The organism is Lentzea sp. NPDC058450 (assembly GCF_042721395.1).
Classification (GTDB): domain Bacteria; phylum Actinomycetota; class Actinomycetes; order Mycobacteriales; family Pseudonocardiaceae; genus Lentzea.
On record NZ_JBHXLO010000001.1, the window covers coordinates 225,651 to 334,328 of the forward strand.

At 70.0% G+C, this 108,678-nt stretch carries 117 protein-coding genes and 1 pseudogene (2 of these 118 running past the window's edge); 50 read left to right on the forward strand and 68 right to left on the reverse strand.

Features of this window, described 5'->3' with window-relative positions; translation table 11 throughout:
* On the reverse strand, positions 1-223 hold the 5' end (the start) of the coding sequence (locus ACFWNN_RS01115; RefSeq protein ID WP_382437779.1) for an epoxide hydrolase family protein. Its footprint begins 866 nt before the window's first position; 223 of the gene's 1,089 nt are visible here — the first part of the coding sequence; its start codon is at positions 221-223; its stop codon lies off the left edge, out of view.
* A gap of 52 nt (positions 224-275) precedes the next feature.
* On the opposite strand from ACFWNN_RS01115, the gene ACFWNN_RS01120 reads away from it, so the two are divergent.
* Positions 276-1,220 (forward strand): helix-turn-helix transcriptional regulator, encoded by a 945-nt coding sequence (locus ACFWNN_RS01120; RefSeq protein ID WP_382437780.1) that lies wholly within the window; start codon positions 276-278, stop codon positions 1,218-1,220.
* A gap of 2 nt (positions 1,221-1,222) precedes the next feature.
* Entirely contained in the window at positions 1,223-1,489 is a 267-nt protein-coding gene (locus ACFWNN_RS01125; RefSeq protein WP_382437781.1) for a hypothetical protein, read from the forward strand.
* On the opposite strand, the gene ACFWNN_RS01130 is transcribed toward ACFWNN_RS01125, so the two are convergent.
* Positions 1,437-4,340: an NACHT domain-containing protein gene (locus ACFWNN_RS01130; protein WP_382437782.1), complete on the reverse strand. Its 2,904-nt coding sequence runs from the start codon at positions 4,338-4,340 to the stop codon at positions 1,437-1,439. The two genes, ACFWNN_RS01125 and ACFWNN_RS01130, sit on opposite strands and share 53 nt — an antisense overlap.
* Positions 4,341-4,487: 147 nt before the next feature.
* On the opposite strand from ACFWNN_RS01130, the gene ACFWNN_RS01135 reads away from it, so the two are divergent.
* Positions 4,488-5,357: an SDR family NAD(P)-dependent oxidoreductase gene (locus tag ACFWNN_RS01135; protein WP_382437783.1), complete on the forward strand. Its 870-nt coding sequence runs from the start codon at positions 4,488-4,490 to the stop codon at positions 5,355-5,357.
* 9 nt (positions 5,358-5,366) lie between these two features.
* Positions 5,367-5,927, forward strand: coding sequence for a TetR/AcrR family transcriptional regulator (locus tag ACFWNN_RS01140; RefSeq protein ID WP_382437784.1), 561 nt, complete (start codon positions 5,367-5,369; stop codon positions 5,925-5,927).
* On the opposite strand, the gene ACFWNN_RS01145 is transcribed toward ACFWNN_RS01140, so the two are convergent.
* A complete protein-coding gene (locus ACFWNN_RS01145) occupies positions 5,916-6,710 on the reverse strand; it encodes an LLM class flavin-dependent oxidoreductase (RefSeq protein WP_382437785.1) in 795 nt (264 codons plus the stop codon). The two genes, ACFWNN_RS01140 and ACFWNN_RS01145, sit on opposite strands and share 12 nt — an antisense overlap.
* 64 nt (positions 6,711-6,774) lie before the next feature.
* Entirely contained in the window at positions 6,775-7,269 is a 495-nt protein-coding gene (locus tag ACFWNN_RS01150; RefSeq protein WP_382437786.1) for a DinB family protein, read from the reverse strand.
* A gap of 777 nt (positions 7,270-8,046) precedes the next feature.
* On the opposite strand from ACFWNN_RS01150, the gene ACFWNN_RS01155 reads away from it, so the two are divergent.
* The 5 genes from ACFWNN_RS01155 to ACFWNN_RS01175 all read left to right on the forward strand — a co-directional run bounded on the left by ACFWNN_RS01155 (position 8,047) and on the right by ACFWNN_RS01175 (position 12,814).
* Complete coding sequence (locus ACFWNN_RS01155; protein WP_382437787.1) at positions 8,047-9,024, forward strand: tyrosine-type recombinase/integrase; 978 nt, start codon at positions 8,047-8,049, stop codon at positions 9,022-9,024.
* 131 nt (positions 9,025-9,155) lie between these two features.
* On the forward strand, positions 9,156-9,980 hold the full coding sequence (locus ACFWNN_RS01160) for a Ku protein (RefSeq protein ID WP_382437788.1): 825 nt from the start codon (positions 9,156-9,158) through the stop codon (positions 9,978-9,980).
* The gene (gene ligD, locus ACFWNN_RS01165) at positions 9,981-11,423 is read left to right on the forward strand and encodes a non-homologous end-joining DNA ligase (RefSeq protein WP_382437789.1); all 1,443 of its coding nucleotides are present in this window, start codon (positions 9,981-9,983) and stop codon (positions 11,421-11,423) included. It abuts the gene before it with no gap.
* The gene (ligD, locus tag ACFWNN_RS01170) at positions 11,413-12,285 is read left to right on the forward strand and encodes a non-homologous end-joining DNA ligase (RefSeq protein WP_382437790.1); all 873 of its coding nucleotides are present in this window, start codon (positions 11,413-11,415) and stop codon (positions 12,283-12,285) included. Before ligD (ACFWNN_RS01165) ends, ligD (ACFWNN_RS01170) begins: the two co-directional genes overlap by 11 nt.
* Positions 12,278-12,814: a GrpB family protein gene (locus tag ACFWNN_RS01175; RefSeq protein ID WP_382437791.1), complete on the forward strand. Its 537-nt coding sequence runs from the start codon at positions 12,278-12,280 to the stop codon at positions 12,812-12,814. The genes ligD (ACFWNN_RS01170) and ACFWNN_RS01175 overlap by 8 nt, the downstream gene beginning before the upstream one ends.
* On the opposite strand, the gene ACFWNN_RS01180 is transcribed toward ACFWNN_RS01175, so the two are convergent.
* Positions 12,792-13,763: a GlxA family transcriptional regulator gene (locus tag ACFWNN_RS01180; protein ID WP_382437792.1), complete on the reverse strand. Its 972-nt coding sequence runs from the start codon at positions 13,761-13,763 to the stop codon at positions 12,792-12,794. The genes ACFWNN_RS01175 and ACFWNN_RS01180 overlap by 23 nt on opposite strands.
* A 52-nt stretch (positions 13,764-13,815) precedes the next feature.
* On the opposite strand from ACFWNN_RS01180, the gene ACFWNN_RS01185 reads away from it, so the two are divergent.
* Positions 13,816-14,202: a cupin domain-containing protein gene (locus tag ACFWNN_RS01185; protein WP_382437793.1), complete on the forward strand. Its 387-nt coding sequence runs from the start codon at positions 13,816-13,818 to the stop codon at positions 14,200-14,202.
* A gap of 32 nt (positions 14,203-14,234) precedes the next feature.
* Here ACFWNN_RS01185 and ACFWNN_RS01190 read toward each other — a convergent pair whose 3' ends face one another.
* Positions 14,235-16,343 carry a choice-of-anchor P family protein gene (locus tag ACFWNN_RS01190; RefSeq protein ID WP_382437794.1) on the reverse strand — a complete coding sequence of 703 codons (2,109 nt, stop codon included), beginning with the start codon at positions 16,341-16,343 and terminating at the stop codon, positions 14,235-14,237.
* Positions 16,344-16,508: 165 nt separating this feature from the next.
* Between ACFWNN_RS01190 and ACFWNN_RS01195 the strand changes: the two genes are divergently transcribed.
* Complete coding sequence (locus ACFWNN_RS01195) at positions 16,509-19,271, forward strand: BTAD domain-containing putative transcriptional regulator (RefSeq protein ID WP_382437795.1); 2,763 nt, start codon at positions 16,509-16,511, stop codon at positions 19,269-19,271.
* Positions 19,272-19,910: 639 nt separating this feature from the next.
* Here ACFWNN_RS01195 and nikE read toward each other — a convergent pair.
* The 4 genes from nikE to ACFWNN_RS01215 are packed head-to-tail and all read right to left on the reverse strand — an operon-like array spanning position 19,911 to position 24,950.
* Entirely contained in the window at positions 19,911-21,434 is a 1,524-nt protein-coding gene (gene nikE, locus ACFWNN_RS01200; protein ID WP_382437796.1) for a nickel ABC transporter ATP-binding protein NikE, read from the reverse strand.
* 4 nt (positions 21,435-21,438) lie between these two features.
* On the reverse strand, positions 21,439-22,287 hold the full coding sequence (locus tag ACFWNN_RS01205; RefSeq protein WP_382437797.1) for an ABC transporter permease: 849 nt from the start codon (positions 22,285-22,287) through the stop codon (positions 21,439-21,441).
* A complete protein-coding gene (locus ACFWNN_RS01210) occupies positions 22,284-23,234 on the reverse strand; it encodes an ABC transporter permease (RefSeq protein WP_382437798.1) in 951 nt (316 codons plus the stop codon). Before ACFWNN_RS01210 ends, ACFWNN_RS01205 begins: the two co-directional genes overlap by 4 nt.
* Complete coding sequence (locus ACFWNN_RS01215; RefSeq protein ID WP_382437799.1) at positions 23,235-24,950, reverse strand: ABC transporter substrate-binding protein; 1,716 nt, start codon at positions 24,948-24,950, stop codon at positions 23,235-23,237.
* A gap of 83 nt (positions 24,951-25,033) precedes the next feature.
* Here ACFWNN_RS01215 and ACFWNN_RS01220 point away from each other — a divergent pair, with 83 nt between their 5' ends.
* Positions 25,034-25,861 carry a M55 family metallopeptidase gene (locus tag ACFWNN_RS01220; RefSeq protein WP_382437800.1) on the forward strand — a complete coding sequence of 276 codons (828 nt, stop codon included), beginning with the start codon at positions 25,034-25,036 and terminating at the stop codon, positions 25,859-25,861.
* A 1-nt stretch (position 25,862) separates the two neighbouring features.
* Here ACFWNN_RS01220 and ACFWNN_RS01225 read toward each other — a convergent pair whose 3' ends face one another.
* Both ACFWNN_RS01225 and ACFWNN_RS01230 read right to left on the reverse strand, forming a co-directional pair.
* On the reverse strand, positions 25,863-26,399 hold the full coding sequence (locus tag ACFWNN_RS01225) for a hypothetical protein (RefSeq protein ID WP_382437801.1): 537 nt from the start codon (positions 26,397-26,399) through the stop codon (positions 25,863-25,865).
* 258 nt (positions 26,400-26,657) lie between these two features.
* Complete coding sequence (locus tag ACFWNN_RS01230) at positions 26,658-27,077, reverse strand: hypothetical protein (protein WP_382437802.1); 420 nt, start codon at positions 27,075-27,077, stop codon at positions 26,658-26,660.
* Positions 27,078-27,149: 72 nt separating this feature from the next.
* Here ACFWNN_RS01230 and ACFWNN_RS01235 point away from each other — a divergent pair, with 72 nt between their 5' ends.
* Positions 27,150-28,436, forward strand: coding sequence for a M20/M25/M40 family metallo-hydrolase (locus ACFWNN_RS01235; RefSeq protein WP_382437803.1), 1,287 nt, complete (start codon positions 27,150-27,152; stop codon positions 28,434-28,436).
* Here the strand turns inward: ACFWNN_RS01235 and ACFWNN_RS01240 are convergent.
* The 5 genes from ACFWNN_RS01240 to ACFWNN_RS01260 form a co-directional block, all read right to left on the reverse strand.
* Entirely contained in the window at positions 28,413-28,916 is a 504-nt protein-coding gene (locus tag ACFWNN_RS01240; protein WP_382438390.1) for a pyridoxamine 5'-phosphate oxidase family protein, read from the reverse strand. The genes ACFWNN_RS01235 and ACFWNN_RS01240 overlap by 24 nt on opposite strands.
* Before the next feature lie 73 nt (positions 28,917-28,989).
* The gene (locus tag ACFWNN_RS01245) at positions 28,990-29,565 is read right to left on the reverse strand and encodes a pyridoxamine 5'-phosphate oxidase family protein (protein ID WP_382437804.1); all 576 of its coding nucleotides are present in this window, start codon (positions 29,563-29,565) and stop codon (positions 28,990-28,992) included.
* 535 nt (positions 29,566-30,100) lie between these two features.
* Complete coding sequence (locus ACFWNN_RS01250; protein WP_382437805.1) at positions 30,101-30,679, reverse strand: DinB family protein; 579 nt, start codon at positions 30,677-30,679, stop codon at positions 30,101-30,103.
* Between the two features lie 5 nt (positions 30,680-30,684).
* Positions 30,685-30,999: a DUF664 domain-containing protein gene (locus ACFWNN_RS01255; protein WP_382437806.1), complete on the reverse strand. Its 315-nt coding sequence runs from the start codon at positions 30,997-30,999 to the stop codon at positions 30,685-30,687.
* Positions 30,989-31,711 carry a class I SAM-dependent methyltransferase gene (locus ACFWNN_RS01260; protein ID WP_382437807.1) on the reverse strand — a complete coding sequence of 241 codons (723 nt, stop codon included), beginning with the start codon at positions 31,709-31,711 and terminating at the stop codon, positions 30,989-30,991. Before ACFWNN_RS01260 ends, ACFWNN_RS01255 begins: the two co-directional genes overlap by 11 nt.
* A 104-nt stretch (positions 31,712-31,815) precedes the next feature.
* Here ACFWNN_RS01260 and ACFWNN_RS01265 point away from each other — a divergent pair, with 104 nt between their 5' ends.
* Positions 31,816-33,477, forward strand: coding sequence for a M14 family metallopeptidase (locus ACFWNN_RS01265; RefSeq protein WP_382437808.1), 1,662 nt, complete (start codon positions 31,816-31,818; stop codon positions 33,475-33,477).
* A 12-nt stretch (positions 33,478-33,489) separates the two neighbouring features.
* Here ACFWNN_RS01265 and ACFWNN_RS01270 read toward each other — a convergent pair whose 3' ends face one another.
* Complete coding sequence (locus ACFWNN_RS01270) at positions 33,490-34,701, reverse strand: FAD-dependent monooxygenase (protein WP_382437809.1); 1,212 nt, start codon at positions 34,699-34,701, stop codon at positions 33,490-33,492.
* An 85-nt stretch (positions 34,702-34,786) separates the two neighbouring features.
* Here ACFWNN_RS01270 and ACFWNN_RS01275 point away from each other — a divergent pair, with 85 nt between their 5' ends.
* The gene (locus tag ACFWNN_RS01275) at positions 34,787-35,326 is read left to right on the forward strand and encodes a TetR/AcrR family transcriptional regulator (RefSeq protein ID WP_382437810.1); all 540 of its coding nucleotides are present in this window, start codon (positions 34,787-34,789) and stop codon (positions 35,324-35,326) included.
* 33 nt (positions 35,327-35,359) lie between these two features.
* Here the strand turns inward: ACFWNN_RS01275 and ACFWNN_RS01280 are convergent, their stop codons facing one another.
* A complete protein-coding gene (locus ACFWNN_RS01280; RefSeq protein WP_382437811.1) occupies positions 35,360-36,346 on the reverse strand; it encodes a sulfite exporter TauE/SafE family protein in 987 nt (328 codons plus the stop codon).
* A gap of 68 nt (positions 36,347-36,414) precedes the next feature.
* Between ACFWNN_RS01280 and ACFWNN_RS01285 the strand changes: the two genes are divergently transcribed.
* Positions 36,415-36,627 carry a hypothetical protein gene (locus tag ACFWNN_RS01285; protein WP_382437812.1) on the forward strand — a complete coding sequence of 71 codons (213 nt, stop codon included), beginning with the start codon at positions 36,415-36,417 and terminating at the stop codon, positions 36,625-36,627.
* A gap of 81 nt (positions 36,628-36,708) precedes the next feature.
* A complete protein-coding gene (locus tag ACFWNN_RS01290) occupies positions 36,709-37,473 on the forward strand; it encodes an alpha/beta fold hydrolase (protein ID WP_382437813.1) in 765 nt (254 codons plus the stop codon).
* Between the two features lie 68 nt (positions 37,474-37,541).
* Here ACFWNN_RS01290 and ACFWNN_RS01295 read toward each other — a convergent pair whose 3' ends face one another.
* The 4 genes from ACFWNN_RS01295 to ACFWNN_RS01310 form a co-directional block, all read right to left on the reverse strand.
* Positions 37,542-38,096, reverse strand: coding sequence for a TetR/AcrR family transcriptional regulator (locus ACFWNN_RS01295; RefSeq protein WP_382437814.1), 555 nt, complete (start codon positions 38,094-38,096; stop codon positions 37,542-37,544).
* 8 nt (positions 38,097-38,104) lie between these two features.
* Positions 38,105-39,196, reverse strand: a complete 1,092-nt coding sequence (locus ACFWNN_RS01300; protein WP_382437815.1) for an agmatine/peptidylarginine deiminase — start codon at positions 39,194-39,196, stop codon at positions 38,105-38,107.
* A gap of 81 nt (positions 39,197-39,277) precedes the next feature.
* Positions 39,278-40,066 carry a pentapeptide repeat-containing protein gene (locus tag ACFWNN_RS01305; RefSeq protein WP_382437816.1) on the reverse strand — a complete coding sequence of 263 codons (789 nt, stop codon included), beginning with the start codon at positions 40,064-40,066 and terminating at the stop codon, positions 39,278-39,280.
* A gap of 6 nt (positions 40,067-40,072) precedes the next feature.
* Complete coding sequence (locus tag ACFWNN_RS01310; protein WP_382437817.1) at positions 40,073-40,477, reverse strand: helix-turn-helix domain-containing protein; 405 nt, start codon at positions 40,475-40,477, stop codon at positions 40,073-40,075.
* A gap of 47 nt (positions 40,478-40,524) precedes the next feature.
* Between ACFWNN_RS01310 and def the strand changes: the two genes are divergently transcribed.
* Positions 40,525-41,109, forward strand: coding sequence for a peptide deformylase (def, locus tag ACFWNN_RS01315; RefSeq protein WP_382437818.1), 585 nt, complete (start codon positions 40,525-40,527; stop codon positions 41,107-41,109).
* Here def and ACFWNN_RS01320 read toward each other — a convergent pair.
* Both ACFWNN_RS01320 and ACFWNN_RS01325 read right to left on the reverse strand, forming a co-directional pair.
* Entirely contained in the window at positions 41,049-42,143 is a 1,095-nt protein-coding gene (locus ACFWNN_RS01320) for a hypothetical protein (RefSeq protein WP_382437819.1), read from the reverse strand. The genes def and ACFWNN_RS01320 overlap by 61 nt on opposite strands.
* Before the next feature lie 285 nt (positions 42,144-42,428).
* A complete protein-coding gene (locus tag ACFWNN_RS01325) occupies positions 42,429-43,688 on the reverse strand; it encodes an ArgE/DapE family deacylase (protein WP_382437820.1) in 1,260 nt (419 codons plus the stop codon).
* 103 nt (positions 43,689-43,791) lie between these two features.
* Here ACFWNN_RS01325 and ACFWNN_RS01330 point away from each other — a divergent pair, with 103 nt between their 5' ends.
* Entirely contained in the window at positions 43,792-44,229 is a 438-nt protein-coding gene (locus ACFWNN_RS01330; protein ID WP_382437821.1) for an Lrp/AsnC family transcriptional regulator, read from the forward strand.
* A 17-nt stretch (positions 44,230-44,246) separates the two neighbouring features.
* The gene (locus tag ACFWNN_RS01335; protein ID WP_382437822.1) at positions 44,247-45,419 is read left to right on the forward strand and encodes an epoxide hydrolase family protein; all 1,173 of its coding nucleotides are present in this window, start codon (positions 44,247-44,249) and stop codon (positions 45,417-45,419) included.
* On the opposite strand, the gene ACFWNN_RS01340 is transcribed toward ACFWNN_RS01335, so the two are convergent.
* Positions 45,388-46,329, reverse strand: a complete 942-nt coding sequence (locus ACFWNN_RS01340; RefSeq protein ID WP_382437823.1) for a helix-turn-helix transcriptional regulator — start codon at positions 46,327-46,329, stop codon at positions 45,388-45,390. The two genes, ACFWNN_RS01335 and ACFWNN_RS01340, sit on opposite strands and share 32 nt — an antisense overlap.
* 63 nt (positions 46,330-46,392) lie before the next feature.
* On the opposite strand from ACFWNN_RS01340, the gene ACFWNN_RS01345 reads away from it, so the two are divergent.
* Positions 46,393-46,758, forward strand: coding sequence for a VOC family protein (locus ACFWNN_RS01345; RefSeq protein ID WP_382437824.1), 366 nt, complete (start codon positions 46,393-46,395; stop codon positions 46,756-46,758).
* On the opposite strand, the gene ACFWNN_RS01350 is transcribed toward ACFWNN_RS01345, so the two are convergent.
* Complete coding sequence (locus tag ACFWNN_RS01350; protein ID WP_382437825.1) at positions 46,755-46,922, reverse strand: hypothetical protein; 168 nt, start codon at positions 46,920-46,922, stop codon at positions 46,755-46,757. The genes ACFWNN_RS01345 and ACFWNN_RS01350 overlap by 4 nt on opposite strands.
* 143 nt (positions 46,923-47,065) lie before the next feature.
* Positions 47,066-47,635 (reverse strand): TetR/AcrR family transcriptional regulator, encoded by a 570-nt coding sequence (locus tag ACFWNN_RS01355; protein ID WP_382437826.1) that lies wholly within the window; start codon positions 47,633-47,635, stop codon positions 47,066-47,068.
* A gap of 67 nt (positions 47,636-47,702) precedes the next feature.
* Between ACFWNN_RS01355 and ACFWNN_RS01360 the strand changes: the two genes are divergently transcribed.
* On the forward strand, positions 47,703-48,194 hold the full coding sequence (locus ACFWNN_RS01360; RefSeq protein WP_382437827.1) for an FBP domain-containing protein: 492 nt from the start codon (positions 47,703-47,705) through the stop codon (positions 48,192-48,194).
* A gap of 290 nt (positions 48,195-48,484) precedes the next feature.
* Here the strand turns inward: ACFWNN_RS01360 and ACFWNN_RS01365 are convergent, their stop codons facing one another.
* The 4 genes from ACFWNN_RS01365 to ACFWNN_RS01380 form a co-directional block, all read right to left on the reverse strand.
* Positions 48,485-48,652 (reverse strand): DUF397 domain-containing protein, encoded by a 168-nt coding sequence (locus ACFWNN_RS01365; protein ID WP_382437828.1) that lies wholly within the window; start codon positions 48,650-48,652, stop codon positions 48,485-48,487.
* Positions 48,615-49,493, reverse strand: a complete 879-nt coding sequence (locus tag ACFWNN_RS01370; protein WP_382437829.1) for a helix-turn-helix domain-containing protein — start codon at positions 49,491-49,493, stop codon at positions 48,615-48,617. Before ACFWNN_RS01370 ends, ACFWNN_RS01365 begins: the two co-directional genes overlap by 38 nt.
* Before the next feature lie 88 nt (positions 49,494-49,581).
* The gene (locus ACFWNN_RS01375; protein ID WP_382437830.1) at positions 49,582-52,647 is read right to left on the reverse strand and encodes a tetratricopeptide repeat protein; all 3,066 of its coding nucleotides are present in this window, start codon (positions 52,645-52,647) and stop codon (positions 49,582-49,584) included.
* A complete protein-coding gene (locus ACFWNN_RS01380) occupies positions 52,644-52,925 on the reverse strand; it encodes a hypothetical protein (RefSeq protein ID WP_382437831.1) in 282 nt (93 codons plus the stop codon). Before ACFWNN_RS01380 ends, ACFWNN_RS01375 begins: the two co-directional genes overlap by 4 nt.
* Positions 52,926-53,074: 149 nt before the next feature.
* Between ACFWNN_RS01380 and ACFWNN_RS01385 the strand changes: the two genes are divergently transcribed.
* The gene (locus ACFWNN_RS01385; RefSeq protein ID WP_382437832.1) at positions 53,075-53,626 is read left to right on the forward strand and encodes a TetR/AcrR family transcriptional regulator; all 552 of its coding nucleotides are present in this window, start codon (positions 53,075-53,077) and stop codon (positions 53,624-53,626) included.
* 4 nt (positions 53,627-53,630) lie between these two features.
* The gene (locus tag ACFWNN_RS01390) at positions 53,631-55,076 is read left to right on the forward strand and encodes a carboxylesterase/lipase family protein (RefSeq protein WP_382437833.1); all 1,446 of its coding nucleotides are present in this window, start codon (positions 53,631-53,633) and stop codon (positions 55,074-55,076) included.
* Here the strand turns inward: ACFWNN_RS01390 and ACFWNN_RS01395 are convergent.
* On the reverse strand, positions 55,073-55,843 hold the full coding sequence (locus ACFWNN_RS01395) for an NAD(P)-binding domain-containing protein (RefSeq protein ID WP_382437834.1): 771 nt from the start codon (positions 55,841-55,843) through the stop codon (positions 55,073-55,075). The genes ACFWNN_RS01390 and ACFWNN_RS01395 overlap by 4 nt on opposite strands.
* Before the next feature lie 39 nt (positions 55,844-55,882).
* Between ACFWNN_RS01395 and ACFWNN_RS01400 the strand changes: the two genes are divergently transcribed.
* From ACFWNN_RS01400 to ACFWNN_RS01410, 3 genes are read left to right on the forward strand one after another with little or no spacing between them, the layout of a single operon-like run.
* Entirely contained in the window at positions 55,883-56,260 is a 378-nt protein-coding gene (locus tag ACFWNN_RS01400; RefSeq protein WP_382437835.1) for a hypothetical protein, read from the forward strand.
* 57 nt (positions 56,261-56,317) lie between these two features.
* Positions 56,318-56,914 carry a DsbA family protein gene (locus ACFWNN_RS01405; protein WP_382437836.1) on the forward strand — a complete coding sequence of 199 codons (597 nt, stop codon included), beginning with the start codon at positions 56,318-56,320 and terminating at the stop codon, positions 56,912-56,914.
* Positions 56,911-57,447, forward strand: coding sequence for a vitamin K epoxide reductase family protein (locus tag ACFWNN_RS01410; protein ID WP_382437837.1), 537 nt, complete (start codon positions 56,911-56,913; stop codon positions 57,445-57,447). The genes ACFWNN_RS01405 and ACFWNN_RS01410 overlap by 4 nt, the downstream gene beginning before the upstream one ends.
* Here ACFWNN_RS01410 and ACFWNN_RS01415 read toward each other — a convergent pair.
* On the reverse strand, positions 57,426-58,253 hold the full coding sequence (locus tag ACFWNN_RS01415; protein WP_382437838.1) for an SDR family NAD(P)-dependent oxidoreductase: 828 nt from the start codon (positions 58,251-58,253) through the stop codon (positions 57,426-57,428). The two genes, ACFWNN_RS01410 and ACFWNN_RS01415, sit on opposite strands and share 22 nt — an antisense overlap.
* A 101-nt stretch (positions 58,254-58,354) precedes the next feature.
* On the opposite strand from ACFWNN_RS01415, the gene ACFWNN_RS01420 reads away from it, so the two are divergent.
* A complete protein-coding gene (locus tag ACFWNN_RS01420; RefSeq protein ID WP_382437839.1) occupies positions 58,355-59,161 on the forward strand; it encodes a helix-turn-helix transcriptional regulator in 807 nt (268 codons plus the stop codon).
* Here ACFWNN_RS01420 and ACFWNN_RS01425 read toward each other — a convergent pair.
* Both ACFWNN_RS01425 and ACFWNN_RS01430 read right to left on the reverse strand, forming a co-directional pair.
* The gene (locus ACFWNN_RS01425) at positions 59,138-59,683 is read right to left on the reverse strand and encodes an HAD-IA family hydrolase (protein WP_382437840.1); all 546 of its coding nucleotides are present in this window, start codon (positions 59,681-59,683) and stop codon (positions 59,138-59,140) included. The two genes, ACFWNN_RS01420 and ACFWNN_RS01425, sit on opposite strands and share 24 nt — an antisense overlap.
* Positions 59,680-60,417: a DeoR/GlpR family DNA-binding transcription regulator gene (locus tag ACFWNN_RS01430; RefSeq protein ID WP_382437841.1), complete on the reverse strand. Its 738-nt coding sequence runs from the start codon at positions 60,415-60,417 to the stop codon at positions 59,680-59,682. Before ACFWNN_RS01430 ends, ACFWNN_RS01425 begins: the two co-directional genes overlap by 4 nt.
* Positions 60,418-60,491: 74 nt before the next feature.
* Here ACFWNN_RS01430 and ACFWNN_RS01435 point away from each other — a divergent pair, with 74 nt between their 5' ends.
* Genes ACFWNN_RS01435 through ACFWNN_RS01455 form a run of 5 tightly spaced genes read left to right on the forward strand, consistent with a single transcriptional unit; the run spans position 60,492 to position 63,760 of the window.
* On the forward strand, positions 60,492-61,652 hold the full coding sequence (locus ACFWNN_RS01435) for an MFS transporter (RefSeq protein WP_382437842.1): 1,161 nt from the start codon (positions 60,492-60,494) through the stop codon (positions 61,650-61,652).
* Positions 61,653-61,662: 10 nt separating this feature from the next.
* Positions 61,663-62,334, forward strand: coding sequence for an RraA family protein (locus tag ACFWNN_RS01440; protein ID WP_382437843.1), 672 nt, complete (start codon positions 61,663-61,665; stop codon positions 62,332-62,334).
* A 4-nt stretch (positions 62,335-62,338) separates the two neighbouring features.
* Complete coding sequence (locus tag ACFWNN_RS01445) at positions 62,339-62,902, forward strand: TIGR03086 family metal-binding protein (RefSeq protein WP_382437844.1); 564 nt, start codon at positions 62,339-62,341, stop codon at positions 62,900-62,902.
* A gap of 43 nt (positions 62,903-62,945) precedes the next feature.
* A complete protein-coding gene (locus ACFWNN_RS01450) occupies positions 62,946-63,344 on the forward strand; it encodes a VOC family protein (protein ID WP_382437845.1) in 399 nt (132 codons plus the stop codon).
* A gap of 5 nt (positions 63,345-63,349) precedes the next feature.
* A complete protein-coding gene (locus tag ACFWNN_RS01455; RefSeq protein WP_382438391.1) occupies positions 63,350-63,760 on the forward strand; it encodes a YciI family protein in 411 nt (136 codons plus the stop codon).
* Positions 63,761-63,804: 44 nt separating this feature from the next.
* Here ACFWNN_RS01455 and ACFWNN_RS01460 read toward each other — a convergent pair whose 3' ends face one another.
* The 3 genes from ACFWNN_RS01460 to ACFWNN_RS01470 form a co-directional block, all read right to left on the reverse strand.
* Positions 63,805-66,954 carry a S8 family serine peptidase gene (locus ACFWNN_RS01460; protein WP_382437846.1) on the reverse strand — a complete coding sequence of 1,050 codons (3,150 nt, stop codon included), beginning with the start codon at positions 66,952-66,954 and terminating at the stop codon, positions 63,805-63,807.
* 87 nt (positions 66,955-67,041) lie between these two features.
* Entirely contained in the window at positions 67,042-67,743 is a 702-nt protein-coding gene (locus ACFWNN_RS01465; RefSeq protein ID WP_382437847.1) for an aspartate/glutamate racemase family protein, read from the reverse strand.
* 9 nt (positions 67,744-67,752) lie between these two features.
* Positions 67,753-68,307: a TIGR03086 family metal-binding protein gene (locus ACFWNN_RS01470; protein ID WP_382437848.1), complete on the reverse strand. Its 555-nt coding sequence runs from the start codon at positions 68,305-68,307 to the stop codon at positions 67,753-67,755.
* A 67-nt stretch (positions 68,308-68,374) separates the two neighbouring features.
* On the opposite strand from ACFWNN_RS01470, the gene ACFWNN_RS01475 reads away from it, so the two are divergent.
* Positions 68,375-69,142: a DUF6597 domain-containing transcriptional factor gene (locus ACFWNN_RS01475; protein WP_382437849.1), complete on the forward strand. Its 768-nt coding sequence runs from the start codon at positions 68,375-68,377 to the stop codon at positions 69,140-69,142.
* Here ACFWNN_RS01475 and ACFWNN_RS01480 read toward each other — a convergent pair.
* Positions 69,135-69,572 (reverse strand): VOC family protein, encoded by a 438-nt coding sequence (locus ACFWNN_RS01480; RefSeq protein ID WP_382437850.1) that lies wholly within the window; start codon positions 69,570-69,572, stop codon positions 69,135-69,137. The genes ACFWNN_RS01475 and ACFWNN_RS01480 overlap by 8 nt on opposite strands.
* Positions 69,573-69,680: 108 nt before the next feature.
* On the opposite strand from ACFWNN_RS01480, the gene ACFWNN_RS01485 reads away from it, so the two are divergent.
* A complete protein-coding gene (locus tag ACFWNN_RS01485) occupies positions 69,681-70,271 on the forward strand; it encodes a LysE family translocator (protein ID WP_382437851.1) in 591 nt (196 codons plus the stop codon).
* 98 nt (positions 70,272-70,369) lie between these two features.
* On the opposite strand, the gene ACFWNN_RS01490 is transcribed toward ACFWNN_RS01485, so the two are convergent.
* The 11 genes from ACFWNN_RS01490 to ACFWNN_RS01540 all read right to left on the reverse strand — a co-directional run bounded on the left by ACFWNN_RS01490 (position 70,370) and on the right by ACFWNN_RS01540 (position 78,649).
* On the reverse strand, positions 70,370-71,614 hold the full coding sequence (locus ACFWNN_RS01490; protein ID WP_382437852.1) for an RNA polymerase sigma factor: 1,245 nt from the start codon (positions 71,612-71,614) through the stop codon (positions 70,370-70,372).
* A 7-nt stretch (positions 71,615-71,621) separates the two neighbouring features.
* Positions 71,622-71,843, reverse strand: a complete 222-nt coding sequence (locus tag ACFWNN_RS01495; RefSeq protein WP_382437853.1) for a hypothetical protein — start codon at positions 71,841-71,843, stop codon at positions 71,622-71,624.
* Between the two features lie 66 nt (positions 71,844-71,909).
* Positions 71,910-72,746 (reverse strand): NAD(P)H-binding protein, encoded by an 837-nt coding sequence (locus ACFWNN_RS01500; protein WP_382437854.1) that lies wholly within the window; start codon positions 72,744-72,746, stop codon positions 71,910-71,912.
* A complete protein-coding gene (locus ACFWNN_RS01505) occupies positions 72,743-73,498 on the reverse strand; it encodes a TetR/AcrR family transcriptional regulator (RefSeq protein ID WP_382437855.1) in 756 nt (251 codons plus the stop codon). Before ACFWNN_RS01505 ends, ACFWNN_RS01500 begins: the two co-directional genes overlap by 4 nt.
* Before the next feature lie 67 nt (positions 73,499-73,565).
* On the reverse strand, positions 73,566-74,192 hold the full coding sequence (locus ACFWNN_RS01510) for a GDSL-type esterase/lipase family protein (protein WP_382437856.1): 627 nt from the start codon (positions 74,190-74,192) through the stop codon (positions 73,566-73,568).
* A 56-nt stretch (positions 74,193-74,248) separates the two neighbouring features.
* A complete protein-coding gene (locus ACFWNN_RS01515; protein ID WP_382437857.1) occupies positions 74,249-74,938 on the reverse strand; it encodes a hypothetical protein in 690 nt (229 codons plus the stop codon).
* Positions 74,939-75,005: 67 nt separating this feature from the next.
* A complete protein-coding gene (locus ACFWNN_RS01520; RefSeq protein WP_382437858.1) occupies positions 75,006-75,227 on the reverse strand; it encodes a hypothetical protein in 222 nt (73 codons plus the stop codon).
* The gene (locus tag ACFWNN_RS01525; protein WP_382437859.1) at positions 75,224-75,733 is read right to left on the reverse strand and encodes a general stress protein; all 510 of its coding nucleotides are present in this window, start codon (positions 75,731-75,733) and stop codon (positions 75,224-75,226) included. Before ACFWNN_RS01525 ends, ACFWNN_RS01520 begins: the two co-directional genes overlap by 4 nt.
* A 39-nt stretch (positions 75,734-75,772) precedes the next feature.
* Complete coding sequence (locus ACFWNN_RS01530; protein ID WP_382437860.1) at positions 75,773-76,549, reverse strand: arylamine N-acetyltransferase; 777 nt, start codon at positions 76,547-76,549, stop codon at positions 75,773-75,775.
* On the reverse strand, positions 76,527-77,036 hold the full coding sequence (locus ACFWNN_RS01535) for a GNAT family N-acetyltransferase (RefSeq protein ID WP_382437861.1): 510 nt from the start codon (positions 77,034-77,036) through the stop codon (positions 76,527-76,529). The genes ACFWNN_RS01530 and ACFWNN_RS01535 overlap by 23 nt, the downstream gene beginning before the upstream one ends.
* Complete coding sequence (locus ACFWNN_RS01540) at positions 77,033-78,649, reverse strand: MFS transporter (protein ID WP_382438392.1); 1,617 nt, start codon at positions 78,647-78,649, stop codon at positions 77,033-77,035. The genes ACFWNN_RS01535 and ACFWNN_RS01540 overlap by 4 nt, the downstream gene beginning before the upstream one ends.
* Positions 78,650-78,756: 107 nt before the next feature.
* Between ACFWNN_RS01540 and ACFWNN_RS01545 the strand changes: the two genes are divergently transcribed.
* Positions 78,757-79,488, forward strand: coding sequence for a hypothetical protein (locus ACFWNN_RS01545; protein WP_382437862.1), 732 nt, complete (start codon positions 78,757-78,759; stop codon positions 79,486-79,488).
* On the opposite strand, the gene ACFWNN_RS01550 is transcribed toward ACFWNN_RS01545, so the two are convergent.
* Complete coding sequence (locus ACFWNN_RS01550; RefSeq protein ID WP_382437863.1) at positions 79,466-80,728, reverse strand: hypothetical protein; 1,263 nt, start codon at positions 80,726-80,728, stop codon at positions 79,466-79,468. The two genes, ACFWNN_RS01545 and ACFWNN_RS01550, sit on opposite strands and share 23 nt — an antisense overlap.
* Complete coding sequence (locus tag ACFWNN_RS01555) at positions 80,725-81,303, reverse strand: RNA polymerase sigma factor (protein ID WP_382437864.1); 579 nt, start codon at positions 81,301-81,303, stop codon at positions 80,725-80,727. Before ACFWNN_RS01555 ends, ACFWNN_RS01550 begins: the two co-directional genes overlap by 4 nt.
* 114 nt (positions 81,304-81,417) lie before the next feature.
* Here ACFWNN_RS01555 and ACFWNN_RS01560 point away from each other — a divergent pair, with 114 nt between their 5' ends.
* Positions 81,418-81,669, forward strand: a complete 252-nt coding sequence (locus tag ACFWNN_RS01560) for a hypothetical protein (RefSeq protein ID WP_382437865.1) — start codon at positions 81,418-81,420, stop codon at positions 81,667-81,669.
* A gap of 488 nt (positions 81,670-82,157) precedes the next feature.
* Positions 82,158-82,889: an SDR family oxidoreductase gene (locus tag ACFWNN_RS01565; protein ID WP_382437866.1), complete on the forward strand. Its 732-nt coding sequence runs from the start codon at positions 82,158-82,160 to the stop codon at positions 82,887-82,889.
* Here ACFWNN_RS01565 and ACFWNN_RS01570 read toward each other — a convergent pair.
* Complete coding sequence (locus ACFWNN_RS01570; RefSeq protein ID WP_382437867.1) at positions 82,871-83,374, reverse strand: DUF2087 domain-containing protein; 504 nt, start codon at positions 83,372-83,374, stop codon at positions 82,871-82,873. The two genes, ACFWNN_RS01565 and ACFWNN_RS01570, sit on opposite strands and share 19 nt — an antisense overlap.
* A 72-nt stretch (positions 83,375-83,446) precedes the next feature.
* Positions 83,447-83,923, reverse strand: a complete 477-nt coding sequence (locus ACFWNN_RS01575; protein ID WP_382437868.1) for a hypothetical protein — start codon at positions 83,921-83,923, stop codon at positions 83,447-83,449.
* Between the two features lie 50 nt (positions 83,924-83,973).
* Here ACFWNN_RS01575 and ACFWNN_RS01580 point away from each other — a divergent pair, with 50 nt between their 5' ends.
* Positions 83,974-84,939: a helix-turn-helix transcriptional regulator gene (locus ACFWNN_RS01580; protein WP_382437869.1), complete on the forward strand. Its 966-nt coding sequence runs from the start codon at positions 83,974-83,976 to the stop codon at positions 84,937-84,939.
* On the opposite strand, the gene ACFWNN_RS01585 is transcribed toward ACFWNN_RS01580, so the two are convergent.
* From ACFWNN_RS01585 to ACFWNN_RS01605, 5 genes and pseudogenes are all read right to left on the reverse strand, one after another.
* On the reverse strand, positions 84,927-85,688 hold the full coding sequence (locus ACFWNN_RS01585) for a DUF3626 domain-containing protein (RefSeq protein ID WP_382437870.1): 762 nt from the start codon (positions 85,686-85,688) through the stop codon (positions 84,927-84,929). The two genes, ACFWNN_RS01580 and ACFWNN_RS01585, sit on opposite strands and share 13 nt — an antisense overlap.
* Before the next feature lie 73 nt (positions 85,689-85,761).
* Positions 85,762-86,295 (reverse strand): annotated as a pseudogene (locus ACFWNN_RS01590) (DUF2238 domain-containing protein); the annotation flags it as partial.
* Positions 86,285-86,803 (reverse strand): sugar O-acetyltransferase, encoded by a 519-nt coding sequence (locus ACFWNN_RS01595; RefSeq protein ID WP_382438393.1) that lies wholly within the window; start codon positions 86,801-86,803, stop codon positions 86,285-86,287. The gene ACFWNN_RS01595 and the pseudogene ACFWNN_RS01590, both read right to left, overlap by 11 nt.
* A gap of 17 nt (positions 86,804-86,820) precedes the next feature.
* The gene (locus ACFWNN_RS01600; protein ID WP_382437871.1) at positions 86,821-87,579 is read right to left on the reverse strand and encodes an SWIM zinc finger family protein; all 759 of its coding nucleotides are present in this window, start codon (positions 87,577-87,579) and stop codon (positions 86,821-86,823) included.
* Positions 87,579-89,933, reverse strand: a complete 2,355-nt coding sequence (locus tag ACFWNN_RS01605) for a DEAD/DEAH box helicase (RefSeq protein ID WP_382437872.1) — start codon at positions 89,931-89,933, stop codon at positions 87,579-87,581. Before ACFWNN_RS01605 ends, ACFWNN_RS01600 begins: the two co-directional genes overlap by 1 nt.
* 41 nt (positions 89,934-89,974) lie before the next feature.
* Between ACFWNN_RS01605 and ACFWNN_RS01610 the strand changes: the two genes are divergently transcribed.
* From ACFWNN_RS01610 to ACFWNN_RS01635, 6 genes are all read left to right on the forward strand, one after another.
* A complete protein-coding gene (locus ACFWNN_RS01610) occupies positions 89,975-90,730 on the forward strand; it encodes a TetR/AcrR family transcriptional regulator (RefSeq protein ID WP_382437873.1) in 756 nt (251 codons plus the stop codon).
* Positions 90,731-90,836: 106 nt separating this feature from the next.
* Positions 90,837-92,078 carry a hypothetical protein gene (locus ACFWNN_RS01615; RefSeq protein WP_382437874.1) on the forward strand — a complete coding sequence of 414 codons (1,242 nt, stop codon included), beginning with the start codon at positions 90,837-90,839 and terminating at the stop codon, positions 92,076-92,078.
* Positions 92,075-93,031 (forward strand): glutamate ABC transporter substrate-binding protein, encoded by a 957-nt coding sequence (locus ACFWNN_RS01620; RefSeq protein WP_382437875.1) that lies wholly within the window; start codon positions 92,075-92,077, stop codon positions 93,029-93,031. The genes ACFWNN_RS01615 and ACFWNN_RS01620 overlap by 4 nt, the downstream gene beginning before the upstream one ends.
* An 11-nt stretch (positions 93,032-93,042) precedes the next feature.
* Positions 93,043-95,169 carry a tetratricopeptide repeat protein gene (locus tag ACFWNN_RS01625; RefSeq protein ID WP_382437876.1) on the forward strand — a complete coding sequence of 709 codons (2,127 nt, stop codon included), beginning with the start codon at positions 93,043-93,045 and terminating at the stop codon, positions 95,167-95,169.
* Positions 95,169-96,137 carry a PP2C family serine/threonine-protein phosphatase gene (locus tag ACFWNN_RS01630; protein WP_382437877.1) on the forward strand — a complete coding sequence of 323 codons (969 nt, stop codon included), beginning with the start codon at positions 95,169-95,171 and terminating at the stop codon, positions 96,135-96,137. The genes ACFWNN_RS01625 and ACFWNN_RS01630 overlap by 1 nt, the downstream gene beginning before the upstream one ends.
* Before the next feature lie 16 nt (positions 96,138-96,153).
* Positions 96,154-96,903, forward strand: a complete 750-nt coding sequence (locus ACFWNN_RS01635; RefSeq protein ID WP_382437878.1) for a dienelactone hydrolase family protein — start codon at positions 96,154-96,156, stop codon at positions 96,901-96,903.
* On the opposite strand, the gene ACFWNN_RS01640 is transcribed toward ACFWNN_RS01635, so the two are convergent.
* From ACFWNN_RS01640 to ACFWNN_RS01650, 3 genes are read right to left on the reverse strand one after another with little or no spacing between them, the layout of a single operon-like run.
* Positions 96,896-98,146 carry a Clp protease N-terminal domain-containing protein gene (locus tag ACFWNN_RS01640; RefSeq protein WP_382437879.1) on the reverse strand — a complete coding sequence of 417 codons (1,251 nt, stop codon included), beginning with the start codon at positions 98,144-98,146 and terminating at the stop codon, positions 96,896-96,898. The genes ACFWNN_RS01635 and ACFWNN_RS01640 overlap by 8 nt on opposite strands.
* Positions 98,136-99,431 carry a tetratricopeptide repeat protein gene (locus ACFWNN_RS01645; protein ID WP_382437880.1) on the reverse strand — a complete coding sequence of 432 codons (1,296 nt, stop codon included), beginning with the start codon at positions 99,429-99,431 and terminating at the stop codon, positions 98,136-98,138. Before ACFWNN_RS01645 ends, ACFWNN_RS01640 begins: the two co-directional genes overlap by 11 nt.
* Positions 99,431-99,772, reverse strand: a complete 342-nt coding sequence (locus ACFWNN_RS01650) for a hypothetical protein (RefSeq protein WP_382437881.1) — start codon at positions 99,770-99,772, stop codon at positions 99,431-99,433. The genes ACFWNN_RS01645 and ACFWNN_RS01650 overlap by 1 nt, the downstream gene beginning before the upstream one ends.
* Before the next feature lie 106 nt (positions 99,773-99,878).
* On the opposite strand from ACFWNN_RS01650, the gene ACFWNN_RS01655 reads away from it, so the two are divergent.
* Positions 99,879-100,649 carry an alpha/beta hydrolase gene (locus ACFWNN_RS01655; protein ID WP_382437882.1) on the forward strand — a complete coding sequence of 257 codons (771 nt, stop codon included), beginning with the start codon at positions 99,879-99,881 and terminating at the stop codon, positions 100,647-100,649.
* Here ACFWNN_RS01655 and ACFWNN_RS01660 read toward each other — a convergent pair.
* Complete coding sequence (locus ACFWNN_RS01660; RefSeq protein WP_382437883.1) at positions 100,639-101,670, reverse strand: LacI family DNA-binding transcriptional regulator; 1,032 nt, start codon at positions 101,668-101,670, stop codon at positions 100,639-100,641. The genes ACFWNN_RS01655 and ACFWNN_RS01660 overlap by 11 nt on opposite strands.
* Positions 101,671-101,805: 135 nt before the next feature.
* Here ACFWNN_RS01660 and ACFWNN_RS01665 point away from each other — a divergent pair, with 135 nt between their 5' ends.
* From ACFWNN_RS01665 to ACFWNN_RS01675, 3 genes are read left to right on the forward strand one after another with little or no spacing between them, the layout of a single operon-like run.
* Complete coding sequence (locus ACFWNN_RS01665) at positions 101,806-102,819, forward strand: sugar ABC transporter substrate-binding protein (RefSeq protein WP_382437884.1); 1,014 nt, start codon at positions 101,806-101,808, stop codon at positions 102,817-102,819.
* A 4-nt stretch (positions 102,820-102,823) separates the two neighbouring features.
* Positions 102,824-103,822, forward strand: a complete 999-nt coding sequence (locus ACFWNN_RS01670) for an ABC transporter permease (RefSeq protein ID WP_382437885.1) — start codon at positions 102,824-102,826, stop codon at positions 103,820-103,822.
* Positions 103,819-104,580 carry an ATP-binding cassette domain-containing protein gene (locus ACFWNN_RS01675; RefSeq protein ID WP_382437886.1) on the forward strand — a complete coding sequence of 254 codons (762 nt, stop codon included), beginning with the start codon at positions 103,819-103,821 and terminating at the stop codon, positions 104,578-104,580. The genes ACFWNN_RS01670 and ACFWNN_RS01675 overlap by 4 nt, the downstream gene beginning before the upstream one ends.
* Here the strand turns inward: ACFWNN_RS01675 and ACFWNN_RS01680 are convergent.
* Complete coding sequence (locus ACFWNN_RS01680) at positions 104,549-104,905, reverse strand: YybH family protein (RefSeq protein ID WP_382437887.1); 357 nt, start codon at positions 104,903-104,905, stop codon at positions 104,549-104,551. The two genes, ACFWNN_RS01675 and ACFWNN_RS01680, sit on opposite strands and share 32 nt — an antisense overlap.
* A 24-nt stretch (positions 104,906-104,929) precedes the next feature.
* Between ACFWNN_RS01680 and ACFWNN_RS01685 the strand changes: the two genes are divergently transcribed.
* On the forward strand, positions 104,930-105,268 hold the full coding sequence (locus ACFWNN_RS01685) for a winged helix-turn-helix transcriptional regulator (RefSeq protein WP_382437888.1): 339 nt from the start codon (positions 104,930-104,932) through the stop codon (positions 105,266-105,268).
* On the opposite strand, the gene ACFWNN_RS01690 is transcribed toward ACFWNN_RS01685, so the two are convergent.
* The 3 genes in view from ACFWNN_RS01690 to hrpA are tightly spaced (at most 42 nt apart) and all read right to left on the reverse strand, a layout consistent with a single transcriptional unit that may run on beyond the window.
* Positions 105,244-106,638 carry an amidase gene (locus tag ACFWNN_RS01690; RefSeq protein ID WP_382437889.1) on the reverse strand — a complete coding sequence of 465 codons (1,395 nt, stop codon included), beginning with the start codon at positions 106,636-106,638 and terminating at the stop codon, positions 105,244-105,246. The genes ACFWNN_RS01685 and ACFWNN_RS01690 overlap by 25 nt on opposite strands.
* Before the next feature lie 42 nt (positions 106,639-106,680).
* Positions 106,681-107,220 (reverse strand): hypothetical protein, encoded by a 540-nt coding sequence (locus ACFWNN_RS01695; RefSeq protein ID WP_382437890.1) that lies wholly within the window; start codon positions 107,218-107,220, stop codon positions 106,681-106,683.
* 16 nt (positions 107,221-107,236) lie between these two features.
* Positions 107,237-108,678: the end of an ATP-dependent RNA helicase HrpA gene (gene hrpA, locus ACFWNN_RS01700; protein WP_382437891.1), read on the reverse strand. 2,425 nt of this gene lie beyond the right edge of the window; 1,442 of the gene's 3,867 nt are visible here — the last part of the coding sequence; the start codon falls outside the window, past its right edge; the stop codon is at positions 107,237-107,239.

Sequence of the window (108,678 nt, forward strand, 5' to 3'; positions counted from 1 at the left end):
CGGTGACGAACTGCGGGGAGGAGTTGAGCCGCGCCTCGACCGCCCGCCAGTCGAAGTCCTCCGCCCAGTACCGCGCCATCTCCCGGACGTCCTCGACGGCGTCCCCGTAGAGCGACCCGGCCCCGTCGACCTGATCAGTCCATCGCGTCCTGCCGAGCCGGAAACGCAGCTCGTCGAGGTCGGCGTCGTCGATCGCGATGTGGAATTCCCTGATCTCCGTCATAACCCGAGGCTAACGAGCCTTGCGGCCAGGCTCTGTCCTAAAGTGTCCGTCCATGTTGGAAACCTCGGCCCGCCTGCTGCGCCTGCTCGCCCTGCTGCAGTCCCGCCGCGACTGGCAGGGCAGCGAACTGGCCGACGAACTCCAGATCAGCCCCCGCACCGTCCGCCGCGACGTGGACCGCCTGCGCGAACTCGGCTACCCGGTCAACGCCACCACCGGCTCGTTCGGCGGCTACCGCCTGGGCGCCGGCGCCGAACTCCCACCCCTGCTCCTCGACGACAACGAGGCCGTAGCCGTAGCCGCCGCCCTGCGCACCAACGCCGTCACCGGCCTGGAAGAGGTCTCCCTGCGAGCCCTGCTGAAGCTGGAACAGGTCCTCCCGTCCCGCCTGCGCCACCGCGTCTCAGCGCTGGAACAGATCGAGTCCGTCCCTCGCGACCACCCGGCCCCCGCCCTGGACCCCGAACTCCTGTCCGTGCTCGCAGCGGCCTGCCGAGACAGCGACACCCTCCGCTTCGACTACCAGGCCCACGACGGCACCCCCACCCGCCGCCGGGTGGAACCCCACCGCCTCGTCAACTGGGGCCGCCGCTGGTACCTGGTCGCCTGGGACGCCGACAAGTCCGACTGGCGCAGCTTCCGCGTCGACCGCATCACCCCACCCCAACCGCCTTTTGGTCCCCGCTTCACCCCACGCGACTTCGACGCCACCACCTACGTCGCCGCCCGCGTCAACCAAGCCGCCTGGCGCTTCCAAGCCCGAGTCCTCATCCACGCCCCGGCTTCCACGGTGGCTGATCGCATCAACGCCATGATCGGCACCGTGGAAGCCGTGGACGACGCGTCGTGCGTCCTCGTGACGGGCTCCGACTCCCTCGAAACCCTCGCCGTCTGGATCGGCATGCTCGACCTCGACTTCGAGATCACCTCACCACCGGAACTCGTGGCACACGTTCGCACCCTTGCGGCCCGCTACGCCCGAGCCGTACAAGACTGAGCATGGCCATCACCGGACGTGACATCGAGCGCCTGCTCTACACCGACACGCCCGACCCGATCCTCGTCCTGCACAACGGCGAGACCGAAATCGTCGCCGCAACGGAGTTGGGCCGCCGCCCCGGCGCCGTCGTCGTCTGCTCCCGCACCGAGCTGCTGCGGCGGGTGGGGGAGCGCGACCTGTCCGAGGCTGAACTGGCAGCCCTGGCCGCCGAACTCACCAACTCAACTGGGCACCCAACTCCTCCGCCGCCCGCTTGGCCCGCCTGAGCAGAACAGGCCGAAAATCACGCGCCAGATCTGGAGGAATGAACTCCAGCAGGCTCCGAAGCCCGAACTTGCCCGGTTCGATGGTGCTTCCATCAACACCCAGATCGTGCAGCCTCAGCAGTCCTTCCAGTTGAGGCTCGATCTCATGGATGCCGTCGAAGTTGAAATCGCTGAACGCCCTCATCAACGCCACGTCATCTCCGCCCACACCGAGCCTCGTGAAGAACTCCCGCCAAAACGTCGGACCGGCATCATCGGCGCGACAGAGTTGGAGCAAGGCCGGTTCCCAACTGTCGGCAGGCGCGATCATCAGCTTGACCAGTGCCGTTGCCACCAGGACCCCGTGCAGGTCAATGAGCGGCTTCGAGACCTTGGCCAGCGTTCCGCTGACGCTGTCCAAGGTCATGTACGGCTCCGTCGTCGGCAGATACTTGTTCTCACGCTCGCCGAGCGTCACCTCGAAACCGCTGTCTGTTGGCCTAACGGACAGTCGCATGACAACACTGGCCCATTCACCGCTGGACAACCGCGATTTCCAGAACAACGTCAACCGCTGCCAATCCGGAACCGTCAACTCCAGCGCGTCCCCGGAAAACTCGGCGTTCACCGTCAAGGCCAGCAGCACCAGGTTCAGCGAGTACTTCGCGTCCCTGACTGAGTCAGGGAGGGACACAGGTACGTACTCGCCCCGTGATGCGCGGGTGTCGTCGCGCTGGACGAACAACCTGGACACCAGGTCGAACAGCCCTGCCCGGTCCGACGTCGCGGCTCGCTCCTCAAGGAACTCCAGCACCGGTTTGCTCGTGGTCAAAGCCATGTACGCCAAAGCCGAGTACAGCTCTGTGTCGTCCACGGTGGTCTTGCGTCGCGACCGAGCCACGTCCTCCCGGCGCAGCTCGGTCAACCTGTCCCACACGAAACGTGCCACCAAATACTCGCCGAACGTCGCGTGCAGGAACTCGTACGTGCGAAGCCTGGTCCGGTCCTCGCGCACCGCCTCCGACTTCTGCACGAAGAAGAACCGCCCCAGCACGGTCTCGCCGGCCGTGAGTGGCGTGCGCACACCCGTCAGACGTTCCGGCGACTCAACGCCGAGCAACTGCCGCAGATCGGCCGTCACGTCGTGCTCGGCCACCCACTGCGTGCCCCGGTTGAACATCGCGAGCGCGACGACCGACAACCGTTCCAGCTCGACCTCGACATCTCGCGCCAGATCGGCCTCGGACAGCTCCGGATCGCCCTTGGTGACCTCACGCTGGGCGAACAGGATCAGCAGGCGTTCGTACAACTGACCGCGGCTCATGCTGAGGTGGTCCCGCTGGAACGAACCGTCTACCGCGTCGTAAAGCGCCAGCATCAGCAACAGCAGCGGCTGGGAGGCGAGTTCCGGGTAGTCCAGCACGGTCGCCGCGGGCAGCGGTCGGTTAACCGCGTTCCACACCTCCAGCCAGGCGCGGACCTGGCCCTCGTCGAACGGCATCAACCGCACCACCCGTGACCCCGAAGGCAGCTCCAGCCCGGCACACACGCTCAACCTGCTCGTCACCACGAACACGGCAGCGCGGTCCATGTCCTCGAGCCGCTGCTGGAACTCGGCGATCACCGTCAGGTAGCGGGTCTGGCTCACCCCGGTGGCCTGCAACAGCTCGTCGAACCCGTCCAGGATCACCAACGGCAGCGCCCCACCGGCCTTGCGGCAGAACTCCGCCCAGCTCACCTGCTCCTGCAGCAGAGTGCGCAACCCGTACTCGATCTGCTGCTCCAGACCGGCGTCGGCGGGCGTGTTGCGCAGTTCCACCCGCACGACCGCGAAGTCCGACGCCGGCAACCGCGCTGCCATCATCTCGGTCAGCACCGACTTGCCCGACCCCGGATCACCCAGGACCAGCAGCGGAGCGGACAACGCCTGCGGCGAGGTCAGATGGCCGACCAGATAGGCGTAGAGGTCCTCGCGGACCGGCGCCGTGCTCCACCAGGAGAGTAGTGAGGGAGCCTTGTTGCGCGCCCCGTCGGCGACCACCTGGAACCGCGGGTCCACGTAAGCCTCGGCGAGGCTGGGGATCCGCACGCCTTCGGGGACCTCGGTCGCCTTCACCAGAGTCCGCCGCAACGCACCCCGGTACGCGCCGGCGAGCTCCGCCATCCTGATCTCGGGCGTCCGATCGGTCACGCTCTCGAGCAGCACGTCCTCCAGCCGCCCCAAGGCTTTGCGAGTAGCCCTGCCGTCCGCGACCGCACACCAGAACCTGACCTCGGGGAACTCTGCGGCCAACTGCGTGAGCAACTCCTCGTAACGCTGCAACGCCCGCTTGGGCACGGCGTGCCTGAGAAGTTCGCGGATGCGCTCCTGTTCTGTCTCGTTGAGGCCGTCCCACGCCGCGAGTGACTTGAGGATCACGAACAGCGAGCCGCTGAGGTCTTCGTAGAAGCTGGAGAACAAAAGGAGGTTCTGTTCATACGGGCGTTCCGCTGAGGGGAGCGCCAACTCCAGTGACCACGGGTTCGCGCCGACGACGAGATCCTCGTTCTTCCCGTGCAGTTTCAGTTTGACCGGTTGTTCGGCGTAGGCCTCGAAGAACGCCGTCATCACCACGACGGCGTGGGCGGCGTGCAGCTGCTGGGTGCGGGAGTAGCGGCTCGCTTCGCGACGGGCGGGGGAGATCTTGGTGATCAGGTCGTTGCTGAGCTTGAGGAAGTCCGGCTTGGCGTCGAAGAGGCTCAGCACCTCCCACAAGCCCAACGAGCCTGCCAGCAGCGCGCCGCCCAGGAGCTTGTCCATGGCTTCGACCACCGGGTGGTTCTTGCCGCCGAGGATCTTGACGGCCTCGTTGTAGCTGTAGGTCCTTCGCACCCGAACTGTCTACCTGACGGCAAGCCCGCCGACGTCGAGAACAACACCAATAGACCAACTGGACCCCTCGCGAAGCGGATAGCCCATCCGTATCTGTGCTAGCGTCGCCGACATAAGCGGATTCGCTATCCGGATTGAGGAGTGGGCATGGTGCGCAAGGCAGTTGTCACTGCTGGGACCGGTGGGATTGGGCTGGAGACGGCGTTGGGGCTGGCGGAGGCCGGGTTTGCCGTCACCGTGGTCGGGCGCAACGCCGAGCGTGGGGCTCGGGCCGTCGAGAGGATCAACGCCAGGGGAGGGGAGGCCGCTCGGTTCCTGCGCGCTGACCTCTCGTCGCTCGACGAGGTCCGCGAACTGGCCGCGGTGATCGCCGGTGAAGGGGAGCTGGATGTCCTCGTCAACAACGTCGGGGCCATGTTCGCCGACCGGGTTGAGCTGGGTGGGGTGGAAGGGTCGTTCGTCGTCAACCACCTCTCGCCGTATCTGCTCACCGAGTTGCTGTTGCCCGTGCTGAAGGACCGGGTTGTCAACGTGACGTCCGGGGCCGTGGTGGTGGCCAAGAAGGTGTTCGACGCTGTTGAGCCTCCTGGTGGGTACTACGGGTTTCACTGGTACGGGCGCGCCAAGCTCGCGAACCTCGCCTACACGCTCGACCTCGCGCACCGGCTCCAAGGGAGCGGGGTGAAGGTGTTCGCCGCCGATCCCGGGGGAGCGGCCACCGACATGACCGACGGGACCATGCGCACGCCCAAGATCGTGTCGCCTGGGTTGCGGGTGTTGTGGCCGTTGGTCCGGCGCACGTTCGAGAAGTCCACCTCCGGGCCCGCGGACGTCGCCGCTCGGTCGTCGATCATCGCCGCCACCGGGGAGCACCCGAGCGGCACTGTGGTCGGGCGGCACGCGGTGCCGGTCAAGCCCTCCAAGGTCGCCGCAGACCCGAAGGTGCAGGCGGCCGTGAGGAGGCTCAGCGAGAGGCACGCGCCACTGGGACGCGTTCCGGATGGCGTATCCAATTAGTCTTGGAGCATGACGCCGCAGCGGAAGGACGCCGCCCGCAACTGGGAACACATCGTCGGTGTTGCCCGAGAGCTGGTGGACGAAGGCACGCCGTTGCAGCTCAACGACGTCGCACGGCGGGCCGGGCTCGGCGTCGGCACCGTCTACCGGCACTTCCCGACCACCGAGGCACTGCTCGAGACCGTCGCCACGCCCTGCCTTGAAGCACTCGCCGGCCAGGGCGAGCAAGGGCTCAGCCACGACGACGCCTGGGAGGCCTTCGCCGGGTTCCTCACCAAGGTCGTCGAAGGTCAGGTCACGGACGCCGCACTCGTCAAGGTCGCCGCCGCCCAGCAGGACGTGCTGCCGCGCACCACCGAGCTCAAGAAGCAGATCTTGGCCACGGGGTCCCAGCTGCTCGCTCGTGCTCGTGACGCTGGGGCCGTGCGGAACGACCTCGACGACGCCGACATCGTTCCGCTGATGTGCGGCATCGCGTACGCCACCTACGTGCACAGCAGCGGCCCGGACGACCGGTTGCCCACGGCTCGCCGGTACCTGGAGACCCTGCTGCGCGGGCTACGCGCCTGACGGAGGACCCGCCGCGATGAACGCGCGGAGGTCGTCGAGACTCCCGTGGCCGCCGTCCGTGAGCATCCACGTCACGCCGGCAGCCTCGTACTCGACGACCTCCGCGGGTAAGGCGGCGCCACCCCAGATCACCACATCGCCGTTCGCCGGACCGCCCGACGACACGAAGTCCGCCTTCAAGCGCGCGGCGTCAGCAGGGGAGAGGACGACGAGGCCGTCCGGGCCGAACGTCGCCGGCACCACGCCCGCCGCATGCTCCGCCGAACGGAACGGCGCCTCGCGCGGCCACACACCACCCACCCAGATCGGCACCTCCACCGGCGCGAACCGCACCCCGGACACCTCGAACACCTCACCGCGATGCTCGACCTCGGCACCCGACAGCAGCGCGCGCACCAACTCGACACCTTCGGACAACGCCCGAGCGCGCGACGCCCGCTCGCCGAACGGCTCGAAGTCCTGAGGCACGCCCGCACCCACACCCAGCACTAACCGACCGCCGGACAGACGCTGCAGAGTCGACGCCTCCAACGCCACCTTCCACGGACGACGACGCCCCAGCGACGTCACCAGCGGACCCAGCCGGATCGACGACGTCCGCGCCGCCACCGCCCCCAGCGTCACCCAGACATCCGCCACCAGAGGCTCACCAGGCACCACCACGTGATCCCACAGGAAGAAGCCGTCCCAGCCCGCCTCCTCGGCCGCCACGCCCAACGACACCAGCACCGACGGATCACCCAGCGACGCACCGAACGAAGGAACATAGATCGCGTATCGCATGGACCCAGTGTCGCAACCGACCCCGACAAGATCATTTATGAGCGCTGGGCCTGCGGAAACACCCTCAACGGCCCTCGCCGGTCGCCCCGTCCAGCTGCTCGCGCAGGATGTCCGCGTGACCCGCGTGCCGCGCCGTCTCCGACACCACGTGCACCAGCACGTTGAACAACATCACGTCCGGACGCGGCCACCACGGCACATGGCCGGGGGAGTCGACCGCCAACGCCTCGATCGTCCCGTCCGAGTGCGCACACGCCCGCCGGTAGCGCGCGACGATCTCCTCACGCGACTCCGTCTCATCGGCCCGCATGTCCAACCCACGCGCCGCCAGGTCGTCCCACCGCGGCACCGGCTCCGGGAACGGCCGCCCGAACACCTCACCGAAGTACCGCGCCTCGGTCAGCGTCAGGTGCTTCACCAGACCCAGCAGGTTCGTCCCGGACGCCACCAGCGGGCGCCGCACGTCGGCCTCCGGCAGACCGTCCAGCTTCCACACCAGCACCTCGCGCAACTCACGCAGATCGCCGTGCAGATACGCCTTCGCGAAGTCATCGATCATGAGCCGACAGCCTGCCACGGACACACCTAACGCCACGGTGACGAAAGCAGGCGGGCGAGCGCGCACGAGAGTGGCGACGGCGCTCAGGAACCTCGCGGCCGGGTCCGGTGACGGAAAACCAGCGAACCGGCACGACGCCGCGCAGGCAAAAGTCAGCAGAAGCCGTCTGAGCGAACCAACGCGCGCACACGGCCGGCAACGAGCCTCGGGAGGCTGTCAGGACGGCCCGCGGGGCAGGCCCAGATCTCCGTTACTTGACATAATGTAGATTATCGGCGAAACGGCGACCTGCGAAGATCGTCTCGAAAGGGGCCGGAACGCCCGTGTTGGCGCGTCTGCAAGTCACAGCCAACGGGCAGGCCGACTGTGCTTGCAGACGCCACAACATCAGATCCACGGCGATGTCGGAGCGCGGTCGACACCGACGTGTCGTCAGTGAGACGTACGCAGCGGGGCGCCATTACGCTCACGATCCCCGCCAAGTGACGCCAGCTGGTCCAGCGCCCCTGTGAGCCGTTTCCGAATCCGGCGAACCCGGATGAAACGGACATTTCATGCATAATCGCCATTATCCAGCACGGAACAAGTGCGGAACCAGACCGCGCGCGCCGCACCGTCCGAACACGTCCGGACGAACGCCTGCTCAGGACGGGTGACGCTACCCCGCCGTCTTCCCGCGGTGATCAAGAACGAACCGGACGAAACCACAGTTTGCGCAGGTCAGGGCAATAGCAGCCGGACCGCTCCCCTCCCCCTGCGACGAGGATTGTCGGTGCCGTGCGGTACAAGATCCATATGCACGTGTTCGCCGCCCAGGACGCCTTCTTCCTCGCCCGCCGGACTCGCAAGGACTCGCCGCACACCACGGCCGCCTACCAGCGAGATCTCGCCGGCGTGAACGCCCTGCTGGCCGAGACGCTCCTGACCCCGGCCGAGGATCTGACGATCGGGCATCTGACGGGCGGCAACCTGCGTCAGGCGTTCGGGTTGTTCGCGGACACGCACGCCAAGAGCTCGGTGTTGCGGGCGTGGTCGACGTGGAACCAGTTCCTGACGTTCTGCGTGGCGGAGGACCTGATCGCGGGCAACCCGATGGGTGCGGTGGCGCGGCCGAAGACGCCTCCCCTGGTCCCCAAGCCGTTGAGGGGTGAGGACACGCCGGAGCAGTTGCTGACGGCCGCGGCGGAGGGTGCGAGGAAGGGGCGGGATCCGTGGCCGGAGCGGGACGTGCTGGTGATCGCGCTGGGTCTGGTGGCGGGTCTGCGGAGTGCGGAGATGCGGACGCTGTCGCTGGCGTCGATCGTGGGTCGTGAGGGTGACAAGAGGTTGCACGTGAAGGGCAAGGGGAACCGGGATCGGAGTGTGCCGATCGAGCCGCCGATGGAGCGGATCGTCGATGCGTATCTGAAGAGCTGCAAGCAGCGGTTTCCGCAGGGCAGGTTCGATCGGGAGAGCGCGTTGCTGCGGGATCGGCATGGTGAGCCGATCGGTCGTGGTGGGTTGGAGTACCTGGTGAAGCAGTGCTTCCGGTGGGCGGGTCTGAACGACCGGGTGCCGACGGGGGCGAATCTGCACGCGTTGAGGCACACGTTCGCGACGCGGCTGGCGGAGGACGGGGCGAGCGCGAGCGAGATCATGGCGTTGCTGGGGCATGCGAGTCTGGCGACGAGTCAGAACTACATCGAGGCGACGGCGCGGGAGCGGCGGGCGGCGGTGGCGAGCAACAGGACGTATCGGGCGCTCAAGGACATCTAGCGGTGTTCTACCGGGATGGGGCACTCTCGGCGAGGAGACGTGTGGGCCGGGGGTCGCCTAGTTGCCGGATCGTTAGGCCAAGTGGGTGACCTGATAGTGCGAAAACCGCATTTCAGGGGTACCCAATGAGAATGAGATCCGTGTGGCGTGGGGCCATCTCCTTCGGGTTGGTGACGATCGCCGTGCGCCTTTACTCGGCTGTCGAGGAGCACGACTTCCGTTTCAACCAGGTGCATCGGGCGGACGGTGGGCGCATCAAGTACAAGCGCGTCTGTTCGGTGTGTGGTGAAGAGGTGGAGTACGGCGACATCACCAAGGGCTACGAGTTGGATGACGGCCGGATGGTGATCATGGAGAACGAGGACTTCGACAAGTTGCCGGTGAAGACCGACAAGTCGATCGACGTCCTGGAGTTCGTGCCGGCGGAGGAGATCGATCCGATCTACTTCCAGAAGACGTACTACCTGGAGCCGGACAAGGCGGCGGCACGACCGTACGTGCTGCTGCGGGACGCACTGGTGAAGACGGGTCAGCTGGCGGTCGTGAAGATCACGATCCGGCAGAAGGAGACGCTGGCGACGATCCGGGCGCGCGATGACGTGCTGGTGATGCACACGATGTTGTGGCCGGACGAGATCCGCAAGGCGGAGTTCGACTTCCTGGACCAGGACGTCGAGGTGCGGCCGCAGGAGTTGAAGATGGCGACGTCGCTGGTGGAGTCGATGGCGGGCGACTTCGATCCGGACACGTTCACCGACGACTACCGCGACGCGTTGGAGAAGGTCATCGCGGCGAAGGCGGAGGGTGCGGAGTTGCCCGAGCAGCCGGAGGCCGAGGACAAGGGCGATGTGATCGACCTGATGACGGCTCTGGAACGCAGTGTGGAGAAGGCGAAGGCGGGGCGGAAGGGCGCGGAGAAGAAGTCGGCGCCGAAGAAGAAGGCCTCGTCGGCGTAGATGGCCGGGCTCGACGAGTACCGGCGCAAGCGGGATCCGGCGAGGACGCCGGAGCCTGTGCCTGCTGCTGATGAGCTGCCGAAGGGCAACAACGACACGTTTGTGATTCAGGAGCATCACGCGTCCAGCCTGCATTGGGATGTGCGGTTGGAGCGTGACGGTGTTCTGGTGTCGTGGGCGGTGCCGAAGGGGTTGCCGTCGACGACTGATGTGGTGCGTCTGGCCGTGCACACCGAGGACCACCCCCTGGAGTACGCCCAGTTCTCGGGTGAGATCCCGAAGGGTGAGTACGGCGGCGGCGAGATGTTCATCTGGGATCGCGGCCGGTACGAGACGGTGAAGTGGTCGGACCGCGAGGTCGACGTCGTGTTGCACGGGTATCGGACGCAGGGTCAGTTCGTGTTCTTCCGGTCCGGCAAGGACGAGAAGAACTGGATGATGAAGCGCCGGCACGCGGCGGTGCGGCCGGACTGGAAGCCGGCTCCCGAACAGCTGAAGCCGATGCTGGCGGTGCCGGGGCCGCTCCCCCAGGACGATGATGATCAGTGGGCGTACGAGTTCAAGTGGGATGGCGTCCGGGCGCTGCTGCGGGTCGAGGGTGGCCGGGTGCAGGCGTGGTCGCGGCTGGGCAACGACATCACGGTGGCGTACCCGGAGCTGCAGGGCGTCGGCGAGCAGTTGGGGTCCACGGAGGCGCTTCTCGACGGGGAGATCGTCGCGCTCCAGAACGGTGTCCCCAGTTTCAGCGCTCTGCAGAACCGGATGCACGTCACGAAGTCGGAGGCGGCGCGGCGGGCGGCCCGTCAGTTCCCCATCACCCTCCTGTTGTTCGACCTGCTGCACCTGGACGGCAGCTCGACTCTCCAGCTGCCGTTCCGGCAACGCCGTGAGCTGCTCAGAGGACTCGAGCTGAGGGGTGTGCACTGGCTGACTCCCCCGTCGTACGACGAGGACGGTGCGGCGGTGCTGGCGGCGAGCCGGGAGCAGGGTCTGGAGGGCGTGGTCGCGAAGCGCCTCGACTCGGCGTATCAGCCGGGGTCGCGGAGCCCGGTGTGGCGCAAGATCACCGATCTGCTGGCGCAGGAGGTGGTGATCGGCGGCTGGCGGATGGGTGAGGGCAAGCGGGCGGGTGTGGTGGGGGCGCTGTTGCTGGGTATTCCGCAGGACGGTGGGCTGGCGTTCGCGGGGTCGGTGGGCACGGGGTTCAACGACGCGGAGCTGGCGGTGCTGACGCCGCGGTTGAAGGCGCTCGCGCGGAAGGGGTCGCCGTTCGTGACGGAGATGCCGCGGGAGCGGGCGAAGGGTGCGAAGTGGGTGGAGCCGGAGCTGGTGGCGGAGGTGGTGTTCCGGCAGTGGACGCCGGACGGGCGGATGCGGTTTCCGGCGTGGCGCGGGTTGCGGCCGGACAAGACTCCTGGGGAGGTGCGTCGGGTTGTCGAGTGACGCGACCGTGAAGGTCGAGGGCCGGGTGTTGAAGCTGACGAACCTGGACAAGGTGTTGTATCCGGGGTTCGGGTTCACCAAGGGTGAGGTGATCGATTACTACACCCGGATCGCGCCGGTGCTGCTCCCCCATCTGAAGGACCGTCCGGTGACGTTGAAGCGCTATCCGAACGGGGTGGACGGGAAGTGGTTCTTCGAGAAGAACGCGCCGGAGCACCGTCCGGAGTGGGTGCGGACGATGCGGCTGGACTCGCCCGGTAGCTCGAAGGGCAACGAGACGGTCAACTACGTGATGGTGGACGAGTTGGCGACGTTGGTGTGGCTGGCGAACCTGGCGGCGTTGGAGTTGCACGTGCCGCAGTGGACGGTGGGGCCGCGGGGTGGGAAGCGGGATCCTGATCTGCTGGTGTTCGATCTGGATCCGGGGGCGCCGGCGACGGTCGTGGAGTGTGCGCGGGTCGCGGAGGCGGTGCGGCTGGTGCTGGACGACGACGGTGTGGACTCGTGGGCGAAGACGTCGGGCAACAAGGGGATGCAGGTGTACGCGTACGCGCCGGCGAAGGACACGGCGGAGTACGCGAAGGCGGTGGCGCAGCGGTTGGCGCAGGAGCAGCCGAAGCTGATCGTGTCGACGATGGCGAAGGCGCAGCGGACCGGGAAGGTGTTCATCGACTGGTCGCAGAACAATCCGGCGAAGACGACGGTGGCGCCGTACTCGTTGCGGGCTCGGGAGCGTCCGGCGGCGTCGACGCCGGTGACGTGGGGTGAGGTGGAGGACTGCGAGGCCGTGGAGGATCTCGTGTTCCTGGCGGATGAGGTGCTTGAGCGAGTGGATGAGGCTGGGGATCTGTTCGGTGTCTGAGGTCGAGTACGTGACGGAGGAGCCGGCGCACAACGCGCCGGTGGTGCTGGAGGAGTACAACGCCGCGTGGCCTGCGTGGTTCGCGGTGGAGGAGGCGAAGATCCGGGGCGCTCTGGGTGAGCGGGTGGTGCTGGTGGAGCACTGCGGGTCGACGTCGGTGCCGGGGCTGGCGGCGAAGCCGTTGATCGACGTGCTGCTGGTGGTGCCGGATTCGCGTGATGAGGACGCGTACGTGCCGGCGTTGGTGGAGATGGGGTACTACCTGCGGTTGCGGGAGCCGGGCTGGTACGAGCACCGGCTGGTGAAGGGCACGACGCCGAACGTGAACATGCACGTCTTCTCCCCCGGCTGTGTCGAGGTGGAGCGGATGCTGGCGTTCCGGGACCGGTTGCGCGCGCATGACGAGGATCGTGCGGAGTACGAGCGCGTGAAGCGGGAGCTGGCGGTGCGCACGTGGGAGCGGGTGCAGGACTACGCGGACGCGAAGACGCAGGTCGTGGAACGGATCATCGCGCGGGCGCTGGGCTGAACCGCCGTCGGTACTGGGTGGGGGTGAGGCCGGTGTCGCGGCGCATCAGGGCGCGGAGGTTGGCGGCGGTGCCCAGGCCGGTGCGGCGGGCGATGACGTCGAGGCGCTGCTCCCCCAGTTCGAGCAGGCGGCAGGCGAGGGTGACGCGTTCGCCGGTGAGCCACGCGAGTGGTGTGGTGCCGAGCTGGGCTTGGAAGCGGCGGTGCAGGGTGGCGGGGCTGACGGCGGCTTTGGTGGCGAGGTCGGTCACGGTGAGGGGCGTGTCGAGGTGCTGCTGAGCCCACTGCAGGACAGGGGCGAGTGACTCGTCGGGGATCTGGGGCACGGGGCGTTCGACGAACTGGCGCTGGCCGCCGTCGCGGTGGGCGGCGAAGACGAGGCGGCGGCTGACGGAGGTGGCGACCTGGGCGCCGTGGTCGCGGCGGACGAGGTGCAGGCCGAGGTCGAGGGCGGCGGCGCTGCCGGCGGAGGTGAGGATGTCGCCGTCGTCGACGAAGAGCACGTCGGGTTCGAGGGTGACCTTCGGGAAGCGGGTGCGGAACTCGTCGGCCCACTGCCAGTGGGCGGTGGCGCGGCGGCCGTCGAGGACTCCGGCTTCGGCGAGGGTGAACGCGCCGGAGCAGAAGCCGACGAGGCGGGCTCCGCGGGTGTGGGCGCGGCGGATGGCGTCGAGGACGTCGGGTCGGCGTGGGGTGTCGATGTTGGGGCGGTTGGGCACGATCAGGGTGTCGGCGTGGTCGGTGGCGGCGAGGGTGTCGACTCCGGTGAGGGTGAAGAAGCCGTCGCGCATGGTCGTGCCGGGTGTGGGTGAGCAGAGGCGGAAGTCGTAGAGGTGGCCGCCGAGTTCGGGGCGGTGCAGGCCGAAGATCTCGGTGGCGCAGCCGAGTTCGAACGGGTTGGAGTTCTCGTCGACGATGACGACGACCCGGTGCGAGGATTCTTGCGGCATGTGCGATTCCTAGCACTCACGGCCGGGGCGTGCGAGCGGCGAGGCTGTGGGCATGACTGAGCCTGTGGTTCTGGACGAGGCGCTGGCCTCGTTCGACGCTCTGTGGAGTCCCCGGATCGTCGGCCGCGTGAACGACTACGACGTGCGGGTGGCGAAGGTCGAGGGTGAGCACGTGTGGCACGTGCACGACGACACCGACGAGTTCTTCCTGGTGCTGGACGGGGAGCTGCGGATCGATCTGCGGGGGCCGGACCGGTCGGTGGTGCTGGTGAAGGGCGCTGTGTTCACCGTGCCACGCGGGACGTTCCACAAGCCGTCGTCGCCCGGTGGTGCGCGGATCCTGATGTTCGAGCCGTCCGGGACGTCGACCGTGGGTGATCGGCACGACGAGGTGCCGGCGCACGTGGACGCGACGACCGGGCACGTGCTGGGGAGCTAGCGCGGTGCTCCCCAGCACGTGATCAGCTCAGATCAGCCGAGTCGGCAGGCCGACAGGATGATCTCCTGGCCGAGCAGGGTGCGGACGCGGACGGCGTTCTGGATCAGCTGGCCGTTCGGTCCGGTGGCGGTCTCGTTGAGGTGCACGGTGGCGACGCCGGGGATGCCGATGGTGGCGGGGCCGGTGCCGATGGGCTGGCCGTTGAGCGTGCCGACCTTCGACGAGCCCACGACCCCGTTCGCGTCGCTCTCGCACTTGGCTTCGATGGCGTTGAGCTTGATCGCGCCACCGAGGAGGGTGGCTCCTTCCACTCGTGCGGAGGCCACGGTGCGGCCGGTGTCAGGGTTGAGCGTGCAGTCGGCGTGCAGGGCGTTGATCGAGCCGAGGCCCAGCACGTTGACGCTCGCGACGGTCTTGTCCTCGTTGGGGGGACATTGCGCGTGCGGGGTCTTGGCGACGGTGATCAGGCCGGTGGCGTTGAGGGCCCACGCCTCGCCGCGCAGGTAGACGACGACCTTGAGGACCGCGGTGGCGGAGTCGCCGTCGTCGTCGGTGACCTTGACCAGGACGTTGTGGGCGCCCAGGGCGGTGAAGGTGCGCGAGCCGGTGCAGGTGCCCTGGTTGACGGTGCCGTTGACGATGGGTGAGCCGTCGTCGAAGTCGAACGTGCAGGTGTGGGTGTCGTTGGCGCCGATGTCGGTGAACGGCGCGGTGAAGTTGACCGTGGTGCCGCGCGTGACCAGCGTCTTGTCGGCGTTGAGGCCGGTCTGCGGGGCGACGTTGGTCAGGGTGAGGGTGGTGGTGGCGACGACGGCCGCGTTGACGCCGTCATTGGCGGTGAGCTTGAGCTCCCACACCCCGTCATCGGTGCACTTGACGGTGGTGGTCTGCGCCGCCGGGTCACCGAACGCGCAGGTGGCGCCCGCGTCGACGTTCGACTGCGGGGTCGCGGTCCAGGCGGTGGTCAGCGACGGTCCGTCCGGGTCGGTCACGGTGCCGGCGAGGCCGACGTCGGTGCCTTCCTGGCCGGAGTACGGGCCACCGGGCTTGACCACGGGCGGGGCGTTGATCTTGACCGTGACGCACTCGGTCACACCGCCCGTGCCCCCACCGTCGGTGCCAGCGGCCGTGACGCACAGCTGGTGGTCGCCGGGGGCCAGGGCCGGGGTGGTGACGGTGTAGTCGACGGTCGCGGGGCCGTCCTGCGGCAGGCCCGGGGTGATCGAGGTGATCGGCAGGTCCGCGCCGCCGTCGACCTTCAGCGTGAGGCCGGTGAGCTTGGAGGCGATGACGCCCGGCACGACGTCGGGCAGCTGCGAGACGTCCGGGACCTCGGTGCAGGTGCCGCCGGTGGTCTCGGCGATCTTGCGCAACGAGTTGGTGCCCGCGATGTCGCAGCCGACGCTGGTGGACACGGCGAAGGTGAAGATCTTGATGCCGGCGGCGATCGCCTGCTGCAGCGCGGGGTCGACGTTGCCCGCGCCGGCGCCGTCGGACAGGAACACCATCAGCTTGCGCGACTCGGGCGCGGCGGTGGCGGCGGACAGACCGGCGGCCAGGGCCTCGGTGTAGCTCGTGCCGCCGCCGGAACTGCGGTTGGTGAACAGGCCGACGCCGCTGAAGCCCACGCTGCCCAGCACCTCGGAGATGTCGTTGACGCCGTTGGCGTTGGCGTCAGCGGCAGGCGTGGTGGTCTTCTGGTCGCCGGCGGCCGGCCCGACGTCGGCGGTCGTGCCGGTGGAGCCGAACACGGCGGCGCCGACGCTGCCGACGACGGTGTTCGGGACGGCGGCCTTGGCGTTGAGCGCCCTGGCCGCGGCGATCTCGCAGTCCAGGATCGAGGCGGGCAGGCCGTCACCGTTCTGGTCGCCGCCGCAGCCCGCCGCCACCGGGGTCTGGGTCGAGCCGGACACGTCGAGAACGTAGGTCAGGGCCGTGTCGACGACGGCGACACCGGTGCCGATGGTGGCCTTGCCGGTGACGGTCACCGGGCCCGGCGGGTGCACGGAGTTGTTCGCGGGGCTGGTGATGGTGACGCCGATGCTGGTGCCGCCGGGCAGGTTGCCGGTGGCCGCGTGCGCGGGTATCGCGAGGGCCACGGTGGTCACCAGCGCGGTGCCGACCGTGATCATGGGTCTCATGGCTGTGCGTTCTCCGCTCGTGAGTTCGTCCCCGACCGAACGGAAGGAGACCGCACGTGGTGGCGCGGATACGGCGGGTCACCGGAATGCATAGATAGTCGACCTAAGTGGAGCAGTGCCGGTTCCGGCCTCGTGGATCTTGAGACTCGGGGAGAATCGTGTCCTGTGAGGTTCGGGGTGCTCGGTCCGGTGCAGGTCGACGGTGTGGAGGTCGCGGCGCCGCGGCAACGCGCGTTGCTGGCGATGCTCGTGCTCGACGCTGGTCGGATCGTGGGGCACGACCAGCTGATCGGCGGCTTGTACTCCTCGCCTCCGGCCGGGGCGGCGAACGCGGTCCAGTCGCAGGTGTCGCGGTTGCGCCGCGCGGTGCCGGGGCTGGTGATCGAGCACCACCCCGCTGGGTACCGGCTGGTCGCCGACCCTGCCGAGGTGGATCACCTGGTGTGCGCGTCGCTGCTGGACGAGGGACGGGGCGCGGAGGCGCTGGCGTTGTGGCGCGGGCCCGCGCTGGCCGACGTCGAGGCACCCTTTGTGCAGGTGGCGCGGCAGAACCTGACAGAAGTGCTCATCAACTGCGCACTTTCCGGCGGAAGCGAAAAACACCACCGCGACCTTCTTTCCGAGCACCCGTTGCGGGAGGACCTGAGGGCGGCGCTGATGCTGTCGCTGCACCGGTCCGGACGGCAGACCGAGGCCCTGGAGGTGTTCGCGCGCGGCCGGGAGCTGCTGGCCTCTGAGCTCGGGGTCGACCCCTCCCCCGTGCTGGCGGCCGCGCATCTGGAGGTGCTGCGGGCCGCCTCGCCGCATCGAGGTGTGCCGGCGCAGCTGACCAGCTTCGTCGGACGCGACGAGGACCTGCGGCGGGTCGCGAAGTGGCTGCGGGAGAGCCGGCTGGTCACGTTGATCGGGCCCGGTGGCACCGGCAAGACCCGGCTGGCGGTGGAGGTCGCGCACCGCGAGGCCGGCGAGGTGGCGTTCGTCGACCTGAGCGCGACCTCGGACGTGGTGCGGGCGTTGCTCGACGGCGTCGGGGTGCGCGAGGCCGGGCTGCTCACGGGTGGGCCGGGTGCGGAGGAACGGCTGCGGGCGGCGCTGGCGGTGCGCGACGTGGTGCTGGTGGTGGACAACTGCGAGCACGTCGTCGACGAGGCCGCGCGGGTGCTGGGCGCGATCCTGGCGGCGTGCCCGGACGTGCGGGTGCTCGCGACCAGCCGGGAACCACTCGGGATCACCGGGGAGACGCTCAGCCCCGTCGGCGCGCTCGACTCCGAGGCGGCGGTGCGGTTGTTCCTGGACCGGGCGCAGGCGGTGAAGCCCGGTTTCCACGCCGACCCGGAGGTGATCGCGGAGGTGTGCCGGCGGCTCGACGGGATCGCCCTCGCGGTCGAGCTGGCCGCAGCTCGGGTGCGGTCGTTGCCGCTGGCGGAGATCGCGGGCCGGTTGGACGACCGGTTCCGGCTGCTGTCGAAGGGCAGCCGCACCGCCGCGCCCCGGCACCGCACGCTGCACGCCGTCGTGGAGTGGAGCTGGGACCTGCTCGACGACGCCGAACGCGACCTCGCCGCCCGGTTCACCGTGTTCTCCGGCGGGGCGAGCCTGGAGGCGGTGACGGCGGTGTGCGAGTCCGCTGTGGACACGCTGGAGTCGTTGGCGGACAAGTCACTCGTGGAGGTCGCCGACGACCGGTACCGGATGCTCGACACCATCCGGGCGTTCTGCGCCGAGCACGCGCCGGATCTGGCGCAGCGGCACGCCCGGTGGTTCCTGCGGGTGGCCCAGGAGGCGGAACCGCACCTGCGGGCGCACGAGCAGATCACGTGGCTGGACCGGTTGTCGGCCGATCACGACAACCTCGTCGCCGCGGTCGGCTGGGCCACCCGTCACGACCACGCGCTGGCGCTGGAGCTCGTGGCGGCGCTGGCGACCTACTACTGGTGCCGGGGGCTGCGCACCGAGGCCGCGTCGCTCGCCGACGCCGTGCTGCACGCGTGCGGCGAGACCCCGCCCGCCGGCCGCGAGCAGGAGTACGCGCTGTGCCTGCTGATCGCGTGGCCCGTGGCGGCCGGGGACCAGAGCGCCCGCATCCGGCAGGCCGACGCGCTGCTCGCGGAGCTGGAGGCGCCGCCGCGGTACCCGATCATGACGATGATGTGGGGCATGGCGCTCGGGGCGCCCGAGAACGACTCGCAGGTCTGGCACCGGCGCAACCGGCTGCTCAACGACGACCCGTGGAGTGCCGCGCTCGCCCTCGTCGGCGACGGCCTGGTCGCGCGGATGGGCGGGGACCCGGAGACCGGCAAGGCGATGCTGCGCGAGGGCGCGGAGGCGTTCACGCGGGTCGGTGACCGGTGGGGCGCGGCGCTGGCGTTCAACCAGCTCGGCGAGATCGCGCTGGCCGACGGAGACCACACCAGCGCCTTGGAGCACATCGAACGGGCCCGCGTGCTGCTCGCGGAGCTCGGGGCCACCGAGGACACCGCCGAGGCCGTCACCGGGCGCGCGCAGGCGAAGGTCGCGGCCGGAGACCTCGCCGGGGCGCGGGAGGACTTCGGGCTCGCGCTGACGCTGGCCCGCCGGTCGGGTGCGCTGGTCGTGCAGGCCGGGGCGCATCTGGGGCTCGCGGAACTGGAACGGGTGAGCGGCGATCACCCGCTGGCGGCGGCGGAGTGCGACCAGGCGTGGGAGCTCACGCCCGGCGGCTGGTACGGGCCAGACGAGATGCGCTGCCACATCGCCAGGGAACGCGGGCGGATCGCGGCGGCCGCAGGGGATCCCGACGCGGCGCGGGGCCACTTCGAGGACGCGCTGCGCCGGGCGGTCGGGCAGCGCAACCGCGTAACCGAGATCGCGGTCCGCGCGGAACTCGCCGCCCTGGGCGGGTCAGGCGGCGCCACCACAGCCACGGAGGGAGCCTGCGGTGGGCGATGAACGTCCACAGGTCGTCCTCGGCGGTGTCGTTCGGGTGGCGGCGCAGCACCTCCAGGCACTCGCGCGACACCACGCCGTGCAGGCGTGCCACGTGGGCCAGCGCGGTGGCGCCCTGCCCGCGGACCTCGATGCGGTTGTGGTCGAGGGCGCGGGCGACGAGGGGTAAGACGATCAGCGGGTCCGGGCACGACATCGCCAGGCCGATGACCGCGACGCCGACCATGTCCTCGCCGCGGTCGAACGCCGCGTCGACCTCCTCGGGCCGGGCGATGCCCATCAGCGCCGCGTAGTCGTGCCAGTCGACGCCCTCGCCGCGCATCGCCCGGTCCAGCAGGAACCGCTGCCGTCCGTCCGAGCGCTCGCCGGTGCGTTCCCAGTCCGCGGCCAGATACCGCCACACCGCGGCGGTGTCGGCGCGGGAGGTCGAGGCCAGGATCCGGCACAGCTCCCGCACGTGTTCCGGATCGGCCGCCTGGGCGAGCTCGGCCAGCACCCCGGGCGGGCGGCCCAGGTCGTGCCACGCCAGCCTCGCCAGCGTCGGCACCTCGCGCACGTCCACCCAGCCGTCCGCGCCGCCCCGCCCGATCTCGGCAGGCGTCAGCGAGGCCCGGCACCGGGCGTGTTCGATCGGGATCACCCTCAGACCTGGGGCACCGCACGCACCAGGGCGCGCGTGTAGTCGTGAGAGGGGGTGAGGAGGACTTGGTCCACGGAGCCTTGTTCCACGATTTTCCCCTGATGCATCACCGCGACCCGGTCGGCGATCTGCCACGCCAGCCCTAGATCGTGCGTGATGATCAATGAAGCAAGGCCCAGTTCCGCCCGCAACCGGAGCAACAGCGCCACGATCTCCCCGCGCACCGAGGCGTCCAGCGACGCGACGGGCTCGTCGGCCACCAGCAACCGGGGCCCCAGCACCAGCGCGCCGGCGATCACCACCCGCTGCTGCTGACCCCCTGACAGCTCGTGCGGCAGGGCGTCGAGGTACAGGCTCGCGGGACGCAGCTCCGCGCGTTCCACAGCGGCCGTGACCTGCGATTCCTCGCCTTCGGTGAGGCCGTGGACCCGCAGTGCCTCGGCGACCGCGTCGTACACCCGGTGCCGCGGGTTCAGTGCACTGGAAGGATCTTGGAGCACCAGCTGCACCTGACGCCGGAACGCCTTGAGCGCCCTGCCCCCGCGCGGCACCTCCGCCCCGTCGAAGATCACCCGACCGGAGGACGGCGCCCGCAACCCCATTATGGTACGGGCCAGTGTCGTTTTTCCGGATCCGGACTGGCCGACCAGGGCCACGATCTCGCCCTTGCCGACCGTCAGGTCCACCCCGTCGACCGCACGGGTGCGGCCGTAGTCCACGGTCAGGTCCCGCACCTCCAGCAGGGGTTCGGGAGTGGGCTCGGCCGAGGTCCAGCGGTGCGCCGGGTCGCCGATCACCGGGAACGCCGCCGTCAGCGCCGCGGTGTGCGGATGGCGGGGGTTCGCGATCACCTCACGGGTGCGGCCGCGTTCCACCAGCTCCCCCGCCTGCATCACCGCGAGGTCGTCGCAGGTCTCGGCGAGCACCGACAGGTCGTGGCTGATCATCAGCAGCCCGAGGTCCTGCTCCGCGACCAGGCGCTTGAGCACCGCCAGCACCTGCGCCTGCACCACGACGTCGAGCGCGGTCGTGGGTTCGTCGGCGATCACCAGCCGCGGCCCGCACGCCAGGGCCATCGCGATCATGACCCGCTGCTTCTGCCCGCCCGACAGCTCGTGCGGATACGCCCGTGCCTTGTCCTTCGGCAGCTCGACCTGCTCGAGGAGGTCGGCGACGCTGCCGTGCGTGCCGTGCAGGCGCATCGGCTCGGCGATCTGGTCGCCGACGCGGTGCACGGGGTTGAGCGAGTGCATCGCGCCCTGGAACACCACCGACGCCGACGCCCACCGCACCGCCCGCAGCCGGCCCCACGCCATCGTCCGCACGTCCTCGCCGTCGAGCAGGATCTCCCCGTCGACCCGTGCCGTCCTGGGCAGCAGCCGCAGCACCGACATCGCCAGCGTCGACTTGCCCGACCCCGACTCGCCCGCCAGCCCCAGCGTCTGACCCGCTGCGAGGGTGAGGCTCACGTCGTGCACCACGCGCTTGTGCCCGTAGTGCACGGTGAGGTCGTTCAGCTCCAGCACGGGTTCACCTCTTCGGCGTCACAACGGCTTCGAGCGCCCGCCCGACGAGCGTGAACGCCAGCACCACGGCCACGATCGCCACCCCCGGCGGCAACAGGTACCACCAGGCCCGCTGCGGCACCGCGCCGTGCAGCTGCGCCTGGTGCAGCATCGCGCCCCACGAGATCCGCGTCGGATCACCCAGGCCGAGGAACGCCAGCGTCGACTCCGCCACGATCGCCGAGGCGACCGAGAGGGTCGCGTTCACCAGCACCAGCGGCACCACCGACGGCAGCACGTGCCGGCCGATCACGTGCGCGTGCCCGCCACCCAGCGCCCGCGCGCGTTCCACGAACGGGCGGGCCTCGATCGTCAGCGTCTGCGCCCGCACCATCCGCGCGGTGGAAGGCCAGCTGGTCAGGCCGATCGCCAGCACGATCGTGCCCAGGCCGCGGGGCAGGACCGTCGACAACGCGATCGCCAGCACCAGCGCCGGCAGCACCAGGAAGAAGTCCGTGACCCGAAGCAACGCCCCGGCCACCAGCCCACCGAAGTGCCCGCTCGCGATCCCGACCAGCGTGCCGATGCCGACCGACAGCACCGCCGCCGTCAGCCCGACGAACAACGACGTCCCGGCCCCCTGCGCCATCAGCACCGCCACCGACCGTCCCGTGTGGTCGGTCCCCAGCCAGTGCCAGGCACCCGGACCCTGCCACGCCGCCGCGCTCACCCGCGTGACGTCCAGCGCCTCGGCCGGGATGAACAACGGCGCCAGCACCGCCACGACCGCGGCCGCCACCAGCACCCCGGCACCCGCCACCCCCGCCCGGTGCTCCAGGAACCGGGCCACCCCCGGCCTGTGCGCGATCCTCATACGACCCTCACCCGTGGATCCAGCACCCCGTGCAGCAGGTCGGCCAGCAGGTTCATCACCACGACCGCGCCCGCCGTCACCACCAGCAACCCCTGCAACAGGAAGTAGTCCGGCCCGGTCAGCGCGTCGTAGAACAGCAACCCCAGCCCCGGCCAGGAGAACACCGTCTCGGTCGTGATCGCCCCCGCCACCACCAGCCCGAACCGCAGGAACACCAGCGTGATCGCCGGCAGCACCGCGTTGGGCACCGCGTGGCGGCGGCGCACCAGGTCGTCGCGCAGGCCCTTCGCGCGCGCCGTCGTCAGGTAGGGGGCGTGCATCTCCTCCAGCAGCGACGACCGCATCACCAGCATGTACTCCGCGCACACCACCGCCACCAGCGTCACCGACGGCAGCACCAGGTGATGGCCGACGTCGAGCGCCTGCGAGAGGAAGTCCGGCGCGGTGTCGGTGTCGCGCATGCCCCGCGACGGGAACAGGTCTCCGGTCACCATCATCAGCAGCATGCCGAGCCAGAACGTCGGCACCGCCCACAACGTCAGCGACACCCCCGTCGTCACCCGGTCGAACGCCGAGTCGCGCCGCCACGCCGCCCGCACCCCGAGCCACAGCCCCAGCAGCACCGCGATCAGCGTCGAGGTGCCCACCAGCAGCAGCGTCGGGCCCAGCCGCTCCAGGATCACGTCCGCGACGGGCCTGCGGAACGTGAACGACGTCCCCAGATCACCCTGCAGCAGCGAGGTGAAGTAGCCCCAGAACTGCTCGTGCAGCGGACGGTCCAGGCCGAACTGCGCGCGCAGCTCGGCCTGCAGCGCCTCGGTGGTCGGGCGGCCCCGCGTCATCGAGACCACGGGGTCGCCCGGCACCACCCGGAACAGGAAGAAACCCAGCACCGCCACCATCAGCAGGCTGAGCGCGGCACCACCGAACCGACCGGCCAGACGCACTTACTCGCGCTCCCCCGCCGTGGCCTTGCGGCGCCGTGCCAGCACCACGAGCAGCACCGCCACGGCCGCGACCGCGGTCCCGGCCAGCGCGAACCCGGTCCAGCCCGTGGCGGAGACGGCGACCCGCTCGGCGGGTTCGGCGCCGTAGTAGCCCCACATGCCGTTCTGCGCCATGATCACGCCGCCCTGCGCGGGCTGGGTGGTGAACCGGGCGAAGTGATCGGACCGGTAGCCCTCCAGGGCGTTGTCGTAGGCGAGCACCACCGCGGGCACCTGGTCGTAGAACCGCGCCTGCATCTGCTTGACGATCTCCACGCGCTTGCCCTCGTCGAACTCCGAGAGCTGCTGGGCGTAGAGCTTGTCGTAGGTCTCGTCGCAGAAGTACGTGTCGGTGGTACCGCCCTTGCCGTCCGCGCCGGGGCGTTGCGCGCAGGTGTGCAGGCCCAGCACGAAGTCCGGGTCGATGTTGGTCGACCAGCCCGAGAACGCCAGGTCGTAGGTCGCGGCCGTGGTGGCCTCGTTGAGCTGGTTGTCCGACACCAGCCGCACGTCCAGCGCGATGCCGATGTCGCCCATCGAGCGCTTGAGGTACTCGGCGGCCTGCTCGTCGTAGGCGCGTCCGGCCCGGCCGATCAGCCGCAGCCCGAACCGGGTGCCGTCGGCCCCCCGCGCGAACCCGGCGGCGTCGAGCGCGGCGTTCGCGGCGGCCGGGTCGAACTTGCGCAGCTCCTGCTCGCTCGGCTGCCAGTGCCACTTGCCGAACACCGGCGGTACCAGCCCGGCGCCCTTCTCCGCGTAGCCGAGGTTCACCCGCGCCACCAGCGCGTCGAGGTCCACGGCCTGCGCGATCGCCCGGCGCACCGCGACGTTGCGCAGGGCCGGGTTGCCGTCGCCGATCGGCTCACCGGTGCGGGTCTGCGCGCCGGGGTTGATCATCAGCTCGGTGAAGCGGCGGCCCTGAGCCTTGTTGCGGGTCACGCCCGCCTTGCCGTCCAGGGAGTCGAACTGGGCCGGCGCCATCCGGTTGACCAGGTCGACCTCGCCCTTGCCCAGTGCCTGCACCGCGGCGTCGGAGTTCTGGAAGTACACGAAGTGCAGCTCGTCGTACTTCGGCGCGCCCCGCCAGTACTGCTTGTTGGCCTTGAGCTTGATGAACTGTCCCGCGACGTGCTCGGTCAGCACGAACGGGCCCGACCCGACGACCGGCATCTGGTCGTTGGCGTAGTCCTTGACGCTGGTGACCTTCTCCCACACGTGCCTGGGCACGATCGGCACGTCCAGCGCCAGCATCGTGACCTGCGGCGTCTTCGTGCGGATGACCACCGTGCGGTCGTCGGGCGCGGTGACGTCCTGGAAGTTGGCGACGAAGCTGCCGTTCGCGGTGCGCGCGACCTCGTCGGTCATCATCAGGTCGTAGGTGAACTCGACGTCGTGCGCGGTGATCGGCTCGCCGTCAGACCACTTCTTGCCGTCGGGGACGGTGAAGGTCCAGGTGAGCTTGTCGGCCGAGGGCTCCCACCTGTTCGCGAGGCCCTCGGTCACGCTCTGGTCGGCGGCCGCGTAGGCGGTCAGGTAGTCGTACATCAGCCGGCCGATCTCCGTGCTCGACTGGAACACCGCGAGGAACGGGTTCATCGAGTCGATCTGCTGCACGATCGCGACCTTGAGAATCACCGGCTGCTGCGCCGCCGCCGGTGGTGTGGCCAACCCCAACATCGTTGAAATCGCAAGCAATGCGCACAACTTCACCCGCACGAAAACCCCTCTTCCCCAGCAGCCCACCGCTAACTTACCGAGATGTGCGGATCATGATCTCGGCGGACATGGAAGGCGCCACCGGAGTCACCTGGACCGGGGACGTGGTCCCTGGAACGGAGCAGTGGCAACGGTTTCGGCGCCTGTTCACAGCGGACGTCAACGCCTGCGTCACCGGACTCGTCGCGGGCGGGGCGGAACAGGTGATCGTCAACGAAGCGCATTCCTCGCAACGCAACCTGCTGCTCGAAGACCTCCACCACTCCGCACGCCTGCTCACCGGACGGCACAAACCGTTGTCGATGATGCAAGGTATCGACTCCGAAGTGGACGGTGTGGTGTTCCTCGGCTACCACACCGGCGCGGGCGCGCGGGGCGTGCTCGCGCACACCTACCTGGAGAACTCGATCACCGGCGTGTGGCTCGACGGCGAGCACGCCTCCGAAGGCCGCCTCAACGCCGCCCTCGCCACCGAACACGGCGTTCCGGTGCTGCTCGTGACCGGTGACGACCTCACCTGCGCCGACGCCGCCGCCTACGTGCCGGCCGCCCGGACGGTCGCCGTGAAGGAGTGCGTGTCGCGCTACGCCGCCGTGTGCCTGCCCCCGGCGGTGACTTCTTCACAGATCACAGAAGCGTCACTTTCGGCCATGTCCCGTGCGGGCCGAACGGCGCAGTCCGTCAAGCCGCACCGCATCGAGATCGAGTTCGACGCCACCCACCTCGCCGACGCGGCCGCCGTCGTGCCCACCGTCGACCTGCTCGGCGACCGGCGCGTGGGCTTCGACGCCGCCTCCATGACCGAGGCCATGAAGGCGTTCAAGGTCGTCACCCACATCGCCGCGGCCGCGATCGAGGACCTCTACGGCTGACTCACAACCCCGCCGCGACGAGCAGCCGTTCCACCTGCTCCACCGGCAACCGCGGTGACCGCGCCGCCTGCCCGACGGTGTCCCAGTCCTCGTCGAGCAACGCGGCCAGCGCGTCCTGCGGCAGGGCGGGCTGCTGCGCCACGGCCCGGCGCTTCGGCGGGGAAGCCCAGCACGTCCGCCGGCGCCACCGCGTGCAGGTGGCGGGCTGGAACGTCCGCTCGACGCGTTCCGCCGTCTCCGCGTCCACCAGGTGCGGGGCGGTGCGCGCCATCTGGGTGCGCACCTCGCTGTCCTCGTCGGCGAGCAACCGGGCGACGGCCTCGGTCGGCAACTCCCGCGACGAGGCCGCCGAGGCGCGGAAACACGGGTAGGGCGAGTCGACGTGGGGCAGCGGATCGGCCGTCACCCAGTCCAGGCGCAGCGTGCGCAGCCGGGGCAGCAAGACCGTGCGTCCGAACTCCAGCCCCAGCCTCGCGCTGTCCCACGTGGGATCGGGGATCGGCGGGCCCGCGATCCAGGCGTGGATGGTCGCGCGCACCGGCTCCGGGGCGTCCTCGCGGGCGAGCTGCTCCCGGACGTCCTCGAACGGGTCCGCCGCCAGCCGTGCGGCCGTCGGCGTCCAGTGCGACGTACCGTGCGGCGGCCGTCCTGGTCACCGGGTCCTCGAGCATCGCCGGCAGCAGGTCGGCAGGCGGCTCCGGGTAGGAGGGCGTGACGTAGTGGTTCCAGCACGCCCCCGCCCGCACCGGGGCGTGCGCGTCGGTGAGCAGCAGGCGCCGCACGTGCTCCGGGGCCGTCACCCACTCGCGGCCCAGCCTCGTCTTGACCTCGGGACTCGGGTCGGACGCGAGCCGAGCGCGCAGGGCGTCGCGTCGTTTTCCGCGAGGTTCTCGCGCACGACCGGATCCGGGTCGGCGAGCAGCAGCTCGAACAGCTCCCTCGGGGCGATGCCCCCGACACGGGACGCCAGCACCGGCCGCAACGGGTGCCGGGGGTCGTGGGCCAGTCGCAGCAGCACCTCACCGGGCACCTCGGGGTTGCCCGCCAGCGGGTACAGCAGACGGCGGCGACCGGTCGCGATGATCTCCTCGATCAGCTCGGTCGTGAGATCCGGGCGCGCTGCCGCGCCGCCCGACCCGTCCGCACGGGCCAGCAGCGCGCCCACGGGCAGTGCCGGGTTGAGCGACAGACCGTCCAACGCCGCGTGCAGGTGCACCGGTGTCCCCCCGGATAGATCGGCACAGGCCTGGGACAGTTCCACATCGGACGTGCGGATACGGTGGGATTCATGCCGCTCGACGTCGCGCAGGTGTGCGCAGACCTGATCCGCTTCGACACCACCAACCGCGGCGGCGGCGACAGCGCGGGCGAACGCGAGGCCGCCGAGCACGTCGCGGGCCTGCTGCACGACAGCGGTGTGCCGTCGACGTTGCTCGAACCGGCCCCGCGCCGTACCAACGTGCTGGCCCGCGTGCCCGGCACCGACCCGTCGCTGCCCGCGCTGCTGGTGCAGTCGCACCTCGACGTCGTGCCCGCCGATCCGGCCGAGTGGAGCTTCGACCCGTTCGGCGGCGAGATCCGCGACGGGTTCGTGCACGGGCGCGGCGCCGTGGACATGAAGGACATGGCAGCCATGACGCTGACGGTGCTCAGCCGCTGGCACGCCGAGGGCCGCCGGCCGCGCCGCGACGTCGTGCTGGCGTTCGTCGCCGACGAGGAGGACCAGGGCGCCTACGGGGCGCACTGGCTCGTCGAGCACCACGCCGCCCACTTCGCCGGGGTCGAGGCCGCGATCAGCGAGTCCGGCGCGTTCTCCTACGACGTCGGCGGCGTGCGGCTCTACCCGGTCGGCACCGCCGAGCGCGGCACGTCGCACATGAGGCTCACCGCCACCGGACGCGCGGGACACGGGTCGCGCCGCAACGACCAGAACGCCGTGACCGCGCTGGTCACCACCTTGGCGCGGATCGCGGCCGTGGAACACCCGGTGCGGCTGACCCCGACCGTGGAGGCCTTCCTCGTCGGCGCGGGCAAGGCACTCGGGGTGGAGGTGGACCTCGACGACGTCGACGGCACGCTCACCCGGCTCGGACCGGCGGCGAAGCTGGTGGAGAACACCGTGCGCTGCTCGGCCACGCCGACCATGCTGCAGGCCGGGTACAAGGTCAACGTCATCCCCGGCACCGCGACCGCCCAGCTCGACGTCCGCACCCTGCCCGGCACCGTCGACGAGCTCGTCGCCACCCTCGACGGACTACTCGCACCCGGCGTGACACGGGAGTTCCTGGAGCACCAGCCCCCGGTCGAGGCGCCGATCGACACGCCCTGGTTCACCGCCATGGCCGACGCCCTGCGCGCCGAGGACCCCGCCGCGCACGTCCTGCCGTACTGCCTGGGCGGCGGCACCGACGCCAAGGCGTTCAGCCAGCTCGGCATCCACTGCTACGGTTTCTCGCCGCTGCGACTGCCCGAGGGGTTCGACTACCGGGCGATGGCGCACGGCGTCGACGAACGCGTCCCCGTCGCCGGCCTGAAGTTCGGCGTGCGCGTGCTAGACCGCTTCCTGTCGAGCTGACCGGCGCTCCACCAGCTCCTGCACCGCGCTGGGCAACGTCGACTCGAAGTCGATCAGCTTCGCCCACGTCGGCGTCACCACGATCCGCACCATGCCGTCGACGTACAGGGACCGCACCTCGCGCTCCCACTCCACCCGCTGCTCCGGCGTCATCTCGTAGCTGCCGTTCATCTGCAGGTACTCCTCCGGGATGCCGTCGACGTGGTCCAGCTCGACGGTGCCGCGGATCAGCAGGATCTTCGGCGGGTGCACCTCGGTGTCGATCGTCAGCGCCACCGAGGGGTTGGCCCTGAGGGAGTGCAGCTTCGGCGCGTTCGTCGTCGTGCACAACACGACCTGCGCGCCGTTCCAGGTGTGCGCGATCGGGATTACGCGTGGCGTGCCGTCCTTTGCCACGTACGCCATCCGCAGCATGTCCCGCTCCAGCAGCGCCTTGCTGTGCGGCCGGTTCAGCACCTCGGTGATCTCGTCCCGCGTCATCGTCGTCATGCCCAGGGGACGGAGCCGCCCCCGCCGTTCTCGACACCGCCCCCGGAAGAGTTCTGAAGAATCTTCAGCGCGGCGGCAGCGGCAGCTCCATCGCGGGCAGCCCGTCGATGCTCGCGATGTTGTACGGCTTCTTGTCGGTGTACTCGCGGAACTCCTCGTCGGTCTTGCGGCCGAAGTAGTCCGCGTGCAACTCGCGTTCGCTTCGGTAGTCCATGAACGGCACCGCGAACCCGCACGTGTCGCTGATCAGCTCCGCCGTCACCACGATCACCGCCCGCAACGCGGGCCCGTCCGCGTCCCCGAAGCCCGCCACCAGCTCCGGGAACCGCGGATCGTCGCGGAACACCGGCTCGCCGCGGCCGTGGATCCGCACGATGTTCGGCGGGCCCTCGAACGCGCACCACATCAGCGTCACCCGGCCGTTCTCCCGCAGGTGCGCGATCGTCTCGGCGTGACTGCCACCGAAGTCCAGGTAAGCCACCGTGCGGTCGTCGAGGATCCGCAACGTGCCCTGCCGGCCCTTGGGCGAGAGGTTGATGTGCCCGTCACCGGCCAGCGGGGCGCTGGCCACGAAGAACACCTTCTGCTTCTCGATGAACTCCCACAGCCGGGGCTCGATCCGCTCGTATTCCTTACCCATACTCAGCAGTATCGATCGCTTCGCTCGGCCTGTCAGCGCCATTCCCAGGTGGCGGACCCGCAGTTGCACGCCGGGGTTCTGTGGTCTGGTCGCCTTTGCTGGTGGTCGGGTTGGGGTGCAAAGACAACTGCGGACGAGCTTGGGTTGGGTCATCGCCGCTGGCGCGTCGATAGAGATTGGGGCTTGACTTCGGGGCCCTTGCGAGGCGCTCATCGGCCGGAAAAGGCCGGGCTGAAAAGCGCCCGGCCGAGCTCGAGAAGCTAGCACCTCGCACCCAAAGTCAAGCCCCAATCTCTTCGGGTGCGTGGTTGCGTTTGTGCAGGTACGTCACGTCATTACCGCTTGCCGTGGCGCGCCCAGGAGGGACGCCTCGCCTTCGGCATTGCGCTGGGTGGTGTTACCTCGATGCTCGCGCTCGGTCGGGCTTGCCTTCGGCTTCGCGATTGGGTCTTGGCTGGGCTCGGCTACGCCATCGCAGGTCGCGTGCTCATTCGAGCTCGCCTGCGGCATCGCGTACGCCTGAACTCGGCGGGCCTCAGGCTTGGCCCGACGCCCGCAGCGCCTCCTGCTCCACCCGAGCCCGGTACGCCGTCCAGTCCTGCTCCGGCAGGTTCGAGACCCCCGGCCGCAGGCCCGCCACGCCGTCCAGACCCTCCCGCAGGATGTCCGCGTGGCCCGCGTGGCGGTTCGTCTCGGCGATCTCGTGCACCAGCAGCAGGTGCAACGTCACGTAGCGACGCTCCTCCGGCCACCACGGCACGACGCCCGGTGCGTCCAGGGGCAGTTCCTCGATGCTGGAGTCCGCGAACGCCGTCGCTCGCGCGAAGAAGGCTAGGACGTCGTCGCGGGACTCCTCGGCCGTGGCGAACATGTCGGAGCTCGGGTCGGTGTCGACGTCGAACGGCAGCTTCTCCGGGAACGGGCGGCCCAGGCACTCGCCGAAGTAGCCCACCTCGACGCCCGCCAGGTGCTTGGCCAGGCCCAGCAGGTTCGTGCCGGTCGGGGTCAGGGGGCGGCGGACGTCGTACTCGGACAGGCCTTCGAGCTTCCACAGGAACGACTCACGGGCGGTCTTCAGGTAGCGGTGCAGGTAGGTCTTCGGGTCAGCGGCCATGGACCTCACCCTGACAGAGGCCGGTCGGCGGTGGCGGCGATTTTCTCCAGCCGGGCGTGGTGGTCCGCCCACCAGTCGCCGGAGACCGCCGGCATGTTCGTGTTGCCGTCCTGCATGCCCACGGCGCCGTCGATCAGTTCTCGCACCACGTCCGTGTGGCCCGCGTGGCGGTGCAGTTCGATCGACACCTGCACCAGCACCTGCCGCAACGTCACATCCCGCAGGCCCTCGCGCCACCACGACACGTGACCCGGGCCGCGTTCAGGTGACCAGTGCAGAAGTTCCTTCTCGTCCGCGGACAACCGCGTCTCAGACGGCACCGACAGTTCTGAGGACCAGCAGATCCAGGTGGTCGACCACCGGCCCGGACTCCGTCGCCGCCGCCGCGAGCAGCCGTTCCCGTCCCGCAGCGAACTCCGAAGGCGACAACGAGCGCAGCAGCGTGTCCGCCTCCTGTCGCACCGTGGAAGCCTTCTCCGCCAACGACAACGCCGTCACCTGAGGCACCGGCGCCAGCGACTGCACGGCGAACCCCAGCCCGTCCGCCACCTCGGCGACCGTGGGGAACCCGGACAGCGCGCGCGTCGCCTCGGGGAAGAACCGGAACAGGCCGATCCCCGAGTGGCGCTCGCGGAACAACGACCGCAACAGCACCACCCCGCCCGGCCGCAGCACGCGCCGCAGCTCCTGCCCGCAGGCGGCGAGGTCACGCACGTGGTGGATCACCGTCGACATCCACACCACGTCCACCGACGTGGGCTCCAGCGGCACCGAGCAGGCGTCGCCGGTCAGCATCGGCAGACCGGACGCCGCGCGCATGTCCGCCGACGGCTCGACGGCCACCACCGCCACGTCGGGGAACCACGTGCCGAACGCCCGCACGAACAGACCGGTCCCGGCGCCCAGGTCCAGCACGACCCGTCCCGGCGTGAGGTACGGCGCCACCGCGTCCCGCCACGACGACAACCCCTCGAGCGCGATCTCCCGCGCCACCCGGTACGAACCGGCCTCCACTGCGTCGTATCGCGTCATCTCACCAGGTAACCCCATACGAATGGCGGGCTGACAGTGAGGCTTCACACAGACTAAACATTGCGGAGCCATGTCCCTGCCGTGGTTCGAAAGGGTTGCCCTGCATGCGAAAGAGCCATCTCAGACCCCTGATCGGGGTCACCGTCGCCGCGAGCGTCGTGTTCGCCATGGGAGGCGTGCCCACCGGCGCTGCTCCCGACGCATCAGAGACGTCGACGAACTACCAGGTCAGCAACGTGCGCACCGCTGAAAAGCGCACCAAGCTCGCCAAGTCGGGTGCCGCCATCGACTCGGTCGAGGAGCACGGCATCGTCGTGATCACCGCGACCGGCCGCGAGGTCAGGAACCTGAAGGCGCAAGGGTTCGAGGTCACCGAGCTGCCCAAGCGCATGGAGGCGAACGCGGCCATCGGGCCGTTCGACTTCCCCGCCGCGGACTCGAACTACCACAACTACGCCGAGATGACGACGGCGATCAACAACGCCGTCGCGGCGTACCCGAACCTGATCAGCAAGCAGGTCATCGGCAAGTCCTACGAGAACCGCGACATCGTGGCGCTCAAGATCAGCGACAACGTCGGTGTCGACGAGAACGAGCCGGAGGTGCTGTTCACGCACCACCAGCACGCCCGCGAGCACCTCACCGTCGAAATGGCGCTGTACCTGATCAACACGTTCACGACCCAGTACGCGACCGACGCGCGCATCAAGGGCCTCGTCGACACCCGCGAGATCTGGATCATCCCGGACGTCAACCCCGACGGTGGCGAGTACGACATCGCGACCGGCAGCTACCGGTCGTGGCGCAAGAACCGCCAGCCCAACGCCGGGTCGTCCAACGTGGGCACCGACCTCAACCGCAACTGGGACTACAAGTGGGGCTGCTGCGGCGGTTCGTCGGGCAGCACCGGCTCTGAGACCTACCGCGGCCCGAGCGCGGCGTCCGCGCCCGAGGTCAGGGTCGTGGCCGACTTCGTGCGCAGCCGCAACGTCGGCGGCAAGCAGCAGATCGGCGCGTCCATCGACTTCCACACCTACAGCGAGCTCATCCTGTGGCCGTGGGGCTGGACCTACGACGACGTCGCACCGGGCCTGACCCAGGACCAGCGCGACACGTTCGCCACCATCGGCCAGTCGATGGCGCAGAGCAACGGCTACACGCCCGAGCAGTCCAGCGACCTCTACATCACCGACGGGTCCATCCCCGACTGGCTGTGGGGCACGCAGGGCATCTTCGCCTACACCTTCGAGATGTACCCCGGCAGTGCCGGTGGCGGCGGCTTCTACCCGCCCGACGAGGTCATCCCCGCGCAGACCTCGCGCAACAAGGAAGCCGTGCTGCAACTGCTCGAGCGCGCCGACTGCCCGTACGAGGCCATCGGCAAGGAAGCGCAGTACTGCGGCGTCAACCCGCCGGACCCCGGTGGCAAGTTCTTCGAGAACGCCGCGGACTTCCAGATCCTCGACAACGCGACGATCAACTCGCCGATCACCGTGTCCGGCGTGACGGGCAACGCGCCCGCCACGCTCAAGGTCGCCGTCGACATCAAGCACACTTACAAGGGCGACCTGAAGGTGGACCTGGTGGCGCCGGACGGCACCGTGTACGTCCTGCACAACCGTGCGGGCGGCAGCGCGGACAACATCCTCCAGACGTTCACGGTCAACGCCTCCAGCGAGGTCGCGAACGGCACCTGGAACCTGCGGGTCAACGACAACGCCAACCAGGACACCGGGTTCCTCGACAAGTGGAGCCTGCAGTTCTAGCCGGCTGAAGGGTCAGGGCGCCGCGACCGCGGCGCCCTGACGCCCGTAGTCGCGCACCGGCATCGAGTCGTACATCCGCACGCCCTTCGAGTTCAGCCTCGCCAGCGGCCGCACCAGCCACGACGGCAACGCCGTCACCAGCTGCATGCCGCGCGTCAAACCCCACACCCCGGCCCTCGTCGCCGGAATCAGCGTCTTGGCCACGCCCAGCGCGAACGCCCTGCTGCCGTGCACGATCGGGCGCATCTCCTTCTCGTACCGCGCGAACGCCGCCGCGAAGTCGTCACCCCGGGACAGCTCGCCCGCCAGCACGTAGGCCCCCAGCACCGCGAGGCTCGTGCTGCCACCGATCGCCGGGCCGGGGCAGTAGGCCGCGTCCCCGACCAGCGCCACCCGTCCCCGTAACCAGGTGTCCCCGCGCAGTTGCGTGATCGAGTCGAAGTAGAACGCCCGATCGTCGTCGAGATACCGCATCCACGCGTCGACCTGGGGGTTGAGGCCCGCGAACGCCTCGCGCAGCAGTTCCTTCTGCCGTGCCACGTCGCGGTGGTGGTAGGCGAGTTCCGCGGACCGGAACAGGAACAACGCCCGCGCGTCGGTCAGGTGCCGGGCCCCGTACACCGCGGCCATGCGGCCCGGCCCGATGTGCCCGGTCATCGCCCCCGGGACACCGACGTCGCGCGGCACCGACAACACCGCCAGGTACGCGCCCACGAACGTCTTCTCGACCTCGCCCAGCACCAGCCGCCGCACGTTCGAGTGTAGCCCGTCCGCGCCGATCACCAGGTCGAACCGCCGAGGTGCCCCGACCTCGAACGTCACGTCGCCGTCCTGACCGATCGACGTGATCGAGTCGCCGAACACGTACTCCACGTCCGCGCGGGTGGCGTCGTAGTAGATCTCGCTCAGGTCGTCGCGCATGATCTCGACGTGCCGGTCCGACGCGGCCACGAAGATCTTCGAGGCGTCCACGCCGACCGGCCGGCTCGTGCCCTCGCGCAGCATCGTGATCCGCTCGGTGCCCGTCGCGAGCGACTCCACGCGCCCGATCACGCCCATCTTCTCCGAGATGTCCATGGCGGGCTTGAACAGGTCCACCGCGTGCCCGCCGGTCTTGCGCAGCACCGGTGACCGCTCCACCACGGTCACCTCGTGCCCGTACCGGACGAGCCAGTACGCGAGCACCGGACCGGCGACGCTCGCCCCGGAAACGAGTATCCGCACGTCAAACCCCCTTACTTAACGGTCGGTAAGCAACATGGCCGACTCTAGCACCACAACTGACCGATCGTTAAGTAAGATTTCCGCCGTGGCCCGACAGTCCGACACCAAGCAGCGCATCCTGCAGACCGCCCGCGACCTGTTCGCGAGCCGGGGCGTGCAGCAGACCAGCCTGCAGGACATCGCCGAGAGCCTCGGCATCACCAAACCGGCGCTCTACTACCACTTCACCTCGCGCGAGGAGCTCATCCGCAGCATCGTCACGCCGCTGATCGACGACGGCGAGACGTTCCTGACCCGCATGGAACAGCGCGCCGACGTGACCGCCCTGGAACTCGTCGAGGGCTTCTTCGACTTCCACCACCGCCACCGCAAGGACATGATGCTGCTGCTCACCGAGCTGACCACGCTCGCGGAGCTGGGCCTCATCGACCTCGTCATGGCCTGGCGCGCCCGCCTCACGACCCTCGTCTTCGGCCCCGGCGCCACCCTGGACCAGCAGGCCCGCGCCGTGCTCGCGTTCGGCGGCATGCAGGACTGCACCATGCAGTTCCCCGACGCCCCGGTCGAGGAACTGCGCGCCGCCACCGTCACCGCCGCCTGCGCGGCCCTGGGCGTCGACGCCTGACCCGCCGCCGGCGAGCGCCTCGGCCGGACCCGGTCAGGCGCTGGCCGTCTCGCCCTTCGCCGCCACGTCCTCGCGTTCGACGTCGCGGTTCGCCCGGTACTGGCGGATCGAGTACGCCAGCGCGCCCGCCCACACCACCCAGATCACCGCGTAGATCGGCCACTTCACCGCGTCGCTCGCGTCGATCCAGTCGCTGCGCAGCAGGGTCCGCGTGTTGGTCAGCACGATCAGGCCACCGACCGCCGACCCCAGCACCCGCGGCGGGATGTGCCGCACCAGCCACGCCGCGATCGGCGCCGCGATCAGGCCACCGGCCAGCAGCGCCAGCACCCAGGAGAAGTTGACGCCCTCGTTGCCGATGCCGACGAAGAAGCCGACGCTCGCCGCCACCGCCACGAGGAACTCGCTGGTGTCGATCGACCCGATCGTCTTGCGCGGCTCCAACCGGCCGCTGGCGAGGATCGCGGGCGTGCCGACCGGGCCCCAGCCACCGCCGCCGGTCGAGTCCACGAACCCGGCGACCAGGCCCAGCGGCGCGAGGAACCTCTTGCGCAGCGGCTTGCCCAGGTTCGTGCGCGGCAGGCCGAACGTCGTGAACCTGATCAGCACGTACAGGCCCAGCGCGAGCAGCACCACCGACATGATCGGCGCCGCCACCTCCGTCGACAGGCTCGACAGGAACGTCGCCCCGGCGAACGCGCCCACCGCGCCCGGGATGCCGATCTTCGCGACGACCTTCCAGTCGACGTTGCCGAAGCGCCAGTGCGAGAACCCGGACGCCAGCGTCGTGCCGATCTCCGCCAGGTGCACCGTCGCCGACGCGGCCGCCGGGTTGGTCCCGATCGCCAGCAGCAACGTCGTCGAGGTGACGCCGTAGGCCATGCCGAGGCTGCCGTCGACCAACTGGGCGCCCAGGCCCACCAACGCGAGAAGGATCAGTTGTCGCATGCCGGCGTCCAATCCGTCGAGGTTGATGGTCATCATCCGCAGCCGGACACCCTCGGCCAACGACGCCCACATCGCGGAATCCAAGACTTCTATCGCTTGTCAAAACCCATGTGTGGCGGCTAAAAGACGCCGTTCGGTCTATGTCGATCGCCGCCGCGAAGGACGAACATCACGCGATGGCCCTTCGCCGCGCCTGGGTCCTGCCGCCGGCCCCACCACCGTCGTCCTGGTCGCACCTGTGCGAGGGAGCACGCTCACTCCCCCTGCGCACCGACATAGGATTCAGCCACACCTTCGTCCTCACCGCCGTGACGCTGTTGCTCACGGTGTTGTCCGCACGGCTCGTTGACTAGATGAGAACGGACTCTCGAAACCGCTCTCGGCTGTTCGGAGCGCGAGGTAGGGTCCGGAAACCGATTACCGCCGGGAGAGACATGCGCGCCGTCGAGATCAGACCTGGGGTCCGGATCCGCTGGGTCGAAGTGCCGGGAGCCACACCCGCACGCGTCTACCTGCACGGACTGGGCGCCTCGTCGGCTCCCTACTACGCAGAAGCCGTCGCGCACCCGCTGCTGGCAGGCCGCCGCAGCCTGATGATGGACATGCTGGGCTTCGGCATCAGCGACCGCCCCAGCGGGTTCGCCTACTCGCTGGAGGGCCACGCCGACGCCCTCGCCGTCGCGCTCGCCAAGATCGGCCTGCGCCGCTGCGAGATCATCGGCCACAGCATGGGCGGCGCCGTCGCCATCGTGCTCGCCGCGCGCCACCCCGAGATGGTGCGGTCGCTCGTCCTCGTCGACCCCAACATCGACCCCGCCACCCCGTCGCTGGGCGCGCCCGGCAGCCGGGGCATCGCCGCCTACGGCGAGACCGAGTTCCTCAGCCACGGCTTCGACCGCGTCCTGCGCGACGTCGGCCCACACTGGGCCGCCACCATGCGCATGGCGGGCCGCGAAGCCCTCTACCGCAGCGCCGTCGACCTCGTGCGCGGCACCTCGCCGACGATGCGCAAGCTGTTGCTGGAACTGGAGATCCCGCGCGTCTTCCTGCACCCCGAGGACGCGCCGCCCAGCGGTGGCCGCGACCTCGCCGCAGCCGGCGTCCAGCTCGTCTCCGTGCCCAACACCGGCCACAACATCATGATCGACAACGTCGAGGGCTTCGCGCGCGCCGTCGCCCAGCAACGCCTCGCCGTCTAGCTACAGCACGCTGTCGGCGAGCCTCCACACGTCGCGAGGCTCGCCGACAAAGGCAGCGAACGGCGCCCTCACGCGCCGTCCAGCTCCCGGGCGATCGCACCGGACAGCAGCTCCCGCGCGCGGTCCACCGTCACCGAACCGCTGTGCCAGCGTTCGCTGAGCCCCTCGACCAGCGCGGTGAGCCGTTCCGCCGCCGCCACGGCGTCCACGTCCGGGCTGACCTGCCGCACCAGCGCCACCACGTCGTCGTTCCACGCCTCGGTCGCCGTGCGCAACGGTTCCCGCAGCTCCTCGTGGAACGCCGCGCTCGCCCGCAGCTCACCCCACGCGACGCTGGTCTCGCGCACCCGGTCGTCGTCGCGCAGCTCGCCCAGCAGCATCTGCTCGACCTGCTCCCGCGGATCGTCCGACCGCGTCTGCTCGTCCGTGTAGGTCAGGGCGCGGTGGTTCACGTGCTCCAGCGCGGCCCGCATGATCCCGGCGCGGTCCTTGAAGTGGTAGTAGATCAACGCCGTGGACACCCCGGCCTCGGCCGCGAGCTTCTCCACCCGCAGCCCGCGCACGCCGTCCTGTGCGATCACCCGCACCGCGGCTTCGAGCATCTGGGTCCTGCGGTCCGACACGGGCGCCCTCACTTAGGTTCTTGCTGCGTGGTGCAGTGGATGCCGCCACCGCCCGACGCGATGCCGTCGATGTTGATCTGCACCACCGTACGTCCGGGGAACAGGCGCTCCATCGTCGCCTTCGCCGCCGCGTCCGCCCGCGCGTCCCCGAACTCGGGTCCGATCACCGCGCCGTTGCACACGTAGAAGTTGATGTACCCGGCCGCGAAGTCGTCGTCGCGCACCCGCGTCTGCTCCGGCGCCTCCAGCACCTCGACCCGCAACGGCCTGCCCGCCGCGTCCGTCGCGCCGCGCAGGATCTCCAGGTGCCGGCGCGTGACGTCGTAGTCGAACGACTCGGGGTCGTTGTCCAGGCCCGCGACCACGACGCCCGGTCCGGCGAAGCGCGCGTAGAAGTCCGTGTGGCCGTCGGTGATGTCCTTGCCAGCGATGCCCGGTAGCCAGATGACCTTCTTGATCCCGAGCAGGTGGGCGAGCTCCTCCTCGACGTCGGACTTCTTCCAGCCGCGGTTGCGGTTGTTGTTGAGCACGCAGCTCTCGGTGATGATCGCGGTGCCCTCGCCGTCGACCTCCAGCGCGCCGCCTTCGAGCACCAGGTCCGTGCGGACGTGTTCGGCCTTGGCCTGACCTGCGACGAAGCCCGCGACCTTCTTGTCATGGCTGTGCTGCTGCTTGCCGCCCCAGCCGTTGAAGTTGAAGTCGACGGCGCCCCCGTCGCGCACGAACACCGGTCCGGTGTCGCGCATCCACAGGTCGTCGAGCTCGGCGGTCACCAGGTCGACGCCGGGCAGGAGCGGCCGGGCGATCTCCAGGTCCTCGGCCCGCACCAGCACCGACACCGGCTCGAAGCGGGCGATCGTGGTCGCGATCCTGGCCTGTTCCGCACGCACCTGTGGCAGCAGGTCACGACCCCAGATGCGGTCGCTGGCGGCGAACGCCATCCACGTCCTGCGGTGCGGCTCGCCCTCCTCGGGCATCACCCACTGCCGGCTCTCGTTGCTCGCCTTGGTCACGGTGTCCCCGCTCGTCCCACTCGCGCAGCCGGCGAGCACGCCGCTGATGGCCGCGGCCGCCGTCTGCACGAAGTTGCGCCTGTTCATGAGCCCCAGGGTAGGCCTGACTGAAATTTCAGTCAAATCGAAACCGCTGGTCAGACCCACACGTGTGGTGTGAGGGGAGTTCTAGCGGCGTCGGGCGGGCTGGGCCGACCAGTGCGCGGGACGGGCCAACGCCTCCGGCAGCTTCGTCTTCGCGTTGCCGCGCGCGGCGTTGACCTGCGGCTGGGTCAGGAACAGGCAGGTGCCCAGATCCGCGCCCGACAGGTCCGCTCCGCGCAGGTCGGCGCCGATCATGTCCGCGCGCGACAGGTCGGAGTTCGTGAGGTCCGCGCCGATCAGGTAGGCGCCGCGGAAGTCGGCGCTGGCGAGGTTCTTGTTGCGCAGCCGCGCACCGATCAGATCGGCGCCCCGATACGACTTCGCGCTGCTGCGGAGCCGTTCGCTGGTGCGCAGCAGCAGGACGTTGACCTTCGCGCGGATCTCCGCGACGTCGAGCGCCAGGATGTCGTCGGGGCCGGCGACGGTGTGCCGTTCGACGTCGGCGAAGGCCTCCGCGAGGTCGTCGTGCGGGTCCAGGCGCTGAGCCTCGTCGAGGTAGAACAGCAGCTCGTGCAGCTGCCTGACCACCGGGAACACCGCGAACATCTTCTCGCGCTCGGCGGTGCGCCAGTCCGTGCCGCCGAACACCGTCTGCGACACCCGCTGGCCCGCGCCGAAGCAGTCGTAGACCGTGCAGCCCGGATACCCGTTCTGCCGCAGCTTGTCGTGGATGCCGCACCGGTGATCGGCCAGCAGGTTGCGGCACGGCGTGCCGGCGTCCTTGGTGGCGGCGAAGTCGGCGGACCTGGCGAACGGCAGCGCGACGCAGCACAACCCGAAACAGTTGGCGCAGTCGCCCTTGAGCTGAGACATCGCGGCTCAGCCTACTGGGTTCCCGCTGCGCAGCCGGACCTCCGCAGTGACCGCCACCGCCTCGGCCGGACGCGTGCCCCGATCGCGGTAGCGGAACAGCAACCGCCGGATCGACGCTCCGATCTCCGCCATCTCCTGCGGCGTCACGTGGATGAGCGCGCTGACTGTCTCATCAGAAGGCTCGGGACCGTCCGTCTCCCACCGGAGCTGCCACGGCCGAGCCTTGCCGCCCTGGTGCGGGGCCTCCTCGATGAGCCCGAGCTCGGCGAGTTGCCGCAGGTGAAACGAGCACAACCCCGAACTCTGCCCGAGCAGCGCGGCGGCCTGCGTCGAGGTCAGCGTGCCGTGCTCGGCCAGCAGGTCCAGCAACGCCACACGCACGGGATGGTCAGGAAGCGGCCGTCGAGACATGACCCGACCCTACCGATAACTTTGCAAAGACTGCTACTTTGCAAAGCATGTCCGAGGTTTTCCGCGGCACCCCGCGCCGCATCACCGTCGTCGGCGAGGAGATCCTCACCCGCCGCTGCCGCGAGATCACCGAGTTCGGCACCCCCGAGCTCGACCAGCTCATCGACGACATGCTCGTCACCAACCACGTGGCAGAAGGCGCCGCGATCGCCGCCAACCAGGTGGGCGTCGACCTGCAGCTGTTCGTGTGGGACATGACCGACGACCGGGGCGTCCACCACGCCGGCCACATCTGCAACCCGGTCCTCGACGACCTGCCGCCGGACCAGCGCACCCTTCTCGAAGAACCGGAAGGCTGCCTGTCCGTCCCGGGCCCGTACCGCACGGTGGCCCGCCCGGACCGAGCCGTCGTCCGAGGCCAGGACAAACACGGCAACCCCATCGTCGTCGAAGGCAGGGGCTACTTCGCCCGCTGCCTCCAACACGAGACCGACCACCTGTACGGCCGCCTCTACCTGGATCGCCTCACCACGCGCGAGCGCAAGTCGGCCCTGCGGGAGATGGCCGCCGCTCAGGACGAGGTCTTCGCCCGCCGAGCCGCCCGAAGCTCCTCACTCGCCTCGTCCAGCTGACGTTCCGCGCGCTCGGCCCGGGTCACCGCCTGAGCACGCGAGTCCTCCACCGCCGCCAACGTCTGCCGCACCGCCGCCACCTGGTCCGCCGACTCCTGCCGGACCTGCGCCAACCGCCCCTCGAACTCGGCCCTGGACCGCTCCAACTCGGCCTTCGCGTCATCGGCGGCCTGCTCGGCCCGTTCCGCCCGCACCACCGCCAGATCCCGAGCCTTCGCGGCCCGCCCGACGGTGTCCGCCGCCTCCTGCCGAGCCTGCTCAGCACCCTGAACCGCAGCGGCCGCCTCGGCTTTGGCCTGGTCAGCCTCACCGCGCACGCGCTCGGTCTCCTCGGCAGCCGCGGCCCGTGCCTGCTCGATCTCCGCAACAGCCCCGCTCCGCGCGGCATCAACCTCCGCCGCGGCCTGAACCCGCGCGGCGTCGATCTCCGCCGCCGCCCGCGCCTGCGCTTCCTCCACCTGCCGGGCGGTCTCGACCCGCACGCGTTCCACTTCCTCGGCCGCGGACACCCGTGCCTGCTCGATCTCCTTGGCCGCCTGCCGCCGGGCCTGCTCGGCGTGCTTGACCGCGTCGTCCTTGGCCTGCACCGCCTCAGCCCGGATCTCCTCGACCACCGCCGCCGCCTGCACCCTGACCTCGGCGATCGCCGCCTCGGCCCGTTCCTGCGCGACCCGCGCCGCCTCCAGCGCCTCGTCCCGCTCGGTCAACGCCCGATCCGCGGCCTCGTCGGCTTCCTCCGCCGCCCGCACCGCCTGCTCGGTCATCTCCTCGGCGGCCTTGCGCGCCTGCTCGGCGTCGTGCCGGCGCCGTTCCGCGGACGCGATGTCGGCCTGCGCTTCTGCCACTCTGCGAGCGGCCTCGGCCTCTGCCGCCTGCACCAGGCTCTCCGCGACGCTCGGGTCGGCCATCGCGTTCAGTTCCCCGACGGCCCGCCCGAGCGTCTGCGTCATCTGCTCGGACAGCACCCGGAACCGGTCGAGGAGCTCTTCAGCCCTGATCTTGGAGGTACCGGAGACCCTGGGGAGATTCGTCACGGTGACGACCTCCAGGTTTTGCTCAGGGGTTTCCGCCAGCCGCTGCCGCTCCTTCCACGCCCGCCACCGCGTGTGCTCCGGCAGATCGCAGTACTCCGAAGGCCGCCCAGGCCCGCCACCTCGAAAAACGGGGCGCTCACAGCCGGGGAAGTTACAGCTCGTCTCCACTCGAATATCGTAGCAGAGTTACGTGTGCAGTAACGTTATCCAACGCAACGCTACCCAATTGGGCGCGAGAAAGCTGGGCGCCGATAAGTGAACATTATCGGCGCCCAGAAACGACGGTCAGCGAGTGCCGACGCAACGCAATACGGTGAGGACCAGGGCGCGGGCGACGGTGAGAACCTCGCTCAGAAAAACGTGCTCCTGAGGACCGTGGGCGTACCGGACCTCGCCGGGCCCGTACTGGAGGGTCGGAATGCCCTCCCCCGCGTACAGCCGCAGATCGCTGCCATAGGGCGCCCCACGCTCAGCCGGACGTGAAGTTCGTGTGATGTCGGCGTGCGCGTCGCCCACCAGACCGGCGAGCGGATGCCCGACCGGCAGCCGTCCGCTCGCGAACTGACCACCGGGCCACGTCACGACCGCAGGGTGCTCGCGCAGCCACGGGTCCGCCGCACACACCGACGCCACGCACGCCTCCAGCTCGGCGCGGGCCTGGGCCGGGTCCTCCCCCAGCGCCACGCCGAGCCGTCCCTCGGCGACGAGCAGGTCCGGCACGCTGCTCGCCCAGTCGCCCGCCTGGACCGTGCCGACCGACAACGGGTACGGCACGGGGTAGTCCGACAGCAGCCGGTCCGCGCCGACGTTGCGCCGGGTCTCCAGCCTGGCGAGCGCGGCGTGGATCGGCAGATAGGAGTCGAGGGCGCTGACGCCTGCGTACCGGGTGCTGCCGTGCGTGGCCAGGCCGGGCACCTCGATCCGGAACGTGAGCGCGCCAGCGTTGGCGACCATGAGCGCGCCACTGGTGGGTTCGGTGATGACGCACGCGTCGCCGGTGTGGCCGCGCTTCAGCGTGCCGAACGCGCCGAGCCCGCCGTCTTCCTCGCTGACCACGAAGTGTGCGGACACCTTGCCGCGCAACGGAACAGTGCGGATCGCGGCGAGCGCGACGAGGATCGCCACCACGCCGGCCTTCATGTCGCACGCCCCGCGCCCGTGCACGACGTCGCCCTCGACGCGCGGCCGGAACGGGTCGCCCTGCCACTGCGCGAGGTCACCAGGCGGCACGACGTCGACGTGTCCCTGCAGGATCAGCGTCGGCCCGTCCTCGGCGCCCCGCGTCCCGACCAGCCCCCACGCCTCGGTGCGCGGCGCCTCACCACCGGGGAAGTCCGGGTGCGCCCGCAGCGCGTCCAGGTCCATCGACCACAGGTCGACGTCCAGGTCCAGCCGTTCCAGGTGCCCGGCCAGCACGTGCTGCAGCTCCGACTCCGCCGCGCTGCCCGTCACGCTCGGCACCCTCAGCAGGTCCAGCAGCAGCGGCCCGATCGCCGCCTCGTCCACCGCCGCCAGCGCGGCCGCCTCGACATCGTTGATGGTCACCAGGCAGACGCTAGGTATGCCCGGCCACGCCAACAATCGCCATCGACGGCGTTCAACAGCGGAAACTTTGCAAAGAACGGCCCTCTGTGGCAGATCTTTGCGCATGGACTCCATCGACGAGGCGATCATCCGTTGCGTGCTGCGCAACGCCCGCGCCACCTACGCCGAGATCGGCAAGGAGGCGGGCCTGTCGCCGTCCGCCGCGAAGAGACGGCTCGACCGCCTGGTCGCGACCGGCGCCATCCGCGGCTTCAGCGCCCTGGTCGACCCGCAGGCCATGGCCTGGAACACGGAGGCGTTCGTCGAGATCTACTGCAAGGGCAACCCCACCCCGGCCGCCCTGACCAAGGCACTCGAGGACATCTCCGAGGTGATCGAGGCGTGCACCGTCTCCGGTGCGGCCGACGCGATGCTCTACATGCTCGCCCGCGACATCCCGCACCTGGAACAAGCCATCCAACGGGTCCGCTCGCACGCCCTCGTCGACCGCACCGAGAGCGCCATCGTGCTGTCGCGACTCCTGACCCGCCCCCGCCTGTGATCACTATCGTCGGACCCGTGCCGTTCCCCCTGGAGCCGAAGCCGATCCACGTCCCGGACGAGGTGCTCACCGACCTGCGCACCCGCCTGTCCCAGACCCGCGCACCCGTCGACGAAGGCAACGAGGACTGGTCCTACGGCGTCCCCGCCCGCTACCTGCACGAACTCGTCGCCTACTGGCGTGACGGCTTCGACTGGCGCCGAGCCGAGGCCCTCATCAACACCCACGAGCACTACGAAACCGACGTCTCCGACGTCCGCGTCCACTTCATGCGCACGCCGAGCCGTGCCGAACGCCCGATCCCGTTGATCCTCACCCACGGCTGGCCGTGGACGTTCTGGCACTGGTCCAAGGTGGTCGACCAGCTGGCGGACGACTTCGAGGTCATCGTCCCGTCGCTGCCGGGCTTCGGTTTCCCCGGACCGCTGACCGGCTTCCCGGACGTGAACTTCTGGAAGGTCGCCGACCTCTGGCACACCCTCATGACCGACATCCTGGGCCACGCCCGCTACGCCGCGGCGGGCTGCGACATCGGCGGCCTGGTCTCCAGCCAGCTCGGCCACAAGTACGCGGACTCGCTGCACGGCATCCACATCGGCTCCGGCCTGCCTCTCAACTTCTTCACCGGCGACCGGGCCTGGAACTTCGCGCACAACCGCCCGCTGCCCGAAGACCCCGATCTCCGCGCCCGCACGATCGAGCTCGACCACCGCTGGGCCACCCACCTGACCGTGCACATGCTCGACGGCGCCACCCTCGCCCACGGCCTGAGCGACTCACCGGCGGGCCTCCTGGCCTGGCTCCTCGAACGCTGGCACGCGTGGAGCGACGGCGACCTGGAGTCCGTCTTCACCAGGGACGACCTGCTCACCCACGCGACGATCTACTGGGCGACCAACTCGATCGCCACGTCGATGCGCTACTACGCCAACGCCAACCGCTACCCGTGGACGCCGTCGCACAACCGCGTCCCGGTCGTCGAGGCCCCGGTCGGCCTGACCTTCGTCAGCTACGAGAACCCACCTGGCGTCCACACCGCGCGCGAGCGGGTCGAGGCGTTCCTGGGCGGCCCGCTCGCCGGGTACTTCAACCACGTCAACGTGAACGCGCACGAGCGCGGCGGCCACTTCATCCCGTGGGAGAACCCGGACGCGTGGGTCAGCGACCTGCGCCGGACGTTCCTGGGCTGACCGCCCGTTCCATCAGCCGCCGCGCGCTTGCCACCACGAGGTCGCGCAGCTCGTCCGGCCTCTCGATCACGAACGGCAGGTCGAGCGAGGCGAGCACACCCGGCAGCCAGTCGAGCCGTTCCACCCGCAGCTCGACGTGCGACCACCCGTCGTCGCCCCGCTCCACCACCGCGACGCTCGCCGGCAGCCAGGCGCGGATCTGCTCGACGGTGCCCTGGATCCGCAACGTCACCTCGTGCCGGTGCGGCGCGGTGGCGAACCCGGCCAGCAGGCGTTCGGCCGGATCGAACGCCTCGGGTGGCTCGAACGAGCCCGGCAACGTCCGGACGGAGGCGATCCGGTCGAGCCGGAACGTCCGTTCCTCGCCCAGCACGGGATCGATGCCCGTGACGTACCACTTCCCGGCGTGCGCGACGAGGCCGTGCGCGTGCAACGCCCGTTCGCCGGAGGGGTAGCGGATCGACACTGGACGGTGGTGCGTCACCGCGTCGGCGAGCGCGAGCAGCACCGCCGCCTCCGGCACGGCGGCAGTGCCGGGCGAGGTGAACGCCAGCGCGCCGAGCAGGGCGTCGAGCCGTCCGCCGAGACGTGCGGGCAGCACCCGGCGGATCTTCGCGGCCGCGGTCTCGCTCGCCGTCCCCGTCACCGGGGCCAGCGCGACCAGCACCGCCAGCGCCTCGTCGTCGCTCAGCATCAACGGCGGCATCCGGTACCCGGCCACGAGCCGGTAGCCGCCGTGCCGCCCGCGCACCGACTCGACCGGAACGTCGAGGTCGAGCAGGTGGCCGACGTAGCGGCGCACGGTCCGCTCGTCGACCTCCAGCCGCGAGGCGAGCTCGGCGACCGTACGGACACCTCCGGATTGGAGCAGCTCCAAGAGCGAGAGCACGCGGGCGATGGGCCGGGTCACATCGACAAGTATCTCCGAAATACCGGGCGGGTTCTGCCCGGTATTGCTCCTAGCGTTCGAGCCATGAACTTCGCATCCATCCGCATCATCACCGCCGACGTCGCCCGGCTTACCGCCTTCTACGAACGCGCCACCGGCACCAGCGCCACGTGGGCCAACGACGACTTCGCCGAGGTCAAGCTGCCCGCCGCCACCCTCGCGATCGGCAGCACCCGCACCGTCGCGCTGTTCGCCGAGGGCAGCGCCGAGCCGGAGGCCAACCGCAGCGTCATCATCGAGTTCCTCGTCGATGACGTGGACGGCGTGCACCAGAACCTGGCGGGCGCCGAGGTCGTCCAGGAGCCGACGACGATGCCGTGGGGCAACCGGTCGCTGCTGGTCCGCGACCCCGACGGCAACCTGGTCAACTTCTTCAAGCGCCCCGCCTAGGCCCGCAGGACGGCCGGGTCGAGGCCGGGCAACGGTTTCTTGCGCAGCGCCTCGGCCAGGTAGGTCCGCATCGCGCGCCGGCCTTCGGTCTCGGGAAGGCGCGCCTCGACCACGTACACGCGTCCCCGCCCAGCCGTGTGGTCACCGAGCCAGGTCAGTGCCACGCGTCGGACGGCACGGTAGGTGGCGCGCCGTCTCCGGGCAGTGGGCCGTCGGGGAACCGGCGGTGGAGTGCGACCGCGTGGTCGTAGAGAGATCCGCTCATGCGCGGACGTGCGACTCGATTCTGTCGATCATGGTCGGGACTCTAACCCGCAGGCCAGGCGCGCAGCACCGAGTCGAGGGCGTCCAGGGCGCGTAGCCAGGACGCCTCGACGCCGCGCGGGTGGCTGTGGAACGCGCCCGACCGTTCCAGCGACACGAACCCGTGGAACGTGCTGTGCAGGAGCCTGACGGCGTCGGTCTGGTCGGGTTCCCACAGGTCGTAGCCCCGCAGGACGGCCCTGGTCATCTCGGCGTGTTTCGGCGCGGCGCTGTCCGCCGCCACGTCCGGGTCCAACGCCATCTGCGTGGCGGCGTAGCGGCCTGGGTGTTCGGTGGCGTAGCTGCGGTAGGCGCCGGCGAACGCGACCAGGGCGTCCTTGCCCGCGCGGCCCGCGATCGCCTCGGCCACCCGGTCGGCCAGTTCGGCGAGCGACTGGACGGCCAGGCGCACGCGCAGGTCCTGGGCGTTGCGGATGTGCGAGTAGAGGGAGGCGTCCTTCACGCCGAAGTGGCGCGCCAGGGCCGAGACCGTGACGTTCTCGAAGCCGACCTCGTCCGCCAGGACCGCCGCTGCCTCCGTGAGGCGGTCGGCCGAAAGCCCCGCACGTGCCATCCGTCACCCTTCCTAGGTGGCTTAATGATTTGCCTAGGACCTCTAGGTAAGCCTAGCGTTCCTGGTCATGAAGCCGCTGACCGAACACGACATCCGCGCGTCCTTCGTCAATTCCACCAAGGGCGAGGCGAAGCGCATGCACGTACCCAAGGATTTGGGCGAACGGCGCTGGGACGACCTCGACTTCCTCGGCTGGACCGACCCCGCAGCGCCCGACCGCTCGTACCTGGTGATGGAGCTCGACGGGTCGCTCGTCGGCATCGCGTTGCGGAGGGCCGCGCAGGCTGGACGGGCGCGCAAGACGATGTGCACGTGGTGCCTGACCACGCACTCCGGCGACGGCGTGTCGCTCATGTCCGCGCGCAAGGCCGGCAAGTCCGGTCAGCTCGGCAACTCCGTCGGCGTCTACGTGTGCGCCGACCTGCAGTGCTCGCTCTACCTGCGCGGCAAGAAGAGCGCGGGTCCGGGTTCGCGGTTCAAGGAGGCGTTGTCGCTCGACGACCAGGTCGAACGCATGACGGCCGGGATCAGCGCGTTCCTCGGCCGGGTGAACTCGTAGGCGTCAGAGCTCGAGGACCAACTCCGCGGTGCAAGCCCTGGCACACGGCCAGGGGTCGCCACACTCGGTGCAGCCGGTGGTGGCGGGTAGGTGCGTGTCGAGCACCTGAACCGCTCTGCTCCGGTAGCGCTCCAGGTCCGACTCCCAGTTGTGGCGGGAGCCCGCAGTCGCACTCGTCATGATCATCAGTCCTCGGCTCTGAGGTCGTCGGACTCCAGCATGCACCTGTGACGCCGATCACGGGCGGCAAATCACCGAACGGGTACGAATGGACAAGAGACAAGAAATTGTCAGCGGGCGGCGTCGCCCTTGGCCAGGCGCAGCAACGAACCCCACTGCCGGGCGTTGAGCTGCAGTTCCACGGCCGGCGACTTGCTGTCGCGGACGCCGACACCTCGACCGACCTCGACGCAGTTGCCGTCACTCGCGCTGAAGCTGCTCTTCCGCCACCTGGTCATGCCGCCACTCCTCACCGATGATGTCGGTGATCAGCTTCCTGGATTGCGCCGGGTCCAACGCCGTCCGAGCGAGTGATTCGACCACGGTGTTGTAGAGCCCGACGGAAGGCTGATCTTCGAGGAAGACGTTAGCCCCCTCGCTCTCCAGGTAGACGATGGGCGGGATCTTCTTGAAGTTCAGCAGGTCGAAGTCCCCGGCGAGACCAGCGTGCGGCCCGAACGACGTGGGAACCATGCGCACTGTCAGGTGCGGCAGAACCGACAGCCGCAGCAGGTGGTGCAGCTGCTCCGCCATGATCTCCGGGCTGCCTACCGGGAGCCGCAACGCCTGCTCGTGCATGAAGATGGCGACGGTTCGATAGCCGTCGAGGACGGCCCGCTGCCGGGCGCCCCGGTTCGCGACGAGTGGGTTGATCTCGTCGGCGGGAACCGGCTTGGCGATGGCGAGGTGGCGGGTGTAGGCGGGGACTTGGAGCAGTCCGTGCACGACGTTCATGGACCAGCCGGTGACGCGGGACGCGATCTTCTCGTGCTCGCGGAGCGTGCGGGCCCGGTCCGTCACGCCGGACTTGGCGGGCTGCAGCCAGTCGCGCTGGTGGGTCTCCCGGTGCAACGCCATCAGGTGCGCGAACTCGGCGGGCGGCGTCCGCAACAACCCCAGCAACTGGGCCAACTCGACGTCGCTGACGCCTTCCTTGCCGTTGATCAGCTCCGAGACCTTGGCCTCCTGCCAACCCAACAGAACGGCGGCTTCCCGGTTGGTCAGGCCGGCCGCGCGCAACAACGCGCGAATGGCGTCCCCGAACTCACGGCCCCGCACCGTTGATCTCCGCAATGGCATGCGGGAACGGTAGGGCCACCATTCCGTTTGGCTCCACCCATTCCCCCGACATCAACCTGAAAGCATGCGTTTTGGAAGTTCTCCAAAGTCATGTCAGCCGCTCCACGCGCCGCTGAACGTCCTCGGCGGCAGCAGCTTCGTCCAGGTCGGCCAGCGTGCGCAACGACGTGCCGAGAACGCGCAGGTCCGCGTCGAGACCGTCATCGTCGTGCTGCCGCACCAACGCGACGGCTCGCAATATCGGGGCGACTACTCGTTCGTTCTGCCCCGTTTCCGCCGAACGGCTCGCCAAGATGCTGAGCGCATCGGCCAGGCGAGGCAAGAAAAGGTTGATGTGAGCTTCGCAGAGCTTCTGGAAGATCTCGACCTCTCGCTCGGCTGGGCTGATCGACTTTTCGAACAGCCCCATCGCCGCCAGGTAATCCGACTGGTTGCCGAGTGCGTATGCGAGGCTCTCGAGATGAGCCTCTGGATTGGCCGCCGCAACCAAGTCCAGGATTGTGACAGCTCGTTGGACATGCGTGAGCGCTTGTTCAAGCTGATCCAGCGATGCCAAGTGATAGGACGCGTTGCTGAGCGCAATGGCCAGGGTAGGCAGATAGGCGTCCGGGTTTGCATCAGCGAGCTTCTGGATGAGGTGGACGGCCCGAAGTGTCGGGACGAGTGCCTCCTCGCGATTCCCCGCCTCCTGCAACTGAACGCCGAGGTTGCTGAGTGACCGCGCAAGGTCGGGCACGTAGGCGTCAGGCGAGGCTTCGGCAAGCTGTTCAAGGATCTCGACGGCTCGACGCGCTGAAACCAGCGATTCCTCGGGTTGACCTGCTTCCGCCCGCCGGACTGCCAGGTTGTTGAGCGCGACGGCGAGGTCAGGCAGCCAGGCAGCGGCGTTGGCGTCGGTGAGCCGTTCCCGGATTTCGGTTGCCCGCTCAACAGCGACCAGCGCCTGTTCGCTCCGTCCCGCTGCGGCCAAGCGGTTGGAGAGGTTGTTGAGCGCCATTGCGAGGTCGGGCAGATAGGAGTCCGGGTTCACCTCGGCCAGTCGCTCGACCATGGTGACGGCTCTTTCGGCCGGCACGAGGGCTTGCTCACGGTGTCCCATCTCCGCGAGGTGGCTGGCGAGGTTGGTGAGTGATGTGGCCAGATGAGGCAGGTGGACATCGGGGGCGGCCTCAGCGAGCCGCTCCTGCATTTCGACGGCGTGGCGAGCAAAGGTGAGTGCCTGCTCATGCTGCCCCAGGTTGCCCAATCGGCTGGCGAGATTACCGAGCGACTCGGCATGTCTCAGTGTGTAGGTGCCTGGGTCGGTCGCAGCGAGCTGCTTCCAGATCTCAACGGCGCGCCGCGCAGGTATCAGCGCAGGTTCGTGTCGACCGACAGCACCCAGTCGAATTGCGAAGTTGTGGAAGGACCTGGCCAGGTCCGGCAGGTGTACCTCGGGGTTGCCGTCGGCCAGTTGCTGGTGGAGTTCGACGGCGCGTCGGGCGGGAGCTACCGCCTGCTCACGCTGTCCGATGCCTGCCAACCGAATGCTGAGGTACGTCAGCACCTGGGCGTGCCGGAGGATTTCGACGTCGTACGCGTCAGGCCGCAGCGCCGTGTCCTCGGCCAGGCGCTGGGAGAGGTGGACGACGTCGACCGCCCGGCTGGTGGACGGTCCGAGCGATCTCAGCACCCAGTCGGCCGCCTCGACGTCGGCCGTCGGCAGGGCCTCTGGATCGGCGAGCACTGCGGCGAGGGCGTCGGTGAAACGGCCTGGGCTCAGCAGGATCGTGGGCAGCAGGTATCCCTTGGGGTGCCGGCGCACCAGGCTGTCCATCGTCCCGAGGAGGCGGCGGATCCCGGCCTCGAACCTGCGGTCCGCGCCGGGCGTGGACAGGCAGCGCGACAGCACCTTCGAGATGTGCTCCGCGACCTCCTGGTCGTCGGTGGCGCACAGCCGGGAGGCCAGGTCGGTCCAGTCGCCGTCGGAGGCGGCGCGCTCGGCGAGGCCCAGCAGGTGGCTGTCCGGCAGGCGGTCGGGGCGGGGTGCGGCCCAGACCGCCTGGTCGCCTGGGTAGAGCTTGCCGAGGACCTTGGCCGTGCGGCGGAACCAGGCGTCGTCGTGGTCGCCTTCGAGGTCGAGCGTGCGCAGCAGCCGCACGGCGTCGTCGAGGGTGGGCGCGGGCACCAGGAACGGGGCGGCCAGCAGCAGGTCGCGGTCGTGCGGGGACAGGTCGATCTGGTGGTCGGCGAGCAGCGACTTGACGTGCCGTGACTCGTGTGCGAGAAGGTCGCTGATCGGGTCGTTGCCCGAGGTGCGGACCGGAGGTTCGCCGCGGTGCACGGCGGCGGCGTCGAGGACGCGCAGGAGTGCGTCGGCGTACAGGTCGAGGGTGGTGGCGAACTCACGGGCGGTGTCGTCGGCGGTCGGTGTCGGTGTGGGCAGGCGTGCGGCGAAGCGTTGGACGGCGTCCGCGTGCAGTTCGTCTGCGGGCAGGTGGGTGGTCAGCGAGTCGAGGCGGGTCGGTTCGGGCTCGATCAGCAATGACCAGGTGGGGTCGGCGAGGAGCTCCGGCCACCAGTTGCCCTCGCTGCGGCTGAGGAGCAGCACCCGGACGGTGGGGGCGGTGCGGATGGTGACCAGTAGGCGGTGCAACGACAGGGGCGCGTTCTCTGCGTAGTCGACGACCAGCAGGGTTGTCGTCTTCTGGGCCGGGCGGCTGTGCAGGGCGGCGTCGATCTCCGCCCAGCGGAGGCGGGAGAGGTCCGACTCGGTTCCCTCGGCGAAGCTGAGGTCCAGGAAACCCGCGATGTGCTTGCCTGCTCGCAGGGCCTTGACCAGCTGCAATGCGGTCGTGGTCTTGCCCTGGCCTCCTCGGCCGCACACCAGGCGGACGCGCATTGGAGACCCGTCGGTGCACCAGGACAGCAGGTCCGTGTCCTCGGGGCGGGGCTGGACCGGGACGACACCGGCGTCGGGGCGTAGCCAGGTCAGGGGACGGTCGGTGGCGTGGTGTCCGGTGTCGGGTCCGAACAGCAGGTGCTGCACGCTCGCCCGGCGCCGTGGTGAGCGCACCTTGATCGGTGGGCGGTCAGCCGTCACGTTCACGATGTTGTGGTCGCCCAGGACCACCTGGCTGTGGTCGACCGACCCCAGCACCGACCGTTCGATCACCGTTGGACCTGGTTCCCGTCGCCGGTGATCACGGTGCTGTTGCTGACGTCGCCGGTGACCGAGCGTTCGATCGAGGTCGGTGCGGGCGGTTCCTGGGCCTTGTTCAGCCAGAGCGCCACGCCGGCCGCGGCGGCGGTCAGGACGACCACTGCGAGCCAGGCCCAGGGGTTGGTCTTCCAGTCGGTGGCCAGGTTGATCACGATCGCGATGCCGGACGTGACCACCGCGGTGGCGACGGTCGGTGCGATGACTCGGCGGGCGACGGAACCCTCGGCCACGGCTGCTCCCCTCGGTGCGTTCCTACTGCTGATCGCGCGTTAGGCGCCTGGTGTTTCCGTCCGAATGATGCCGGAGGAGACGGGGTCGTCGCGGCTGATCCCGGCGGTTTGCTCGGGCGTGCTAAGTTTTGCTTGTGCGAGCAAAATCGGTGACCGAGCAGGCTCGGCGGGCGCAGATCGTGGCGGCCGCCATCGCGACGGTGGCGGAGCTGGACTACGCGGAGACGTCGTTCAAGGCGATCGCGGCGCGGGCCGGTCTGAGCAGCACCGGGTTGATCTCGTACCACTTCAGGAACAAGCAGGAGCTTGTCGACGTGGTGTTCGCGAACATCTTGGAGCGGTTCCAAGGGTTTGTGAGCGCTCGGATGGGGCAGGGGTCCGCTCGGGAGGAGTTGCGGGCGTTCTTGAGCGCAAACATCGCCTTCCTGCGGGAGCACCGGGACGACATGGTGGCGTTCCTGCGGATCCGGGCCCACTCGGCGGTGACGGACGGGGGCATCGCCGATTCCGATCACGTGGAGCTCGCCGGGTTCTTGCGCAGGGGGCAGGAGGCCGGCGAGTTCCGCGTGTTCGACCCGGAGGTGATGGCGGTGTTCGTGCTCGCCATGCGCAACGGAGTCGTGCTGCGGTCCGGGGCACTCGATCTCGACGTCTGCGAGAGGGAGTTGATCGCGGCCGTCGAGCTGATGACGGGGAGGTAGGAGCATGCGTCGGGGGACGTTGCTGGCCGCGTTGCTGCTGGTCAGTGCATGTGGAACGGGGGAAGCCATGCCGTCGGACGTGGTCGTCCTGGACACGGGACAGGTCCGGGGTGAGGTGCGGGACGGGCACTTGCGGTTTCAGGGGGTGCCGTACGCGGCCAAGCCCGAGCGGTGGAAGCCGCCGGTCAGGGCCGCGGCGTGGAGCGGGGTGCGGGAGGCGACTGAGCCCGGCAGTCCGTGTCCGCAGGTGGGGTCGAGTTACTCCGAGACCAGGTCGGTGGAGGAGGACTGTCTCTTCGCCAACGTCACCACGCCGTCGACTGGCGGGCGCAAGCCCGTGCTGGTGTGGGTGCACGGGGACGGGGCGATCGGGGCCGGGCACTTCTTCGACGCGGAACGCCTTGCGCGGCTAGGCGACGTCGTCGTGGTGACGTTCAACTACCGGATGGGGGTGTTCGGCGGGTTCGGGTTGCCTGGGCTGGAGCACTCCGGGGAGTTCGGGTTGCTCGATCAGCGGGCGGCGTTGGAGTGGGTCCAACGCAACATCGCCGCGTTCGGCGGGGATCCGGGGAACGTGACGTTGTTCGGGGTGTCGTTCGGCGCCACGGCTGTCGGAGCGCACCTGATCGGGCCGCAGCCCCTGTTCCACAAGGCGATCATGCACAGTTCGTTCACGTTGGTGGACGTGCCGAAGGGTGCCTGGTTTCCGGACCTGGAGGCGTTGCCTTCGCTCGCGTGGCGGGCGGTGCCGGAGATCCAGGAGATCGGGGCGATGATCGGCTCCGAGCTCGGGTGCGCGGACGTGGAGTGCCTGCGGCGGTTGCCGGTGGAGAAGCTGCTGGACTATCCGCAGATCATGAACATCTTCCAGCCGGTCGGGTACGGCGGTGAGCTGTTGCCGAAGTTTCCGGGTGAGTCGCTGGAGACCGGGGAGTTCGCGGACGTGCCGATCCTGGCCGGGTCGACGCGGGATGAGCACACCAGCTTCGTGGAGTTGTTCCGGCCGGAACCCATGTCGGCCGCGGACTACTCACGGCTGGTGCGGGAGGCGTTCCCGGATCGTGCGGCGGAGATCGAACGGGAGTATCCGGTCGGGACGTACGCGTCGCCGAAGCAGGCTTGGGCCGCGTTGCTGACGGACCGGGTGTGGGCGCGGGCCACGTTCCGGCAGAACACGCTGTACGCGAAGAAGGCGCCTGTGTACGCGTTCGAGTTCGCGGACCGGGACGCGAGGCACTCGGCGGACATCGACTACCTGTTCCCCGACAGGGACTTCACGAAGGACCGCGGGCTGTCGGACCACATGATCAAGGCGTGGACGGACTTCGCCCGCACGGGTTCGCCTGGATGGCCTCGGTTCGACAAGGGGCAGTACGTGCAGTCGCTGGCGCCGGGGGCGATCGGCCGCGTCGACTTCGCGGCCGAGCACAGGCTGGCGTTCTGGCGTTAGGGGCGGCGCAGGTCGGCCAGGAGGGCTTCGAGCGTGCGCTTCAGGGCGTCGGAGTTCTCCTGGCCGTACCAGGTGGTGCGGACGCGTTCGTTGCTGCCGTGCGGGGTCTCGTGGTCGGCGGCGAGCTCGGGCAGGGTGCGGGTCTGGTCGCCCAGGGAGCGGCCCACGTTCTCGAAGAGGCCCCGGACGTAGCGGTCGGCGTCGTCGCTCGCGATGCCGTGGCTCGACGCCCACTCGGCGAGCGTGACCAGGAACGCGTAGTGGCTGGTCAGGGTGCCGGTCAACGCCGAGAACACGTCGAAGATCGCCTCGTCCGCGACCGGCAGCGCTCCCCCGAGGACGTCGAACATCGCGTTCACGACCGGGTCGGACGGGTGCACGACGGTGACGGACATGCGTTCACGCACGGCGGGCAACGGGATGGCCCGGACCAGCGGGGCAACAGTGTCCAGGATCGAGCGCAGGTCGTCGTTGGAGACGCCCGCCATGACGTTGACGACGATCTTGTCGCCCGGGATGTGCAACCCGGCCAGCGAATGGCGGTCGGGGCCGCGCACCGCGATCAGCACCAGGTCGGAGCGGTCCACCACCTGCTGGTTGTCGGTGCACAGGTGCACGGCCTCGTAGCGTTCGGCCAGGTCAGCGGACGCGCCGCGGGGCGACAGGTGGATCTCCGGGGTCGGGTCGCCGTCGTGCCGCAGGCCCTCGACAACGGCCTTGCCGATCTCGCCCACCCCGATGACGCCTACGCGTTGCAATGTGCCCACTTGCGCCAGCGTAGGGCGCGGGTCGCTACTCTGGATCACGTGCCTGGCACCCGCAGCTCGCGAACCCGTGCGTACATCGCGCGGGTCATCGCCGTGCTCGCGTTGGTGGCCGGGGTCGCGATGATGCAGGGCACGCCGTGCGAGTCGGAGTTCGCCTGGACCGCGCAGTGTCCTACGTCGGCGACCAGCTCGATCGCGTTCGTGGTGGACGACGTGGACGCCGGCTCGTCGGTGCTCGACGGCATCCTCGTCGCGGGGGCGTGCCTGGTCGTGGCGCTCGCCGTGCTCATCGGGTTCGCGCTGCTGCGCCGGTCCGGAGCGTTCCGGACGCTCGCGCTGACGCTGCCCTCGGTGCTCTCTCCCCCGTCCCGCCGCCTGGAAGTGCGGCTGGCCCAGCTCTGCGTGTTGCGCGCCTAGACCGAACCCGTTCCGCGGTTCCTCGGTCTTTTTCGCGTACCTCGTGGAGGTTTTGTCATGTCCAAGAACGCTCGTCTGTCGTTGATCATCGTGGCCGTGGTGGCGGTCGTGGTCGCCGGGTTCTTCCTGTTCAGCCGCACGGACACCACTGCGGCGCCGCAGTCCGCCGACGGGAAGGTGACCGTCGTCGAGTACCTCGACCTCGAGTGCCCGTCGTGCCGCGCCGCCTACCCCGGCGTGGAGAGGCTGAAGGTCGAGTACGCCGACCGCGTCATGTTCGACGTGCGGCACTTCCCGATCCCCAGCCACCGCAACGCCGAGCTGGCCGCCGTCGCGGTCGAGGCGGCGGGCGCGCAGGGCAAGCGGGACGAGATGTTCAAGGTGATGTTCGAGTCGCAGCAGCAGTGGGGCGGGCAGCAGACGTCGCAGCGCGCGGTGTTCACCGGTTTCGCGCAGCAGCTCGGCCTCGACCAGGCCGCGTTCGAGAAGGCGCTGGACGACTCGGCGCTGCGCACCCGCGTGCTGGCCTCCCGTGACGAGGGCAGCAAGGCCGGCGTCACGGGCACGCCGACGTTCTTCATCAACGGCACCAAGTTCACCGGCGCGCCGTCGTACGACGCGCTGAAGAAGGCCATCGAGAAGGAGCTTTCGTGAACCGGATCGTCGCGTGGGTGCTGGCGCTCGGCGGGTTCGTCGGGCTCGGCGCGTCCTTGGTGCTGACGATCGAGAAGATCGCGCTGCTCAAGGACCCGTTCTACGTGCCGACGTGCAGCATCAACCCGGTGCTGAGCTGCGGTTCGATCATGAAGACCGCGCAGGCCGAGGTGTTCGGGTTCCCGAACCCGCTGATCGGCGTCGTGGGCTTCGCGGTGGTGACGACGCTGGGCGTGCTGCTGCTCGCCGGCGTGGAGCTGCCGTCGTGGGTGTGGATCGGGCTGCAGGTCGGGGCCACGTTCGCGGTGCTGTTCGTGCACTGGCTGATCGTCCAGTCGCTGTACGAGATCCGCGCGCTGTGCCCGTACTGCATGGTCGTGTGGGCGGTGACGATCCCGATCTTCTGGTACACGACGCTCCGCAACATCCGGCCGCAGTTCCAGTTCCACAGCGTCGTGCTGATCCTGTGGTACCTGGTGATCGCGGCCGGAGTGCTGCAGGCGTTCTGGTTCTACTGGTCGTCGCTGGTGTGACCCTGCGCGAGCCGGGCGACGTGGTCCCAGTCCTCCAGGCTCGCGAGACGGCCCGCGTACTCGGTGCGCACCGCCTCCAGGCCGCCGGTCCCGAACAACGCGCGGATCGGCGGCTCGGGGGCGTCCACCAGGGCGAACAGGGCGTCGGCGGTGGTCGCGGGGTTGCCGGGGCTGAAGCCTGCGGCACCTGCGTAGAGGGCGTGGTGGGCGTGCTCGTAGGCGGGGTCGGTGGTGGCCTTCGGGGACCGGGTCATGAGGGTGGTCGGGAACATCACCGGCTCGATCAGCGTGACGTGGATGCCGTACGCGGCGACCTCGGCGGCCAGTGACTCGCTCACGGCTTCGAGAGCCCACTTGGAGGCCTGGTAGATGCCGAGCGCCGGGTAGGCGAGCAGGCCGCCGAGGGACGAGACCTGCAGGATCCGTCCCTGACGGCGTGCGCGCATGCCGGGCAGCACGGCGCGGGTGGTCCAGAGGGCGCCGAGGTAGTTGACCTCCATCTGGGCGCGGATCTGGTCGTCGGTGGCCTCTTCGACGGCGGCGGTCAGCATGTGTCCGGCGTTGTTGACGAGGACGTCGATGCCGCCGAACGTGCTCTCGACGGTCTGGACGGCCGCGCGGACGGCGTCGGCGTCGCTGACGTCGAGCTTCAGCGGCAGGAAGCGGTCGCCGTACTGCTCGGCGAGCGGTTCGAGCGAGGTGGTGTCGCGGGCCGCGGCGGCGAGGCTGTCGCCGCGGGCGAGGATGGCGTGGGTCCAGACGGCGCCGAGGCCGCGGGACGCTCCGGTGAGCAACCAGGTCTTCATGGCTTTCAGCTTTGCGCTGGTCAAGGTGGGTAGGCAGAGTCGGTCCACCCAGGGATTCGCGATCTCTGGCTGGGGTGCGCGCGGTGGCGCAGACTCGGGGCGTGGACACGAGGCAGCTGGCTGATTTCCTGCGGGTGCGCCGGGAGTCGCTCGACCCGAAGGAGGTCGGGCTCGCGGGGACCGGGCGGCGGCGGACGCCGGGGTTGCGGCGCGAGGAGGTCGCGCGGCTGGCCGACATCTCGACCGACTACTACACGCGGATGGAACAGGACCGGGCGCCGCAGCCGTCGCCGGGCGTGCTGAAGGCGATCACGAGGGCGTTGCGGCTGTCGCTGGACGAACGCGACCACCTGTTCAGGCTGGCCGGGCACCCGCCGCCGGACCGCCGCCGCGCCGACGACCACGTGGCGCCGGCCTTGTTGGGGGCGCTGGACCGGCTCCACGACGTGCCGGCGCAGGTGATGACGGACCTCGGGATCACGCTGGTGCAGAACGACCTGGCGCGCGCGGTGTTCGGTGACCTCACCCGGCGGGAGTCGGTGGTGTACCGGTGGTTCACCGATCCGTCGTCACGGGCGGGGTACCCGGTGGCCGACCACGCGGCGGAGTCGCAGGCGCTGGTGGCCGACCTGCGGGCGACGGCCGGGCGGCGAGCCGATGCACAGGCGCTGGTCGACCGGTTGACGCGGGAAAGTGCCGAGTTCGCGGCGTTGTGGCGGCTGCACTCGGTGGAGGTCATGCGCAACCGGCGCAAGCGGATCCTGCACCCGTCGGTGGGGTTGCTGGAGCTCGACTGCCAGGTGCTGGTGGACGAGGAACGCTTCCAGTTGCTCGCCCTCTTCTCCCCCGCGCCCGGCACGCCGACGGCGGAACGGCTCGCGTTGCTAGGGCTGGTTGGCGCCGAGTAGGGCGCGCAGGCCGTCGATGCCGGTGAAGTGGTGGCCGCGCATGCCGACCAGCTCCGCGGCCTGGACGTTCTCCAGGCGGTCGTCGACGAACAGGATGTCGTCGCCCGGCAACCGGTCGCGGCACCACTCGAACGCGGCGCGGTCCGGTTTGGCGTGGCCGATGCGGCACGAGAACGCGCGCACCTCGAACAGGTCCAGCCACGCGTGGGTGCGTTCGAAGTTGCGGGCGTGGTCCTCGGGGATGTTGGACAGCAGCGCGATCCGCTGGCCCGCGTTGTGCAGTTCGTGCAGCAGCGCGACCATCTCGTAGTCGACGCGGCTCCAGCTCGCGACGTCCTGCTCCACGAGCGGTGGGTGGCCCACGCGTGCCCAGTACTCATCGGCCGTGACGTCGCCACGGTCGTAGGCGGGGCGGTGTGCCCAGTAGGCGTCCCAGAAGTCCTGTTCGGCGGACATCTCGTTCATGACCTCGGGTGACTGGTCGCGCGCGATGACGCCGAACATGTCGAACAGCACGATCACGCCGTCACCACCGTGACGCCCGCGGCGGTCAGGCCGTCGTCGCCGTCCGCGTCGGTGACCACGGCGTGCAGCGCGGACGCCGGGGCGACGTGGGCGAGCGCGGTGCGGGTGAGCTTGGAGGCGTCGACGGCGGCGATCACGCGCCGGGCCGAGGTGAGGGCGGTGCGTTTCACGGAGGCGTCTTCCAGGTCGAAGGCGGTCAGGCCGTGTTCGGCGGACAGGCCGCAGCAGCCGATCACGGCGGTGTCGAAGCGCAGGGCCTGCAGTGAGGCGAGCGTCAACGGTCCGGTGAGGGCTAGCTCGCCCGGTCTCGGGCGGCCGCCGGGGACGAGCAGCGTGACGGTCGACGACGACGCGAGTGCGTTGACGGCGTGCAGGGACAACGGCATGACGGTCACGCGCCGGTCGTGCAGCAGGCGGGCCACCTCGAGGCAGGTCGTGCCGCTGTCCAGGACGACGGACTCGCCGTCGGCGATCAGTGCGACGACAGCCTGGGCGATGCGGCGCTTCGCGTCCATGTTCTCGTCCGAGCGCAGCGCGAACGGGGGCTCCTCGCCGCGCAGCAGCAGGCTGCGGGCGCCGCCCCGGTAGCGTTCGAGAACGCCCTGGGAGGCGAGAACCTCCAGGTCGCGGCGGATGGTCATCTCGGAGGCGCCGGTGAGCGTCGCCAGGTCCGCCACACCGAGCGAGCCGGCGTCGCGGACGGCCTCGGTGATCTGCTTCAGTCGGGACACGACGGCGATTGAACATCAGTGGTGTTCGAAACACAACCTTTCAAACATGCGAACCGTTCGTTAGCGTGTTCGATGTGAGCGCTCTCAAGGCCGCGCGGGTGGCCACCTTCACGTACTTCGGGCTCAACGGGTTCCTGCTCGGCTTGTGGCTCGTGCACATCCCCACGGTCGAGGACCGCACGGGCATCACGCACGCCGAGCTCGGCCGGCTGCTGCTGTTGCTCGGGCTCGGCGCGTTCATCGGCATGCGCATCGGCGGCAAGATCACCGACCGGCTGGGCGTGAAGTTCATCGTTCCGGTGTCGGGTGTGCTGTGCAGCATCACGGCCGCACTGCCCGGCTTCGCCGTGAACCAGTGGACGCTCGGTGCGGCGCTGCTCCTCTTCGGCGTCGGCAACGGCCTGATGGACGTCACCATGAATGCCCACGCCGTGGTCGTCGAACGGCACTACCAGCGTCCGGTGATGTCGGCGTTCCACGCCACGTGGTCGCTCGGCGGTGTCGCGGCGGCGTTGACCGGCGCACAGACGTTGGGCTGGGAACTCTCCCCCGCCGTCACGCTCACCGCGGCCGGTGTCCTCGGCATCGTCGTCAGCCTCGCCACGGGCCGGTTGCTGCTCAACGAGAAGGAGGAGCAGCACGCCGAGGCGCAGACCGTGAAGCGCAAGGTCCCGCGCAAGATCTGGATCATGGCCGTGCTCGCGGCGCTGGTGATGCTGAGCGAGGGCGCGGCCAACGACTGGAGCGTGCTGCACCTGCAGGACATCCTCGGTGCCTCGCCGCAGCTCGCCGCGTTCGCGTACGGCGCGTTCGCCACGACGATGACCGTCGGCCGCCTGCTCGCAGACCGGGTCACCGCCAAGGTCGGGTCTGTGCCGGTGCTGCGCTGGGGCTCCGCGATCGGCGCCGTCGGCATCGCGACCGCCGCGCTGTCGCCGTGGATCTGGCTCGCGCTGGTCGGCTGGGCGATCGCCGGTATCGGCCTGTCGGGCACGGTGCCGCAGCTGTTCAGCGCCGCGGGACACCACGAACCGGGCGCGGCGGCGGCCAACGTGTCGCGCGTGGCGGGACTCGGCTACCTCGGCATCCTCGCCGGGCCCGCGGTGATCGGCTGGCTCACGCACGTCATGCCGCTCAACTACGCGTTCCTGCTGCCGGTCGGGTTCTGCCTCATCGCGGCGTTGTCGGCCAACGTCCTGAAGGCCGAGCACGCCGAGGAGAAGGTCGCGGCGTAAGAATGCCCGCATGGATCTCGCCGAACTCGACCTGACCACCGCGCACCTCGCCGACGCGTGCATCCGCTCCGGCGTCCCGGTCCGCACGGCCGTCGTGTCGCCCGTCGTCGCGGGCTGGAAGGCCTGCGGCCGGGTGCTGCCCGCCCGGCACGCGGGCAGCGTCGACATCTTCCTGGAGGCGATCGAACGCTCGCAGCCCGGCGACGTGCTGGTCGTGGACAACGACGGCCGCGCCGACGAGGCCTGTGTGGGCGACCTGATCGTGCTGGAGGCGCAGGCCGCCGGGCTCGCGGGCGTGGTGATCTGGGGGCTGCACCGCGACACCCAGGACATCCGCGCGATCGGGTTGCCGGTGTTCAGCCTCGGCGCGAACCCGACCGGGCCGTTGTCGTTGCGCGACCGGGCGCCCGAGGCGTTGTCGACGGCCGAGGTGGACCAGTGGACCGTCACCTCCGACGACGTCGTGTTCGGCGACGACGACGGGGTGTTGTTCGTGCCGGCCGACCAGGTCGAGGCGCTGATCGAGAAGGCGCGCGGGATTCGGGACGTCGAACGAGCGCAGGCGGACCGGGTGCGGCAGGGTGAGTCCCTGCGCAGCCAGCTGCGGTTCGGCGAGTACCTCGCGAGCGGGGTGACGTTCCGCGAGCACCTGCGCCGGATCGGCGGCGCGGTCGAGGAGTGAGGCCATGATCGAGGAGAGATATCGGGCTAGGGCCGACGCCTTTGAGGCGAAGGTGGCCGCGGTGCTGTCCCATCAGTGGGACAACCCCTCGCCGTGCGCCCGGTGGACGGCGCTGGAGGTCGTCGACCACGTCATCGACATGCACGGCGTGATGGTCGGCCACCCGATCACCCGCACCGAGGACCCGCTCACGGACTTCCGCGAGGCACGCCGCGTGGTCGAGGAGGCGCTGGCCTCGCGGGGTTCCGAGGAGGTGAGCACGCCGGGCGGGCCTATGACGCTGGCGGACCACGTCGACCAGGTCGTGAGCGACGACCTGGTGCTGCACGGCTGGGACCTCGCCCGCGCCACCGGCCAGGACGAGAAGATCCCCGCCGCCGACGTCGAACGGCTGTGGGCGACGGCCACCGCGGTCCCGGCCGAGCTGATGGAACGGTTCCGCACGCCGGGCGCGTTCGGTCCGGGCATCGAGGTCTACGGGCCGGAGGTGCCGGTGCCCTCCGAGGCGTCCCTGCAAGACCGGCTGCTCGGGTATGTGGGTCGGGACCCCATGTCGAAAAGTCTCTGACCTGGTTCGACGCGTGAGCAAAGGTCGCTGAAAGGAACTCCTCATGGACTGGACCCTGGAAGTCATCGTCGTGCCGGTGTCGGACCTCGACCGCGCCAAGCGGTTCTACTCCGAGCAGCTCGGGTTCACCGTGGACCACGACACGACGTTCAACGAGGACACCCGCGTCCTCCAGCTCACCCCGCCCGGCTCCGGCTGCTCGATCGTCATGGGCAAGGGCATCGTGAAGGGCGAGCCGGGCACGTTGAAGGGCGTGCAGCTCGTCGTCTCGGACCTGGAGAAGGCCCGCGCGCAGCTGGTCGAGCGCGGCGTCGAGGTGGGCGAGATCGTGCGGATGAACGAGGCGGACGGAGGGTCGTTCATCTTCTTCGACGACCCGGACGGCAACAGCTGGGCCGTGCAGGAGATCAAGGCCCGCGCGAACGGTGGGGAGTGGAAGTGAAGTACATGCTGGTCAGCTACGGCGGCAGCCAGGAGGACTGGGAGGGCCTCGCGGCGTGGTCGGACGAGGACATGCACCGCATGATCGCCTACATGCGCGACCTGGACGCCGAGCTGCGCGCGTCCGGTGAGCTGCTGCAGTCCGAGGGGCTGAGCGGTCCGGCGCGGGCGTTCGTGGTGCGGGGCAGCGACAGCGGCCCGCAGGTCGTGGACGGGCCGTTCGCGGAGTCCAAGGAAGTGATCGCCGGGTACTGGGTCGTGGACGTCGCGAGCCAGGAGCGGGTGCTGGAGATCGCGCAGAAGGCGTCGGCGTGTCCGGGGCCGGGCGGGAAGATCCTGAACCAGCCGATCGAGGTGCACCCGATCATGTCGGCGCCGGACGTCGACCCGGAGACGCTGGCGCCGTACCAGAAGTAGCGGAGGGGGTGGAGCCGGTGCGTGCCGGCTCCACCCCCTCGCCGTCACTTCAGGTCGTACGCGCGGATGATCGTCTGCTGGACGTCACCGCCCGCGTCCGCCGCCCGCGCCTTGAACGACACGTTCTTGGCGCCGTGCGGGTGGATCAGCGTGACCTGCCAGCCGCTCCGCGTCTTGCGCAGCGACACCGGCTTCCACGTCTTGCCCTCGTCGTAGGACACCTGCACGGCCGGGTCCTTGATGTTCGTGACGGGCCCGGTTCCGTTGCGCTCCACCGTGATCGGCACGGTGACGACGCGGCCGGCGCGGTTGTGGTCGTCGAGCTGCGGGGCGAACCGCACCGCGAGCACCGGGATCGACTTGTACTCCTCGCCCGGCACGTTCTCGGAGTAGAACGACCAGGTCGCGTCCACCTTCGACGACAGGCCGTCGCGCGATGACGTGGTCTCGACCGTGTAGCGCTTCTTCGCCGCCGGCGCGTTCGGCACGTTCACCGAGCCCGAGTACGGGACGTCGGAGATCACCTCGCCGTCGGCCTTCACGACCGTGCGCGCGTCGCGTTCGCCGGTCGAGCCGGACGAGTTCTGCGCGCTGTGGAGCGGCAGGCTGAAGCGCAGCTGGTTGCCCACCCGGCCCGCGAACCGGACGTTCGCCCCGTCGAACGGCACGCCGGGGCCGTAGACGGCGCTGTTCCAGTGCTCGGTGACGGTTCTGCCCGTCTTGAACACGCGGGGCACGACTCCGAACTGGTAGCCGATCAGCTCGGGCCCGCCGGGCGTCGCCTGCTCGTTCAGCGAGCCCGTCCAGGGGACGTTCGGGGTGTAGAACTCCTTGAGGCGCAACGGGAGCGGCCCTGAGGCGCCGTAGTCTCGCTGGCCGCCGGAGCCCGGTACGCGGGCGTGGATGATCGAGTCGACGCGGGCCAGGTCGCGGTCCTTCACGACGCGCTGGAGGCCGGCCGGGACGCGGGTCTTCTCGGCGATGCGGACGTAGTACTGGTACGGGCTGCCCGCGAAGCCGCCCTTGCCGTCGGGCTTGGCCATGACGCTGCCCGCGTGGAAGTCGAACTTCGGGTGCGACGTCGCGGACGGGCGGACGGCGACACCGTCGAAGTTGTTGAGGATCCAGGTGGCGCCGGTGCCTCCCCACGAGGTCTCGAGGAGGAACGCCAGCTCTGCCTGGGCGGGCGCGGCCTCCTGCTCGACGGCGATCGACGGCTTCGTGCCGTCGCGGCCGCTGACGGTGAGCGTCGTGTCGCCGGTGACGCTGTACGCGGGTTCGATCACGATGGTGGAGACGCCGCGCTTCGTCGGGTCGGCGTCGGGGGTGTAGACCGACGAGTCGAAGAAGTACTCGCCCTTGGGCAGGCGCTGCACGAGCGTGCCGGACGGGTCGAAGCGGAAGTACGCCTGCGGCTGGTCGAGGCTGACGAACCGGTAGTTGTAGTCCGGGGTCGGCCGGCCGTTGCCGTCGACGAACTTCAGCGTGACGTCGTAGCTCTCGACCTCCTTCACGACACCGACCGGGACGCGCGTGCCGTCGGAGGACAGCACCACGGCGCCGTAGACGCCGTCGGGCACGGACGTGCGGGTGTCGGCGGTGACGACCGCGTCCGCAGTGCCACCTGCGGGGATCGTGAGCTTCGCCGGCGAGACCGTGATCAGGCCTGCGGCGGGCTTGGCCTCCGTCACGCTCAGGTCGAGCGTCACGGCGGTCGCGCCGGGGTTGCGGTAGGTCAGCTTCTGCGTGATGGGCTGGTCGTCGTCGTGCGGCCACAACGCGGTGCCGAGCGAGAAGCTGCCGTGGTTCGTGGTGACCGCGGCGGTCACGGCACGGCCCACGTCGAGACGTCCGGCGCCCTGGTCGTAGATCGTGAGCGACGGGTTGGGCTTGGCGCTGTTCATCAGCGCGGCCTTGATGTCCTCGGCCTTCCACGCCGGGTTCTTCGACGCCAGGATCGCCGCCGCTCCGGCCACGTGCGGGGTGGCCATCGACGTGCCGGACAGCGCGACGTGACCGTCCCCGACGGGCGTGCCGATCTGGCCGTTCTTGGCCTTCGCCGCCACGATGTCGACACCCGGCGCGGTGATGTCGGGCTTCACCGCGTTGTTCACCCAGCGCGGACCGCGCGAGGAGAAGTCGGCGAGCTTGTCGTCGCGGTCCACGGCGCCGACGGTGAGGGCTGCGTCGGCGGACGCGGGCGAGCCGATCGGGCCGCCGGAGTTGCCGGCCGCGACCACGAACAACGCGCCGGTCTGCTCGGTGATGCGGTTGAGGGCGAGCGACATCGGGTCGGTGCCCTCGTCGGGCCACGAGCTGCCGAGGCTCATGTTGACGACCTTGGCCTTGGCCGCGGCCCACTCCATGCCGGCGATGATGTCGCTCTCGCGGCCGCCGCCGTAGTCGCCGAGCACCTTGCCGTTGATCAGCTTGGCGTCGGGCGCGATGCCCTGGTACTTGCCGGCGCCGGTGACCGTGGACGCGACGTGCGTGCCGTGGCCGACGCGGTCGTCGGTGGTGTCGCTGTCGGAGAAGTTCTTCGACTCCACGACCGCGCCCGCGAGGTCCGGGTGGGTCTCGTCGACGCCGGTGTCGAGGATCGCGACGGTGACGTCCTTGCCGGTGAAGCCCTTCTCCCACGCCTGGGGCGCGCCTACCTGCGCGGCGCTGCGGTCCAGGGACGCGGTCACTTTCCCGTCGAGCCAGATCTTGCCGGTGCCCGCCGCCCGCGCACCGGACCAGAACGAGCCGTCCTTCGCGACCGTGATCGCACGGCCGTCGATGCTCGGCAACGCCTCCGCGTTCGCCGCGCTGATCCCCTGCCCCTGCACGATCAGCGGAAGCGTCTTGCTGGCGGCGTCGTCGTAGCCGGATCTGGCGAGCAGCGAGACGTCGAACAGCCGCTCGTCGAGCTCACCGGAGTCGAGCCACGCCTGGGCGTCGAGCGGGACGACGTGCAGGTCGCCGCGCGGGTCGGTGAACGTGCGGAACCCGACGTTCTCCCTGCCCTTGGCGCCTCTGGCCTGCACCTGGCCCTTGTTCACGACGACCTGGTCACCGGTCACGAGCGTGACCCTGGTGGTCAGGTCGCCCGCGCGCACCTGCTGTTCCTGCGGCGCCGCCGAGGCGGGAACGGCTGCCGTGGCGGCAACCACGACAGCCGTCAGCCCCAGGGCGATGTGTGATCGTTTCAACGGAAACTCCCCTAGTTCACCGTGGAGGGAATAGCCCTCAGTGACTAGGACCCTTCGCTGCGTGGCGGAGTTGCAGCGGAGAGTGGATCAGTTGTTCCCAGATTTCGTCTGGATCGCCCGATCCACCGCGGCCTCGACGTGCAGGCGGGTCGTCGGGAACACCGGCAGCGGCACGTCCGCCTGCGAGATCAGCAGCTCGATCTCGGTGCAGCCGAGGATGACGCCCTCCGCGCCCTCGAACTTCGCGATCACGTCCTGGTACGCGCGGCGGGACTCGTCGCGGACCACGCCGACGCACAGCTCGTCGTAGATGATCCGGTGCACGGTCGCCCGGTCCTCTTCCGACGGCACCAGCACCTTCAGGCCGTGCGACTCCAGCCGTTCGCGGTAGAACGGCTGGTCCATGGTGAAGCCGGTGCCGAGCAGGCCGACGGTGGTGATGCCGTTGTTCCTGATTGCCTGCGCGGTGGTGTCGCCGAGGTGGATCACCGGGATGCCGACGGCGGCCTGGACCTGGTCGAACACCTTGTGCATGGTGTTGGTGCAGATCAGCAGGAAGTCGGCGCCGCCGGCCTCGACGCTCGCGGCCGCGTCGGCGAGCGCCTTGCCCGCGTCGTCCCAGCGGCCTTCGAACTGCATGCGTTCGATCTCGGCGAAGTCGACGGAGTGCAGGACGAGCTTCGCGGAGTGCAGCCCGCCGAGGCGTTCGCGTACCAGCACGTTCGCCAGCCGGTAGTACTCCGCGGTGCTCTCCCAGCTCATCCCGCCCAGCAACCCGATCGTCAGCATGGGACCCAGTCAAGCACTCCAGCGCGGGTCGCGGCCCGTCGCGGCCAGCAACTGCTCGAACGGCGACGCGTCGGCGGGGGCGTCGACGGCGGGCTTGAAGACGTTCATCTCGGTGGCCATCGGGCCCATCTGCGTGACCAGGGCGTGGACCTCGGTGAACACCTCGCCGTCCGGCTCGAACCGCTGGCCGGTGGCCTGGGCGAGGTCGGAGATGTGGATCGTGAGGTCGAGCAGCACGAGGCCGCCGACGGTCTGCGCGGGCATGCCCATGTTGCCGGCGATGCCGTCGGTGGCGCCGGGTTCGCCCCACGCGTCGACGAGCTTCGCGGTCTCGGCCGGGTACTGCGCGCGCCAGTCCGGGTAGGCCGGGGTGTGGCTGAAGTCGGCGTCCTGCTTGGCGGCGAGCTTCTGGAACTCCACGACGACGTGCAGCAGGTGGTCGAGCAGGGCTTTGACGTCGTAGTCGGCGCACGGGGTGGGCCTGGACAGGTCGTCGTCGGTGATGTTCGCGATGACGGGCAGTGCGTGGTCGCGGGCTCGGTCGAGCAGAACGCTGAGCTTCATGGCACTCACGGTATTTCTCGGTGTTCCGGCGTTCTTGAAGAAACACGCCAACCTAGGATCTCGGGTTGTGCAGCCGCGCCGGGACACTCGGGGGATCGTGGACGCGCGCGAGCTGTTCGCCCGCGTGCGGTTCCGCCGACGGATGCCGTGTACGGAGTTGCAGCCGTACCTGGAGCACTACTGGCTGATCGACGGCGAACTGGACGCCCCGTACACCTCGCACGTCGTGCCGCACCCGTCGGTGAACATCGTCTTCGAGCGGGGACTGGACCGTCCCGAGGTCGCGGGCGTGGGGCTCGGCCTGTTCAGCCGGACGTTGACCGGGCTGGTTCGGGTCGCGGGTGTGCAGTTCCGGCCCGGCGGGTTCCGGCCGTTCCGCGCGGAGCCCGTGTCGGAGTGGACCGGACGGCACGTGCGGCTCGACGTCTCGTCGGCTCAAGTGCTCGACGTGGAGGACGAGGACGAGCGGGTCGCCGCTCTGGACGCGTTCCTGCTGGGCATAGGGCCGGTGGCGGATGCGCAAGCGACGCTGGCGATGGACCTGGTCCAACGGATTCGCGACGACCGGGAGATCCAGCGGGTCGCGGACTTCGCGCGCTCGTGCGGGCTGTCGGTGCGGTCGATGCAACGGCTGTTCGCGGACTACGTCGGCGTCAGCCCGAAGTGGGTCATCCTGCGGTATCGCATTCACGAGGCGTTGGAGCGGGCCGAGTCGGACGTCGAGTGGGCGCATCTGGCCGCTGACCTGGGCTACAGCGACCAGGCCCACCTCGTCCGGGACTTCACGCAGACCGTCGGTGTCTCCCCCACGGCGTACGCGCGCGCTCTCACGTGAGGTACTCGCACAGCTCGATGAGCATGCCCTCGGGGCCACGGACGTAACAGGTCTTGAGCATGCCCTGGTAGTTCTCGACGTTGCGGACGACCTCGGCGCCGTGCGGCTTGAGGCGGGCGAGGGTGTCGTCGAGGTCGTCGACGGTGAACGCGACGTGCCGCAACCCCAGGGCGTTGATCGGGGCGTGTGAACTGCCGTCGATGGCGTCGGGCTTCGCGAACTGGCTGAACTCGACGCGGTACTGGCCGTCCGGGGTCTTCAGCATCGCGATCTCGCTGACCGACCCGTCGAGGCCGATGACGCCGTCGACGAACTCGCCCTCCATGTGCGCCTTGCCTTCGAGCTCCATGCCGAGCTCCTCGAAGAACGCGACGGCGGCCGCGAGGTCGGTGACGGTCATCCCGACGTGGTGCATGCTCTTGATGCTCATGCTCCAGGGACGGTACTCACGCCTGGTTCTCGACATCGGAAGTGGTCCAACTTCGCGAGCCCTTTTTGGACCTGTCAACTGGACCGGTTGCGCGGCAGGGTCTCGGTCATGAGCCTCGCATTCCTGATCACGACGTTGATCGCGGTCGCCACGCCCGGCACCGGGGTGCTGTACACGTTGTCGGCCGGCCTGGCGCACGGGCGCAGGGCGAGCGTGATCGCCGCGTTCGGCTGCACGCTCGGGATCGTGCCGCACGTGCTGGCGACCGTCACCGGCCTGGCGGCGTTGCTGCACGCGAGCGCGCTGGCGTTCGAGATCGTGAAGTACCTGGGCGTCGCGTACCTCGTCTACCTGGCCTGGGCGACGTGGCGCGACCGCAGCGAACTGGTCGTGGACACCACGTCCGCCCCGGCGTCCGCACGCCGTGTCGTGGTGTCGGCGGTGTTGATCAACCTGCTCAACCCGAAGCTGACGATCTTCTTCGTGGCGTTCCTGCCGCAGTTCGCGACCGGCTTCGGGCAGATGGTGACGCTGAGCGCGGTGTTCATGGCGCTGACGTTCGTGGTGTTCGCCGTGTACGGGGTGTTCGCGGCATCGATGCGCGACCGGGTGCTGGCGCGGCCGCGGGTGATGGTGTGGCTACGGCGGTTCTTCGCGGCGTCGTTCGCGGCCTTGGGTTTGAAGCTCGCGCTCACCTAGGCAGAGCGGTGAGCAGGCATCCCCTGCTCACCGCCCCGTCCCTCCCCACCCCCGGCCTGTGCCGGAACCGTAGGACGGCGGGTTCGGGAGGGGTCCCGTCAGCAGTTCGCGGCGCGCTCCAGCAACAACGTGCGCTCGCGCTCGTTGCGGGTGAGCGCGGCGGCCTTCTCGAACTCGGCGCGCGCCTCGTCGGTGCGGCCGAGCTTGACCAGGAAGTCGCCGCGCACACTCGGCAGCAGGTGGTAGCCCTGCAACGCCTTCTCACCCGCGATCTCGTCCACCAGCGCGAGCCCGGCGGCCGGGCCGAACGCCATCGACAAGGCCACGGCGCGGTTGAGCTCGACGATCGGGGACGGCGCGATGCCCGCGAGCACCTGGTAGAGGGCGGCGATGCGTTGCCAGTCGGTGTCCTCGGCCCGGCGCGCGCGGCCGTGGCACGCGGCGAGGGCGGCCTGCACGTAGTACGGGCCGGGTGGCTGGTTGAGGGCTTCGGCTCGTTCCAGCGCCTTCAAGCCGCGGCCGATGAGCAGCCAGTCCCACTTGCCGCGGTCCTGCTCCAGCAGCAGCACGGGTTCGCCGCCGGGGCCGGTGCGGGCCTTGGTGCGGGAGGCCTGGATCTCCATCAACGCGACCAGGCCGTGGACCTCCGCCTCCTTGGGCGCGAGCTCGGCGAGCACGCGGCCCAGCCGCAACGCCTCGGCGCAGAGTTCCGGGCGCAGCCAGTCGTCGCCCTGGGTGGCGGAGTAGCCCTCGTTGAAGATCAGGTAGAGGACCTCGAGGACGCTCGCGAGGCGGGTGGCCAGTTCGGGGCCTTCGGGGACCTCGAACGGGACGCCGGCGTCGGCGAGGGTCTTCTTGGCCCGCACGATGCGCTGGGCGACGGTGGAGTCGCTGACCAGGAACGCGCGGGCGATCTCCTCGGTCTTGAGGCCGCCCAGCATCTTCAGGGTCAGCGCCACGCGTGCCTCCGTGCCCAGCACCGGGTGGCAGGCGGTGAAGATGAGGCTCAGCAGGTCGTCGCCGATCTCGTCGTCGATGCCCTCGCTGGCGTCCGGGGTGGCCTCCTGGACGTCGCGGCCGATCTCCTCGACCTTGCGAGTGAGGTTCTCGCGGCGGCGGATCTGGTCGATCGCGCGGCGCTTGGCGGCGGTGGTGAGCCAGGCGCCGGGGTTGCGCGGCACGCCTTCGACGGGCCACTGCTCCAGCGCCTGGACCAGCGCGTCCTGGGCCATCTCCTCGGCCAGGCCGACGTCGCGGGTGTACCGGGCGAGCGCGGCGATGACCTTCGCCGACTCCATCCGCCAGACCGCGTCGATGGTGCGATGCACCGAGGTAGCCCCCATGGGGGAATCAGACCACAGCCACCTGACGTATTTCCACGACGCACGCCGGGAGCGCGATCCGCCTGACCCGCTCGACGGCCTCCTCGTGGTCGCGGACATCGATCAGCCAGTACCCCGACACCCCGACCATGCCCGGCACGAGGTCACCCGCGTCGAGCAGCACGCCCGCCCGCACCAACGTCTCCGCGTGCCGTGCCGCCACCACGTCCGGACTTCTGACGAACACCATGAATCGCACCTGCCCTCCTCGCTCTCACCGGTACGTCGAACGAGGAGGTGCCGGAATCGACGATGATCAGCCGCGGAAGTCGGCGGCGTGATCGCGCGCCCACTGCCCGAACGTGCGGTACGGACGGCCGGTGAGCGCCTCGTAGGCCGGGGACACGACGAACTCGTAGTCGGAGAAGTCGTCGGCGTCACCACCCTCGTAGCCGGCGACGCCGAGCACGTACTCGGCGATCTCACGCGGCCAGCCGACGCTCACGTAGTACTCCAGCGCCTCGTCCACGGTGACGTTGCGGAACGTCAGGTCGCGGCCGAGCACGGCACCGATGTCGCGGGCCATGTCGCGTTGGGTGATCGGTGGCGGTCCGGTCAGGTCGTAGGCGCGACCCGCGTGCCCGTCCTCCTCCAGGACCCGGATCGCGGCGTCGGCGATGTCGGCCTCGTGGATGGGCTGGCCGAGGTCGTCGGGTCTGGGGTGCACGATCGTGCCGTCCGCACGGATCGAGGGGGCCCACAGGTCGATCTTGTTGACCGCGAACTCGCCGGGCCGCAGGTGCGTCCACTCCACGCCGGACGCCTCGACGGCCTGCTCGACGGGCAGGTGGTGGGTCTTGTCGTAGCCGTAGGTCACCGCGCCCGAGGACAACGTGACGATCCGCCGCACGCCCGCGCGCACCGCCCGTTCGACGACCTCGGCCGCGGTCGGCGGGTGCACGAAGAGGTAGAGCTTCTCGACGCCGTCGAACGGGAGGCTGTCCGGGTCGTCGAGGTCGGCCTTCACCGTCTCGACGTGGGCGGGGAACGACGCCTTGGCGGGGTCGCGGGTGATCGCGCGGACGTGGCCGGAGAGCCCCTGAACAACCAGTCGGCCGACGTTGCCGGTAGCGCCGGTGATGAGCGTGGTCATCGCAGTCCCCCTTGGATGCCGTCGAGCAGCTTCTCGAGTCCGTAGTCGAACGAGTTGTGCACGTGCTCGGCGAGCGAGGCGTCGACCTCGTAGGCGCCGGCGTTCCAGAGGGTCGTCATCGTCGGGTAGCGCTCGACGTCGAAGTAGTCGTCCCAGAACACCTGCCGCGCGCCCCACCACGAGTCACCGGACTCACCGGTGGACGCGGCCAGCTGTTGGTCGTCCACCTCGGACGCCGCCGCGCCGTGCACGAACCCCTCGACGGCGACGTGCGCGACGGTGACGTGGCGCGGTTCCAGTCCGGAGTCGGCGAGGGCGGCCAGCAGGAACTCCTGCCCGTCCATCAGCCCGGGCCCGAGCGGCGGCCGGACCATCGACACGTCCCGCATCCACGGATGTGCCTGGTAGACCGCACGCGTGCGGTCGGCGTAGTGCTGGACGCGCTCGCGCCACGTGCCCTCGGGCGTGAGGTCGCGTTCCTGCAGCACGGTGTCGGTCATCAGGTCGATCAGCTCGGCCTTGCCGGGCACGTGCGTGTAGAGCGACATCGTGCCGACGCTCAGTTCCTGCGCGACGCGGGCCATCGACATCGCGCCGAGCCCTTCGCGGTCGGCCACCGCGATCGCCGCGGTGACGATCTGGTCGACGCTCACCTTCGGCTTCCTGCCGACCGGTTTCGGTTCCGGCGGGTCGCGCCAGAGCAGGGCCAGTGTGCGTGCCGGGTCTCCCCCGCCGCTGCGTTCGGCGGCCATCCGTCCACCCCATTTCCGTAGGCCATACGGAAACAATACCGTACGACCTACGGAAATGGCGCCCTGATTACTCGACCAGGGCCAGCCACGCCTCGGCGAGGGCGCTGTGACCTGCGGCGTTCGGATGGACGCCGTCGTCGGTCCAGTGCTCGGGGCCGGCCTGGGCGGACAGGTCGGCGAACATGCGGTCGGCGGCCAGCAGGGCGGCGCCGTGCGTCCGGGCGAGGTCGCGCACGACGTCGATCATCGGGTCGAGGGCCTCCCGCCACCGCGCGCGTTCGGGCTCGCCGATCAGGCCGCGCCGGGTCTGCACCACGGTGGTGACCGGCAGCAGGAACGGCTCGACGAGGATCAACGGCGTGCCGGCCAGCGGCGTGAGCAGCCGCGAGTAGGTGGCGGCGAACTCGTCGGGCGTGCGGCCGTTGCCGACGTCGTTGACGCCGACGAGGACCGTGAGGACGTCGGGGCGGGCGGCGAGCACGTCGGTGTGCCAGCGTGCTTCGAGGTCCGCCGTCGAGTCGCCCGCGTGGGCGGTGTTGAGCCAGGTCAGCGGCCGGTCCGGGTGGTCGAAGCACCAGCGTCCCGCGGCCTGCAACGGGTACCCGGCGGGGTCGTCGCCGTCGTGCCGGTAGAAGCTGGTGATCGAGTCGCCGGTGAACATCGCGGTGCTCCCGGCCTTCAGGGTGATCGTCACGGCGCCCACGCTGCTCGGGGCGGCTGACAGGTGCCGCTCACCTCGCTGGCAGCGCCCTAGTTGACGTACCAGACGACCCTGACCTCGGTGGACGTGAGCGTGCGGGACTCCGCGCACACCTCGTGGGTGAAGACGAGCCCGTCCGCGCGGCAGACCCGTTCGTCGCCCGAGTCGAGCGCGGGCCGGGGCGTGAACCCGCGTGACTCGAGGTGCGCGCGCAGCACGTCGGGCGCTCGGTCGCCCTTGAGCGTCACCTCGCGCGAGCAGTTGCCGGAACCGCAGTGCCCGAGCCCCTCGGTGGCCTTCAGCCCGGCGGGTGCGGGCAGCACGCCTTCGTCGCCGGGCTTGGACTCCAGCTGTCCGAGCAGCACGACGGCCGTCGCCAGCAGCCCGGTCGCCACCATCGTCGTCAGCACGAGCACGGCTGACCCGATGCCGCGGTCGCGGGGCACGGCCGGCAGGCACACGAGCGCGGCGAGCACCGGGTACAGCCAGAACAGCTCGACGTACGACGGCACCCACGGCCCGCCGAACCCGAGCTCGCGCGGCAACACGAACCAGGCCAGCAACGCCACGAGCACGGCCCCCACGACGAGGCCGGTTCTTCGCGTGCGGGCCAGCGCGCACCACAGCACGACCGGCACCAGCCCGAACGGACTCGACGTGGGCACGCACACCACCGCGGCCGCACCGACCGGCACGAACCGCCACCAGTGCGTGCGCACCGCATCCCCCAAGATCGGCATCCCGCCAGTAAAGCGGAAACGCCGCCCCGCTGATGCGGGACGGCGTTTCCTGTGGTGGGAGCGGGGTTCAGGCTGCCAGGTCGGCGTTGGCCGGTTCCAGCAGCAGCTGGGTCACCCGCAGCTGGCGGGCGGCCGCTCGGAGGTCCTTCACGATCTCGGCGACGTCACGGCCCAGGTCGTGTTCGGCGCGTGCGGCCAGGTTCGTGGCCTGCGCGCCGAGCCCGGCGCTGGTCTGCCGGATCTCGTCGAGCGCGGTGCGCAGCTCGTCGACGGTCAGCGGGGTGCTCATGCCCGCCACGCGAGCTTCGTCAGCATGTCCTTGCCCTGCTCGGCGCTGCGCGGGTGGCTCAGCACGTCGTAGCGTCCGGCCACGAGCTGGGTGACCGAGGCGAAGTCGCGACGGCCGCGCGTGGCGGCGTAGCGCATGGCCGCTCCGGCGAGGCCGAAGACCACACCGACGACCAGGCCCGTGACGATCGGGGCGAGCGCGCCGCCGGTGGAGAACAGGCCGAGCAGCAGACCGACGAACAGACCGAACCAGGCACCCGACGCGGCACCCGCGCCGAGGACGCGGCCCCAGGTCAGGCGGCCGGTGACGCGTTCGACGATCATCGGCTCGACGCCGACGATGGTGACGTCCGCGACCGGGAAGTCGTTGTCCGCCAGGTGGTCCACGGCGCGCTGCGCTTCCTCGTAGGTCGCGTAGGAACCGATGGGCCAGCCCGTGGGCGGGGTGGGCAGTGCGTTGACGCCCGTGGAATTCACTCCCGTGGCGAACGGAGTCGCGGTGGTCATTTCCAACACCTCCGAAATGCGATCCCCTTACACCCGGTATTACGAACTTACGCCTTCTTTTGTTCCCGGAGTTGCGCCGATGTGACTCAGCTCCCCTTCGGAGAGGACGATGTCCAGCGATTCCAGCGTTTTTCCGAGGTCCTCGACCTGAGAATTCTCAGGTTTCTCCCCCGCGTGCTCGACGACGAACTTGGCACCGATCAGCCGGCGGCTCAGACCGGGTTCGAGGCGCATGGCGACGAGCTGACGGCTGAACGGGGAACGCGGGTGCGTGGCGACGTAGTAGTTGGCGGCGTCGTAGTCGACGGGCCGCTGCTCGACGCCGGTCTCGAACGCGTGCTGGAGCGTCCAGACTTCCTCTTCGAGCTTCTCCAGCACCCAGCGGCCGTCCTCGTGCCGCAGGCGGTGCGGCCAGCCGGCCTGGTCGACCTCCGCGCCGTCCACCAACGGCATGGGGCGCAGCACGCCCGCGCCGAAGCCGACGTCGACGAGCTGGCCGTCCACGATGGACAGGAAGTGCGTGCGCGGGCCGGTGAACACCCGGCCCATCCGCCGGCTGACGGTGTACCCGAGGCGTTCGAGCACCGCGGTGAACAGCAACTGGTGTTCGTAGCAGTAACCGCCGCGCGGCTTGCGCAGCATCTTGTCCTGGATGTCGTCGAGGTCGAGTGACGGGATCTTGCCGAGCATCACGTCGACGTTCTCGAACGGAATGGCGAGCACGTGCTTCTCGTGCAACTCCGCGAGCGAACTCGACGCCGATGCGCCCGTTCGCGCGAAGTACGCCTCGAGGTCAACCTTTTCCGTCTGCCACATGCGCTTCCCCCTGAGTCTGTGACCACTCCTCTCTGGTAAGCGCGTACTCGACCTCTCCGTATTCCGCGCCGGGCAGCGGATCGGGGAAGTCGAGGTGGAAGGTGCGGACGTGCTTCAGTCCGCACTTCTCCATCACGCGCCGCGAGCCCGCGTTGACGAACATCGTCGTGGCGACCACGCGGTCGACGTCTCCGCTGGTGAAGCCCCGTGCGATCAACGCTCGGCCGCCCTCGGTGGCGTAGCCGAGCCCCCAGAACGCCCGGTGCAGCCGGTAGCCGAGCTCGACCTCGTTCTCGCCTTTGAACTCGAACCAGCCGACGAAGAGGCCCGTCTCGTTCTCGTGCGCGGCGAGGAAGCTCTCGCCGAGGTAGTTCTCCACCGGGGCGGGGTCGAGGTAGCGCATGACCTCGGGGTCGGCGTGCAGCTCGGTCAGCGCGTCCACGTCGGACGGTCGCATCGGCCGCAGGGTCAGGCGTTCGGTTCTCACGCTCGAATCTTGACGCGGTTGTCCACCGGTTTCCCGCACTTCAGGGACGCGAACGCGGCCAGCAGGCACAGCGCGATGGCGAACCCGAACGCGATCGCGAGGCCCTGCGCGAACGGTCCGGAGATGAGGCTCGGAAAGAACCCGCGGCCGGTGAGGAACGCGGCCTGGTCGGGCGGCAGCGTCGCGAGCTGGTCGCCGAGCAGCTGCTGGATCGGGTTGTAGCCGAGGAACGCCGCGAACAGCACCGCGACCGCGGGCAGTGCCGCGACCTGGGCGGCGGCTTGGGCGGACACGCCGTGGTCCACCAGCCCCGTGCGCATCGCACCCGGCAGCGACTGCGAGAAGCCGACGATGATGAGACTGAAGAAGAACCCGATGGACAGCACCATCGCGGTGTTCTGGAACGTGGTCATCATGCCGCTGCCCGACCCACGCGCGTTGGCGGGCAACGAGTTCATCACCTCGGCACGGTTGGGCGAGGAGAACATGCCCATCCCGATCCCGGTGAACACCAGGATCACCGCGAACTCCCAGTACGGGAAGTCCACCGGCAGGGCGATGAGCAGCGCGAACGTCACGGCGGTCAGCACGTTGCCGCCGAACGCCAGCGCCCGGCTGCCGAGCCGGTCGGACAGGATCCCGGCCGTGGGCGCGGCCAGCAGGAACCCGACCGTCATCGGCAGCATGTAGATGCCCGCCCACAACGGCGTCTCCTCGTAGGAGTAGCCGTGCAGCGGCAGCCAGATGCCCTGCAGCCAGATGATCAGGATGAACTGCAGCCCGCCCCGCCCGAGCGCCGACGCGAAGTTGGCGATGTTGCCCCAGGTGAACGACGGCAGCCGGAACAGGTGCAGGTCGAACAGCGGGTTCGGCACGCGGTGCTCGATGACGACGAATGCCACCAGCACGGCCAGCCCGCCGATGAGGCACGTGAGCACGAACGGGCTGGTCCAGCCGGTCTGCGAGGTGCCGTGCGGCTGGATGCCGTAGGTGATCCCGACCAGCAGCACGATGAGCCCGACGGCGAACGTGATGTTGCCCCACCAGTCCATCTCGGCGTGCCGGCGTTCTCCGGTGTCGCGCAGCTTGAGGTAGGCCCAGACCGTGCCGAACAGGCCGAACGGCACGGACACGATGAAGATCAGGTTCCAGTTGACCGGCGCCAGCAGCCCTCCGATCACCAGCCCCAGGAACGACCCGGCGATGGCCGCGACCCCGTTGATCCCGAGCGCCATGCCGCGCTGCGTGACCGGGAAGGCGTCGGCGAGGATCGCCGACGAGTTCGCCATCAGGAACGCACCGCCCACGCCCTGCACGACCCGCCACCCGATCAGCCACAGCGCGGCGGCGTCCCCGTCGAACCAGGTGACCGCGAGCATCACCGAGCTCGCGGTGAAGATCGCGAAGCCGAGGTTGTACATGCGGGCCCGGCCGTACATGTCGCCCAGCCGCCCGAAGCTCACCACCAGCACGGCCGTGACGACCAGGAACCCCATGATCATCCACAGCAGGTAGCCGGTGTTGGCCGGGTCGAGCGGGTTGATCGCGATGCCTTTGAAGATGTCGGGCAACGCGATCAGCACGATCGAGGAGTTGATCGTGGCGATGAGCATGCCCAGCGTGGTGTTGGACAGCGCGATCCACTTGTACCCGGCCTCGGCCGGCGCCTGCACAGTCACTTCGCCATGCTAACCAATCCGTCCAGGGAAAGATCTGTGCCGTGACGAACAGCGCGGACCTGCACCCCGTCCGGATCCCCGGTTATGAAGGTGGCCCTCTCACCTACCGGCCGGAACTCCTGGAAGACCCGTTGTTCTGGCTCGCGCACCTCATGTGCTTCGTGCTCGACGACGAGATCGCCGAGCTGTGGTTCGGCGCGGACTACGAGGCCGCGGAGGAGCTCTTCCACCAGCTGCGCGAGCCGGGGAGCTTTCCCGCTTTCACTGTCCCGCTCATCGGTGACCACCGCCTGCACGTGGTCTACGGCACGTACGAGCGCGACACGATCGTCCACTACCTCGTGCACCACCCCGACTGGGACCGCGCCGAGGCCTTCGCCGGCGACGAGGGCGACGGCCCCGGACAGGGGATGTCCTGGTCAGAACTCGTGTCCGCCGCCGACTCCTCGCCGCCGGGCGGAAGCACCTCCGACCCGCACGCCCGGCTGCTGCTCCTGCTGCCGGCGTTCGGCGACGACAACGTGCCCGCCGACGCCGTCGGCCGGTTGGCGGAGGCACTGCGCGCCCGTACTGCCGTGGACGACGTCGACGCCGTAGCCGCCCACATCCTGGAGAACCAGGGAGAGACCGGGCAGGTGCGCTGGAGTGACGACCCCGGTTACGCCGTCAACAACGGCGTCTCCTCCGTCCGCAACCCGTCCAACCACTTCGCCCTGCCGCCCGAGCGCGCGGCCAGGGTGGCCGCCGCGCTCAGGACGGGTTCTGCGGGGTGATCGTCTCCAGCACCTTGCCCGCCGCGTCCCGCACCACGACCCGCGCCTCGGGGCTGCGGTCGAGCAGGCTCGCGTTCAGCACGAACGTGCCCCCCGCGATCGTGGCGGACGCGTCCCCCACCCCAGGGCTCGTGTAGGTGATGGACGTGGCCCTCGGGTCGAGGACCAGGCCGATCACCTTGGCGCTGTTGCTGCCGCCGCCGTGGTACTCGCCCTTGTCGTCGACGGTCGACGGCGTGAAGTCGTAGAACGCCGACGTGCCCGCGATCGTGGTGCCGCGGACCTCCTTGAGGTCGTCGAGCTCGATGACGAACCCGGCCGTCGGGCTCTCGCTCGCGTTGCGGCAGTAGAGCAGCAGGTCGTTGAACCGGCCGAGGATCATCGTGTCGGTGCCGCTGACCTTCACGGACTGGGCGTGCGCGAACTGGTCGGCGTCCGGGATCGGGCGGTCGCGCAGGCACTTCGCGAAGTTCTGCTGCTCGGGCGTCTCGCGGTCGGCGGGCGGCAACGGGCGGTCCACCACCGGTTTGGTCGGCTTCGGCACCCCGCGCACCGCGAAGTCGTGGCCGTTGACCAGCGCCATCGTGCCGTTCTCGGGCTTGGTGAACCCGGTCGGGCCGAAGAACAGGCCGTCGACGATGCCGGGGTACTCGTTGTTCTCACCTTTGTCCCCGACGCGGGACAGGCCGAGTATCTTCACGTCCGGCGACACCAGGCCCGCCATCGCGCCGGTCGGGGTGGTGAACAGGATCTTCACCTGGCGCAGGTCGTCGCTGACGGTGGCGGCGTCCGGGGCGGACAGGGTCGTGGTGGTGGCGGTGTTCGCGCAGAAGAACACGCCTGCGGGCACCCGGAACGCGCTCAGCACGGTGCCGTTCTTGCGGCTGGTGGCGATCGGGGTCCACTCCGCGGCGGGCGGGTGGGCACTCGTGGCGACCGCCGTGCAACGGGCCAGGGCGTCGGGGGCGACCACGCCCTTCTCGACGTTGTTCACCAGCGCGCGGTCCTTGCCGACGAACTCGCCGTTGTGCTGCATCGGCGGGGCGGCGACGTCGGCCGTGGTGCCGAGGAGCGCCTGGCTCGCGAAGACGGTGCCGGCGGCGAGGAGGCTGACACCCGCCGCGATGAGGACCGGCCTGCCGTTGCGCACGGGCGTGTCCATGCCCTCGGACAGGCGCTGCCGGGCGCGCATGCGAACGTCGGCGGGCAACGGGCGGTGGTCGGGCAGCTGGTCGATCATGCGTTGTCCTCGGGGGTGAGGTCGCGCAGCCGGGCGCGAGTGCGGGAGACGCGGGCGCGGACGCTCGACTCGGTGATGCCGAGGAGCGTGGCGGCGTCGGGGACGGACACGTCGCCGAGCAGGCAGAGCTGGGCGATCTCGCGTTCGGAGTTCGGCAGCTTCGCGATGGCCGCCACGACCTCGACCAGGCGGCGCTGGGCGTCGGTGCGGGCGGCGACCTCGTCGGCGTGGTCGCGTTCGTCCTGCGGGGTCAGCCTCGTGACCAGTCGCAACGCCCTGCGCTTGGCGCGCCACTCGGTGCGGGCGCGGTTCGCGGTGACGGTGTAGAGCCACGGCAGCGCGGAGTCGCGCACGAGCTGGGCGTCGCCACGTTTGCGCCAGGCGGTCAGGAACGTGGCGGAGAGCAGGTCTTCGGCCTGCGACCAGGACGCGGTGAGGCGGTAGGCGTAGTTCCAGACCGCCTCGGCGTGGCGTTCGAACAGCTCGGTGAACGCGGCGTGGTCGCCCTGCGCGATCTGCTCCCAGAGACGCGTGTCGGGCGGCCCGACGTTCGCGCGCTCGGTCGTTTCAGTCATCACACTCCGCCTGGGGCCACCACCGCCCAGTGTGCTGCGTGACGCCCGTCACCTCGTTACCGGGGAGTTACCCCTCATTCGAGGCGTGAATGACACCGATGGCAAGATCTGCGCGTGCCGTTCGAGCAGCAGCAGCCCGGCAATGTCGAGGCCGAGACCCAGGTGTTCGCGAAGTTCCCGACGCACGAACCAGACGAGGCGACGATTCCCGGCGTCGAGCCGGTGCCCGCACCACCCGCTCCACCCGCCGCACCTGTCACGCAGGCTCCGGCGGCCGCCACCCCGGCGGCTGCGCGCAAGTCCAAGTCGTTGACCCGGCGGTTGGCCCGCCGGATCCTCGGCCCGACCTTGATGACGAAGAAATAGGCCCAGCTAGCGGTCGGGGACCTGACCCAAGCCTCCGCAGACCCGGCAGGCGGTCCGGTCCTCGTTGAGCCCAGAACCAAGGCAACGGCTGCACTCCTTCACAGAAGAACAGTGTCCGCTTCTACTCGGAGTGGTGGCAGCCGCCAAGCAGGGACCGTCCCGGCAATAATGGGTGACCCCCATCGTTCACGCTCGGTGATCAGGCCTGGGTGGACGGTCCGGCTGGAATCTCGTTGGCGCGTGCGACATTGCCTGCGACGATGCCTCTGCGTTCGCCGTTCGGAAGCTTCCACCAGCCCGAGCAGCCGCGTGGGCACGGGTGCGACATCTCGTGCAGCACAAGGCCTTCCGGACCGGGAACGGGTTGCTGCCACGACATCGTTCCGGACCCCGCGCACAGCAGGCAGGTGTCCTCTTCACACTCCACACCTGGTAATTACTCCACACGGGACACTTCGGGCAATCGCTGGATCGAGGGGAGATCACCGATGGCTGTGGCGGTCGTGACAGGAGCCGGTTCGGGTGTGGGACGTGCGGCGGCGCGGACCCTGCTGGCGGCGGGGTTCCAGGTGGCGCTGGCAGGACGGCGCGAGGACGCGTTGGCCGAAACGGGAGAGGGCTTTCCCGAGAGCGCTCTCGTGGTGCCGACGGATGTGTCCCGTGAGGACTCCGTCGTGCGACTTTTCGAAACAGTGGTGGAGCGCTTCGGCCGGGTCGACGTGCTGTTCAACAACGCGGGCATGAACGTGCGCGCGACGCCGCTCGACGAGTTCTCGTTGAGCGCGTGGGAGAAGGTCGTCGGGGTGAACCTGACGGGCGCGTTCCTCTGCGCGCGCGAGGCGTTCAAGGTGATGAAGACGCACGGCGGTGGCCGGATCATCAACAACGGCTCGATCTCCGCGTCGGTGCCGCGCCCGCACGCCGTCGCCTACAACGCCACCAAGCACGCGATGACCGGGCTGACGAAGTCGTTGTCGCTGGAGGGCCGCGCGCACAACATCGCGTGCGGGCAGATCGACATCGGCAACGCGGCGACGGAGATGACCGCGCGGATGGGCGGCGGCGTGCTGCAGGCCGACTTCGAGATGCGGCCGGAGCCCACCTTCGACGTGCGGCACGTCGCCGACGCCGTGCTCTACCAAGCTCAGCTGCCGTTGAACGCCAACGTGCAGTTCATGACCGTGATGGCGACCGGGATGCCTTACATCGGCAGGGGTTGAGCCTGGTACAGGCCGCCGCCGCGTTCGAGCAGACCGAGGTCGACGAGGTAGCGGCGGATGGTGACGTGGTCGACCTCTCCCCCGTCGCACCACGCCCTGAGCCGCTCGTTGATCTCCTTCTCCTCGTAGTACGTGCGCGCGGTGAAGGCGTGCGCGGCGACGTGCTCGAGGATCTTGCGGCGCCGTTCGTGGGCGACCGGCAGTGAGACGAGCCGGTCGTTCTGGATGAACGGCGCGAGCCCGTCCGCGGGCATTGACTCCGTGAGCGTCGCGGCGAGCGGCTTGAGGTCGGCGGGCCGGGCGGGGTCGCCCACGACCAGCCCTGCCTCCCTCAGCTTGTTCAGCGCCGTGCCGGCGTCCTTGGGCTTGAGTCCGGAGGCGGAGGCGACGTCGGTGAGCGTGCCCGCGCCGAGCACGACGGCGGCGAACGCCCGCAGCCTCGTCGGTTCGGCCAGGGCACGCACGACGTTCTCCGGTGTGGTCATGTCTGCGAACCTAACGCCGCCGTCCACCGGATTACGGGGCTTACCGGGACGCGGCGCCCTGCCACTCGTCGCTCATCGCCCCACCAGTCCCGCGGCGAGGCTGTCAGCGAGGTAGCCGTCGAAGTCTGGCGCCTCGGGGTCGAGCACGTACCGCACCCATGCCGACCGTTCGTGCTCCAGCGGCGGCAGCTCCCAGACGCAGCCGATGAGGTCCTTGGGGATGACGCTGAAGGTGCGCAGATCGGGATCGGTGCTGCCGAGGAACGGCTGGTCGCCCGAGACGGCCGTGCGGCAGTGCAGCACGTTGTCCCAGACCCAGTTGTACGCGTTGAGGTACATGCCCGCCGCGCTGCGGTGCAGCACCGTCACGGTCGCGGGCGGCGTCGGGTCCTCGAAGTCGGGGTAGAGACGCGGCAGGAACGCGTAGGCCGCCTCGCGGACGTCGTCGGTGATCTCCAGCCCGGGAGTGACCACCTCGTAGCGCTTGACGTGTCTGCCCGCGACGACCAGCGGTTCCTTGACCGCCAGCTGCTTCTCGTAGAAAGCCATGTCGTCGAACATATGAACTAACCCTGACAGGGTGTGTCAGTGTATTCCGCGTGCGTGCGAGTCGACTGGTTTCGCTGCTCCTGCTGCTGCAGACGAAGGGGCGGATGACGGCCTCAGCTCTGGCCTCGGAGCTGGAGGTCTCGGTGCGCACGATCTACCGCGACGTGGAGTCGCTGCACGCCGCCGGCGTGCCGCTGTACGGCGACGCGGGCCCCACCGGCGGCTACCAGCTCCTGGACGGCTACCGCACCCGGCTGACCGGGTTGACCGAGCAGGAGGCGGAGTCGCTGTTCCTGGCCGGCCTGCCGGGCGCGGCGGCCGACCTGGGGCTCGGTGACGCGGTGGCCGCGGCCCAGCTCAAGCTGATGGCGGCGCTGCCGTCGCCGATGCGCGACCGGGCCTCCCGCATGGCCACGCGGTTCCACCTGGATGCGCCCTCCTGGTACTACGACGCGGAGCGGTCGCCGTTGCTGGAGGTCGTGGCGGACGCGGTGTGGCGGGAACGGTCGATCGAGGTCGGCTACCGGCGCTGGCGCTCACCCGAGGACGTGACGCGCGTGCTGCGGCCGCTGGGGCTCGTGCTGAAGGCCGGCCGGTGGTACCTGGTCGCGCTGGGGTCGTCGCGGATCTCGACGTACCGGGTGGCGCAGATCCAGTCGGTCGTCGTGCTGGAGCCGTTCGAACGGCCCGCGGACTTCGACCTGGCCGCGCACTGGGCGGCGTCGTTGGAGGAGTTCCAGGCGCGGCAGTACACGGGGACCGCGGTGATCCGGCTGTCGGCGCGCGGGTGGGAGATCTTCGACTCGCACGTGCTGCCGGTGGTGGCGCGGGCGGCGGAGGAGTCCGTTGTGGAGGACGGGGCGGGGTTCCGGGTGACCATCCCGATCGAGTCGGTGGCGCACGCGGCGGGGATGTTGTTGCGGATGGGCGGCGAGGTGGAGGTGCTGGAGCCGGCGGAGCTGCGGGAGCAGGTGACGGCGGCGGTGCGGCGGCTGGCCGAGCTCTACCTGGCGTAGCCGAATCTCGCGAGGTGGTGCCAGAGGTGCTTGATCACCTGCGGCGACGCGTCCGCGGCGTCGAGCAGGTCGGGCGTGAGAATCCCGTCTCCGGCGAGGGCGAGACCCAGCGCGACCGACTCGGGCGTGCGGTAGTCGGCGTGGCGCAGGAGGTCCTGTGTGGACAGCCGGAAGCCCGCGTGCCGTTCCACCGGGCACGGCAGGTCGACCTCCGGGTGGGCCGGGTCGAGCACGACGGCCTCCACGTCGTCGAAGGTGACCGGGCCGTGGACGTGGGCCTCGACGTAGTCGTCGAGCGGGTCGGCGGGGGCGGCGTGGCCCAGCAGGGCGAACCGGCGGGCGGTGCCGAAGTCGACCGGGTCGAAGAAGCTGTCCGGGTAGCAGAAGGTGGTGCGGTCCAGGACTTCTTCCTTGAGCCGCAGGTGGGCGGACCCGAACCGCGGCGCCCCGCCACAGCCCTGTCGACGGTGGTCGAGCGCGCCGTACTTGGGCCGCGCGGAGGGCGAGGCCTGGTCGTAGGCGCCGCCGAAGAGCTTGCTCTCCCACTCCCAGCGGACTCCGCCGGGGTGGGCGGTCAGGCCACCGTTGCTGGTGCCGGTCTCGAACTGGGAGCGGTAGACGCCGTCCCGGGCCAGTCGCTCCAGAACGCCTCGGCCGGGGTGTATGTGTTGCGTGCCGCGCTGGTCGGGGTTCCGCGGCCCGCGGGGGGTGGGGGATTCGCCGGGCGCGAACGCCCGTACAACCGACACGGGCGATCGCGCGGTCGTGCGCCCGTGCCAGCAGCAGCTGCGCGACCACGGCACCCAGCAGCGCCATGAACATGTCCCACTGGGTGTCCCAGACGTCGCCCTGCGTCCCGAGGAAGTCCCCGGCGGCCTCCCCGCCCAGCACCGCCGACAGCCACTCCAGCAGCTCGTAGCAGGCGCTGAACGCCAGGCACACCGACGTGGCCAGCACGAACAACCATCCGCCCGGCCGCAGAACCCCGCGCCGCAGCAGCACTTCGCGCGCCAGGATCGCGGGCACGAAGCCCTGGACGAAGTGGCCGAAGCGGTCGTAGTGGTTGCGAGCCAGGTCGAACAGGTCCTGCGCCCAGAACCCGACGGGCACGCGGGCGTAGGTGTAGTGGCCGCCGAGGATCAGCACCAGCGCGTGCAGGAACAGCAGCCGGTACAGCAACGGCGTGAGCGGGAACCGGCGGAACGTGGCCACCAGGATCGCCCCGCCGATCACGACGGGGGCGACCTCCAGCACCCAGGTGCCGCGCGAGTACGGGCCGATGCCCGACACGACCAGGGCGACGGCCGTCAGGCCGAGCAGGATCAGGGGTTCGACGACGCGTTTGTCATAGCTCACGGATCACCTTGCAGGGGTTGCCGACGGCCAGTGAGCGCGGCGGGATGTCGCGCGTGACGACGCTACCGGCTCCGATGACGGAGTTCTCGCCGATGGTGACGCCGGCGCACACGATGACGCCGCCGCCCAGCCACACGTTGTCGCCGATGGTGATGGGGGCGGCGCTCTCGAAGCGCTGGCGGCGGGCTTCGTGATCCTCGATCGGGTGCAGGGCGGTGAGCAGTTGTGCGCGGGGGCCGATGGAGACGTCGTTGCCGATGGTGATGGTGGCGCAGTCCATGAGGATGGCGTCGTAGTTGAGGAAGCTGTTGGAGCCCAGGTGGATCTGGTAGCCGTAGTCGCACTGGAAGCGCGGCATGACCCACGAGCCCTCGCCGATCGAACCGAACAGACGGGCGATGACGTCGGCGGAGCGGGTGGCGTTGAACTCGTCGACCAGCTGCTGGGCCGCCACGCGTTCGGCGACCAGTTCGGGGTCGGAGTCCTTGTACAGCTGGCCGGTCGTCATCTTCTGCTTCTCGGTGATCACCCTTCGAGAGTGCCCGAACGCAGCAGTGAGCGGGCGCGGTTCGCGGCGATCTCCATCAGCGCGACCAGTTCCGCGGCCTCGAAGCCGGGTGGCGGTTCGACCTGGAGCACCACAGGTGTGGTGGTCGGCAGTGCGGGACGAGGGGGTAGTTGACCTGCGGGTTCGACGGAAACCACCACAGGTGTTCTGGTCGTGAGTGGACCGGCGACGCGCAGGCGGAGGGCGTCGAGGAGTTCCTGTTCCGGTTTTCCCTTGAGCAGCAGCAGGACGAACGGGTCGGCGTCGAGCAGCCAGCCGACCTGGAACGCGAGGGCGGCGGCGTGGCGGCACGGGAGCTCCCAGCCGTCGCAGTCGCACTCGGGTTCGAGGTCGCCGATGCCGGGGACGAGGTCCACTCCGGACTCTTCGGCGGCCTGAACGAGGTCGCGGGGCATGTCGTTGGCCAGCAAAGCGGCGATGTGGGCCGGGTTCTCGGCGACGCGGTCGAGGAACCGTCCCCAGTGGACTTCGGACAGCACGGGGATCAGGACCGTCGTGCTGTGGACGGTGTCGTTGTCGTGGACCTGGGCGTGCAGGCGGCCGGGGCTCACCGTGATCGGGCCGACGACGCCCGCGTGGGCGTAGCGGCGGCCCAGGCGCAGCAGTGTGGTGTCGAGGGCGGTGTCCTCCAACGCCTTGACCCACGTCTTGCCCCACCAGGTGGTGGCGACGCGGCGTTTCACCTTGGGGAACGCGGCGAATCCGCGGGCGGTCATCAGGTGCTCCTCAGCAGGACGAGCTCGGCGAGTTCGGCGTCGGTCAGTTCGGTGAACGCGGCCTCTCCCCCGTGCAGGACGGCGTCGGCGAGGGCGCGCTTGTCCTGCAGCAGCGCGGCGATGCGTTCCTCGACGGTGCCTTCGGTGACGAGCTTGTGGACCTGGACGGGCCTGGTCTGGCCGATGCGGTAGGCGCGGTCGGTGGCCTGGTCCTCGACGGCGGGGTTCCACCAGCGGTCGAAGTGGATCACGTGGTCGGCGCGGGTGAGGTTGAGGCCGGTGCCGGCCGCCTTGAGCGACAACAGGAACACGGGCGCGCGGCCGCTCTGGAAGTCGTCGACCATCCGCTCGCGCTGCGGCACGGGCGTGCCACCGTGCAGGAACCTGGTGGGCTGCTTGATGTGCTGTTCCAGCAGGCGGGCCATGCCGACGTACTGGGTGAAGATCAGCGCGGACCCGTCCTCGGCGACGATGGTGTCGAGCAGTTCGTCGAGCAGGTCGAGCTTGCCGGAGGTGCCCTGCAACGCCGGGTGGCCGAGGTAGTGCGACGGGTGGTTGCAGATCTGCTTGAGCCCGGTGAGCAGCTTCAGCACGAGGCCTCGGCGCGCCATGCCGTCCGAGGACGCGATCTGGTCGAGCGTCTCCCGCGTCAGCGCCTCGTACAGCGCGGCCTGTTCGACCGACAGCGAGACGAACCGGTCGGTCTCGGTCTTGGCGGGCAGTTCGGGGGCGACGCCGGGGTCGGACTTGCGGCGCCGCAGCAGGAACGGCCGCACGACCTTCGTCAGCGTGTCGTCGGGCGCGGGCCAGCGGGTGCGGAACGCGCGGTGCGTGCCGAGCAGACCGGGGGTCGTCCAGTCCAGAATGGACCACAGCTCGGACAACGAGTTCTCGACCGGCGTGCCGGACAGCGCGACCCGCGCGCCGCCGGGGATCGACCGCAGCGCCTTGGCGGTGCCGGAGTGCGGGTTCTTGACGTGCTGCGCCTCGTCGGCGACGACCATCCCCCACTCGTGCGACCGCAACGCCTCGACGTCGAGACGCATCGTGCCGTACGTCGTGAGCACCACGCCCGACGACGCGAGCGTCCGCTGTGGACCGTGGTAGCGGCTGACGGGCACGCCGGGCGCGAACCGGCGGATCTCGCGTTCCCAGTTGCCCAGCAACGACGCCGGGCACACCACGAGCGTCGGCAGTTCCGAGGCGCGGTGCAGGTGCAGGGCGATCAGCGTGATGGTCTTGCCGAGGCCCATGTCGTCGGCCAGGCACGCGCCGAGCCCGAGCCCGGTCATGTGCGCGAGCCAGCGCAGCCCGTGCAGCTGGTAGTCGCGCAGCTGCGCCTGCAACGCCGGGGGCTGGGGGAAGTCCGGCACGGCGGCGATCGCGGCGGCCAGGCTGTGCGGCGCGACCTCGACCTGTTCGCCGTCGATCACCGCGACGCCGGTCAGCGCGGCGGTGACGGCCTGCACGGCGCTGATCGGCTTGAGCCGTTGCCGGGCCTTGCGCCGCAGCGACGGGTCGACCAGCACCCACTGGTCGCGCAGCCGGACCACCGGCCGTGAGGCCTCGGCGACGAGGTCCATCTCGGCCTCGGTCAGCTCGGCGCCGCCCAGCGCGAGCCGCCAGTCGAACGACAGCAGGTCCCCGGCCTGGAACGCCCCGCTCGGCTCGCCGATCACGGCCCGCGCGGACAGCCCGGTGGCGAGGTCGCGCGGCCAGTGCACCTCGATGTCGAGCCCGAGCAGTTCGGCGACCTCAATGTCGGAGAGCTCGGCCTCGTCGAGCAGCCGCTGCAACGGCGCCCAGTCGACGCGTGCCATCGCCCGGATCGCATCGAGCTCACGCCCGGAGCCCCGTACGTCGCGCGGCGAGGGGTCGGTGACGGCGCGGACCTGCACGATCGCCCGGAACCGCTGATCGGAGGTCATCTCGATGCGCAACGACAGGGTGATCTGCTCGTCGGCCCACCCCTTGAGCTCGGACACGTCGCAGGCCTCGTGACCCGCGAACGGTCCGGTGCCACCCCGCGGCAGCGTGTCGGCGGATGCCCCCGCGGCGGCACGCGGCAGAACGTCGGCCACGGCGTCGAGGAACGCCCGCAGCTCGTCGTAGTCGCCGTGCGCGGCCAGTTGCCGCAGGTGCAGTTCGTCGGCGTGGTCGAGCGGCCCGACCCGCCACGTGTCGTACCCGGCGGCGGTCACGTCGGGCACGATCCGCCCGCGCGCGACGAGGGCGAGCGCGGGCGCGGCGGCCACTGACCAGTAATCGGTGCCCTCCAACGCCGAGGGCAGGGCTTCGAGCAGGGGTTTTCCGTGGAGCTGACCGAATCTGGGTGGATCGGCTGCGACGAACATACCCTGTACCGTACAGCATACGGTACGGTAGTGTCGCGCTCGTGATCGAACACACGGGCAGCGGAGACCCGGCGCGGACGCTGGCGTTGCTGTGGCGCACGCAGGAACGGGTGTCGCGCAAGGGCAAGCCGGATCTGAGCGTGGACCGGATCGTGCGGACGGGCATCGACCTCGCGGACGCGGACGGGCTGAAGGCGTTGTCGATGCGGCGCGTGGCCGAGGCGCTGGGCGTGGGGACGATGTCGCTCTACACCTACGTGCCGGGCAAGGGCGAGCTGATCGACGTCATGGTCGACACGGTGCAGGCCGCGACCGGCCGCGACGAGCAGGACGGCTGGCGCGCCCACCTCGCCTACGTGGCCAGGGAGAACCTGGAGCTGCACCGTAGGCACCCGTGGTTGTTGCAGGTCGCGCCGTCCCGCACGGTGCTGGGCCCGCAGGTGGCGGCGAAGTACGACTTCGAGCTGCGCGGGCTGGACGGCATCGGCCTGTCCGACGTGGAGATGGACTCGGTGCTCAACCTCGTGCTCGGGCACGTGCAGAACTCGGCGCGCGGGCTGACGGCGGCCGCGGTGACCGAGAAGGAGACAGGCCTCACCGACCAGCAGTGGTGGGACGCGGCGGCGCCCGTGCTGATGACGGTGTTCGACCCGGCGCGCTACCCGGTCGCGGCACGGGTGGGCGGCGCGGTCGGCGAGGCGCACCAGAGCGCGTTCTCCCCCGAGCACTCGTTCGAGTTCGGCCTGGAGATGATCCTCGACGGCGTCAATCGGCTGATCGAGTCGCGCGCGCTGTAACACCTGAGTGACGCGTGCCGGGATGCGTCGTTAATTCCCACGCGGTGTCATCTGGGTGCCTACAGTTACGCCACGCCGATCAACTTCACCGCTGGGAGGCCCGCTCGTGGTGATCGACTCCCGTCCCCGGCAGGCGCTGGTGCGCCGGGTCACCGGCCTGGCGCGGTCGACCCCCGGTCGGTTGAGCCTGATCGTCGTGGTGCTGGTGGTGGCGAGCCTGGCGAGCGGCTGGCTGACGACGTGGAGCGTGAACCGGCAGGAACGGGCGCTGGAGGACCTGGCGACGCGATCGGAGCCGCTCGCGCACGCCGCGCAGGAGGTCTACCGGGCGTTGCAGGACGCGGACGCGACGGCGGCGAGCGCGTTCCTCTCAGGCGGCCTGGAGCCTTCTGAGCTGCGGGAACGATACGAGGCGGACATCGCGCAGGCCCAGGCCGCGCTGTCGGTGGCCACCGCGTCCTCGCCGGAGCTGACGGCGACGCTGGCGGCGCAGCTGCCGGTGTACACGGGGCTGATCGAGACGGCGCGCACGAACAACCGGCAGGGCTTCCCGGTGGGCGCGGCCTACCTGCGCGAGGCGTCGGGGTTGATGCGCACGCAGCTGCTGCCCGCGGCGCAGGAGCTGTACCAGGCGGAGACGGACCGGGTGGAACGCGCGCAGGACGAGGCGACGTTCCCGTGGGGGTCGGTGCTGGTCGCGCTGGGGTTCGTGGTGGCGCTGGTGGGCACCCAGCGGTACCTGACGCGCCGGACGAACCGGCTGCTCAACCTCGGTCTGCTGGTCGCGACGGGCGCGGCGGCGTTGTCGCTGTTGTGGGTGACGACGGTGTCGGTGCTGGTGATGCACGACGTGTCGGACTCGCGGGCGGCGTCGAAGAAGGTCGACGTGCTCGCGCAGGCGCGGATCGCGACGCTGACCGCGCGCGGCGAGGAGACGCTGACGCTGGTCGCGCGGGGTGCGGGGCAGTCCTACGAGAAGAACTTCGTCGAGGTGTCGGAGCGGCTGGAGGGGCTGCTCGACCAGGCGGCGAAGATGGGGAACACCGCGGCGGTGGACGAGGCGATGCGGCACTTCCGGCAGTGGCAGCAGGTGCATCAACGCATCCGCGAGGCCGACGACGCGGGCCAGTACAACGACGCGGTGGCGTTGATCAACAACCCGTACTTCGACTCGCTGGACCAGGCGCTGGTGCGCGGGATCGGCGAGGCGCGGCAGGACTTCAGCGACGAGGTGGCGGTGGCGCGGGCGTCGCTCGCGGGCACGGTCGTGGGGGTGCTGGTGCTGGCGGCGATCAGCGCGGCCGGGTCGACGATGGGACTGTGGCAGCGGCTCAAGGAGTACCGATGAGGCGACTGACACTGGCTGCGTTGCTGCTGGTCGGAGCGTGTTCGGCGGGTCCGCCGCCGAGCGAGGTGGTGCCGCGCACGGCCGCGGCGCCGCAGCCGGCGAACGCGAGCACGGTGTCGGCGGCGCCGTCGAGCGCGGCCGGTGCTCCCCCGGCCTGCGACGCGACGGCGAGCCTGCGGCCGGGCGCGTTGCCGCCGGTGAACCAGATGCCGGACGGGTCGACGATGGCCAGGATCCAGCAGCGCGGCCGGTTGATCGCCGGGGTGGACCAGAACACGTACCTGATGGGGTTCCGCAACTCGTTCACCGGCGAGATCGAGGGCTTCGACGTCGACGTGGCGCGGCAGATCGCGAGGGCCGTGTTCGGCGACGAGAAGAAGGTGCAGTTCAAGGTCGTCACGGCGGCGGAGCGCATCCCGATGCTGCAACGCGGGGACGTGGACGTGGTGGTGCGCACGATGACGATCACCTGCGAGCGGCTCAAGGACGTCGACTTCTCGCAGGTCTACTACCAGGCGGGGCAGCGGGTGCTGGTGCGCCGCAACTCCGGCGTCACCGGCGTGGAGGGGCTCGCGGACAAGCGGGTGTGCGTGGCGTCGGGGTCGACGTCGCTGAACAACGTGGTGAACCGGGTGAAGACGACGGTGAGCGTGCCGAACTGGACGGACTGCCTGGTGATGCTGCAGCAGGGGCAGACCGACGCGATCTCCACCGACGACACGATCCTGGCCGGGCTGGCGGCGCAGGACCCGTACACCGAGGTGGTCGGGGCGCGGTTCACCGACGAGTCGTACGGCGTCGGGGTGCCGAAGGGGCAGGAGGACCTGGTGCGGTTCGTCAACGGCGTGCTGGAGCGGATGCGCACCGACGGCACGTGGGCCGCGATCTACGGCCGGTGGCTCACGCCGCTGGGCCCGGCACCGACGCCGCCCGTCGCGCGTTATCGGGACTAGGGGGTTGCGCGATGAGTGAAGACCTGCCGGAGACAGGACCGCAGACGGCACCGGGGACCGCGCCCTGGTCGTCGTCGCAGGAGGTGTCGCGGTCGAACTCGGGCCGCACGCGGCGTGGCAGTGCGCGGTCGATGAGCCGCGGCCGGCTGGGCGCGGGCCTGGTCGAGGTGCCGCGGGTGCCCTACCGCGACCCGAAGACCGCGGTGCTGGAGAACCCCGAGGTCCCGGAGGCGAAGCGGTTCTGCTCGAAGTGCGGCAAGAAGGTGGGCCGCAAGAGCGAGACCAAGCCGGGCCGGGTGGAGGGGTTCTGCCCGCACTGCGGGCACGCGTACTCGTTCACGCCGAAGCTGCGGCCGGGTGAGGTGCTGCACGACCAGTACGAGGTGCTGGGGTGCCTGGCGCACGGCGGCCTGGGGTGGCTGTACCTGGCGCTGGACCACGCCGTCAGCGACCGGTGGGTGGTGCTGAAAGGCCTGCTCGACTCAGGTGACGCCGATGCGATGGCGGCCGCGCTGGCCGAGCGGCGGTTCCTCGCGGAGGTCGAGCACCCCAACATCGTGAAGATCCACAACTTCATCCGGCACGAGAGCCGCGAGCTGGACAAGCTCGTCGAGTACATCGTGATGGAGTACGTGGGCGGCGAGTCGATCAAGGACATGATCACCCGCCGGCGCCGCGACGGCCGGGGCGACGAGGCGTTGCCGCTGGCGCAGGCGATCGCGTACGTGCTGGAGATCCTGCCCGCGCTGGGCTACCTGCACGGGGTGGGGCTGCTGTACTGCGACTTCAAGCCGGACAACATGATCCACACCGAGGAGCAGCTCAAGCTGATCGACCTGGGCGCGGTGCGGCGCATCGACGACCACCACTCCCCCATCTACGGCACGATCGGCTACCAGGCGCCGGAGATCGGCACGATCGGCCCGTCGGTGTTCTCCGACATCTACACGGTCGGGCGAGCGCTGGCGGTGATGAGCTTCCCGTTCGACTTCCGGGGCCGCTGCAAGGACCGGCTGCCGACGGTCGACGAGGAACCGTTGCTGGGCCGGTTCGAGTCGTTCCACCGGCTGCTGCTGCGCGCCACGAACCCGAACCCGGAGCTGCGGTTCTCCTCGGCCGAGGACATGGCCGAGCAGCTCACGGGCGTGCTGCGCGAGGTGCTGGCGCTGGAGGACGGTGTGGCGCGGCCGGGCCTGTCGCGGCAGTTCACGCCGGAACGCCGTCGGTTCGGTGTGGAGGGCGCGCTGGACCTCGCGGAGGTGGCGCTGGCGTTGCCCGCGCCGTCGGTGAGCACCTCGGACGCGGCGGCCTCGTGGCTCGCGACGGCGACGACGTCGGATCCGGAGGGCCTCCGCAAGGCACCGGAGCTGACCGTGGAGGTGCGGCTGCGGATCGTGCGGGTGCTGATCGAGTCCGGCGACACCGGGACGGCGTTGCGGGAGCTGGAGGCGTTGACGGCGCCGTCGATGTTCGACGAGCCGGAGCTCGACCCCGCCGAGGACTGGCGGCCCGACTGGTACCGGGGGCTCGCGGCGCTGGTCGACGGGCGCGCGCCGGACGCGCTGCGGTTCTTCGACGCGGTGTGCTCGGCGGTGCCGGGCGAGTCGGCGCCGAAGCTGGCGTTGGGCGTGTGCTTCGAGGCTCTCGACGATCTGAAGTCGGCGGCGGCGTGGTACGAGCTGGTGTGGCGCACAGATCACTCGTTCGTGTCTGCCGCGTTCGGGTTGGCGCGGGTGCTGCTCGCGTGTGGTGACCGTGCGCGAGCGGTCGAGGTGCTGTTGTCGGTTCCGGACACGTCTTCACAACACTTGCCGGCACAGGTGGCGGCGGTGCGCGCGCAGCTCGGCGACTGCGCGGCGGAAGACCTCGTCGCGGCCGGGGAACGCTTGCACGCCTTGGACATCGACGTCGCGTCGCACACCCAGTTGTCGGCCGAAGTGCTGGAGGCGGCGTACGACTACGTGACCCGCAATCAGGCCGCCGAGGGGAAGGTGCTGGACTGTGCACTCTCCGAACACGAGCTTCGGCTGGGTCTGGAGCGTCGCTACCGCACGCTCGCCCGGTTCGCGGCCACGCCGGAGGAACGGATCGCATTGGTGGACCGCGCGAACGCGGTAAGGCCTAGGACGTTGGTTTGATGGACACCCTGAAGTGCCCGGAGTGCTCCGCGCCGGTGGCGGCGGAGGACCGGTTCTGCGAGGCGTGCGGACGCAACCTGCTGGTGCGCCGCACGCCGCTGGGCGGACCCACCGGTCCCGCGCAGGCCTCGTGCATCCTGTGCGGGTCGCCGGACATCGATGACGAGGACTACTGCACCCAGTGCGGCCGGCACCAGCCGTCGGCCCGCGACCGGGTCGAGTACGCGCTGGGCGCCGTGTCGGGCGTGTCGGACCGCGGCAAGCGCCGTGCGCGCAACGAGGACTCGATGGCGTTCGGGCACGTGGCGGGCAAGGGTGTCGCGGCCGTCGTCTGCGACGGCGTCGCCTCCTCCGAACGCGCCGAGCAGGCCTCCCAGGCCGCCGCCGACGCCGCGGTGGACGTGCTGCTCAACGCGCTGATCGAGACCGCCGACCCGGAGCAGGCGATGATCGACGCCGTCTCCGCGTCGTGCACCGCGGTGGAGAAGCTCGTCGAGAACGAGCCGCTCGAAGCGGGCGGCCGCGGTGTCGCGCCGTCGTGCACGTTCGTCTCCGTGCTGGTCACCGAGAACTCCGTGACGGTCGGCTGGGTGGGCGACTCACGCGCGTACTGGCTGGCCGACGAGGGCTCCAAGCAGCTCACCACGGACGACACCTGGGCGGCGCAGCTCGTCGCCGAGGGCGTGCTGACCGAGGAACAGGCCCGCACGGACCGCCGCGCTCACGTGCTGTCGCGCTGGATCGGCGCCGACGCGGGCCAGGTCGTCCCGCAGGTCGCCACCCTGCGCCCCACCACGTCCGGCGTGTTCCTGCTCTGCTCGGACGGCCTGCACAACTACCGCCCCGAGCCCGAGGACCTCCAGCCGCTGCTGCCGTGCGGCCCGGAGGAGTTCGTGAAGGTCGCCCTCGACGCGGGCGGCCACGACAACATCACCGTCGTGCTGGTGCCGTTCGCACCGGCCGACTAGCTCCGGAGGGACTCTCATGCCCGGCACGACCGTGGACGTGACCACCGCGGACGGCGTCGCCGACGCCTACCTGGCCCGTCCCGACGGCGAAGGCCCGTTCCCGGCGGTCCTGTTCTACATGGACGCCTTCGGCCTGCGCCCGCACCTGACCGCGATGGCCGACCGCCTGGCCGCCTCCGGCTACGTCGTCCTGGTCCCGAACGTCTTCTACCGAGCGGGCCGCACCCCGCTGTTCGACCTGCCGGACTTCATCGACGCGGCCTCCCGCCCATCCCTGTTCGAGAAGATCATCCCGGTGATGCAGTCGCTCACGCTTGCCGGCCTGATGAGCGACGCCAACGCCTACCTGCGCTACCTGGCCGACTCGCCGCTGACGGTGGACGGCCCGGTGGGCATCACGGGCTACTGCATGGGCGCCGGCATCGCCCTGCGCACCGCGGGCACCTACCCGCACCGGGTGGCGGCAGCGGCGGGCTTCCACGCCGCGAACCTGGCGTCGGAGGCACCCGACAGCCCGCACCTGGTGGCCGGTTCGGTCACCGCCGAGCTGTACTTCGCGCACGCCGACCAGGACGCCGCGATGCCGGTGGAGCAGATCGAACGCCTGGAGAAGGCCCTCACCGCCGCGGGCGTGACGCACCGGTGCGAGGTCTACGAGGGCGCGCACCACGGCTACACCCAGTCCGACACGTCCGCCTACAACGCGGAGGCGGCGGAGCGGCACTGGACGGAGCTGCTGGCCCTGTTCTCGCGCACGCTCAGCTGATCATCCACAGGTCGACGCCGGACCCGGCGAACGGGTCCGGCACCGGCTTCGGTTCCGGGGTGGGGCGGGTTTCCGGCTCGGGCACGTACAACTCGGCAGCGATGTCACGCAGTACCTTCCGCACGAAAGGCCCGGTGACAACGACCTCGGCCGGTGTGCCTGCGGCGAGCATCTCGACCTCGGTGTGACTTCGTGAGCACACTTCGTCCATCAGATCGATCGCGGCGCCCGGCATGGGGCCAGAGGCGTTCCCGGCCACCTCGGCCAGGACGTCGTCGGAGATCCGCAAGTGATGGTGGCGCTGCATGCGGTCACGAACGCCGCCCAGGACATCGGTGACCGCCTCGACGGACATCTCCTCGACGCGCACCGGCTGAAGTCGCCGGGCGAGTGTCTCGTCCAGCGACGCGAACGACTCGGGTGTCGCGACGCAGACGACCTGCGCGACGCTGTCGAAGATCATCTCGCGCAGGTTGCCGACGTCGCCGATGTACGCGATCGCGCGGCGGTTGCCCTTCAGTTCGGCGAGGGCCGCGCGGAAGTCCCTGTCCACGGTGTAGATCCGTTTGCCGTGCAGCGCCGGCGGGACCTCACTCTCGAACAGGGCCTGGGCGAGGCCCGCGACCACTGACCGGCGACCGATCCCGGGCTCTCCGACCAGCACGACGCTGTTGCGGTCGTGCCTGGCCAGCACCTGTGCGGCTCGCTGGATCTCCTGATTCCTGCCGCGCACCCGCGTGGCCGGCACGACGAACTCCGCGACCGTGCTCGGACGGCCGGTGTCCGCCAGCTCCGACAGGGCGGTGTGCCGTTCTTGAGGCGAAACGACCATTCGCGCAAGCGACGCTTGGTCAACCCCCGCTTTCCTGAGCACCTGCACCGCGACTCCTTTGCCCTCGCGGAGGATGCCGAGCACGAGGTGTTCGGGGCCGACGGATGTCTGCCCGAGTCTCCTGGATTCGGTCAGGGCGTGCTGCTCGATGACGGCGGTCGCTCTGGGAGTGAAGGAGAGATGTCCGGTGCGCGTGTAGAGACCACGACCGACGATCTCGGCGACGAGTCGGCGAGCCGTCTCGATGTCCAGGCCTGCCTGTGCGAGCGCGGCGGCCACCGGGCCTTCCAGGTGGATCAGCCCGAGCAGCAGGTGCTCTGTTCCTATGTGCTCGTGGCGCAGCAGCCGGGCTTCTTCTCGAGCGTCGGCGATTGCCAGGCCTGCCTGGTCGGTCAGGACATCAACGACCATCGGGCACTCCGGTGGTGGTGAGCAGGTCGAGGTCCTGCCGGACGCGTTCGGCGGTCAGGCCTTCCGTGGCCAGGCGGCTGTCCAGTTCGCGGAGCAGGGCAACCGCCTCGGCGGTCTCGCCGCACATCGCGGTGATTCGGGCGAGGACGTGCTGCGCGCGTGCGGTTCCCTCGTGGTCGGGTCCCAGGACGCGGCGCCGGTCAGGCAGCAGGGTCCTGATGACCCGGAGCGCCTCGGCCTGCCGGCCGAGCGCCATGAGCGTGACGGCGATGAACTGCCGGGTGTCGAGGGTCTCCTCGTCGTCCCGGGCACCCAAGGAGATCTGGTGGTCGAGCAGTGCGTCCAGCAGACGCAGAGCTTCGGCCGGGTTCCCGGAAGCGCCCTCCGCCAGGGCGATGTGCTGCCGGGTGCGCAGGCATTTCACGTGGTGCTCGCCGAGCAGCTGGCGTTGTGCGGTGAGCAGCGCCCGCAGGTCGTCGAGGACGTGCTGGTATCCGGTGGCGCGAGCGCGGTGGACTGCGGCCACGAAGCGCTGGTCCAGCGATTCCTCGGTGGCGACCTGGTGGGCGCGGTTCAGCGCGATGCGGAACCGGTCGGCGGTGAAGGTGCCGCGTTTCTGCGGCCGGGGCAGACCACCTCCGCTCATCACGGTGCTGAGCCGGCGGTAGACGTCGTCGATCGTCAGGTACTCGCCGCCGCCCGGAATGCCTTCCTCCAGCACCCGCAGCAGGCGGCCGGTGAACGCGGTGTGGGGTTCGCCGGGCAGGACGAGGGCCACCTGGTCGCGTTGGGCCGAGGTGAGCAGGTAGGTGCCGTCGATGTCGAGTTGGCCGAGGACGGCGGTGACCGGGTCGGCCATCGGTTCGCCCATGGCGCGGCCGGAGTAGCAGCAGTCGAGGACGACGATCTTGGTCTTGGCGTCGCTGTCGAGCACGCGGTCGCGCAGGGAGACGTAGGGCAGCGAGCCGAAGGTGGGGTCTTCGGGGTCGCTGTCGGGCATGCCGAGGTAGAGGTCGTGGCGGCGGCCAACGATGCCGTGGCCGACGTAGTAGACGACCAGCAGGTCGTCGGCGCCGGCCATGCCCTGGGCGAGGCGGCGGCCGAGGGTGGGCATGGAGGGTTCGTCGAGCACGACCGTGCAGTCGTCGGGTCCGACGAGGCCGGTGTCCGGATCGGTGAGGACGCGGCGGAGGTCGTCGAGGCACTGGGCGACGACGGGGATGGGCGGGAGGCGGTCGTCGGCGTACTTGGAGGTGCCGAGCAGCACGACCCTGGTGCCGGGCATCAGCTCTGGTCGAGGATCCGGGCGAGCATCGCCTCGACGTCGGTGCCGCGCACGCGGTCGGCGTCGATCTCGGCGGTGACGGCGCCGTCGGCCTCGCGGCGCACGGACACCTTGACCTTCGAGCGGCGTGGTTGCTGGAAGAAGCCGCGCAGGGACGCGGCGAGCACGGTGAGGGCGCCGCCCGCTCCGACCGAGACGATCAACGCGTCGGTGAGGGCGCCGAGTTCGCCGGGGCGGGGTGGCCGGGAGTGCTTGCGCACCGAGATCTCCGCGTCGCCGTCGAGCCAGTCGAACAGCGCTTCCAGGTCCGCCGGGGTGCCGGCCGCGAGTACGAGGTGCACAGCCGTTCGATCGACGGCCGGTGACGTCCTGTTACGAGGATCGGACTGTTTCCGTGCGGGGTGGAAACGCCCGTGGCGGTCACACTGGAGGCGAGGAGGTGGGGTCTTGCGGAGGGCGGTGTTGATCGTCGCGGCGGTGCTTGTCACCATCTTCGCCGTGGTCTTCAGCTTTCAGCGCAAGCTCGTGTACTTCCCCTCCCCCGGCCCGGTGCCGTCCGCGGACGAGGTGCTGCCCGGTGGCCGTGACGTCCGGCTGGTGACGGCGGACGGCCTGGTGCTGGAGGGCTGGCACTTCGAGCTGCCCGACGCCCCGGCGACGGTGATCGTGTTCCCCGGCAACGGCGGCAACCGCGAGGGGCGCCTGTCGCTCGCACAGGGGCTGACCGCGCGGGGGTTGTCCGTGCTGCTGTTCGACTACCGCGGCTACGGCGGCAACCCCGGCCTGCCGTCGGAGGAGGGTCTGACCTACGACGCGCGGGCGGCGCTGGACCTGATCGACGGGCCGGTCGTGTACTTCGGGGAGTCGCTGGGGGCGGCGGTGGCGACGGAGCTCGCGACCTACCGGGCGCCGAAGGCGTTGGTGCTGCGGTCGCCGTTCACGTCGCTGGCGGCGGCCGGGTCGCACCACTACCCGTGGCTGCCGGTGAAGATGTTGTTGCAGGACAAGTACCCCGTGCTCGAACGGGTGTCCGGTGTGGACGTTCCGGCGGTCGTGCTGCTCGGCACGAAGGACTCGGTGGTGCCGCCCGCGCAGAGCCGTGAGGTGGCGAGCGCGGCGAAGGCACGGCTGGTGGAGATCGAGGGCGCGGACCACAACGACGAGGTGCTGGTGTCGGGTCCGCAGGTGATCGACGCGGTGGTGTCGGTCAGCCGGTAGGGGTGATCTCGCCGGAGCCGCGCCGCACGAGGGTGGCGGGGACGACGGCGTGCACGGGCGGTGAGGTGTCGCCGCCGACGCGGGCCAGGACGAGCTCGGCGGCTTTGCGGCCGATGCCGGGGACGTCCTGGCGCACGACGGTGATCGCGGGGTCGAGCAGGTCCGCGAGCGGGAAGTCGTCGAAGCCGATGACGGCGACACGGCGGTGCAGCTCTCGCGCGCGCAGCACGCGCAACGCGCCGACGGTGACGAGGTTCTGGGCGGTGAACAACGCCGTGGGCGGACGGTCGAGGTCGAGCAACGCGGCGGTGGCGGCTTCGGCGAGCTCGGCGCCGTGCAGGTCGCCGCACACCAGCTCGGCACGCAACGCGACCCCGGCGTGCGCGAGGCCCTCGAGGTAGCCGGTGTAGCGCTCCTGGCTGGTCCACAGGGTGCGGCGGTCGCCGAGGAACGCGATGTCGCGATGCCCCAGGGCGGTCAGCGACAGCACGGCGTCGCGGGCGCTGTCGCGGTTGGTGGTGGTGACGCAGTCGGTGCCGCCGAAGGTGGGCGGCCGGTCGACGAGCACCATCGGGGTGCCGCGTTCGCGTTCGTGCTGCAACGCGTCCTGGTGTCCGCCGGCGGCCATGACGACGAGGCCGTCGACACGGCGCGAGGACAGCGACAGCAGCAGTTCGCGTTGCAGGCCGTGGTCGTCCTCGTTGCTGCCGGCGAGCACGAGGACGCCGTGGCGGCGGGCGTGGTCCTCGACGGCGCGCAGCAGCGCGGCGTCGAAGGGGTTGGAGAGGTCTTCGAACAGCACCCCGATGGTGGCGCTGCGGCGGTCGGAGCGGCGCAGCGAGCTGGCGGTGAGGTTGGGCCGGTAGCCCAGGGTGCGGGCGGCGGCGCGGACGCGGTCGGTGACCTCGGCTCCGGCGCCGGGCAGGCCGTTGATGACGCGGGAGACGGTCTTGGTGCTGACCTTCGCCAGGGCGGCGACGTCGCGCATGGTGGGTTCGCGTCTTCCTGCTAAGGGATCCATGCACACGTCCTTGGCCTCTTGCGTCAACGATGACGCAAACGGTATACCCGACCGATATCACGCGTAGCCGCTCTTCCGTTACTCACGGTGATACAGCGGAGGGCCGGATACGTCAACGTTGACGTAGGAGTTGTCATGCGCAGAACGGTCGGGGTTTTCAGCGCAGCGGCGTTGCTCGTGCTCACCGCGTGCGGAGGTGGTGGCTCGTCCGGCGGTGGTTCGACGCTGGTGGGGCTGGTGACGAAGACGGACACGAACCCGTTCTTCGTGAAGATGAAGGAGGGCGCGCAGCAGGCGGCGGGGTCCTCCGGGGTGACGGTGCAGTCGTTCGCGGGCAAGCAGGACGGCGACAACCAGACGCAGGTGGACGCGATCGAGAACCTGATCGCGTCGGGTGCGAAGGGCATCCTGATCACGCCGAGTGACTCGAAGGCGATCGTGCCGTCGGTGGACAAGGCACGGGCGGCGGGGCTGCTGGTGATCGCGCTGGACACGCAGCTCGAACCCGCGGACGCGGCCGACGCGACGTTCGCGACGGACAACTACAAGGCGGGGCTGCTGATCGGGCAGTGGGCGAAGGCGAAGTTCGCCAAGGAGGGCAAGCAGGCGAAGATCGCGCTGCTGGACCTCAACCCGAACCAGGTGTCCGTGGACGTGCAGCGCGACCAGGGGTTCCTGGAGGGCTTCGGCGTCGACGTGAAGGACAAGACCCGCATCGGTGACGAGGCCGATCCGCGCATCGTCGGCCACGACGTCACCGACGGCGACCCGTCCGGCGGGCGGCGGGCGATGGAGAACCTGCTGCAGAAGGACCCGTCGATCAACCTCGTGTACACGATCAACGAGCCGGCGGCGGCGGGCGCGTTCGAGGCGTTGAAGGCGGCGGGCAAGGAGAAGGACGTCACGATCGTCTCGGTCGACGGCGGCTGTCCGGGCGTGAACAACGTCAAGGCCGGCGTCATCGGCGCGACCTCGCAGCAGTACCCGCTGAAGATGGCGCAGCTGGGCGTGGAGGCGATCGCGAAGTTCGCGAAGGACGGGTCGAAGCCGTCCAACACCGACACGGGCGTCACGCTGGTGACCGACCAGCCGGCGGACGGCGTCGAGTCGAAGGACTCGGCGTGGGGCCTGCAGAACTGCTGGGGCTGATCGCATGGCCGTGGTGGAGTCCAGGGAACGCTCGCCGCTGACCCGTCTTCAGCACCTGCTGCACGCGCAGGCGACGATCGGCCCGGCGGTGGTGCTGCTGGTGGCGGTGATCGTGTTCGCGTTGCTGTCGGAGCGGTTCCTGACGCCGGGCAACATCTCGCTGATCCTGCAGCAGGTGGCGGTGGTGGGCACGCTCGCCGTGGGGCAGACGATCGTGATCCTGACGGCGGGCATCGACCTGTCGTGCGGGGCGATCATGGTGCTGACCTCGATCGTCATGGCGAAGGTCGCGGCCGAGACGGGCCTGCCGGGGTTGCCCGCGCTGCTGCTCGGGTTCGTGGTGGGCACGCTGTGCGGGTTGCTCAACGGGTTGCTGGTGACGCGGCTGAAGCTGCCGCCGTTCATCGTCACGCTGGGCACGTTGAACGTGTTCTTCGCGCTGAACCTCTGGTACTCGGGCAGCGCGACGATCCGCGGCACGGATATGCCGTCGTTGCTGTTGTGGACGGGGCAGACGTTCACGCTGTTCGGCACGCGCGTCACCTACGGCTCGGTGATGCTCGTGGTGTTGGTGGCGGCGATGGCGTTCGTCTTGAAGAACACCGCGTGGGGCCGGCACGTGTACGCCACGGGTGACGACGTCGAGGCGGCGCGGCTGTCCGGTATCCGCACGACACGGGTGCTGATCGGCGTGTACGCGACGGCGGGGCTGATCTACGCGCTGGCGGCGTGGACGTTGATCGGCCGGATCGCGTCGGCGAGCCCGCAGGCGGGGCAGACCGACAACCTGGACTCCATCACGGCGGTCGTGATCGGCGGGACGTCGCTGTTCGGCGGCCGCGGCGCGGTGGTGGGGTCGCTGATCGGCGCGTTGATCGTCGGCGTGTTCCGCAACGGCCTCGCGCTCGCGGGCGTGGACGTGCTGTGGCAGACGATGGCGGTCGGGGTGCTGATCATCGTGGCGGTGTCGCTGGACCAGTGGATCAGGAAGGTCAGGTCATGACGGCGGTGTTGCGGGCGTCGGGCCTGGTCAAGCGGTACGGCCGCGTCACGGCGCTGGCGGGCTCGGATCTGGAGCTGCTGCCCGGCGAGATCCTGGCGGTGATCGGCGACAACGGCGCGGGCAAGTCGTCGCTGATCAAGGCCCTGTCGGGGGCGGTGGTGCCGGACGAGGGCGAGATCTTCCTCGACGGCTCCCCCGTCGCGTTCTCGACGCCGCTGGACGCGCGGCGGGCGGGGATCGAGACGGTGCACCAGTCGCTGGCGGTCGCGCCGTCGCTCGACATCGCGGCGAACCTGTTCCTGGGCCGGGAACGGCGCCGTCCAGGGGTGCTGGGCTCGGTGTTCCGGATGCTCGACCGCGCGGGCATGCGGGAGGAGGCACGCCGGCAGCTCGACGCGCTGGGCATCATGACGATCCAGCACCCCGGCCAGGCCGTGGAGACGTTGTCGGGTGGTCAGCGCCAGGCCGTGGCGGTGGCGCGCGCGGCGGCGTTCGGCAGCCGGGTGGTGATCATGGACGAGCCGACGGCGGCGCTGGGCGTGCGGGAGTCCCGCGCGGTGCTGGACCTGATCCTGCAGGTGCGGGAACGGGGGCTGCCGGTGATCCTGATCAGCCACAACATGCCGCACGTGTTCGAGGTGGCGGACCGCATCCACATCCAGCGCCTCGGGCGCCGCATCGCGGTGGTGGATCCGAAATCGGTGTCGATGTCGGACGCGGTGGCGATCATGACCGGGGCTCTGGAGCCGCCTGGCTGATCCCGAAGGGGTTGTCGATCACGTACCGCCACCGGCCGTCGCTCAGGCGAGCGACGTCGGTGGCGGTCCCCTTGATGTCGCCGATGGTCCAGTCGACGATCAGCAACGCGATGCCGTCGTGCTCGTAGACGTGCCTCGGGCGGACGTCGATGGGCAGACCTTGAGCGAGGAACCGCTGGTTGGCGGCGCGGCGGGCGGGTCCGGTGACGGTGAGGCCGGGTGCGGGGACGAACAGGCCGCCGGGTTCGTAGACGGCGTCGACGGCGGCGGGATCACCGCTGTTGAAGGCGGCGGCGAAGTCGTGGGCGACACTGGAGGGGTGCATGCCGACAGCGTTGCGTTCGCTTCCGTGGGTCACCAAACGGTGACGTGGGACCGTCCGAGTGCCGACTGCCCGGTGGAGGTGGCGCTGGCGGCGATCAGCGGCCGGTGGGCGACGCTGGTGCTGCGCGATCTGACGCACGGGCCGCGGTCGTTCTCGCAGCTGCGGGCGGGGTTGCCGTCGTTGAGCGCGAAGGTGCTGACCGAACGGCTGGAGTCGCTGGTGGCGCAGGGGTTGGTGTCGTGCACCCGCTCCCCCGGCTTCCCCGTGCGGACGACGTACGCGCTGACGTCCGCCGGGGTGCTGCTGCGGCCGTTGCTGGTGGAGCTCTACCGGACGGGTCAGGCGTTGCTGGACGCCCGGTGAGGTGCCTGGAAGCCGCCGATCTCCTGTTCGAGCAGTGCGGCGAGTGTCAGCGGGGTGCGGTCCTCGAACATCGGGCCGATGAGCTGCACGCCGACCGGTAGTCCACCGGCCGGGCCGGTGGGGATGGCGGTGGCGGGCAGTCCGGGCAGGGTGGCGAGGCCCGCCCAGACGAGCTGGTCGAAGTAGGGGCGCTGGTCGCCGTCGATGTCGATGCGCCGCCGCAGGACGTCGGGGTCGTGGTCGTGCGGGAACGCCGGGGTGGGCGTGATCGGGCTGACGACGACGTCGTAGTCGGCGAAGAACCGCCGCCAGCCGTGCCGGTGGTGCTCGCGGCGGGCGGTGAGGGCGAGCCACTCGTGGTGGCTGAGCTGCGTTGCCCGCAGTTGTTCCTCGTCGATGCGGAACCGGGCCACCGAGCCGGCGAACAGCAGCCGCAGGTAGGTGGTGGCGGCGTCGGCCAGGTCCGGCAGCAGGGGGCTGTGCAGGTCGACGCGGGCGCCGCCATCGGCCAGCGCATCGGCCACCTTGTGCACGCCCGCGCGCACGGCGGCGGAGGTCGGGACGAGCGGGTGGTCGTCGAGGACCAGGACGCGGAAGTCGCGGAGCCGTTCGTGGCGTGCGGGTGGCAACGTCAGCGTGTAGGCCTTGCCGTGGGTGAGCGGGTCGGGTGCGGCCATGACGTCGAGCAGGAGCGTGAGGTCGCGGGCGCTGCGGGCCATGGGTCCGACGACGGCGAGGTCGTGCTCGGCGGGTGACGCCGGCGCGGGTGGTGCGCCCATGCCGCGGGTGGCGGCGATCCCGAGGGTGGGTTTGTGGGCGTAGACGCCGCAGAAGTGCGCGGGGGTGCGCAGGGAGCCGCCCAGGTCGGAGCCGATGGACAACGCGCCGAACCCGGCCGCGAGAGCCGCCGCGGATCCGCCGGAGGAGCCTCCCGGGGTGCGGTCGGGGTTCCACGGGTTGCGGGTGGTGCCGTGCAGGTCGTTGTAGGTCTGGATGTCCTGCAGTCCCAGGGGGACGGTGGTCTTGCCGAGGATGACGGCGCCCGCCTGCTTGAGCCTGGTGACCTGGACCGCGTCCTCGGCGGGCAGGTGGTCGCGGTGCTCGGGCATGCCCCAGGTCGTGGGCAGTCCGGCGATGTCGTAGGACTCCTTGACCGTCAGGGGGATGCCGAGCAACGGCCGGTCCTCGCCGCGGGCACGGGCCTGGTCGGCGTGGCGGGCGGCGATTCGTGCGCGGTCGAAGTCGGGCACGCAGATCGCGTTGATGGCGTGGTCGTCGCGTTCGATGCGGGCGATCGCCTCGTCGGTCAGCTGCTCGGAGGTGACGTCACCGGCGCGCAGCGCGGCGGCGAGGGCTTCGGCGGTGTCCATGGCGCCGACCGTATTTGACCTGGTCCGGAGCCATAAAACGCGTCAGCGGGCAAGCTCTCGCAGCACGGATTCCAGGGGTGCGATGAGGTTGCGCGACGCCTTGAGCTCGTCGGACACCAGCGCGATGGTGGTGTCCACGCGGCGCCAGAACTGGCCCCGCACGGGGATCTCGACGAGGGTGAAGGTGAACACGGGCTCCCGGCCCAGTTCGGTGGTGAGCTGCCCGACGATCTCCTGGATCAGGTCGAACAGGTGGGCACTGGCCTTGTCGCGAAACCAGGACTGTTCGGGTGCGGTGGTGTCGGGCCGCCATTGCTGGTAGGCCTCGCGCAGGTGTTCGGGCACGCCGACGGGTGGCCTGCCTCCGCCGCCGGTGATGAGCGACTCGGTCCACCACCGGTCCCACCCCCACCCGAACGTCTCCGGCACGTACACGTCGTGCAGGCGCTCGACGGGCGGGTACAGGGCGGGGATGGCGTCGGCGGTGGGGGTGCTGACGCCCAGCGCGTCACGGACGTAGAGCGCGAAGGTGTCCGCGCTGCCGCTGGACACCTTCCACGTGGAATCCCCGGGAAAGCGCATGTCCCACGGTAGCGGCCTACAACGGCACGGCGTCGAGCGCTTTGAAGATGCGCTTGTCGCTGACGGTGTAGCGGGTCTTGATGGTCTGGGCGAAGTAGGACAGCCGCAGTTCCTCGATCATCCAGCGGATCTCGTCGAGCTCGGGCGCGGGTTCGTCGGCCGGGGTCTGGGAGCGCAGGTCGCGGTACTCGGCGTGGACCTGGTGGACCTTGTCGGTCCAGTCGAGGTCGCGGCGCGGGTTCTCGGGCAGCTTCTCGATGCGCCGGGACACGCCCTTGAGGTAGCGGACCAGGTCCGGGAGCCGGTCGTAGCCGGTGTGGGTGACGAATCCCTTGTACACCAACGAGTTGAGGTGCGCGCGGATGTCGTTCGCGGAGTCGGGGGCGCCCTTGAGGCCGGAGAGCTTGAGTTCGGCCTCGTGGTGGGCTTCCAGGACCTTGCGGACCTCCTGCACGACGACCCAGGTGGTGTCGTTGAGCGCCGCCTGCACCTTCTTGAGCTGCGCGGCGTAGGCCTTGGCGTCCCAGGCCGGGTCGCCCATGAGCCGGTCGACGGCGGCCATGATGCAGTCCGCGAGCAGGTCCGCGACGCCACCGTGCGGGTTGCGGGTCAGGGCGAGCTTGGCGGCGTTGTCGAGGTGGCGTTGCAGGTGCTTGACGGGCGAGTTGATGCCGAGCAGCAGAAGCCGGCGCACGCCACGGCGGTGGGCGTAGGCCTGCCGGCCTGGGGTGTCGAGGACCTTGATCGCGGCGGTCTCGCCCCGGTCGACCAGGGACGGGTAGGCGGTGACGGTGATGCCGGACTGCCGTTGCTCGATGGTGCGCGGCAGGGCGTCGAAGTCCCAGGTGGTGAGGCCGGTGCGTTCGAGGTGCCCGGCGGCCTGCGACAACGACTCGCGCACCTCGTCGCGCAGCTTCTCCTTGAGCGCGGCGATGTCCTTGCCTTCGGCGAGCGTGCGGTTCTGCTCGTCGACGACCTGGAAGGTGAGTTTGAGGTGGTCGGGGACGGCGTCGAACTGCCAGTCCTCGCGGTGCACGGTGACGCCGGTGAGGGCCCTGAGCTCGCGTTCGACCCCGCCCAGCAGGGACGTCTCGCCGGGCTTGATGCGGGCGAGCACGGCCGTGGCGACGTCGGGGACGGGCACGAAGTTGCGGCGGATCTGCTTGGGCAGGCTGCGGATGAGCGCGACGACGAGGTCGTGGCGCAGGCCGGGGATCTGCCAGGAGAACGCGTCGTCGTCGAGGGTGGTGAGCGCGGGCAGCGGGAGTTGGACGGTGACGCCGTCGTTCTTGGTGCCGGGCTCGAAGTGGTAGCTCAGCGGCAGCGTGAGCTCACCCTGGCGCCACTGGTCGGGATAGGCGTCGGGGGTGATGTCGGCGCGGTCGTTGACCAGCATGTCCTTGGTGAAGGTGAGCTGGTTCTTGTCCTTCTGCTTCTTCCACCACGAGTCGAAGTGCC

What these genes read in the sequence shown, in the direction of transcription:
- ACFWNN_RS01120 (WP_382437780.1), top strand. Translation starts at nt 276, where the DNA reads ATGTTGGAAACCTCGGCCCGCCTGCTGCGCCTGCTCGCCCTGCTGCAG.
- ACFWNN_RS01125 (WP_382437781.1), top strand. Translation starts at nt 1,223, where the DNA reads ATGGCCATCACCGGACGTGACATCGAGCGCCTGCTCTACACCGACACG.
- ACFWNN_RS01135 (WP_382437783.1), top strand. Translation starts at nt 4,488, where the DNA reads ATGGTGCGCAAGGCAGTTGTCACTGCTGGGACCGGTGGGATTGGGCTG.
- ACFWNN_RS01140 (WP_382437784.1), top strand. Translation starts at nt 5,367, where the DNA reads ATGACGCCGCAGCGGAAGGACGCCGCCCGCAACTGGGAACACATCGTC.
- ACFWNN_RS01145 (WP_382437785.1), bottom strand. Translation starts at nt 6,710, where the DNA reads ATGCGATACGCGATCTATGTTCCTTCGTTCGGTGCGTCGCTGGGTGAT.
- ACFWNN_RS01150 (WP_382437786.1), bottom strand. Translation starts at nt 7,269, where the DNA reads ATGATCGATGACTTCGCGAAGGCGTATCTGCACGGCGATCTGCGTGAG.
- ACFWNN_RS01160 (WP_382437788.1), top strand. Translation starts at nt 9,156, where the DNA reads ATGAGATCCGTGTGGCGTGGGGCCATCTCCTTCGGGTTGGTGACGATC.
- ligD (WP_382437789.1), top strand. Translation starts at nt 9,981, where the DNA reads ATGGCCGGGCTCGACGAGTACCGGCGCAAGCGGGATCCGGCGAGGACG.
- ACFWNN_RS01180 (WP_382437792.1), bottom strand. Translation starts at nt 13,763, where the DNA reads ATGCCGCAAGAATCCTCGCACCGGGTCGTCGTCATCGTCGACGAGAAC.
- ACFWNN_RS01185 (WP_382437793.1), top strand. Translation starts at nt 13,816, where the DNA reads ATGACTGAGCCTGTGGTTCTGGACGAGGCGCTGGCCTCGTTCGACGCT.
- ACFWNN_RS01190 (WP_382437794.1), bottom strand. Translation starts at nt 16,343, where the DNA reads ATGAGACCCATGATCACGGTCGGCACCGCGCTGGTGACCACCGTGGCC.
- ACFWNN_RS01205 (WP_382437797.1), bottom strand. Translation starts at nt 22,287, where the DNA reads ATGAGGATCGCGCACAGGCCGGGGGTGGCCCGGTTCCTGGAGCACCGG.
- ACFWNN_RS01215 (WP_382437799.1), bottom strand. Translation starts at nt 24,950, where the DNA reads ATGTTGGGGTTGGCCACACCACCGGCGGCGGCGCAGCAGCCGGTGATT.
- ACFWNN_RS01235 (WP_382437803.1), top strand. Translation starts at nt 27,150, where the DNA reads ATGCCGCTCGACGTCGCGCAGGTGTGCGCAGACCTGATCCGCTTCGAC.
- ACFWNN_RS01240 (WP_382438390.1), bottom strand. Translation starts at nt 28,916, where the DNA reads ATGACGCGGGACGAGATCACCGAGGTGCTGAACCGGCCGCACAGCAAG.
- ACFWNN_RS01245 (WP_382437804.1), bottom strand. Translation starts at nt 29,565, where the DNA reads ATGGGTAAGGAATACGAGCGGATCGAGCCCCGGCTGTGGGAGTTCATC.
- ACFWNN_RS01250 (WP_382437805.1), bottom strand. Translation starts at nt 30,679, where the DNA reads ATGGCCGCTGACCCGAAGACCTACCTGCACCGCTACCTGAAGACCGCC.
- ACFWNN_RS01260 (WP_382437807.1), bottom strand. Translation starts at nt 31,711, where the DNA reads ATGACGCGATACGACGCAGTGGAGGCCGGTTCGTACCGGGTGGCGCGG.
- ACFWNN_RS01265 (WP_382437808.1), top strand. Translation starts at nt 31,816, where the DNA reads ATGCGAAAGAGCCATCTCAGACCCCTGATCGGGGTCACCGTCGCCGCG.
- ACFWNN_RS01280 (WP_382437811.1), bottom strand. Translation starts at nt 36,346, where the DNA reads ATGTGGGCGTCGTTGGCCGAGGGTGTCCGGCTGCGGATGATGACCATC.
- ACFWNN_RS01285 (WP_382437812.1), top strand. Translation starts at nt 36,415, where the DNA reads ATGTCGATCGCCGCCGCGAAGGACGAACATCACGCGATGGCCCTTCGC.
- ACFWNN_RS01290 (WP_382437813.1), top strand. Translation starts at nt 36,709, where the DNA reads ATGCGCGCCGTCGAGATCAGACCTGGGGTCCGGATCCGCTGGGTCGAA.
- ACFWNN_RS01300 (WP_382437815.1), bottom strand. Translation starts at nt 39,196, where the DNA reads ATGAACAGGCGCAACTTCGTGCAGACGGCGGCCGCGGCCATCAGCGGC.
- ACFWNN_RS01305 (WP_382437816.1), bottom strand. Translation starts at nt 40,066, where the DNA reads ATGTCTCAGCTCAAGGGCGACTGCGCCAACTGTTTCGGGTTGTGCTGC.
- ACFWNN_RS01310 (WP_382437817.1), bottom strand. Translation starts at nt 40,477, where the DNA reads ATGTCTCGACGGCCGCTTCCTGACCATCCCGTGCGTGTGGCGTTGCTG.
- def (WP_382437818.1), top strand. Translation starts at nt 40,525, where the DNA reads ATGTCCGAGGTTTTCCGCGGCACCCCGCGCCGCATCACCGTCGTCGGC.
- ACFWNN_RS01330 (WP_382437821.1), top strand. Translation starts at nt 43,792, where the DNA reads ATGGACTCCATCGACGAGGCGATCATCCGTTGCGTGCTGCGCAACGCC.
- ACFWNN_RS01345 (WP_382437824.1), top strand. Translation starts at nt 46,393, where the DNA reads ATGAACTTCGCATCCATCCGCATCATCACCGCCGACGTCGCCCGGCTT.
- ACFWNN_RS01355 (WP_382437826.1), bottom strand. Translation starts at nt 47,635, where the DNA reads ATGGCACGTGCGGGGCTTTCGGCCGACCGCCTCACGGAGGCAGCGGCG.
- ACFWNN_RS01360 (WP_382437827.1), top strand. Translation starts at nt 47,703, where the DNA reads ATGAAGCCGCTGACCGAACACGACATCCGCGCGTCCTTCGTCAATTCC.
- ACFWNN_RS01365 (WP_382437828.1), bottom strand. Translation starts at nt 48,652, where the DNA reads ATGACCAGGTGGCGGAAGAGCAGCTTCAGCGCGAGTGACGGCAACTGC.
- ACFWNN_RS01370 (WP_382437829.1), bottom strand. Translation starts at nt 49,493, where the DNA reads ATGCCATTGCGGAGATCAACGGTGCGGGGCCGTGAGTTCGGGGACGCC.
- ACFWNN_RS01390 (WP_382437833.1), top strand. Translation starts at nt 53,631, where the DNA reads ATGCGTCGGGGGACGTTGCTGGCCGCGTTGCTGCTGGTCAGTGCATGT.
- ACFWNN_RS01405 (WP_382437836.1), top strand. Translation starts at nt 56,318, where the DNA reads ATGTCCAAGAACGCTCGTCTGTCGTTGATCATCGTGGCCGTGGTGGCG.
- ACFWNN_RS01415 (WP_382437838.1), bottom strand. Translation starts at nt 58,253, where the DNA reads ATGAAGACCTGGTTGCTCACCGGAGCGTCCCGCGGCCTCGGCGCCGTC.
- ACFWNN_RS01440 (WP_382437843.1), top strand. Translation starts at nt 61,663, where the DNA reads ATGGATCTCGCCGAACTCGACCTGACCACCGCGCACCTCGCCGACGCG.
- ACFWNN_RS01445 (WP_382437844.1), top strand. Translation starts at nt 62,339, where the DNA reads ATGATCGAGGAGAGATATCGGGCTAGGGCCGACGCCTTTGAGGCGAAG.
- ACFWNN_RS01450 (WP_382437845.1), top strand. Translation starts at nt 62,946, where the DNA reads ATGGACTGGACCCTGGAAGTCATCGTCGTGCCGGTGTCGGACCTCGAC.
- ACFWNN_RS01455 (WP_382438391.1), top strand. Translation starts at nt 63,350, where the DNA reads ATGCTGGTCAGCTACGGCGGCAGCCAGGAGGACTGGGAGGGCCTCGCG.
- ACFWNN_RS01465 (WP_382437847.1), bottom strand. Translation starts at nt 67,743, where the DNA reads ATGCTGACGATCGGGTTGCTGGGCGGGATGAGCTGGGAGAGCACCGCG.
- ACFWNN_RS01470 (WP_382437848.1), bottom strand. Translation starts at nt 68,307, where the DNA reads ATGAAGCTCAGCGTTCTGCTCGACCGAGCCCGCGACCACGCACTGCCC.
- ACFWNN_RS01480 (WP_382437850.1), bottom strand. Translation starts at nt 69,572, where the DNA reads ATGAGCATCAAGAGCATGCACCACGTCGGGATGACCGTCACCGACCTC.
- ACFWNN_RS01485 (WP_382437851.1), top strand. Translation starts at nt 69,681, where the DNA reads ATGAGCCTCGCATTCCTGATCACGACGTTGATCGCGGTCGCCACGCCC.
- ACFWNN_RS01490 (WP_382437852.1), bottom strand. Translation starts at nt 71,614, where the DNA reads ATGGGGGCTACCTCGGTGCATCGCACCATCGACGCGGTCTGGCGGATG.
- ACFWNN_RS01495 (WP_382437853.1), bottom strand. Translation starts at nt 71,843, where the DNA reads ATGGTGTTCGTCAGAAGTCCGGACGTGGTGGCGGCACGGCACGCGGAG.
- ACFWNN_RS01500 (WP_382437854.1), bottom strand. Translation starts at nt 72,746, where the DNA reads ATGACCACGCTCATCACCGGCGCTACCGGCAACGTCGGCCGACTGGTT.
- ACFWNN_RS01505 (WP_382437855.1), bottom strand. Translation starts at nt 73,498, where the DNA reads ATGGCCGCCGAACGCAGCGGCGGGGGAGACCCGGCACGCACACTGGCC.
- ACFWNN_RS01515 (WP_382437857.1), bottom strand. Translation starts at nt 74,938, where the DNA reads ATGCCGATCTTGGGGGATGCGGTGCGCACGCACTGGTGGCGGTTCGTG.
- ACFWNN_RS01520 (WP_382437858.1), bottom strand. Translation starts at nt 75,227, where the DNA reads ATGAGCACCCCGCTGACCGTCGACGAGCTGCGCACCGCGCTCGACGAG.
- ACFWNN_RS01525 (WP_382437859.1), bottom strand. Translation starts at nt 75,733, where the DNA reads ATGACCACCGCGACTCCGTTCGCCACGGGAGTGAATTCCACGGGCGTC.
- ACFWNN_RS01530 (WP_382437860.1), bottom strand. Translation starts at nt 76,549, where the DNA reads ATGTGGCAGACGGAAAAGGTTGACCTCGAGGCGTACTTCGCGCGAACG.
- ACFWNN_RS01540 (WP_382438392.1), bottom strand. Translation starts at nt 78,649, where the DNA reads ATGCTCATCGCCACGATCAACTCCTCGATCGTGCTGATCGCGTTGCCC.
- ACFWNN_RS01550 (WP_382437863.1), bottom strand. Translation starts at nt 80,728, where the DNA reads ATGATCGACCAGCTGCCCGACCACCGCCCGTTGCCCGCCGACGTTCGC.
- ACFWNN_RS01555 (WP_382437864.1), bottom strand. Translation starts at nt 81,303, where the DNA reads ATGACTGAAACGACCGAGCGCGCGAACGTCGGGCCGCCCGACACGCGT.
- ACFWNN_RS01565 (WP_382437866.1), top strand. Translation starts at nt 82,158, where the DNA reads ATGGCTGTGGCGGTCGTGACAGGAGCCGGTTCGGGTGTGGGACGTGCG.
- ACFWNN_RS01570 (WP_382437867.1), bottom strand. Translation starts at nt 83,374, where the DNA reads ATGACCACACCGGAGAACGTCGTGCGTGCCCTGGCCGAACCGACGAGG.
- ACFWNN_RS01575 (WP_382437868.1), bottom strand. Translation starts at nt 83,923, where the DNA reads ATGGCTTTCTACGAGAAGCAGCTGGCGGTCAAGGAACCGCTGGTCGTC.
- ACFWNN_RS01595 (WP_382438393.1), bottom strand. Translation starts at nt 86,803, where the DNA reads ATGACGACCGGCCAGCTGTACAAGGACTCCGACCCCGAACTGGTCGCC.
- ACFWNN_RS01600 (WP_382437871.1), bottom strand. Translation starts at nt 87,579, where the DNA reads ATGACCGCCCGCGGATTCGCCGCGTTCCCCAAGGTGAAACGCCGCGTC.
- ACFWNN_RS01605 (WP_382437872.1), bottom strand. Translation starts at nt 89,933, where the DNA reads ATGTTCGTCGCAGCCGATCCACCCAGATTCGGTCAGCTCCACGGAAAA.
- ACFWNN_RS01620 (WP_382437875.1), top strand. Translation starts at nt 92,075, where the DNA reads ATGAGGCGACTGACACTGGCTGCGTTGCTGCTGGTCGGAGCGTGTTCG.
- ACFWNN_RS01625 (WP_382437876.1), top strand. Translation starts at nt 93,043, where the DNA reads ATGAGTGAAGACCTGCCGGAGACAGGACCGCAGACGGCACCGGGGACC.
- ACFWNN_RS01630 (WP_382437877.1), top strand. Translation starts at nt 95,169, where the DNA reads ATGGACACCCTGAAGTGCCCGGAGTGCTCCGCGCCGGTGGCGGCGGAG.
- ACFWNN_RS01635 (WP_382437878.1), top strand. Translation starts at nt 96,154, where the DNA reads ATGCCCGGCACGACCGTGGACGTGACCACCGCGGACGGCGTCGCCGAC.
- ACFWNN_RS01640 (WP_382437879.1), bottom strand. Translation starts at nt 98,146, where the DNA reads ATGGTCGTTGATGTCCTGACCGACCAGGCAGGCCTGGCAATCGCCGAC.
- ACFWNN_RS01645 (WP_382437880.1), bottom strand. Translation starts at nt 99,431, where the DNA reads ATGCCCGGCACCAGGGTCGTGCTGCTCGGCACCTCCAAGTACGCCGAC.
- ACFWNN_RS01660 (WP_382437883.1), bottom strand. Translation starts at nt 101,670, where the DNA reads ATGGATCCCTTAGCAGGAAGACGCGAACCCACCATGCGCGACGTCGCC.
- ACFWNN_RS01665 (WP_382437884.1), top strand. Translation starts at nt 101,806, where the DNA reads ATGCGCAGAACGGTCGGGGTTTTCAGCGCAGCGGCGTTGCTCGTGCTC.
- ACFWNN_RS01670 (WP_382437885.1), top strand. Translation starts at nt 102,824, where the DNA reads ATGGCCGTGGTGGAGTCCAGGGAACGCTCGCCGCTGACCCGTCTTCAG.
- ACFWNN_RS01675 (WP_382437886.1), top strand. Translation starts at nt 103,819, where the DNA reads ATGACGGCGGTGTTGCGGGCGTCGGGCCTGGTCAAGCGGTACGGCCGC.
- ACFWNN_RS01680 (WP_382437887.1), bottom strand. Translation starts at nt 104,905, where the DNA reads ATGCACCCCTCCAGTGTCGCCCACGACTTCGCCGCCGCCTTCAACAGC.
- ACFWNN_RS01690 (WP_382437889.1), bottom strand. Translation starts at nt 106,638, where the DNA reads ATGGACACCGCCGAAGCCCTCGCCGCCGCGCTGCGCGCCGGTGACGTC.
- ACFWNN_RS01695 (WP_382437890.1), bottom strand. Translation starts at nt 107,220, where the DNA reads ATGCGCTTTCCCGGGGATTCCACGTGGAAGGTGTCCAGCGGCAGCGCG.